We start from the raw sequence: 113,043 nt of genomic DNA, 5'->3' as shown, positions 1-113,043 counted from the left end.
AAGCGCGACCTTGCCAAGGTCGAGACCGCGGGTTCGAGTCCCGTTGTCCGCTCTAAGGTCCGAAGAGTGTAACAGACCTTTACGGTGGGTTAGCCAAGCGGTTAGGCAGCGGCCTGCAAAGCCGTATAGACGAGTTCGACTCTCGTACCCACCTCGCACAGATGGCTTCGGCCATTTGAGTCAACCGGGCGGTTGGCGCAGTGGTAGCGCACTTCCCTGACACGGAAGGGGTCACAAGTTCGAATCTTGTATCGCCCACGAGCCGAGCAATCGGCGTATAACAGAAGAACGGGTGATTGGCGCAGCGGCTAGCGCACTTCCTTCACACGGAAGGGGTCGTAGGTTCGATTCCTACATCACCCACATCCAAACCCCGCAGGTCATTGGCCTGCGGGGTTTTTGTTTCGGCGTGTCCGTTGGGGATTTCCCGACGCGTTGGGCATGACGCGACGATGGCGCTCGTGGTGTGTGCACTCCAATTGCGTATCATCATTCGGAAGACCAGGTCAGGCATTTAGCCACTATTTCGGTCACCACGTTTGAGACGGATCCATTATCGCATTGGGCTGAGCATGAAAGCACAATGGTTCGGCAGCTTCACCGGTACAGATACTTGCCTTCATCGATCTTGCGGGCGATCTCCTGCATTTCCGCCGCAAGACGTCGTTCCTCCTCGCTGCCTGAGTTGAGCTTGTGCGCTTTGCGGTCAAGTCGGTATTCGTTGCCGAAATAGGCGCTGATACCAAGCACCACAACCGCGATGATGATCCAAACCATGGCCATCCCTCCAATCGGCAGCCCCGCTGCCACACCTTGTTACAGACCAACGTACAAGCGGAGACCGCATGACACACCGCATTGCCGGCAAGGCTGAACAATGGTGGGGTTTCTTGGGTGGAACTTCACGAATCGTTGCAATACCACATCAATCCTCATGGCAGCCGACACGCCGAAATGACCGAAGACACACAGTCGTCAAAATTGTTATATGCTGTATTTTGCTGTTATACAATGTTATACTCTTATGGTGGAATCCTATTGGCGGGCATGCAGGAGGGAACAGGAGGCCCATGGACATCATCATCAACGCCACGTCGATGACGCCGATCTACGAGCAGATCGTCGATCGAATACGCGCGCTCATCAAGGGCGGCGAAATCAAAGCGGGGGAGCCCCTGCCATCCGTTCGCGGGCTCGCCAGGCAATGCGCGATTTCGGCACTGACTGCGAAGAAGGCGTACGACGTGCTCGAGCAGGAAGGACTTGTCGTCACCGTGCAAGGCAAAGGCACATTCGTCGCCGACGTCTCACCGAACATCGTCGCGGAGGAACTCAACCGCCAGGTGGAGGAGGAATTCGCGCAGGCGATAGCGAAAGCGCGCCGGTTGCAGCTGAGTGATGCGGACATCAAGGAACTCGTCACAATGCTGCTGGACGACACCGACGACGGAACATACGGCGGCACCGGTACGACAGATAGGAAAGGAGCCACACGATGACGAACGACGTGATTACGCTCGACCGCATCACGAAACGGTATGCCGATTTCACGCTTGACCTGACAATGCACGTGCCGAAGGACACCATTACCGCACTCATCGGTGTCAACGGGTCAGGCAAGACGACGACGTTCCGCATCATCCTCGGGCTTGCGAAACCGGACACCGGGAACGGCACACTGCTCGGCGCCGACGTCACCCGGCTGCCGAACGCCGTCAAGCGCGATGTCGGCGCCGTCCTCGCGGATACGTCCTTCGACGCCGTGTTCACCGGGGACGACGTCATACGGCAGATGAAGGCGTTATATCCGAACTTCAACGTACCGCTATGCCGAACCCTGCTCGAGCGCTTCGCTCTGCCGACGGACAAGAAGATGGAGGAGTTCTCGACCGGGATGACGGCGAAATTCAAGACGGTCATCGCCATGGGCCACGAACCCGATGTGCTCATCCTCGATGAGCCCACAGCGGGGCTGGACATCGTCGCGCGAGGAGAGCTGCTCGACCTGTTGCGCGCCTACATGGAGACGCCAGGGCATTCCATCCTCATCAGTTCGCATAATTCAAAGGACATCGAGTCCCTGTGCGACGACTTCTACTTCATCGACCGTGGGCGTATCCGGCTGCACGAGACAATCGACCGTCTGCGCGATGAGTACGCGGTGCTCATCCTCACCGACGAACAGGCGGCGGCGATGGATCGGTCGCATGTCCTCGCGAGCGCCCGTAGGCACGGTGTCATCCATGCACTCACCGATGAACGCCGCTATTACGAAGAGAACATGCCCGGCATCCAGATGGCACGTGGCGACATCGACGAACTCATCACAATCATGACGGCGGGCGAGCCGCTCAGGGAAAGGAATCAACCATGAAGGGTCTGATGGCGAGGGATATGATCGCTATGGGCAAGAATCGGGTGTTTCTTGTCGTGATGCTGGCATTGTGCCTGTTCTACACCTTCTCCGACATGTATGTCACCGGGGTGATGCTCATGCCGATGCTGTTTTCCACGGTGTGCGGCAACATGGTACGCAACGATTTGAGCGCTCCGATACGGCGTACACTGTTCACGTTGCCATTCAGCAGGAGGGAATACGCGGGGGAGAAGTATCTCGTCTCGATTGTCCCGGCCTGTGTGCTCGCGGTCATGCTGCAGATGGTTAGCGCCGTCGTCCATCGGCAGTCCATCACGCAATCGGGGATGATCGCCGCATGTGCGGTGTTGCTCACCGTGCTCACCGTCTCAGTTGAACTACCGGTGACCATCATCTTCCGCGACCGTGTGCAGATCGCCCGTGTCTGCATCCTCGCGGTCGTGTTCGCGCTCGCCGCGATTGCCGTGTCGCTCGACATGGGCACTGATGGATTGTTCGCGATTATCACCTCGGCTCCTGCATGGGCGCTGTACGGCATCGGCGCCCTGCTGGGCGCGGTTGCGCTTGCCGTCTCCGTCATGGTGTCGCTGCGTGCGTTGCGCACAGCCCAACTGTAAGCGCAGGGCGGAGTACCATAGGCGATCGGGCGGCCGCATCATCCATCGACGCGGCCGCCCGATTATATAAGTATTGACCTTTATCGCTCTGTGGTGGCATCTGCCCCCATGTCCACATCATCAAGCGTGAGGATGCCGTCGTGAGCCTCCGTCTCAAGGCCCTGGAACAGGACCTGATAACAACCCGTGTCCTTCACGCCATCGGTCATGCACTGCGCATGCAGCCCGTTCGCCGTGACGCGCACTCGGTACCCTTCATGTGCTTCCTCGTTCACGGCAAGCACGAACAGGTCTCCATCCGCGCCTGCGTGCCACTTGCTGGAAGCCATGTTCGCCGGATCATCAGGGAAAGACGTCGAGACGGCGTAATAGGCTCCGTCGAGTTTCACATCCGCATATTGCAGGAACTCGAATCGCATCAGTTCGCTTTGGTCCGTGACGGTTGCGGGGATGAGTGTGGAGCGGTGGTCGTCCGCGCTGCGCACCGTCGGCATCGCCATGTGCGGCCACGCTTCGGACGTGTCGTGGAACATGACCATATCACCGTTCTTCGCGCGCCAGGTGGTCGTTTCGAATTCCTGCATCGTCAGTGGCGTCCCCGTATGTTCGACGTGTTGGGACCAGACGGCGTCCGCACGCTCGGCGTCCCACGCGCCATCCGCGCCGTTGCCGCAGCCCGCGGCAACGATGGTCATGAGCGCCGCCGTGGCGAATGCGGCCGTCTTCGCGAATCGTGTCGTCATGTGTATCCCCAATCGTCAGTACCTCCGTGTCTCTCACCGCGAACCAGTATAGTGATGGCGCACTTCAGCCATCTGCGCATGTACGCAATCCGTACGATTCCCACACGTCGAATGCCTCAACGTCAATATTGCCCACCATTGCCCTTGCACCGTGGACGAAGCAGCAGCGCCCACAGTATGGTCGATACTGAAATATGAATGTCGATGGGCAAGCCGATAGACAGGGGAGGACCGCATGAAGCACATCAACCGTTGCCTCATCGCATTGGTGGCATTGGCGTTGCTGCTGCCAGCGGCAGCATGCGGCCAGGCGAACTATGATCCGCAGTCGGTGGCGCAGGTGCTGCTCGACGCCATGCAGAACTCCGATTACAGCACGATCAGGGCACACACCAGTCCCGTGTCCACCAATCCGGACGGGTATGTGCTCAAGGCCGTCAAACCGAATACACCGTTGAGCGACCCGCATGTGGGAGACATCCACAAGGTTTCCGACACCGAGAGCGACGTGCCCGTCACCTACAAGGTGGGGGGACAAGACCACGAACATCATCTGGCATATGACCAAGCATGATGGCGTCTGGCGTGTGCCGATGGAGCAGGTGCTCCCCGCCGTGGGGTTCATGGACGAACGCCACGACGCCGGCAGGTACCGGCTCAACGGCACGGTCTCCGATTTCACCGACACGATGTGGCTCGTGACACCGGGCATCTACACCGTCACGATAGACAATGGCTGGAACGGCGCCGAATGGTCCGAGCCGATTCGCATCACCGACCCGAAGGCCGGCACCGTACAGGCCACAACGGTCGACCAGAAGGACCACAGCGACGACTTCACCCTCATCGAGCTGTACAAGAAGAACGACAAGCTGCGTGACATCGTCACCAATGCGCTCGTGAACAATTCCGCATGCAGCGCGATCGCCAATGCGATAGGCGCCCAGCAGAAGCTTGCGCCATACCCCGAACAAGATGGCATACCCAAGCTCACCGATGCGTGCTCACCGACATTCGCCGCGTTCACCGAGCTCGACATCATCGGCAAGGAAAACACCCATCCGGACTCCGACGGATGGTTCGATTTCACTGTCAACGCCGCCGGCGGGGGACGCGTGGCCGAGTCCTGGAACGTGTTCCAAGACGATTGGGACAGCTGGCCCAAGGCCATCAACTGGTTCAACAGCCTGTCCCAAGGCGCCCAACAGAACACCGGTTGCCTGCTGACGGGGGAGGACCAGCCCAACTACACCGTGTGCGCCACATTCGAGCAGTACGATGTGAAGGTCACAGGGCTCAAGGTCAAGGTCAAATACACCGACAACGCCGTACGCGTGACGGATTGGGGCGACACGGTGCACAGGCTGTACCCGCACATCCCCACCCTCCAAGAAGGCGCAAGCCAGTGAGCATCCGGCCGTGACGGGCGCTACACAAGCCGGTCCACGGCCGCTTCCATGAGCAGGTCCGTCTGCCGGTCCTCTCCCAGCACAAAGTCATGCGAACCGAATTGGACGAAGCCCATGCGCTTGTAGAACGCAATCGCGGCGTCGTTGTGCTCCCATACCCCCAGCCAGATGACGCTCTTGCCCTGCGCACGGGCCATGTCGAAAGCGGTGTGCATGAACCGCGCGCCCAAGCCATTGCGCTTGTACTGCCGCAATATGTAGAGGCGCTGGACCTCCATGCGGTTGCCGAGCATCTCCTCGGTCTGGGCGTCACCGACATTCACTTTCATGTATCCGGCAGGAACGCCGTCCACTTTCGCCACCACAAAAGTGGAGTCGGGGTTGTCTATTTCGCGTTGCAGCTCATCTGTCGAAAAATGCCGCTCGTTGTATTGCTCCATGTCTTCCTCGGTGTTCAGGGAAGCGAAGGTCTCGGCGAATGTGGCAATGCTCAGATCCCTGATGGTGTTGACGTCAGTGCTCTGGGCCATTTCGATCATCGGCATGGTATCTATTCCTTTCGTGATTTCCCAGTGTAGGCCGTACAGCGAGCCCGAGGTGATGAACCGGGCTTGTTGTTCGCTCATTACATGCCTCGACGCCGTTGAGACACGCCGAATTTGCACACAAGGAGCAATGCTGTATTATGGTGACTCGTGCTCAAGCGGCGTACACCGGTTGGTTGCACATGCGGACATAGCTTAGTTGGTAAAGCGCGACCTTGCCAAGGTCGAGACCGCGGGTTCGAGTCCCGTTGTCCGCTCTCTTCATATTCAAGCAGATTTCCCCCCACATGCCAAGGGAATCTTTCACGGAGGTCATCGGGTACTTGCGGATCTGAATGCAGTGAATGAATCAGTCGGCCAGACGCGTTGCGCGTACTGCCGTGTTCATGTGCGTTCGTGTCCATCGAATCCCGGTCTCATTCACTGATTGTTTCTTGCAGTACGCCATATTGGCAAAGGTGGCCACCATGGCAACGACTCTTGTGGTACGACATCTCTCTTTTTCCCATCCCGGCGCCGCCGAACCGCTGTTCGACGACGTGGATTGCTCCCTGCCCGCAGGTTGGACGGCGCTGCTCGGCGACAACGGCTGCGGCAAGACGACACTTGCGCGCATTGTCTGCGGTCTGCTGACCCCCACGCGCGGATCAGTCAGTCCCGCCCCGTCCACGTTCGTCAGTGCATACTGCGAACAGGAGTGCACGCGCGAGCCAGCGAATCTCGAGGAATTCCGCGACGACTGGTCCGCACCGTCGGTCGCGCTGCGCGACACGCTCGGCATCGGTGACGACTGGCCCTACCGGTTCGCCACGCTCTCCGGCGGCGAGCGCAAACGCCTGCAGGTGGCGTGCGCACTGTTCGCCAATCCGGACGTGCTGGTGCTCGACGAGCCGACGAACCATGTGGACACGGCCACGCGCGAGGCCATCGCGCACGCGATGCGCGCGTTTGACGGCATTGGCGTGCTGGTGTCGCACGACGTCGAACTCATCGACGCGACATGCGCGCAATGCATCATGTTCGAACGCCGGCATGTACGCGGACGCAACCGCACTGTGCTCGAACGGTATGCGGGTGGGTACACCAAGGCGCAGCAGACGCGTGCACTGCGGCGGGCCGAGGTGGCGGACCAGCTCGAAGCGGCGCAGCATGCGCAACAGACCATCGCGCAGGCGCAGGAGCGCCGCCGCGCGATGATGGACGCCGCCGCGGCGCGCAAGCATGGCGGATGGAAGATCGACCGGCTCGACCACGACGCGCGCAATACGCATAAGTGGAACGAGAAGCAGGCGGACAAGGCGAGCGCCGCCGCATACCGCGCGCTCGGCAGTCGTCTGGAGTCGGCGCAACGTACGGTCGAGTCCATCGCAACGGATGCCAAGCGGTACGACGGCGCGATTGTCGTGGACATCGAACCTTCGGCGCGCAGGGAGCCGGCGCATGTGGACGCCGGTGTGCTACGGTTCGACGGCGGCGCGCCGGCCAGCAGTGGGGACGCCGTGTCCGAACTGGTCGTGGACGGACGGCATTGGCATACACAGGCCATACCAGGCGCACAGACAGGCGGCGCGGGTGCCGGCATACGCGTGCCGCGCCTGAGTGTGGGACCGCGCGACCACATCGGCATCGACGGGGCGAACGGCACCGGCAAATCGACGGTCATCCGCGCGCTGCTCGCATCACTGGACACCGAGTTGCCCGCGCTGGTCATCAATCAGATTCCCGGGGAAGACGAGCAGACGCGTCTGCTGACCCAACTGCAGGGGCTCGGCAATGCGGAACGCCCACGTGTGCTTTCCGCCTATGCGCAGCTCAACGCCGACCCCGACCGGTTGATGGCGGGCGAGCCGCTGAGCCCCGGGCAGGCGCAGAAGCTCGCATTGTGCCTGGGACTGCTACGCAAACCCCAGCTCATTGTGCTCGATGAGCCGACGAACCACCTCGACCTGCACTCCAAGCAGGCGCTGGCGCGTTTTCTGCACACCTACCCGGGTGCGCTCGTCGTGGTGAGCCACGACCGTTGGTTCCTTGATGAAGCCTGTGGTTGTGCCGTCTGACCCACTGCCGGTAGTATGGCGGGAAAGTGAGACAGGAGGGCAGAAGATGCCGTTGACGTACCATTACTGTTCGTTGGAGACCGCGTGCGCCATCATCTCGAACGCGTCGCTGCGGCTGTGCGACATCACGAAATCCAACGATTCCGCGGAGATCACCTATGGATATGCTGCGGCGATGGACAGCCTCAAACGCATTGGCCTGATCAGCGGGTCCGGACCGACCTTGGAATTCGCGGACCATTGGATCGAGCTGCTGCGCCCGGAATACCAGACGATGTTGCGTGAGGCGCTCAGCCGGCATCTGCTGCCACCCAACCGCCTGTGCTATGCGGTGTGCTTGTCCGAGCGCGCGGACCAGCTCAGCCAATGGCGCGCGTACGGCGACGACGGTCGGGGAGTGGCGCTCGGATTCGACCTGTCGACCTTCGCGCAACGGGAGCCATCGTTCACGGTGTGCAGCGACGACGGGCACCTGTTGGAGACGCACATGATGACGCTGTACCGGCCGATCGTCTACGGGCGTGAGCGCAGCGCGGAATGCTTCGACGAGCTCGCCGCGCGTATGGCACGCAATGTGCACGACCTGCGTGCGGCGAGCGCAGGCACACAGGACGCCGTGCGCGCCCGGCTGCTCGACGCCACATTGGAGTTCATCGCGGCCACAGCGTTCTGCAAGAAGCGGTTCTTCCGCGAAGAGCGCGAATGGAGGCTCGCGATATGGGGGCCGAATGCGAACACCGCCGGTTTCGAGACGCTGCAGGAGGGACTGGCCCACGCGTTGCCTCGACGTTTCCCCGATACGGTGACCCATGCGCGGTTCACCGTGCTGCCGCGCACGGACCGGCTCGTGCCGACGATTGACCTTGGTCTGGATCTGGGGCGCACATTGCGCGCCGTCATGATCGGGCCACGGTGCACGGCGAGCGAACAGGACATCCGGATGCTGCTCGCCTCGGCTGGCGTCGGAGTCGCCGATGTGGCCCATTCACGCGGCACCTACCGGTGAGACGCAATGCCGTCGCGTTCCGGCAATCCGAACGCGACGGCATTGTCTGCGCTGAACCCTAAGTTGTGTACCTGTAATCAGTAGTCCAGGTCTGCACCTTGTACCGCGGACCCAGATAGACAAGGACGATTCCCATGGCACAGAACACCATCTCCCTAACGGTCAACGGCGAAGCGAAGGAGGTGGATGCGAACCAGACGGGCGTCGACCTGTTCGCCGACGACAAGAACATCATCGCCGTGCGTCTCAACGGCGAGCCCCGCGACCTCTACACACCGCTCTCCAACGGTGACGAAGTCGAATCGATCGCGCTCGATTCGCCGGATGGCATCGCGATCATGCGCCACTCCGCGACGCATGTCATGGCGCAGGCCGTGCAGGAGATCCGCCCCGATGCGAAGCTCGGCGTGGGACCTGTGATCGAAAACGGCTTCTACTACGACTTCGACGTGGCCGAGCCGTTCACGCCTGAGGATCTGAAGACGATCGAGAAGCACATGCAGCGCATCATCAAGTCCGCGCAGCGCTTCGAACGCCGCGTAGTCACCGAGGACGAGGCGTTGAAGGAAGAGGCGGACCAGCCGTACAAGCTCGAACTGATCAAAGACAAAGAGGACGCGCTCAACACCGAAGTCGCTGTGGAGATCAGCGACAAAGAGCTGAGCATGTACGACAACATCGACCGTGAAGGCAATGTGGTGTGGACCGACCTGTGCCGTGGACCGCACCTGCCGAACACGCGCTTCATCAAGGCGTTCAAGCTCGAACGCGCGGCGGCCGCCTACTGGAAGGGCTCCGAGGCGAACCCGATGCTCCAGCGCATCTACGGCGTGGCGTTCCCCACCAAAGAGGAGCTCAAGGCGTACCAGACGCGCATGGAGGAAGCCGCCAAGCGCGACCACCGCAAGCTCGGCCAGGAGATGGACCTGTTCTCGTTCCCGGAGGAGATCGGACCGGGCCTTGCCGTGTTCCATCCCAAGGGCGCTGCGATCATCAACGCGATGGAGGACTACTCGCGTGAGATGCACCGCAAGCACCACTACAGCTTCGTGCAGACCCCGCACATCACCAAGGGCGGCCTGTATGAGACCTCCGGCCACCTGCAGTGGTACAAGGACGGCATGTACCCGCCGATGCACCTCGACGAGGAGAAGGACGAGCAGGGCAACATCGTCAAGCAGGGCTTCGACTATTACCTCAAGCCGATGAACTGCCCGATGCACAACCTCATCTTCAAGTCTCGCCAGCGTTCGTACCGCGAGCTGCCGCTGCGCCTCTTCGAATTCGGCACCGTCTACCGTTACGAGAAGTCGGGCGTCGTGCACGGCCTGACCCGCGTGCGCGGCTTGACCCAGGACGATTCGCACATCTACTGCACGCGCGAGCAGATGCGCGACGAGCTCAAGAACCTGCTCAACTTCGTACTCAACCTGCTCAAGGACTACGGCCTGAACGATTTCTACCTCGAGCTGTCCACGAAGGACGAGCACAAGTTCGTCGGATCGGACGAGATCTGGGAAGAGGCGACGAACACCCTCGCCGAAGTGGCCGAGGAATCCGGGCTCGAACTCGTAGCCGATCCGGGTGGCGCAGCATTCTACGGACCGAAGATCTCGGTGCAGGCGCGCGACGCGATCGGCCGTACATGGCAGGTCTCCACGATCCAGCTCGACTTCAACCTGCCGGAGCGCTTCCAGCTCGAATACATCGCGCCGGACGGCACACACCAGCGCCCAGTGATGATCCACCGCGCACTCTTCGGTTCGATCGAGCGTTTCTTCGCGATCCTGCTCGAGCATTATGCAGGCGCATTCCCGGCGTGGATCGCCCCGGTGCAGGCGCTCGGCGTGCCTGTCGCGGACGAATTCGCCCCGCATCTGCAGCGGTTCATGGAATCGCTTGAAGAGGACATGGTGCGTGTGGAGACCGACCTGTCCGACGACCGGTTTGGTAAGAAGATCCGCAACGCCTCCAAGTCGAAGGTGCCGTTCATCATCATCGTGGGCGAAGAGGATATGAACAACAACGCTGTCAGCTTCCGTTTCCGTGACGGCAGCCAGCTCAACGGCGTACCGGTGGACCAGGCCAAGGAGTGGATCCTCGAGGCGATCGCCAAGCGTGTGCAGGTCAACACCGACAACGATTTCAAGGCGGCCACCGGCCAGCCGGTCGACAACGTCGAGTTCGACGTGTCCGACACCGATGCCGAGTGATATTCGAGGGGCCGCGAATGGGGCTTATGCATCCCCTGTTCGCGGCCCCTCGCCCTCGTTCGGGGCAGGGGTGGCCGCATGCCGTCCATGCCCATAGGACATTATGTTCACACATCCACAGATTGACACCGGGAATACAATATGCTGGAAAAGCTTCGACCATGGTTTAAGCGCATCATCAACCCCATCGCGAAGGGTATGGCGAAGATCGGCCTGACTGCTAACGCCGTCACGGTGATCGGCGCCGTCGGCACCACAATCGTGGGTATCGCCACCGGCATCACCGGATGGCTGTTCTGGGGGGCGGTGGTCCTGACGTTGCTCGTCATCTTCGACTCCCTGGATGGCTCGGTCGCGCAGCTGACGAACGGCGGCACGCATTTCGGCGCCTTTCTCGACTCCACGCTCGACCGCGTCGCGGACTGGGCTGTGCTCCTAGGCGTCATCATCTATTTCTTCATGCGCAACAACGCGGCGCTGCTGGCAGGCCAACGGCATGATATCACCGCACTCGTCGGCATGGGCGCCGCCATCTATGCGATCATGACGTCGTTCGTCACGTCATACATCCGCGCACGCGCCGAATCCGTCGGCGCCGAAGCGAAAGGCGGCATCGCCACACGCTCGGACAGGCTGACGATCATCCTCGTCGGCATGGCCATCAGTGGCCTGACCCATCAGGACCTGTGGCTCATGGCCACAATGTGCATCCTCGCCGTGCTCGGCACCATCACGATCCTCCAACGCATCCACGAGGCCCGTGTGTCGATCGAAGCCACACTGGACGCCCCCACCAAGGACTGACCGATGGCCAATATGATGGCGTGGCTTGCGAACCATCCGCGGGTGTTGCCCGAGCGGCTGATCCGCGGGGCGTTCCTTGCCGCGGCGGACATCGCATGGCTGTTGCGTGTGGGGTCGGTGCGCCAGCTTGAACGCAATCTGAGCCATGTGCTCGCATGGTCCGCCTCCCAGCCGGAAGCCGCCGGAGTACAACCGGCCCCTGTGGACGCCAAGGCGCTACGGCGGATGTCACACCGCGGCATGCGATCCTATTTCACCTATTTTTCGGAGGCCCTCACCGTCGGGGCGAGGAGCGAGCGCCAGCTCAAAGCCCGTATCCGTGGCACAGGTTCCGGACTGCAGTCGCTCATCGCGCTCACCGCACCGGGGCAGGGGGACCGGTCGGCGCCGATCGCGATGGGCCATCAGGGCAATTGGGATTACGACGGGTTCTGGGCACGGTATGCGGTGGCACCTGTGACTACTGTGGCCGAACGTTTGTCCGATGCACGCATGCTTGAGGTTTTTGTGTCGATTCGTGAGCGCCTCGGCATGCGCATCCTGCTGACCGGAACGCCCCATCTGACCGAACGGCTTGAGGACGAGCTCGCCAATCCCCATGTGGTCGTGCCATTGCTCGCCGACCGGGATTTGAGCAGGCACGGCGAATTCGTCAAGGCCTTCGGCTCGACGATCCGTGTGGCCCGTGGGCCGGCGACCCTTGCGTACGATACGGGCTTGCCGTTGTATGTGGCCAACACCTGTCGTGAACGGCTCACCGGCCACGACAGAAAAGCCGCGGGCACCCCGTATGGGTATGTCTGCGAGATCAGTGGTCCGTTGGACATCGACCGGTACCGTTGCCTTGACCGTGAGGAGGCGATCCACGCTATCAGCCAGGCGTGGGTCGATGTGTGGGCGAAGGGCATTGCCGCGCACCCCGAGGATTGGCATATGCTGCAACCGATTTTTCTTGAGGACCTCGACCTGTCGCGGCTCAAGGACGTGCCGGAACAGATAGCCGCGCTGCGTGCGTACGACCAGTGATGGCCGTGAAGTCCATTCGGTCGGCCACAATGCTCTATATGTCTTCGCAGGAACCATCACTCAGCCATATGCAGGCAGACAGGCGCCCGCTGCGCGTCGGCATCGTCTGCCCCTACTCGTTCGAGACACCCGGTGGCGTGCAGAACCATATTCGGGATTTCTCCGAGGCGCTCATACGCCGCGGACATTCCGTCTCGGTGTTCGCGCCAGGGCGGCGCACGAAGGACATGCCGCTGTGGGTGCAGACGAACGGTTCGTCGTTCGCCATCCCCTATAACGGCTCGTGGGCGCATCTGAGCTATTTCCTCGCCGCTGGACTGCAGACGAGGCGGTGGGTGCGGCAGGGGCAGTTCGACATCGTGCATCTGCACGAACCGGAGGCGCCGTCGGTCAGCCACAAGCCGCTCGTCATGCATGATGCACCGCCGATGGTCGCCACCTTCCATGCGAGCATCGAACCGTACCCGCGTGCGCTCCACATGTTCCAGCGGTATCTGCGGTCGTATCTCGAGCCGTTGAGCCAGGCGATCTTCGTTTCACCGGCGGCCGGCCGCACCGCGGACCATTATCTACCCGAAGGCATGAGAAGGAGCGTCATCCCCAACGGCATCGACCGTTCCGCGTATCTGCACGCCACACCCAACGCGCGATGGCAAGGCAGTGCGCAGCATCCCACAATCGGGTTCCTGGGGCGTCTGGAGGAGGACCGAAAAGGCTTCCCGGTGTTCGTCGACGCGGCGCGTGAGGTGTTGCGCCACTACCCGGGCGCACGGTTCCTGGTGGTCGGCGATGGCAGCAAAGACGCCGAGAAAACCATCCTCGAGCACGAAGGCGGCGAAGAACTCCTCAGGCATTTCGAATTCCTGGGGCGTGTGGATGACGACGACAAGGCCCGGTTCTACAAGTCGCTCGACGTCTATGTGGCCCCGCAGACCGGCGGTGAGAGCTTCGGCATCGTGCTCGCCGAAGCGATGGCAGCAGGCTGCGCCATCGTCGCCTCCGATCTGCCGGCCTTCGTCGATGTGACCGAACAGGGGCAGGACGCCGCACTGTTCGCCAACAAGGACGGGCACGATTGCGCTGCGCGCATATGCGAGCTGCTCGCCGACGAGCAGCGGCGCGATCGGCTCGCCAAAGCCGGACTCAAGCGGTCCAAGGACTTCGACTGGGAGACCGTCGTGGACGAGGTGCTCGCCGTGTACCGGCAGGCCTTGTCTTAGAACCGCCTTAGAATCAACTCGATTACCGTATGTCCATCAATCCACTACCCATCTAGGAGCAATATGTCAGGGCATTCCAAGTGGGCGACCACCAAGCACAAGAAGGCAGCGATCGACGCCAAGCGCGGCAAGCTGTTCGCCAAGCTCATCAAGAACATCGAAATCGCGGCACGTCAGGGCGGCGGCGACCCGGATGGCAATCCGGCGCTGTACGACGCCATCTACAAGGCGAAGAAGAACTCGATGCCGGCCGACAACATCAAGCGCGCCGTCAAGCGCGGCTCGGGTGAGGAAGCCGGCGGCGCCAACTATGAGGAGATCGTGTATGAGGGCTACGCGCCGGCCGGCGTGGGCCTGATCATCGAATGCCTCACCGACAACCGCAACCGTGCGGCCGCGGATGTGCGTTCCACGCTCGGCAAGGGCGGCGGTTCGCTCGCCACAACCGGTTCGGTGAGCTTCAACTTCGAGCGCAAGGGCGCCATCGAGGTCCCGGCCGAAGGCGTGGATTTCGACGACCTGTTCGAGAAGGCCGCCGAAGCGGGCGCCGAGGACGTGACCGACGACGGCGAGACCTACACGGTGCTCACCGACCCGTCCGACCTGATCGCGGTGCGCCAGGCCCTGCAGGACGCCGGCATCGACTATGATTCGGCCGAGATCGTGATGAACCCGAAGAACGAAGTCGAGCTCACCCTCGACGATGCCCGCAAGGTCGCCAAGCTCATCGACAACCTCGACGATCTCGACGACGTGCAGAACATCTACAGCAACTGGACCGCCTCCGACGAGGTCATGGCCCAGCTTGACGAGGAGTAACCGCTCCTGTGATCATCCTAGGCGTTGACCCCGGGCTCACCCGGTGCGGGGTCGGCGTGATCGAAGCCGGCGCCAACCGCCGGCTTTCGTTTATGCACGTCGACGTGGTGCGTTCCGACCCGCACATCTCACAGGACCTGCGGTTGCTGACGATCTACAACGGACTGGCGGCCAAACTCGACGAGTTCATCCCAGACGCCGTGTCGATCGAACGCGTGTTCGCACAAGAGAACCGCAACACCGTGCTGGGCACCGCGCAGGCGGCGGGCATGGCCATGCTCGCCGCCGCGCAACGCGGCATCCCCGTCGCCCTGCACACGCCGACCGAATCGAAACTGGCCATCACCGGCAACGGCAAGGCCGAGAAAATCCAGATGGAACGCATGGTGGCGCGCCTGCTCAACCTCAACACGCTGCCCACACCCGCCGACGCCGCGGATGCATTGGCGATCGCCATCTGCCATGCGTTGCGTCCGCAAGGCGCGCTGCAGGGCGGTGAGCGTGAACAGCACCTGACGCCCGCGCAACGCCAATGGGCGCAGGCCGCGCAGCATGCCACACGGGGCAGGGGAGTCCGCAGAGGCATGTAAACTGCCGAACATATGTTCGAATACCGTCCTAGGAGGTCCCGTGATCGGTCAGCTCACCGGCACCGTGGCCGCCGTCGACTCGACGACCGCGGTCGTCGACGTCAACGGCATCGGCTTCGCGGTGCGCATGCCCAACGCCGACCTGGCCACATTGCACATCGGCAACGCCGCAGTGGTCCACACCGAGATGATGGTCTCACAGGATGCGATCACACTGTACGGGTTCCTGTCCATGGAATCCAAGCGCATGTTCCTGCAATTGCTCAAGGTCAACGGAATCGGCCCCAAGGTGGCACTCTCGCTGCTCTCCACGCTGCCGTCACACCAATTGGCCCAGGCGATCCACGACGAGGACGCCACGGCACTGGCCAAGGCCCCGGGCCTGGGCAAAAAAGGCGCGCAGAAAATCATCCTTGAACTCAAAGGGTCAATAGACTTTGCCGCTGTGGCTCCCGCGGAATCCACATCCACGCTCAAGGCGCCGGATGACGTGGGGATGCACCAGGTGCTCGAAGGGCTCATGTCGTTGGGGTGGCGCCGACAGGATGCGCAGGCCGCGATCGACGAGGTGATGGGCGACCATGACTTCGCCACACCACTTGACACACAGGATGTACCACAGGTGCTGCGGCTGGCCTTGGCCGCACTTGACACGGGGAGGTGAACGGCATGTACGACGACACCGCACAAGGCGGCATGGACAATCAGGGAGCCAATGAGGAATCGCTGCGCATGGTCTCCGCCAACGCCATCGGCAACGAGCCGGTGAGCGACGAAGAGCTGCGTCCACACATCCTCGACGGATTCATCGGGCAACCCCGGCTCAAGGCGCAGCTCCAGCTGTTCCTCGATGCCGCCCGCAAACGCGAAGTGCCACCGGACCACATCCTGCTCGCCGGGCCTCCCGGATTAGGCAAGACCACCCTCGCGATGATCGTGGCCAACGAATTGGGCGTGCCGATCCGTGTGACATCCGGCCCCGCCATCCAGCACGCAGGTGACCTCGCGTCGATTCTCAGCTCGCTCGACGCAGGGGAGGTGCTCTTCATCGACGAGATCCACCGCCTGCCCCGCGCGGCGGAGGAACTGCTGTACATCGCGATGGAGGACTTCCGCGTGGACGTCATGGTGGGCAAAGGACCGGGCGCCTCATCGATTCCCCTGACGCTGCCACGGTTCACCGTCATTGGCGCCACCACGCGCGAAGGCATGCTGCCTTCGCCGTTGCGTGCGCGCTTCGGGTTCACCGCGCATCTGGATTTCTACCCCGACGACGAACTCGAAAAACTCATCGAACGGTCCGCGGCGGTCCTGTCACTGCCGTTGGCGCCCGGATCGTCGGCGCAACTCGCACGCCGTTCACGCGGCACACCGCGCATCGCGAACAGGCTGCTGCGCCGCGTGCGCGACTGGGCGGTGGTGCATGACCTGCCCCAAGTGGAGCCCGACGACGTCAAAGAGGCACTGGCACTGTACCAGATCGACACTGAAGGACTTGACCGCCTCGACATGGCGGTGCTCAATGCGCTCATCCGCAACTTCAACGGTGGACCCGTGGGGCTCAACAACCTTTCGGCCATGGTCGGGGAGGAGGCGGAGACCGTGGAGACGGTCTGCGAGCCGTATCTGGTGCGCGAAGGCTTCATGATGCGTACACCAAAGGGCCGTGTGGCCACTGCGCGCGCATGGGAGCACCTTGGTCTTGTGCTGGCCGACGACGCCGCAGGCGATGTCAGCAAGCTATTCTAGACTGAACCTTCCGTAAGGCCATCGGTTTACCCCATTCCCACGTTCAAGGAGCCCACCCATGCCAATGGAATATCTTTTCCTCATCATCCTGCTCGTCTTCATGATCGGCATGATGTTCTTCCAGACCCGCAAGGCCAAGCAGCAGCAGGAGGAACGCAAGAATTTCTGGAGCAACCTGGCACCGGGCACCGAGATTGTGACAATCGGCGGGCTGATTGGCAAGGTCGTCGAAGTCGACGAGCAGTACGAAGAGATCGTGATCGACAGCGAAGGCACCCTGCTGCGCTTCACGTTCCGTGCGATCAACCGCGAGTATGTGCGCCCCGCCTATGTGAGCGACGACGATGTGGACGAGAACGGCAACCCCATCGACCACAACGCCGACCAACAGGGCGAGCCTGAGCAGATCGAGACCACCGTCGAAGAGACCGTCACCGAAACGGATGACGACGACCAGGCTCCCATGCCGAAGCAGTGAACCGAGCGGGAACCACAATCATCATGACCCATTCGGACATCACCCTTGCCGCATCTGCAACGCTTGACGCCGCGGATGTGGACTATCTCACCTCACTGATTCGTTCGGTCCCTGATTTTCCCAAGCAGGGCATCATGTTCCGCGATTTCATGCCGGTGTTCGCCGATGCCCGGGGACTGCGCATCCTACTGGACGCATTGAACGCCAACCTTCCGGTCGACATCGATGACTTCGACGCCATCGCGGGCCTTGAAGCGCGCGGGTTCCTCTTCGGGCCGGCCATGGCCGCCGAACTGGGCAAAGGTTTCATCGCCGTGCGCAAGGCCGGCAAGCTGCCACCTCCCACATGCACGGAAAGCTACAGCCTTGAATACGGTGAAGCCTCGATTGAGATCGAGCGCGAGGCGATCACGCCGGGCGAACGCATCCTCATCGTCGACGACCTGATCGCCACCGGCGGTTCCGCGTCGGCTGCCCGCGATTTGGTCATTCAATGCGGCGGCACGGTCGCTGGTTTTAGTTTTGTCATGGAGCTGCTCGGCCTTCAAGGCCTGCAGGCGCTGGGCGATTACCCGACGAGCTCGCTGTTGGCGATGCCCGCCTGAGTCCAGTCTCCATACCCGTCCACTACCAAGAGGGATTCATGGATCTTTACGAATACCAGGCCAGGGACCTGCTGGAAGAGCAGGGAATCGAAACCCCGAAGGCCATTTTCGTACGCAACATACAGGATGTGGCCCAAGCCGCGGAGACCATCGGATTCCCCGTGGTCATCAAAGCACAGGTCAAGATCGGTCACCGCGGTCAGGCTGGCGGCGTCAAGATCGCGCACAACCGTGATGAAGCGGTCCAAGCGGCCCAACGGATCCTGCCCATGACGATCCACGGCCATAAGGTGAGCGGCGTGCTTGTGGCGGAGGCCAAGAACATCCTCCATGAGTATTATGTGTCGATTTCCGTGGACCGTGCATCCCGCGATTTTGACGTGCTCGCCACAGCGAACGGCGGCACCGAGGTCGAGGAGATCGCCCGTGAACACCGCGAGTCGGTCAAACGCCTCCATATCAGCGCCCTTGACGATTTCGACCTCGATGCGGCGATGGATATGGCCCGCAGCATCGGGTTCTATCATGCCGACGAAGCGCAGGCGGCGCAGATCCTGCTGCGCATGTGGGAGTGCTTCAAGCACAATGATGCCACGCTTGTGGAGATCAATCCACTCGCCAAGGTCGGTGACCCGGACGATGAGGCGAGCAAGCACCTGTGCGCCCTTGACGCGAAGATCTCGCTCGACGGCAACGCCGCCTTCCGCCATGGCGGCTGGGCGCAGTTCGACAACGCGGACGAGGCTGACCCTTACGAGCGCAGGGCGCAGGAACACGGGTTGCACTATGTGCATCTCAACGGTCAGGTCGGTGTGATTGGCAACGGTGCCGGCCTTGTCATGAGCTCGCTCGACGCGGTCTCGTTCGCCGGACAAGACCAGGGGACCGGTGTGCAGCCGGCCAACTTCCTCGACATCGGCGGCGGCGCTTCGGCGCAGACGATGTGCGCAAGCCTCGAGATCGTGCTGTCCGACCCGCAGGTGCGTTCCGTGCTGATCAACGTGTATGGAGGCATCACATCGTGCGAACAGGTGGCGCTCGGCATTCTCGAGGCCATTGACGAGCTCAACGTGACCAAGCCGCTTGTGGTCCGTTTCGACGGCAACGCGGCCGCGGAGGGCTTGCGCATCCTTGCGCAGGCGCAACGGCCGAACATCCATGTGGAACAGACGATGGAGCTCGCGGCGGCCGAAGCGGCACGCCTTGCGGCTAACGGCGGGGAGGAGACCAAATGACTGTCTTCATCGAGGACGACGCACCGGTCATCGTACAGGGCATGACCGGGCATCAGGGTATGACACATACCGCGCGCATGCTCAAGGCCGGCACCAACATCGTAGGCGGTGTCAATCCACGCAAGGCCGGCACCACCGTGCCATTCACGATGGAAGACGGCACGGTGCGCGACATTCCGGTGTTCGCCACATGCCAAGAGGCGAAGGCCGCCACCGGTGCGGTGGCCAGCGTGGTGTTCGTGCCGCCGAAATTCGCCAAGGGCGCGGTCGTCGAGGCCGTCGAGGCCGGATTCGACGTCGTTGTCGTCATCACCGAAGGCATTCCCGTCGCGGATAGCGCCTATTTCGTGGAACTCGCCCTGCGCAACGGCGTGCGCATCGTCGGCCCGAATTGCCCGGGTCTGATGACCCTCGCCTCGTCCAGCGAATCGCATGGCGTCAATCTGGGCATCATCCCCGACGGCATCGTGTCGCGAGGCCCATTGGGACTCGTGTCCAAGTCCGGCACGTTGACCTACCAGCTCATGGGCGAACTCTCCGACATCGGGTTCACCGCATGCCTTGGCGCCGGTGGCGACCCGATTGTCGGCACCACATTGCAGGAGGCTCTTGCCGCTTTCGAGGCCGATCCGGACACGAAGGCCGTCATGATGATCGGCGAAATCGGCGGCAGCGCCGAACAGGACGCCGCGCAATGGGCGCATGAGCATATGACCAAGCCAGTCGTGGCGTACATCGCAGGGTTCACCGCCCCCGAAGGCAAGCAGATGGGCCATGCCGGCGCCATCGTGTCCGGAGGCAAGGGCACAGCCCAGGACAAGCAGGAGGCGCTTGAAGCGGTGGGCATCAAGGTCGGGCGTACGCCCGCACAGGCGGCCGCCTTCATGCGCGAGGTACTCGCTTCGCTGTAATGGAGAAACGTCTGGTTCCATGGATTAAAGGCATCGCCGCCGCAGTGGCGGCGATGCTCATCTATGCCGTGCCATTGGGGTTGATGACGGCACTCGTGTTGCTCGTGGCGGCCATGGAGGAAGGCAGCAATGTGCTGTCGGCACAGACCGTGCCATTATCCAAGGCGGTCATCCTGCTCAGCGAGGGCGTCGGCTTCCAAGGCGGCTCCATCGTGATGGGCGTGACCCCATTGCTGCTCACGATCCTGTTGATTGCGTTGATTCGCACGGTCTGTACCAAGACCAGCACCGATCCGCGGGCGTTCGTCTCGGGCGCCGTGGTCTGGCTGCTCCTGCAGCACGTGCTGATGAGCGGATTGCATGTTCGCCTCGAGGACAGCACCGGCGTAGTGATGGGCAAAGCCCTGCTTATCTACACGCTGGGCTACCTGCTCGCGGCGGTTCCCCATATGCCGTTGCTTGGTGTGACGAAGAACTACATCCGCCGGTACGCGTCGGCGCCGGTACGCCATTCCATCCGTGTCGGCGTGCGCACGGCGCTGATTCTGCTTGCCGGTGTGGCGCTTGTCGGTCTGGGGACCGTCATCGTGTGGATAACGCTCGGCCACCATCAGATGTCCGCTTGGTTCGATGCGCTCCATATGCAGACCGGTTCGCGCGTGCTCATGTGCGTCATCGGTCTGGCATGGCTTCCCAATGTCTGCCTGTGGGCCATCTCATGGCTGTTCGGCGCCGGATTCTCCATCGGTGAGGCGGCCAACTACACCCTGTGGTCGTCCACGACGCAGGACCTGCCGCCACTGCCGTTGTTCGCGTTGTTCCCGCAAGCGATCGACCACGATGCACTGCGCACGGCCGTCATGCTCATCCCACTGGGTTTGGGCATTGCAGTGGGGCTGTCCATGTTGTTCGCGCGCAGCGGCTTCCATATCCGCCTCAAGCAGGATTCGCTTGACATGCGCAGCCTGCTCATGGATTTTGCATACCCTGCTGGCGCGTTCTGCATCAGCGCCGCGGTGCTGTCGATCGTCAACGCGATCGTGTTCCCCCTAGCCAACGGTTCGCTGGGATTGCACCGCCTCGCCCATGTGGGCGTGGACGTGCGCCAGGCCACCAACGCGGTGGCGCGTCCATGCTCCATCGGTCTGTTCATCGCGTGGGGCGCGGTGCTCGTCATCATCGCCGTCGTGTTCACCGTACGTTGGGGTATGGCACGGCACGCGGCCGATTCCCATTCCTCCTCAGCCAAGCCCCTTGGCGAGGACCAAGTAACAGAGAAGCCGGAGTCCACCCATCGCGTGGTGAACTCAACACCACAGAAGGAGAAGCAAGGTGACGACGAACCGACCGCTACGACGGGCCTTGGTGTCCGTATACCATAAGGAAGGCATTGAAGTCCTCGCCCAGGCGTTCATTCAGGCCGGAACAGAAGTGGTCTCCACCGGTTCCACCGCGGCCAAGCTCAAGGAGCTGGGCGTGCAGGTGACGGAAGTCTCGCAGGTCACGGGCTTCCCGGAATGCCTTGATGGCAGAGTCAAGACGCTCGATCCTCATATCCACGCCGGCATCCTCGCCGACATGACGAATCCGGACCACGCCCAGCAGCTCGAATCGTTCGGCATCAAGCCGTTCGACCTGGTCGTGGTGAATCTCTACCCATTCGCCGACACCGTGCGTTCAGGCGCGGACAACGCGGCCATCATCGAGAAGATCGATATCGGCGGCCCCTCCATGGTGCGCGGCGCCGCCAAGAACAGTGCTACCGTGGCCATTGTGACCGACCCGGCCGATTACGCGCTCGTCGCGGGCCGTATCGCCGACGGCACCGGATTCTCGCTTGACGAACGCCGTTGGCTCGCTGGCAAGGCCTTCGCCCACACCGCGGCCTATGACGCCACAATCAACGAGTGGACGAGCGCGCACTGGCCCAAGCCGGCTTCAATCGAAGACAACAGCGAGGGCGCCGACGCCATGGAAGATGCCAAGCTCAAGCAGTTCCCGCAGACCTACACGCGGTCGTGGGACCGTGCGCATGTGCTGCGGTACGGCGAGAACCCGCATCAGGACGCCGCGCTGTACCTCGACCCGCTCAATACACGCGGGTTCGCGAACGCGGAGCAGCTGGGCGGTAAGCCGATGAGCTACAACAACTACGTCGATGCCGACGCCGCATGGCGCGCCGTGTGGGATTTCGCCCCGCAGATCGCCGTCGCCGTGGTCAAGCACAACAACCCGTGCGGTCTTGCAGTGGCCGCGACGGCCGCCGAAGCGCACCGCAAGGCGCATGCGTGCGACCCGATGAGCGCCTATGGCGGTGTGATCGCCACCAACAGCACCGTGACGCTCGACATGGCACAGAGCGTGCGCCCCATCTTCACCGAAGTGATCGTGGCGCCCGACTATGAGCCCGAGGCGTTGGCCCTGCTGCAGGAGAAAAAGAAGAACCTGCGCATCCTCAAGGTGGCCGAGCCGCCGAAGTCCAAGCTCCAGTTCCGCCAGATCGACGGTGGCCTGCTGGTGCAGAGCACCGACCTGATCGACGCCACCGGTGACATGCCGGATGCTTGGAAGCTCGTCGCCGGTGAAGCCGCCGACGAACAGACCCTCAAGGAACTCGAGTTCGCATGGCGCGCTGTGCGGTGCGTGAAGTCCAACGCAATCCTCATCGCCGATGACATGGCCACCGTCGGCATCGGCATGGGCCAAGTCAACCGCGTGGACTCCGCGAACCTCGCCGTCGAACGCGCCAACACGCTCGATGAGGGGCGCAACCGCACGCAGGGCGCCGTAGCCGCGTCCGACGCATTCTTCCCGTTCGCAGATGGTGCGCAGATCCTCATCGACGCCGGTGTCAAGGCCATTGTGCAGCCCGGCGGTTCAATCCGTGACGAAGAGGTGTTCGAGGCGGCACGCAAGGCCAATGTGACCATGTACGTCACGGGCACGCGCCACTTCTTCCACTGATACCCAATAATTCAATCCATCCAGTCGCTGAAAGGTCGTGGACGGCATGAACCGCCATCATCCATTCGTTTCGGAACGCCATGAGGGCAAACCGTGGTTTGAATGGTGCGTATGCGTGTGCGTCATTGTCTCCACGGCCTTGGCGGCGTTCGGATACACGATGGCCGCCACGGTTGTTCTTGCCGTGGCGGCCATCGGTTCCGGTGTGTTGCGCCTCGTATTGCGCGAGCGCAGCCCTTGGAAGATTCGCTCGATGCCGTTCGATGCCTGTTGCGGCATCGGATTCGGCGTGGCGCTATTGGCGCTCTACCTGAGCATCTTCCTGCTCAATCACTGAGTAATCGGCATCGGCCTGGGTGCCCGTGAGTGCCGTCGTGGCCACTTCGTCCTCAACCGAGGGGATGTCGGTGTCGTTCGCGGTCTGATCTTCGACCATGGCCGCTTCAGCCACGTCATCGGAACCATCCTTGCCGGCCGAACGATTCGACAGCAGCTGCGCCACGATCATCACAAGGGCAACGAGTGCCGCGGCGAGGATCGAGCTGACCCAGAAGACCCAGAGCTGCGAGAGCGGGTTGACCGTCAGGCTCTTGTTCGACGCGAACACGGCGATGCCGGTCGGGCGCAGCGGGTTCACGGCGGCGCCGGTGATCGGGTAGGCCATCGCGGTCGCCGCGGCATAGGCCAGGCCCATGATCAGCGTGTGCTGGCGGGTGGGGGCACCATCGCGCTTCATCGACTGCATGGCGGCGGCCACAACGATGATCGACGCGATGAGTTCGATGACGATGGCCATGGCCACGCTGTAGGTGAGGCCCATCTGTGTCAGTGTCGCATACAGCGACGAGCCCTCATCGTAGCCGTTGATCACGAGGGAGAGCCACTGGCTCACCGGCACCGACTCGGAGGACGGCAGCAGGAACAGGAACAGCGCGCCGGCCGCGACCGCGCCCAGCAGCTGTGCGATGATGTACAGCACACCGTCGATCACACGGGTCTTCGAGGTGAGCATGGCGGCCACGGTGATGGCCGGGTTGAACTGTGCGCCAGAGACCTTGGCGAAGATGGCGGTCATGGCCGCGTACACCACACCGGTGCCCAACGCGATGTAGGCGAGGTTCACGTTGTAGAACGCGGAACCGAACGAACACATGATGTAGATGGAGAAGCAGATCAGCAGGCTTCCCGCGAATTCCGCGCACATGCGCGACCAGATGCTGTGTTGGCGCCGGGTGGGCGCGAGCGTTTCGTTGTCAACAGCAGTCATATCTTTCCTTTATCCTTATATGGCGTCATCGGGCCGGGCCCGTGACGCGACTGCCTGTTTTCGGCAGTCACGCTGTACAATACTAGCCAGTGCCCTTGCCAGCCACAAAGCGGTTCCGCGAGGATGCACCGATACTGGAACGGCCACGTTGGGAGAACGATGCCACACGCATATAGTCAAGCAAAGAAAACCCGCAACACCGAGCATGAAGGCATACGTTTGCAAAAACTGCTCGCCCAGGCGGGATATGGGTCGCGCCGCAAGTGCGAGGAGATGATCACCGACGGCCGCGTCGAAATCGACGGAGAGCTGGTGACCGAATTGGGCACACGGGTCGACCCCCATACACAACAGGTGCGCGTGGATGGTTCCCGCGTGCGCCTCAACCCCAACCACGTCACCCTCGCGCTCAACAAGCCGCGCAAGGTGCTCAGCGCCATGGAGGACCCGAAGGGCCGCTACACGCTGCGCGACATCGTGGGTGACAAATACGAGCGCATCTTCCACATGGGGCGCCTCGACTACGATTCCGAGGGCCTGATCCTCATGACGAACGACGGCGAGCTGAGCCAACATGTGATGCACCCGAAATACGAGGTGGAGAAGACGTACATCGCCACGCTCGAGGGCCATATGAGCGGCAATGTGTGCCGTCGTCTGGTGCGCACCGGCGTGCAGCTCGATGACGGCTGGATCAAGCTCGACCATTGCTCGATCATCGACTCGAACCGTGAAAACACCATCGTCAAGGTCACACTGCATTCGGGCAAGAACCGCATTGTGCGCCGCATCTTCGGCGCGATCGGCTTCCCGGTGCGCCGTCTGGTGCGCACGCAGATCGGTCCGATCAAGCTCGGTGACCTCAAGCCGGGTTCCTACCGTGTGCTGTCGCAGACCGAGGTCCGTTCGCTGTCCAAGGAGGTCGGACTATGATTCGCGTAGCCATGGACGGCCCCGCCGGGGTCGGCAAATCATCCACCGCCAAGGCGCTGGCGAAGTATTTCGATTTCGCATACCTCGACACTGGCGCCATGTACCGCGCGGCCACATGGTGGTGCCTGCATCAGGGCATCGATCTTGACGCCACACCGGTGGACGAGCAGCTGGTGACCGAGACCGTGGCCGCACTGTTCACGGAAGGCCACTTCGACATCAGCGTCGACCCCGACACGCCAGACAACGACCGTGTGTTCTGCAATTACGAGAACATCAGTGAGGCCATCCGTTCCAGCGAGATCAGCGCGCATGTCTCGGTCGTGTCTTCGATGATCCCCGTGCGCCATGTGCTCATTGCCGCACAGCGCGCGTACATCGCCGAGGAGTCGACGGAGCTGGGCTTTTCCGAAGGCCGTGGCATCGTCGTCGAAGGCCGTGACATCACCGATGTGGTGGCGCCGAACGCCGAGGTGCGCATCCTGCTGACGGCGCGCGACGACGTGCGTCAGGCACGCCGCGCGCATCAAGCGAGCAACGGCGCGGCCGGTGCCGAAAACGTCGCCGCGCGCGATGCCGCGGATTCCAAGGTCACCAATTTCACGGTCGCCGAGGACGGCGTGACGACGATCGACAATTCTGATCTGACGTTCGAACAGACGCTCGACATCATGATCGGACTCGTCGACGACGCCATCGAAGAACAGGAATACGCCGAATACGCGTCCAATCTCGAAGGATACGAACTCGACGAAGGCGACGAAGCGCTCATTGATGGCTCGGCGTTCATCTCCGGAGAGAACACCGAGCGCAAGAAGGAAGTCGGGGTGCTCGCCATTGTGGGTCGCCCGAACGTCGGCAAGTCCACGCTCGTCAACCGTGTGCTCGGCAGGCGCGCCGCCGTCGTCGAGGACACTCCCGGAGTGACGCGCGACCGCGTGAGCTACGACGCCGAGTGGGCCGGCACCGACTTCAAACTCGTGGACACCGGCGGCTGGGAGGCCGACGTCGAGGGCATCGAATCCGCAATTGCGTCACAGGCGCAGATCGCCGTCGAGCTCGCCGATGCCGTGGTGTTCGTCGTGGACGGCCAGGTGGGCCTGACGACGACCGACGAGCGCATCGTGCGCATGCTACGTGCCGCCGGCAAGCCGGTCATCGTGGCGGTGAACAAGGTCGACGACCAGATGAGCGAGTACATGGCCGCAGAATTCTGGAAGCTCGGATTGGGAGAACCGTATCCGATCTCCGCGATGCATGGCAGGGGAGTGGGCGATCTGCTCGACGCCGCGATGGATGCGTTGAAGAGCGCAGAACGCACGTCCGGGTTCCTCACCCCATCCCATCTGCGCCGTGTGGCACTTGTGGGACGCCCGAACGTCGGCAAGTCGTCGCTGCTCAACCAGCTGGCGCATGCGCAGCGCTCGGTCGTGAACGACCTGGCGGGCACGACGCGCGATCCGGTGGATGAGATCGTCGACATCGACGGCGAGGACTACCTGTTCATCGACACCGCAGGCATCAAACGCCGCCAACACAAGCTTTCCGGCGCCGAATACTATTCGTCGCTGCGCACGCAGGCGGCGATCGAACGTGCCGAGCTCGCGCTCGTGCTGTTCGACGCCTCGCAGCCTATTTCCGATCAAGACCTCAAGGTGATGAGTTCGGCGGTCGACGCCGGGCGCGCCGTGGTGCTTGTCTTCAACAAGTGGGACCTCATGGACGAATTCGACCGGCAGCGCATGGAGCGCCTGTGGAAAACCGAATTCGACCGCGTGACCTGGGCACAGCGCGTCAATCTCTCCGCGAAGACCGGATGGCATACCAACCGTCTGTCGCGCGCGATGACCACGGCGCTCGAATCGTGGGACAAGCGCATTCCGACAGGCAAGCTCAATGCGTTCCTGGGCAAGATCCAAGCCGCACACCCGCATCCGCTGCGTGGAGGCAAGCAGCCGCGCATCCTGTTCGCCACGCAGGCGTCGAACCGGCCACCCCGGTTCGTGGTGTTCGCCACAGGCTTCCTTGAGCACGGCTACCGTCGGTTCCTGGAACGGTCGCTGCGTGAGGAATTCGGATTCGAGGGGTCGCCGATCCAGATTTCGGTGAACATCCGAGAGAAGAAGCGCCGCAAGTAGCGCAAACATCAATGCCCGCCGCATAGTGACATGCGGCGGGCATTTGTTTGTCGGACCAGCGGGATTTGAACCCGCGACCCCTTGACCCCCAGTCAAGTGCGCTACCAAACTGCGCTATGGTCCGAACGGCGCTTCGTGCACCAAGAGAACAATATAGCACAGGGGTGGACGCAACACGCCAATCGAGCATCTGCATGCCCGAATACACCATCTAGCATTCCATGGCGCCCGAGATGAATCATTCAGCTTTTCGCTGCATCAGCGATTGGTGAATTGCGATGGTTCATTGCGGAATAATGTAAGTGTATTAGCAGAGAATTAGACATACACACAATATGGCCGCTACACTGGTACACGAAATTGATAAGTAGAAAGGGATTGGTCACTACCATGGCCGACGCATTTGAACGCTCCGAACACAAGATGCGGGAGCATGGCATGAGCGACACCGCCATTGCGCAGTTCGAGCACCTGTATGAGGTGTGGAGCAACGAGGAGAGCACCAGCTGGATCCGCGAAGAGGAAGTGGAACCGATCACGGACATCCCCAGTTTCCACGATGTCTACGAGACAATCAATCACGAAAAAGCCGTGGATGCGTTCGCCAAGACCGCATTCCTCAAGCTCAACGGCGGGCTGGGCACGTCGATGGGCCTCGACTACGCGAAGTCGCTGCTGCCGGTGCGCCGGCACAAAGCCAAGCCGATGCGGTTCCTCGACATCATCCTCGGGCAGGTCGTCACTGCCCGCAAGCGGTTGGGTGTCGCGTTGCCGTTGACTCTCATGGACTCGTTCCGCACCTCGCGAGACACGATGGCGGCGGTGGCCAAGGACCGCCATTTCGAACAGAAAGACGTGCCCGTCGAAATCATCCAGCATGTGGAGCCGAAGATCGACGTGGCCACCGGCGAACCGGTGACATGGGAGACGAATCCCGATTTGGAATGGTGCCCACCGGGGCATGGCGACCTCTATTCCACGCTGTGGGAATCCGGCCTGCTCGACATCCTCGAGGAACAGGGCTACCGTTATCTGTTCATCTCGAATTCCGACAACCTCGGAGCGCGTCCATCGCGCACACTGGCCCAGCATTTCGAGAACACCGGCGCCCCGTTCATGATCGAGGTGGCACGCCGCACCGAGGCCGACCGCAAGGGCGGCCACATCGTGCGCGACGTGGTGACCGGGCGCCTGATGCTGCGCGAGATGACGCAGGTGGCGGACGAGGACCGCGCCGATGCAATGGACATCCACAAGCACCCGTTCTTCAACACCAACAACATCTGGGTGCGCATCGACGTGTTGCGCAAGAAGCTCGCCGAATACAACGGCGTGCTCCCACTGCCGGTGATCCGCAACTACAAGACGGTGGACCCCACCGACCCGACTTCGACGAAGGTCGTGCAGCTCGAAACGGCGATGGGCGCCGCGGTGAACCTGTTCAATGGCTCGATCTGCGTCGAGGTGGACCGCATGCGGTTCCTGCCGGTGAAGACGACGGACGACCTGTTCATCATGCGTTCCGACCGGTTCCACCTGACCGATTCGTACGAGATGGAGGACGGCGATTACCATTTCCCGAACGTGAGGCTCGACAAACGGTTCTACAAGAACATCCGCGATTTTGAGGAACGGTTCCCGTACGGTGTGCCGTCCATCGCCGCGGCCGCGTCGTTCGAGGTGCAGGGCGATTGGACCTTTGGCCGCAACGTCTCGTTGTTCGGGGACGCCCGTTTGAAGGACGAAGGGCATCCGAGCTATGTGCCCAACGGTGAATATGTGGGATCACAGGGCATAGAGCCCGATGAATGGTTGTGATGGTGTGTTCGCGATATAAGAAAATCAGGGTTTTTTTGGGATTTTGTCCAACGTTCCCCAAAAAACCCTCTATCATGGATAACGGGTGTGCGCGATGAACACATGCACACACTTACTGGAAACTTTAATGATACGTGAGGACTAATGGCTGAGGGTAGTAACGGAAGGCGTCGCTTTTCTGACAAGTGGGGCAAGCATGAGCTCGATGTGCTGGCAGTGCTTTCATCCGCATTCCCGCAATGGCTCACATCCCGCCAAATCGCCCAGCGAGTGAAGGCATACGCCGATTCGTACGGTGAGCTCGCCGACCAAGCCGCAAAGGCGGCATTCGCCAAGCAATTCCAGCGAGACCGCGCCAAACTGGCGGCCATGGGCATCGCGATCGAATCGCGCCAACCCGAGTATTCTTCGAAGTCGGAAGGTCAGGATTTCGCCTCCTACCGTCTGCAGCTCGGCGACGAGCCGCGCATCCGCCTGCGCTTCCAGCAGGCGGACCTGCCCGTGCTCGCCGCGGCGAACTATCTGGCCCGTTCCATGTCGATGTCGTCCGCGCCGGTACATACGCAGCAGCATGCCTCACGCACCGCACCCCGCGTGCCGCAGACGCCGATCCCGGGTCTTGGCCTTGATTCGATGGCTCCGGGTCTGGGTACCCAGCACATTCCGGAGAACCTCGTCAGGGAAGTCGATTCGCGCCGGTTCGCGGCCACCGTGGCCGTGGGCGAGGAGCATCTCAACGTCGCCTACACCGATGCGGACGATCTGGCCATGTTCGTGCTGGAGCACCCCAATTCGTCGGTCGTGAGCCCACCCGAGGCAGTGGCCGCCTTCCGCCGGCGCCTGAACGCAGCCACGCAATTCCAGCTCGCCGATGATTCCGCCAATTCCTCGGCCGCCAAAGTGCGCGCCCAATCCATCGAATCAGCGGATGGCGAAGGCGACGAGGAAGAGACCGACGGCAAACACGGCAAGAAGAGCTCGTTCCAGACCGGCAGCGAAGTGGACCGCAGGTTGCGCCTCATGCTGTTCCTTTCGGCGCATCTGGGCGAGGAATACTCCCTGCCCGAGCTGGCCACCCGATTCATCGGCGAGCCGAAAAGCGACGATGAGCTCAAAAAATACGTGGCCACGATCCACAAAGACATCAATACGCTCACCACGGTCTCCGACGATGGCGAAATGGCCGGTAGCCAGTTCTTCGACATCGACTGGTCGCTCCTTGACGCCGAAGGCATCGTCTCGGCCACCAACTCGCTGGGGTTAGAACGTCTGGCCGGCATTTCGCCACAATACATGAGCATGCTCACCGCCTCGGTGAACTACCTCGCCCATGCGTCGCTGCTGCCCGCCGACCAGCGTGAGCAGGCACAGGATCTCTACGAACGCCTCGTCAAGCATGTCGCACCGGGGGAGACGCCGTGGCTGAGCCTGACCGGCTATGAGGTCGAACCGCGGAGCTTCACTGCGGTCAAGAACGCCATCAAAGAGCACAAGCTGCTCAACATGGTGTACCGAGACGGCGCCGGACGCAATCTGCGCCGTCTGGTGGCGCCATCCAAGATCTACGTGGACGAGGGCGTGTATTACGCGGCCATGTGGACCGATGTGGCCGATGTGGCTCCGCAGGACCTGCAGGAACTCGTGCACAAAGACATGACGATCAACAAGGAGACCGGCGAGCCGCGCATCTGGCAGGTGCTCACAATCTCACGCATCGAAGAGGCGCAGATCGTCGAGCCGACCGCCGAGTTGCATGTGCCCGACGTCTCGGTCAGCGATTTGCGCAAATGGATCACCGACACTGCCACGCCAGCGGTGTTCATCACCGACCAACCTCACCTGCAGTTCATCAAGACGCTTGCGGACGCGCATGTAGAACCATGCGGCGAAGGCGAGAAGGTCCATCTGTTCGTCCGTTCCGATTCGTGGTTCGTCGCGTTCTGCATCGCGCACGCGCGCCATATTGTAGCGGTGGCGCCCGAAACGCTGCGGTCGATGATGGTGGCACGCGCACAACGTGAATTGAGCATCTCCGAGGAGACCGCCCAAGATACAGAAGAATCGGCATCCTGAGGGGAGTGACACCTATGCCTTGGTGGGTTTGGCTTATTCTGGCACTGTTCATGCTCGGCATGCTCATCGCCGGCTGTGTGTATGCGGCGGTGCATGGCATGCGCGCGCTGCATGACGTCAGCAAGACCGGAGCGCAGATCTCCGAACGTCTGGGCCGCATGGGCGAACATGACAGCACGGTGCAGGCTCCCCAACGCCCGATTTTCACCGAACCATTGCGCGTGGCCGCGGAACGCTACTCCGACGCCCATGCGGAGGTCATCGAACGCCGTCAACGGCGCGAGGAACGCCATGTGCGCACATGGAGCCGCTGGTCCACATTCAATGACTGACACCACCGATTGTTTATGACGAGATGAAGGGTTATGGCACGTCATCACAGGTCAAGGAAACCATCACCAGACGATACGGGTGAGGAGCGTGAACTGACGCCAGCCGAACGGTATGCACGGTTCGACCGTGTCAAGCGGCAACGCCGATCCATCGCGGCCAAGTTCGCCGACACACTGCCGTTCGAGCTCGACCGGTTCCAGACGGATGCCAACGAGGCACTGGAACAGGGGTCCAATGTACTGGTGGCGGCCCCGACCGGCGCCGGCAAGACCGTGGTGGCCGACTTCGCGGTCTATCTGGCGCAACAACAGAACGCGAAGGCCTTCTACACCACGCCGATCAAAGCGTTGAGCAACCAGAAATACCATGATCTCGTGGCATTGTACGGCCCGGACAAAGTGGGGTTGCTCACCGGTGACACCTCGATCAATTCCGAAGCCGACATCGTGGTCATGACGACCGAGGTGCTGCGCAACATGCTGTACGAGCATTCCACGACACTGCAGGCGTTGCGCTATGTCGTGCTCGACGAGGTGCATTATCTGGCCGACCGGTTCCGTGGCCCCGTGTGGGAAGAGGTCATCATCCACCTGCCGCAGTCGGTGCGCATCGTCGGCCTGTCGGCCACGGTCTCGAACGTGGAGGATTTTGCGGACTGGATCGCATCGGTGCGTGGCGAGACCAAGCTCGTCGTGTCGGAACACCGGCCAGTGCCGCTTGAGCAATACGTGCTGATTCAGCGCGATCCACGCACCGAACCCGAATTGTTCGACCTGTACCGGCATGACGACAATGGCCGGCCCACCACGAAACTCAATGCCCGCCTGACGAACCGACTCGACGAATACATGCGTCGTGAGCAACGTCGGCGCGGCGCCGAACGGCCGGACAGACGCAAGGGGCGCGGACGCCACGGCAGGCCGGAATCACGGTCGGCGCGTCAGGTGGAACGCTACCAGCCGAAACGCTGGGCGGTCGTGGACGAACTCAATTTCCTGGGCATGTTGCCGGCGATTTATTTCATATTCTCGCGCAACGGCTGCGACGAGGCGGTCGACCAATGCCTTGACGCCGGCCTGCGCCTTACAAGCGACGACGAGGCGCTGCGCATCCGCAGCATCGTCGATGAGATGATCGAAGGCCAGCTGACGCATGACGACCTGAAGACGCTGCATTTCGCGCGCTTCCGTCACGCCCTCGAAGAGGGCTTCGCCGCGCACCACGCCGGCATGGTGGCGTTGTTCAAGCAGATTGTGGAGCGCCTGTTCGAAGAGGGGCTCATCAAGGTGGTGTTTGCCACGGAGACGCTTGCCCTCGGCATCAACATGCCAGCACGCAGTGTTGTCATCGAGAAGCTCGAAAAATACGATGGCACCGGCATCGTGGGCCTCACGCCGGGGGAGTACACGCAATTGACCGGCCGCGCCGGCCGCCGCGGCATTGATACGATCGGCAACGCTGTCGTCGTGGATCACCGTGGATTCACTCCGGAAACGGCGGTCGCGCTGTCGAGCAAGCGTGTCTATCCGCTGCATTCGAGTTTCAAGCCGACGTTCAACATGGCCGTCAATCTGCTCAACACGAGCGATTACGAGACGGCGCGCATCACGCTTGACCATTCGTTCGCCCAGTGGGAAGCGAACGAGTCGGCATGGCAGATCGAGGCGCGCATCGACGCACTCACCGCGGCCCTTGCCGGGTATGCCGAGGCCATGACCTGCGAATACGGCGATTTCACCGACCTGTTGCGCATCCGCATGCAGCTCAACGAGTTGCAGAAGAACGAACGCCGCAAGCTCAAGCATGAGGTGTTCGCCACGAACGCGGACAAATCCCGCGCCTTCCGCCGCCTTGACGCCAGGATTGCCAAACTCAAGGAGCTTGAGCACGACCATCCGTGCAAGCAATGCCCGGATTTCCAGGACCACATGAAGTGGGGGCACCGGTGGATGCGCGAGACGCGTGAACTGGAGCGCCTACGCCAACGGTACGATTCGCGTACCGGCTCCGTGGCGCGCCAATTCGACCGCATCTGCGAGATTCTCGACCGTCTGGGGTACTTGGAACGCACTGATCACGATGGCGTGCGCGACTATACGCTCACCGAGCAGGGCCAGTTGCTGCGCCGCCTGTATTCCGAGCGCGACCTTGTGTTGGCGCAGGCCATCACCGAAGGCGTGCTCGACGACCTGTCGGTCCCGCAGATCGCGGCATTGCTCTCGTCGTTGCTGTATGAGGCGCGCCGTGGCGAAGGGGGAGAACCCCGTCGCTACCCGGGTGGCCCGCATGGCCTTGTCGCCCAACGGGCGCGCGAACTCAAGTACCTTGACGAACAGGTGCTCGTGTTGTGTGAGGACGCCGGCATGGACAGCTATCTGCAGCCACTGGATTTCGGCATTGTGGACATCATCTACGACTGGGCCTGCGGGGACAGTCTGGCGCAGGTGCTCGAACACACCGAATTGACGGGTGGTGACTTCGTGCGCAACGCGAAGCGCCTCGCCGACGTGCTGCAGCAGATTGCCGTGGCCGAACCGTACATGGGGGAGCAGCATGCCATGCTCGCCGCCCGTGCACGTGAGGCGTTCGATGCGGTGAACCGCGGCATTGTGGCGTATTCCGGTGTGGACTGACGCATAGTGCAGGAATAAACCCATCGTCCGAACTGTTTTGTAGCGTGGAATCATTGTGTAATCAAGAGGAGGCACAGGTATGGCGGAACGCAGCCTACGCGGCATGAGCATTGGAGCGAAGTCGCTCGAGTCCGACGACAACGTCGACTTCGCGGCGCGCATGGAGGTCGCATATGTCTGCCCACGCGGGCACCGTACGATTCTGCCGTTCGCCGAAGGAGCCGACATCCCGAGCGAATGGGAGTGCCGTTGCGGCGCGACCGCGCATCGTGAGGACGACAAAGACAACACCGGCGACGACGTCGCCAAGCCGACGCGCACGCACTGGGACATGCTTCTGGAACGCCGCAGTGAGGACGAACTGAAGACCCTGCTGGACAAGCGCCTCCAAATGCACCGGGATGGCTGGATTCCGGACTACGAGTGAGTCCGGCCGTGGGTCCCGCCTCGCCGGGACGCATCTTTGAATGACCAATTGACGAACTAGGGAAGAGGCGGCATGGAATTCGCTCATCCACAACGTGTGGTCCTGTTGGATCTCGACGGCACATTGACGAAATCTGATCCAGGCATCATCGCCTGCGTGATCAAGGCGTTCGAAGCGGTCGGTGTACCGGTTCCTGATCAGGCGGAACTGCAGCGGTTCATCGGGCCGGCGATCTTCGAATCGATGAAGCGCAACCACATTCCCGACAACAAACTCGATGAGGCCGTGCGTGTGTACCGGCATTATTACGGTGACGCAGCGGTGTTCGACGACCCGAACAACCCCGGGCACAAGGTGCCGGGACGGCTGTACAACACGTTGTATCCGGGCATTCCCGAACAGCTCACGAAGCTGCGCGAGGCCGGCTATTACCTTGCCGTGGCCACATGCAAGCCCGAATACCAAGCGAAGCCGGTGTGCGACCATTTCCACATCACCGAACTCGTCGATGGCATCTATGGCGCCAGCACCGACAATTCGCGCGTGGACAAGGCCTCGGTGATCCGGTATGCGTTCGACAACATCGGGTTCAACCGCGAGCTCGATGACCGTGCGCTCATGGTCGGCGACCGTTGGACCGATGTGGACGGCGCCAAGGCATGCGCATTGGATTGTCTAGGCTGCGGCTGGGGTTACGCCGAGCCGAACGAACTGGTCGAACACGGCGCATACCGTGTGATTGACCATGTGGACGAACTGTCCGGAGCCGTGGAGGAATACTTCGCGGGCAAGGCCACTGCATAAGGATTCACAGTAATCCCCGTTTAGCCGATAATGTACGTTATGTCAGATTAGCGATATATGGCATATCCGTTCAGCGGGTATCAATCGTCCCACCGATGATTGATACCCGCTGTTTTGTATCCCATTGGCTGTGCACAAGACTCACCACAGCGATGACGGTTTGTCATCGTCATCGCCGTCACTGCCGCAGCGCTCAGACGGCGCTGGCACATCCTGTTGCACGCTGGCACGTGCCTCCTGTGCAAGCATTGCACGACGTGCTTGCAGATACATCAGCACAAGCTCGACCATCACCAGCGCCACGGCCACAGCCGCGGATGCCCAGCCGAGTTTGGTGTACAACGACCGCGCATGTGCGCCGATTGATGCACTGTTCGCCAGATACACCACGTATGGCGCCGCCAATAGGACGAATGAGGCCACATGGCCGCCGATCACCGTCCAGGTCACCGGACGCACCTCATTGGCACGGCCGTCCCGGTAATGACTGCTCATCACGGTCACCACACAGACAAGCAATGCCACGGCGGCGCCGATAATCCACAGGATGGCTGGTAAAGCGTTCATGACAATGTTCCTTGACTCAATATGGGCTGATCCGCCGCTGTCTGATCCACGTCGGCCAGTGTTGGCGAAACGGCACCAGAATCCGTTGCGAACAGTATCGCCTCACGTGGGACACGCCGTTTGTCGAGCGTCTCACGCAGGCGTTCCGCCGCCAAACGGTTGACCGGCAGTGACCGATCAATGACAGCGGCATCGGTCACCTCCACATGCTCTTCCGTGGCGAGGGCATCTTGGATGCGGTGCCACAGCGCACCAACGGATACGCCGAACACCGCCTCTCCCCTGCTGAGCATCCGCGCCATCTGCTCGCCTTCGACGCATTCCTCGACCTGCTGCCCGTCACAGAGGATCGTCATGTGCTCAAGACGGTCTGAAGGCTGGCGCATCAGGTATTCGACCGCGTTCGTCACGTTCTGCAGGTTCACACCGATATCGAGCAGTTTCTTCGACACGGCCAGGATGACGACATCGCGGAAGGCATACAGACGACGCGACCCCGAACCGGTCGATGGCGCGATGGACGGCACAACGATGCGTTTGCGCGCCCAATAATCGAGCTGCCGGTACGTGATGCCCGCCACACGTGAGGCGACGGTACCGCGGTACCCGAACAACGGTTCATGCAGGTCGCGTAGGGGAAACAACTCCCCCTGCACCATCACATCATCGACATCAATCAATGGCACATCCACATACTTCGGTGAATCCTCATCACCAAGGTGTGCGGGTGTCCCATGGCGTCTGGTCAACGGCGCATTCATTGTCCGCGGATAGCTGAATTGGTGAAATAGACGAGCCTGAATTTGCCGATCATGATTTCGTCGCCGTTTTTGAGCAACGCCTGATCGACGCGTTGACGGTTGACATAGGTGCCGTTGAGGCTTCCCGCGTCCACGACCTCGTACTGCCCGTTCACGCGGCGGAACACCGCATGCGAGCGGGAGACGGTGGAATCGTCAAGCAGGATGTCCGACTTGGGGTCACGACCCACTGTCACTTCGTCCTCATCGAGCAGGTAGCGCGAGCCGGAAAGCGCGGAACGTGTGGCGATGAGCAATGCCGTATTGTCGGCGAGCCGCGTGATGGTCTCGAGGTCCTCCTGCGTCAGCGGGCGGTCGCCTGAACTGGTTACTGGAAATTGAATGGCGGGCAAGCCGATGATGGTCGTCTCGCCTGCGCTTGGAATCGGATCTGTCATAATTCCCTATTCTACAATCTTTGCGAACTTATACCGTTCAACCAGCTGGGTCTGGGTGATATTGACGTCATCCGAGACTTCCGTGGTGACGGTCGCGCCGTATTTCACGGTTAGCCGCGATCCGACGCCACCGGCGAGGTTCACCGCGTTCTGCAGGTTGGACGGGTCGCCGATCGCTTTGACCACATAGGGCGCTTCGAGCAGTTTGCCGTCGCAGATGAGCCCGTTGTCCGACTCACTGACGTAGGTGGACGTCACGACGCGCACATTGTTGATGGCGATGACCTCGGCGCCGCCGTTGCGCAGCTCCTCGATGAGGTTGAACATCGTCGAGGCGTCAATCGGCGCTTTGGTGCCTTGCGTGATGCGCACGACAATGCCCTTGCCGTGGGCCGGCAGCCTGCCCGACAGGATACCGCTCGCTTCCTCGTTTTCCTTCGCGATCTGCGCGGCCTGTGCCTCTTTGTCGGCGGCTTCCTCAAGCGAGTTCAATTGCCTGGTCAGTTCGGCCTTGCGCTGTTCGAGTCGCTGCACCTGTGTGTTGCTCTCGCTGATCAGGCGGGTCAGTTCGGTCTCGCTCATCGTCTCGTAGGTGAGGTCCTTGTTGTTGATCTGGATCACATACCCGTAGGCGAGCAGCGCGCACAGCACGGCGATGAGCACGCCGGTGCCCAAGCGCGCCTTGAGCGAACGGGATGACGTGGACAGCCGCTTGACCTTGCCTTTGGCCTTGGCCTTGCGCTTGCCCACCACCGGGAATGCACCAGTCTGCGTGTTGTCGTTGACCTTGTCTTTGTTGTGCTGTGAGACGATTTTCTTGATGAGGTCGGGTTCCTGCGCCGGCTGGCCTCCAACATCCGGCTCGTCACGCGGCGGCTGTGGCGGTGTGTGTGCGTTGCCCATGCCTCACCCCTGGAAAATGAACCGGCGGATTGCCGAGACGTTCGAGAAGATACGGATGCCGAGCACCACGATCACGGCCGTGGACAACTGCGAACCAACCCCCAGTTGGTTGCCGAGCAGCACGAGCAGTGTGGCGGTGACGACGTTCGAAAGGAACGAAATCACAAAGACCTTGTCGGAGAAGTTGCGTTCGAAATACGACCGCGCGGCGCCAAGCAGCGCGTCAAGCGCCGCCACCACCATGATCGGCAGGTACGGCTGCAGGAATATGGGGATATCCGGTCGCACGAACAATCCCACGACCACTCCGATGATGAGTCCGAGTACTGCTGCCATCACTCCTCCTTCTGTGCATAGGTCAGCTTGCCGATGGGCGCCGCCTCCAGACGCATCGAATCGGTTTTGCTGATCTGCGGATGCATGCCCGACCTGTTGAAATCACTGTACAGCGCGGGGAGCGACCGTTCGCTCATCGCGTCCGCCAGCGCGTTCTTGTCGCCTATCGCCTGAATTTTGTATGGGCTTTCAATGGCCGTGGTGCCGATGAGAATCGAGTTGCCGGCGGTGCGGATCGACGTCTGCACTCCCAGACGGTTGTCGTTGACCGCAATCGCCTCAGCACCGTGTTGCCACATCAATGAGACGAGCAACTGCAGGTCGGTGTCGGTGACGATGCGCAGGCGGTCCGCCGTGGCTTCCCTCGGCAATGATCCGGCGTCATCGTTGCGCGCGGCAAGCGGATTCGCGATCGTCATGACGATCCCCTCCCCCTCGACCGACGTCGCGCCGGCCGCCGCCTCGTTCTCTTTCACGATGCGTTCGGCCGCCGATTGTGTGGCGGCCGCCGATTGCGCTTCGATCTGCTTGCGCAGGTCCATGTTCTCCGATTCAAGCGATTCGAGATGGGCGTTCTCCGCGGTCAGTTCGCTCGCCAACGATTCGCGCACCTGTTTTCGGGGGTCGGTGTTGAGTAGGCGCACGAACTGACAGCCGGCGAACCCGACTGCGATGCAGATGAGGAACACGACTATGCGGGTGCCCCAATACACAATCTTGGAATCCGGCTTGTTCACCAGCCGGGCGTCACTGTACAACTGGTCAACCGGGCGATTGATCAAATCGTCGATGAGTTGCAGCGAATCGGCTCCGGTACGCCTACGCCTTGGGGCGTGCGAGACTTCATCGGGTGCTTGCGCATGGTGCGAAGGAAGGTTGGCGAACCCCACCGAAAACACAGCGCGCCGACGCACCGGTTCCTGATTGGGGGGAACCGGGTACGCCGGCGGTGTGGAATGCTCTTGTGGCAATGGTTATTCTCGATCCTTGCGAAGCAACGATATTCCTTGGCGCAGATACAGCACGCCTGCAAGCCAATATAGTCCAATGCCCCAGATGGCGCAGGCGATGGCAGCCAAGTGTAGCCAGTTGAACGGCATGAATGACCGGTCGATATCGGCCACCATCAGGCCGACAATCGAGATGAGCAGCACCGCCGTGCCCGTCTTGCCGACGAAATGCACCGGCAGCGGCCCGTAATCGCGCTGGGCCAACGCAAGGGTGAGGATGCCCATGATTACGTCGCGCGCAAGTACGAGCCCAACCATCCACCATGGCACCACATTGCACACGGCAAGTGCGAGGATGCTGCACAGGATGAGCAGACGGTCGGCGATCGGATCGAGGATCTGTCCGATCTTGCTCACCTGATTGCATTTGCGCGCGATGAGCCCGTCGACGCCATCGGATGCCGACGAGATGGCGAGCAGGACCAACGCCCCCACCATGCGGTGTCCGGCGATGAGCCATGCGATGAACGGGATCGAGACGATGCGTAGCGCGCTGATCGCGTTGGGCACCGTGACAAACACATCGCGGGCTTCCGGACTGTATTTGCTGTCTTCAGAGGCCATACAACCACAGCCTACATGCGCGACGCCTGGATCGCCGTGACGATGATGCCACGCGCCCCGACCTCGTACAGTTGGTCCATGACCTGATTGACCTGCGCCTTGGGCACCATGACGCGCACCGCGGACCACTGCTTGTCATGCAATGGGGAGATTGTGGGGCTTTCAAAACCGGGCGTGACCGACACTGCCGCCGAAACCTTCTCGACTGGGATGTCGAAGTCCATCAGCACATACCGTTTGGCGGTGAGTACGCCCTGCAGACGTCGCGTCAGACGAATGAGCCGGTCATCCCGCGCGTCCAGACGCGGGGACCGGATCAGCACCGCTTCGGAATGCACAATCGGGTCGGCGAAAATGCGCAGACCCGCATTGCGCAGCGTGGTGCCCGTCGACACCACGTCGGCGATGAGGTCGGCCACACCGAGCTGCACCGATGATTCCACCGCGCCATCCAGATGAATCGTTTCAGCTTCGATACCCTGCTCCACAAGATAGTCGTGCACAAGCTTGTCGAACGAGGTCGCCACGCGCTTGCCTTGGATGTCAGCGAGCTCACGGATGTCGGAGTCCTGTGGGGCGGCGAAGCGGAACGTCGAAGCACCGAATCCCAAGTCCATCACTTCTTCGGCGTCAGTGCCCGAGTTCAGCAACAGGTCATGGCCGGTGATACCGACGTCGATGGTGCCCCGACCCACATACACGGCGATGTCGAGCGGACGCAGGTAGAACAGCTCCACATCGTTGTCGGGGTCTTCCACAACAAGTTGGCGTGGGTTGCTCCGCAGGCGGTAGCCGGCTTCGGAAAGCATGGTCCATGCCGGTTCTGAGAGCATGCCTTTGTTGGGTACTGCGATTCGCAGCATGGTGTTCCTCCAGATGTTGTGCCGTGCAGGGGGCGCAACGGCAAGGCGCCTTCGGGGGCGCTGTCCTCACAGATTCTTGTAAATGTCGTCGAGCGTGATGCCACGGTCAATCATCATGACCTGCACATGGTACAGCAGCTGGCTCATCTCTTCCGCGGTGCGGTCCACGCCCTCGTATTCGGCGGCAATCCAGGTCTCACCGGCCTCTTCGATAATCTTCTTGCCAATGAAATGCGTACCCTTGGCGAGCTCGTCGACGGTCTTGGACCCTTCGGTGCTTGCGGCGGCCTTGGCGCTGAGCTCTTCGAACAGCGATTCAAACGTTTTCATGGTGCGGTGATGCTCTCTTTCCAACAATGGGGACTGGTTCGGTACGTATGCGCTCAGTCGCGGTAAGCGGCGGCCGCCGCGTCGCGAATCTGGTTGATGGCCGCCGCCGGGTCTTCGGCGCCGTATACGGCGGAACCGGCCACGAGGATATTGGCGCCGGCTTCGGCCACAATCGGCGCGGTCGTGGGGCTGACGCCGCCGTCGACCTGGATGTTGGTCTTGAGTCCACGGCGGGTGATCTCGTCGCGCAAACGGCGCACCTTGGCCATCTGGTTGGCGAGGAACTTCTGGCCACCGAAGCCCGGCTCGACCGTCATGATGAGGATTGTGTCGAATTCCTCGAGGATGTCGAAGATCGGTTCGACCGGTTCGGCCGGACGCACCGCGAACCATGCTTCGCAACCCATGTCGTGCAGCTGGCGGGCCAGACGCACCGGAGCGTGAGTGGCTCCCATGTGGAAGGTGACGGAATGCGCACCGCGCTCAGCATACCCGGGCGCCCAACGGTCCGGGTCCTCGATCATCAGATGTACGTCGACCGGCAGGTCGGTGACTTCGCAGATGCGCTTGACGACGGGCTCACCGATGGTCAGATTCGGCACGAAATGGTGGTCCATCACGTCGACGTGAACCATGTCGGCATTGGAGATCTTCTCAAGATCCCGCTCAAGATTGCAGAAATCCGCGGATAGGATGCTTGGTGCGATTTGAATTTCCATGATTCCCATTCTAAATTGGCTTGGCGACGAACGTCAGTTCCGCGAAGGCTTGGCTTTGCGCTCCTGCTCCCGTTCAAGGAGCTCACGTGCCTCGAGCTCGGTCGATGTGCGCAGCCGTTCGGCGAGCAGGAGCGTGGGCCGACCGACCCGTTGGATGACGATGAACGCGATGGCGCCGGCGATGAACACACAGATAGAGACCCAGACATTGACCCGCAAACCGAGAATCTCGTGCGAGAAATCGATGCGCAACATCTCGATCCATGTGCGGCCCGCCGTATACCAGATCACATACAGCGCGAACAGCGATCCAGCCTTGAGCAGTTGCACGGTCTTGTGTCCGATCCAGATGATGAGCGCGGCGCCGATGAGGTTCCAGATCATCTCGTACAGGAACGTGGGATGGAACAGCGTGCCGGTCGGACATGTGGCACCGTCGTAGCATTGTTCGCTGTTGCCGATGGCCGTGCCCTGCGTGTTGAGTTTCAGCCCCCATGGAAGCGTCGTCGGCTTGCCATACAGCTCTTGGTTGAACCAATTACCCAAGCGGCCAATGGCCTGGGCCACAAGCAACGCCGGTGCGATGGCATCGGCGAGCAATGCCATCGGGTAGTGCTTGTGCCGCATCCACGCCCACGCGCCAAGGGCGCCAAGCACAATCGCACCCCAGATGCCAAGGCCACCGTTCCAGATGCGGAACATCTCCACCCAATCGCCGTTGGGGCCGAAGAAGCGTTCCGGCGTGGTGATGATGTGGTACAGACGCGCGCCGATGATGCCACAGGGCACCGCGACCAACGACGTGTCGAGGATCTGGTCAAATGTGCCTCCGTACCGCTTCCAACGGATGCTGGTGATCCATACCGCGGCGATGATGCCAAGGAGCATGGTGAGGGCATAGATGTGAATCGTCACGGGACCGATCTGGAACTCCGAGATGGTCGGCGATGGTATATAGGCGAAGTTCATACTGCCCGATGGTAGCGGCCGCAAACGATATTGGGCGGGGGCCGCACCGCGGTGTGGCCCCCGCCCAACAGCCGTATGGCTTCGGCTTACAGCCTGCAGTGGTGGATGGCTTCGGCCAAGGAGGCGGTCGTATTGGCCAGCGCGCCCATGCCCTGTACCGGATCCTTGACATCGCCTTGGTCATCGAGCAGCGTGTGCACGAGGGCCGATCCCACGATGACGCCATCGGCGTATTGGCCGACGGTCGCACCCTGTTGCGGGGTGGAAACGCCGATGCCGACGCACACGTTCTGCGCACCGGCCGCACGGGCACGCGCCACAAGACGCTCCGGCGACGCGTTGATCGTGTCGCGCTCGCCGGTCACACCCATGCGTGATGCCGCGTAGACGAACCCGCGCGCGTTCTTCGCGACGATGCGCAGGCGCTCGTCGGTGGAATCGGGCGATACGAGGAAGATGCGGTCGAGCCCATGGCGGTCGGACGCCTCGATCCACTCCCCCGCCTCGTCCGGAATCAGGTCGGGCGTGATGAGGCCCGCGCCGCCCGCATTCGCGAAATCAGCGGCAAAACGTTCCACACCGTAATGGAAGATGAGGTTCCAATAGCTCATGATGAGCGGGATGCCCCCGGCATTGGCCACCGTCTCCACGGCGCGGAACACGTCGGCGATACGCTCGCCGTTGCGCAGCGCAATCTGGCTGGCCGCCTGGATCACCGGGCCGTCCATGACCGGGTCGGAATACGGCAGGCCGATCTCCACGATATCCACGCCGTTGTCGACCATAGTGCGGAAGGCCTCAAGTGACAGCTCCGTGTCGGGGAATCCAAAGGGCAGATAGCCGATGAAGGCGGGCATGTTGCGCTCTTTGTAGCGGGCGAAGAGCTCGCCGCAACGGCTCGGCGCATGGCTGATGCCCAGCGGCTGGCCCGAGGGGGTGCCATCCTGTTCCACTTCGATGATCGTCTCGTTGAATTCACGCATTGTTGCCCTGTGCTCCGTTCGCTTCGAGTGCCTTGCTCTGTTCATCGGTCAGATAGCCGAACCATTTGCCGGCCGTGTTCATGTCTTTGTCGCCGCGGCCCGAGACGTTGATGATCATCACCGGGTGCTCGTAGCCCTTGGCCTTGAGGTCGAGCGCCGCCTTGTAGGCGCCGGCGATGGCATGCGAGCTTTCGATAGCGGGGATGATGCCCTCGGTCTCGCACAGGTCCTTGAACGCGCTCATCGCCTCGCCGTCGGTGGCCCAGGAATAGGTCACGCGGCCGATGTCCTTGAGCCACGCGTGCTCGGGGCCGACGGACGCGTAGTCGAGGCCGGCGGAGATGGAATAGGTGTCAAGCGTCTGGCCTTCGGAATTCTCCAGCAGGTAGCTCTTGGCGCCTTGGAACATGCCGAGCTCGCCTGTGCCCGGCGCAAACCGGATCGCGTGGCGCCCGGATTCGGGGCCCTCTCCGCCGGCTTCGAACCCGTACAGGTTCACCCGGTCGTCGTCGAGGAACGCGTTCATGATGCCGATCGCGTTTGATCCGCCGCCCACGCATGCGCAGATTGCGTCGGGATGGTCGATGCCGTACCATTCCTGCAGCTGCTCCTTGGCCTCCTCGCCGATGATCTTCTGGAAGTCGCGCACCATCGCGGGGAACGGATGTGGTCCGGCCACGGTGCCGAGCAGGTAATGGGTATCTTTCACATTGGTGACCCAGTCGCGCAATGCCTCGTTGATCGCGTCCTTGAGGATCCGGTCGCCGAGGGTGACCTCCACGACCTCGGCGCCGAGCATGCGCATGCGGGCCACATTGAGCGCTTGGCGGCGCGCGTCGATCTGTCCCATGTAGATGCGGCACTTGAGCCCCATCATCGCGCACACGGTGGCGGTGGCCACACCATGTTGCCCCGCGCCGGTCTCGGCGATGACGCGCGTCTTGCCCATGCGCTTGACGAGCAGCGCCTGCCCGATCGCGTTGTTGATCTTGTGCGCGCCGGTATGGTTGAGGTCCTCACGCTTGAGGAAGACGCGCGCGTCCAAGCCGGTACGTTCTTTGATGCGCTCGGCGAAGCGCGGCGCTTCGGTGAGCGGCGATGGACGCCCGACGTACTGCCTGTTGAGACGGGCGAGCTCCTTGTGGAATTCTGGGTCGGCCTTGGCCTGCGCGTATACACGCTCGAGTTCGTCGAGGGCGCTGACGAGCGCCTCCGGCACATACCGGCCGCCGTATTCGCCGAAGTACGGCCCTTCGTGCGTGCTCAGCGGGGTCTGTTCCGAAGCTTTCACTGTTGCTCCTGCCTTTACTAGACGTTGTACTGCGAGTTCATGGTCGTCCGCCGTGGCCACGCCCTCGCCCACGAGGACGGCGTCCGCACCGGCACGCCCGTAGTCCTGCACTTCGACTGCGCCGAACACGCCGGATTCCGCCACCTTGATCACATCATCGGGCAGATTGTGCGCGAGTTCGCGGTATGTGCCCACATCTACCCTGAGATTCTTCAGGTTGCGCGCGTTGATGCCGATCACCTGTGCACCGGCCGCTATCGCACGGTCGATCTCTTCGCGCGTATGCGTCTCCACGAGGGCGGTCATGCCGAGCTCGTGCGTCAGTGCGAGCAGGTGCACCAGTTCGTCATCGCCGAGCGCAGCGACGATGAGCAGCACCAGATCGGCGCCGTGCGCGCGCGCCTCCCAGATCTGGTAGTCGGTGGTGATGAAATCCTTGCGTAGCACCGGGATGTCGACGGCCGCACGCACCTCGTCGAGATCAGCGAGCGAACCGAGGAACCGACGTCCTTCGGTGAGCACGGAAATCGCGGACGCGCCGCCGGCGGCATATTCGGCCGCAAGCTCCCCCGGATGCTGGATGTCAGTGAGGTGGCCTTTCGACGGGGATGCACGTTTGATCTCCGCAATCACCGGAATGCCGTCATCGTGCCTGAGCCATCGCTTGGCGTCACGGGGGGCGGGAGCCTGGGCCGCCATGGCCTTCAGCTCATCCAGTGACGTTTCGCGTGCACGGGCCTGCTGGTCTTCCAGCGCGCCCGCTACCAGTTCGTCAAGCACAGACAATGGTCCTCCTTCAATGAGTTTGCCGACATGCGTAACTGTAAAGCAAGCGGGTTACACCTCTGAAGCACCGTCTTGCATGGTGAGCCGTGGGGGGGGCGGTACCGCACCCGGGCGAGGCATGGATGCGGACGCGCCGTTTTCCCCTATAGGGCGAAAAACCCGGGGACCGATGCGAAACGTGGTCTAATGAATACGTAGCATTCATTTGTAGATGGGAGCCGGTTATGGCAGATATCAAGGAAAAGTTCGAAGAGTTCAAGGACCACATGGAAGAACGTCACGAGGAGCATGAAGCCAACCGTGACGAGAAGCGCGCCGAGCGCGCCGAAGAGCATGCGGCCAAGGAAATCGCCAAGGAAGACAACAAGATCCGCGAAGCCGCCGGCGATCCCGAGAAGAAGCTCGAGAAGATCACCGACAAGGCCGACGACAAGAAGGACAAGGCGGCCGGCAAGGCAGCCGATCTGGAAGCCAAGGCCACCGAGGATCAGGTGGAGCTCAACGAGCGTTTCGGCCGTCAGCTGGACCTCGATGACTGATTCGCCTGCTTGGCTTCAGGCATAGCCTGTGTGATGGGGGCTGCGATTCGATTAGATCGCAGCCCCCATCCTTATGCCATAGCGCCAAGGCACCCTCATAGCACAACTCAAGGGCCGGTCGGCATTCACCCACACGAGGAATCCGATCCGGCGCGCTCGCCACGCATGGTGTAATGGGATGAGCCGCACAAACGGCGGCAACCACGAAAGGAGCCTATCATGGCTGATATGGCAGAAAAAATCGGTGAGCTCAAGGGCAAGGCGGAAGTCAAGGCCGACGAAATCAAGATGAAGGCCGGAGAGATCAAGGGCAAGGCAGAGGCCAAGCTCGATGAAATGAAGAAGGACCATGAAAACAAGGCTGAGTAGTTCAGCGCCATCCCCACACCACACAGCAGCCCGCGGAACATAACGTTCCGCGGGCTGCTGCCGTATACCGCAATAGCACGCTCACAGACGCTTGAGCTGGGCCGCGATCTGGATGGCCTCCACACTCGCCTCGGCCTTGTTGCGCGTCTCCTGCCATTCGGTAGCGGGCACCGAATCAAGCACAAGCCCCGCACCGGCCTGCACACTGGCCTCATGGTCGCGGATGAACGCGGTGCGAATCGCGATCGCCATGTCCATGTTGCCGGAGAAATCGAAGTAGCCGATCGTACCGCCATAGATGCCACGGTCGGCGGGCTCGAGCTCGTCGATGATCTCCACCGCGCGCGGCTTGGGCGCTCCGGACAGCGTGCCCGCGGGGAATGCGGAGGTGAACACGTCGAACGCGGACAGCGCCGGGTCGATTGTTCCGGTGACCGTCGAGCAGATGTGCATGATGTGGCTGAACCGTTTGATGTCCATGAAAGAGACGACCTCGACGGTCTGCGGCAGGCACACCCGGCTCAGGTCGTTGCGTGATAGGTCGACGAGCATCACATGTTCGCTCGTCTCCTTGGGGTCGGCGAGCAATTCCTTCGCCAACAACTCGTCTTCCTCTGGTGTGGCGCCGCGCGGGCGCGACCCGGCAATTGGAAAGGTCATCGCCTGCCCGTCGTCGACCTTGATAAGCGTTTCGGGGCTTGATCCGATGACGTTGAAATCACGGCCCTGCGCGTCGGTGAGGGCCATGAAATACATGTATGGGCTGGGGTTGAGCGTGCGCAGCACGCGGTAGACGTCGAACGGGTCCGCCGGCGAATCGATGTCGAGGCGCTGCGAGATCACCACCTGGAACACGTCGCCGTCGATGATGTGCTGGCGCGACCGCTCGACCGCCTGTTCATACACCTGCTTCGCGGTGCGGAAGCGCAATTGAGGCTGGGGCACGGAAGTGTCGCGCACGTTGACGCGGAATTCGCCGGGCGTCGGCGTCGCGGCGTCGCGCTCCATCGTGTCGAGGCGAGCGACCGCAGCCCGGTACGCCTCGTCGGCACGGGTGGGCTTGTCGTCCACGTTCACGGCGTTCGCGATGAGCCACACGGAACCGGAGACGTGGTCGACGACGGCGATGTCAGTCGCCAACGCGAGCACGAGCTCATTCTGCCCCGTCTCGTCTGGCGCCGTGGCACGCAACGTGGGCTCCCAATGCCGGATCGCGTCCCATCCGACGGTACCCACCAATCCACTGGTGAGGTTGGGCAATCCTTCGACGCGTGGCGCCTTGAGCACTTCGAGCGTGGCGCGGGCCACGTCGATGACGTCACCATGGCTGGGCACACCCACGGGCACGGTGCCAAGCCAGCTCGCCTGACCTCCATCTGAACGCAACTGCGCCATCGCATTGACGCCGATGAAACTATACCGGCTCCATGATCCGCCGTATTCCGCGGACTCGAGGATAAAGGTGCCGGACCTGCCATTCGCCAGACGCTCGTAGAATCCGACGGGCGTGATCGAATCGGCGAGCAGGCGGCGCACGATGGGGATGATGCGGTAGCCTTCATCGGCCAGCGTCTGGAACAGTTCACGCGAGGGCCAGGTCTCGCCCCACTCCAGATTGGTCACACTGCACTGCGTCATCGAGCCTCCCCCTCACTGTGGTCCCGGGATCCCACCACGACCGGCAGCGGGCCGCCTTCGTCGAAGCAGGAATACTTGCCGGTATGGCATGCGGCGCCCACTTGGTCCACTTGGACGAGCAGTGCGTCGCCGTCACAATCCAGATGCACGGCCTTCACATACTGCGCATGTCCCGACGTGTCGCCTTTGCGCCAATACTCCTGCCGGGAACGCGACCAGAACGTCACGCGCCCTTCGGTGAGCGTGCGGCGCAGGGCTTCGTCGTTCATGTAGCCGACCATGAGCACCTCACGGGAATCGTACTGCTGCACCACGGCGGCGACGAGGCCGAGCCCGTCGTATTTGAGCCGCGCCTTGATGCGCGGATCGAGTGTCACTGCATTGTCGAATTGTTCGTCGTTCATCGTTTCCATCCAGATATCACACTTACCCCAAGCATTGTAAACGGGCTTGGCCTCCGCCGCCAGTGCGTGGCTTCAGCGCACGGTGTAGCCTGCGGCACGCAGGGCGCTCTTGACCTCGCCGATTGTGACCTTGCCGAAGTGGAAGATCGACGCGGCGAGCACGGCGTCGGCGCCCGCAGCGATCGCCGGCGGGAAATCCTCGGCCTTGCCCGCGCCGCCTGAGGCGATGATCGGGATGGACACCTCACGCCGCATCGCCGAGATCATCTCCAAATCGAACCCCTGCTGGGTGCCGTCGGCGTCCATCGAATTGAGCAGGATCTCGCCGGCGCCCAATTCCTCGGCGCGCTTGGCCCACCACAGCGCATCGATGCCGGTGGATTTGCGGCCGCCCATGGTGGTGACCTCGAAGCCCGACTGGGTGTGGCACTCCCCCTGTTCGCGGCGCGCATCGACAGAAAGGACGAGCACCTGGCTGCCGAAACGTTCCGCCACACGGCTGATCAATGTGGGGTCGTTGATCGCCGCCGTGTTGACACCGACCTTGTCCGCGCCACAGCGCAGCAGCGAGTCGACGTCTTCGGGTGTGCGCACACCGCCGCCCACGGTCAGTGGAATGAAGACCTGCTCGGCGGTGCGCGTGACGACGTCGACCATCGTCTGCCGGTGCGAGCTGGAGGCGGTCACATCGAGGAACGTGAGTTCATCGGCGCCCTGGCGGTAGTATTCGGCAGCGAGCGCCACGGGGTCACCGGCGTCCTTGAGGTTTTCGAAGTGGACGCCTTTGACGACGCGTCCTGCATCGACGTCCAGGCAAGGGATCACTCGTACCGCCAACGACATGTTTGGGTCTCCATCTCTACTCGGGTGCGCGTAGCCGGTTGTGCTGGTGTTAAGAGTACTGATTCCCTGTTACATCGGTTTTGGTGTACGGTTTGGCGCCCACATCGTGAAATGGGTTCGTGTGCGCGCCGCTGGTGCTGTATGTGTGGAATCGTTGGAATGTCGCGGATGCAACCATCGGTTGCGTGCCGAATTGCGGTTGCGTTGTGTGATGCAACCAGAGGATGGTGGACGGATCGTCTCGTTGTGTTGCATAGTGAGGCCATGGCTCCTTCTTCGAATGGGAGCGACTCGAACATAAGGACAGGATGATGAGCAATTTCAAGACCAACCTGCAGTATCTGCGGGCGCAGCAAAACATGACGCAAGAGCAATTGGCGATGCTTCTGGGCGTCTCCCGCCAAGCCATCAGCAAGTGGGAGAGCGAGAAGGCGTACCCGGAGATGGACAAGCTGCTCGTGATCTGCGACCTATTCGACGTCACGCTCGACGACCTTGTCATCGGCGATGTGGCCCGGCCACGTCGGAACGCGTCACCCGCGCAGGGACACGCCGATGAGCCAGACGACACGGGTGTCCCAGCGGCGATCAGTGAGCGCCCGCCACTGTCCATGCTCCAGCAGAATCCCGCACCATTGCCGCGGGACATCACGGGGTATGAGGCCCATATGCGCAGTTTTGACGCGAAGATTCCGGCTGGCATCTTTGCCATCATTTTCGGTGTCGGCGCCGGGATGTTTTTCGATGCGGACAATTCCATCCTTGGGGTGAGTCCGTTCAATGATTTCCTCATGTTCCTGTGCATTGTGCTTGGGGTCATCATTGGCTTGGTGTTTCTGGTTCCCGCCGGGCTTGGGCATTCCGCGTTCATGCGCAGTCATCCCTATGTTGAGGATTTCTATACCGAGCATGATCATGCGGAGGCGCGGCGCACGTTGACGGTTGCGCTTGTTGGCGGCATCGGCCTGATTCTTGTCGGACTTGCGCAGTTGATTTTCGTCAACGAGTATCTGCATACAGAGGATGGGTGGCCGATTGGTGCGTTCCTGATGCTCGCGGCCTGTGGCGTGGCTGCCATCGTGTATGGAGGCATGCACTTCGGCCGTCTCAATCTTGCCAAATACAACAAGGCCGCGGAGCGGGAGTACCGTGAGGCGAAGGGCCTGAATGACTCGTATGACGAGGTCAATGGCGCGATTTGCGGCACGATCATGATGATCGCCACGATTGTCGGTCTGACGATGCTCTTCGGGTTTGATGGAGGGTTGTTCTGGCTGTCGTGGGTCATCGGCGGCCTGCTGTGCGGCATCTCCTCGGTCATCATCGAAGCGGTCAAAACGTCCCGGAGCAGGCATGATGACGACATCATTGTCTGATGTGGTCTACCGGTTGCGTGCTCGCATCGTGAAGGTAAGGATCGCGGCCGCGGCGAATATGGCCATGTAGATGAGGACGATCCACATGTGCGGCCAGATGCGGCCATAGTCTCCGGCTATGGCCGCATTCGCCATTTGCGCCGCGTGATAGAAAGGCAGGGTCTGAGCGATGATCTGAAACGCGTGGCCCATGACCGTCAGCGGGATGGTGAGTCCGGAGAGGATGAAAGAGACCGTGGTGAGCATGGCCCCGCAGATGCCACCGACGGCCTTATCGCTGACGAGGGTGCCGCACAGCAATCCGATCGCGGTGTACATGAGCGCCGTGGGCAGGATGACCGCGATGCCCACCACGACGCGCGCGCTCCATTGGAAGCCGAACAGGATGGCGAATGCGAAGGTGAGGGATTCGACCTCTTCGAGGTAATGCGTGGTGAGCAGGATGGTGACCTCGCCTTTGAGCGCGGTGAGCGTGTGCCACAGTTCATGGCGTGCGAGCGCACATCAAGCCCGACCGTGGGCTCGTCGAGGAACAGGATCTTCGGGTTGGTGATCAATCCCATCGCGATGCTCAAGCGGCGCTGCATGCCACCCGAAAGCGTGTGGGCGCGTTGGTGCGCCACCTGGTCCAAGCCGAATTGGGTGAGCATGGCGATCGTGGTGCTTTTCCCCGCGCCGTTGACGCCGAGCAATGCGAAGGTCTCACCGTTGGTCACGGTCAGGTCGAGCCCATCGACGGCGGTTGTGGCGCCGAATCGCTTCGTCAGCCCTTCGGCACGTATGGCTTCCTGTTGGTCTGTCGCGGTCATTGCACGCCTCCACTTCCCTGCTGGTTGGCGATGGAGGCACTGAGCGCGTGGAACTCCACGCTCAGCGCGTCGACGATGTGCTGTTCGTCCCAATCGAGGTAGTGCGCCACGATCATCGACGCGATGCCGTGCACATGGATCCACATATGCATATGGAATGCCGTTGCAGTGTCCGCGCTCATGCCCAACTGCCGTGTGATCAGTTCGATGATCGGTTGCAGCTGGCGCTCCATGCGCTCGCGTTGGTCACGACTCTGGTCACACATGAACAGCATGCTGAACAGGTGCGGTTCGGTTTTCGTGAAGGTGATGTACCCCATGCCGCTGGCCATGTAGCGTGGCCAGCGTCCACTGTCCATGCTGGCGCGCAGATGGTCTCCGCGTAGTAGGCGTTCGCCTGTTCCCCTATCTGCGCCATCATGCGCGCTCGGTGGTTTTCGCGGCGAGCTGGCCGCACGCACCGTCGATGTCCTGCCCGCGCGTGTCGCGCAGTGTGGCGGTGACGCCGGCGTTATTGAGAATCTCAAGGAACCGTTGTTCGTCCTCGGGCTTCGAGGCCGTCCACTTCGACCCTTCAATCGGGTTGAGCGGAATCGGATTGACATGTGCCCAATTGTCACCGTAATGGTTGAGTTTCTTCGCCAGGAGGCGTGCATGTTCGGCCTGGTCGTTGATGCCGCGCATGAGTGCGTATTCGATGCTCACGCGGCGTTTGCTCGCCAGATAATAGTCGTGCGCCGCGTCGAGCACCTGCTCGACATTGAAGCGTTTGTTCATCGGCACAAGCTCATCGCGCAGGTCGTTGTTCGGGGCGTGCAGCGACACGGCGAGGCGCACGGGGATGCCCTCCTGCGCCAGTTTGCGGATGCCCGGCACCACGCCCACCGTGGACACGGTGATGTTGCGCGCGGAGATGCCGAACCCTTCAGGAGGCATGGCGCTGATCTGCCGCACGGCGCTCATGATGGACCGATAATTGCCCATCGGCTCTCCCATGCCCATGAACACGATGTTGCTGAGTCTGCCCGGACCTCCCGCCACTTCCCCGCGGCTCATCATGCGCGCGGCGATGCGCACCTGTTCGAGGATCTCGCCAGTGGACATGTTGCGGGTCAAACCGAGTTTGCCGGTGGCGCAGAACGGGCATCCCATGCCGCAGCCCACCTGGCTCGAGATGCACAATGTGGTGCGGTTCGGGTAGCGCATCAACACGGATTCGATCTTCGAACCGTCGAACAGGCTCCACAATGTCTTGACCGTCTGCCCGTCATCGGCCACCTGCCGTGTGACCTCGCTGATCAATGTCGGGAAGAACAGGTTCTGTGCGGCTTGGCGCGCCATGGCGGGAAAATCGGTGAACTGCGCGGCCTCGGTGTCGAAATGGCCATAGTAATGGTTGGCGAGCTGCTTGACGCGGAACTTCGGCAGACCCATCCCCTTCGCCGCCTCGATGCGCTCGTCGGGCGTCATGTCGGTGAAGTGGACCGGCGGCTTGCCGCGGCGCGCGTGGTCCTTGGCCAGCACGTCACGGAACGCACCGGTCGTGCCACCCGGCGTGATGCCGCTTTCCACGGCATGACCGGTCTTGGTTGTTTCCATCTCCATATCACAGTCCCGTCATCCAGAGCAGCACGCACGTGAACGGTGCGGCCAGCAGAATGGAATCCACGCGGTCCAACACACCGCCATGGCCTTTGAGCAGATGCCCCATGTCTTTGATGCCCAGATCGCGTTTGATCATCGAGGCGCACAGGTCGCCGAATGTGCCGACGACACCGATCATGACGCCGGCCACCGCAGGCACCCACCAGCGCGTAGCCCACATGGTCTGGTCATAGGTGCAGGCGAACACGGCGTAGGCCCCGGCCATCGCGAAGAGGATCGACCCAAGCAGGCCCTCGACCGATTTCTTCGGCGAAATGCCCGGGCACAGCTTGTGCCGTCCAAGCCAGGCGCCTGCGAACAGGCCGCCGGTATCGCTCAACGCGGGGATGAACACGATCATGATGGCATGCGACACAGGGTGCCCGTGGAATGTGAGCGGGATGATGATGCACGAGGCGAGCACCTGGATGTACAGCGCCGTGAACATGGAGACCGCCACATGCGTCAGCCTGCTGTGCGTGGGCGTGCTGTCGGACGGCACCGCCGACGGCGACGTGAGCGTTTTGGTGGCCAACGCCTTGCCCGCCCGGCCATTGAGCGATATCTGCAGGCTCGCCATGATCCCCACAAGCACAAGCGTACCCAACGCGCACGCGCCCATCGCCACCACGTGGTTCGGCGCAAGATACACCGTGCACAACGAGACGGTGGAACACACCCACAGCGTGCCGATCGGAATGTTGAGGTTGCGGACGGCGAAATCCACCCGGAGCTCCCACAAGCCGAGGATCATGAAGATCACCACAAGCAGCGCGAACAGCGCGGGGCTGATTAGCAGGCATGCAAGGATCAGCACGATGAGCACCACAGCCGTGCCGATCGCCTGCGGCATGTTGCGGCCCGTCTTCTTGTTGATGGCGTCAATCGCCTCTTCGGCCTGATGGTTCGGTGGTGTTGTGGAGTTCATGCGGTGCCTCGCGTCTTCGAAAAACCGGTTCGTCGTGAATAATGCGAACGGGTGCGCCGCATGGAGGGCCACCGTGCGACGGCGGCATGCATGCGGCGCACCCGTTCACCATGGGGAGGTCACACCTCCATGATCTCCTTCTGCTTGCTGTCGAGCAGCGCATCCAGCTGGTCGGTGACCTGCTTGGTCACCTTGTCGAGGTCCTTGAGCAGGCGCTCGCCCTCATCCTCGCCCATCTCGCCGTCCTTGACGGCCTTGTCGATGGATTCCTTGGCCTTGCGGCGGATGTTGCGCACCGCGACCTTGCCATCCTCCGCCTTGGTCTTGGCGAGCTTGACGTATTCCTTGCGGCGGTCCTCGGTCAGTTCGGGCATGGTGAGCAGGATCTGCGCGCCATTGCGGCGCGGGCTTGCGCCCAGGTCGGAGTCACGCAGCGCCTTTTCCACCGCGTTCGCCTGCGATGGGTCGAACGGTGTCACCGAAAGCGTGCGCGGCTCCGGCACACCGATCGTCGCCACGGCCTTCAACAGGGTCGGGGCGCCGTAATACTCGACGGTGATGCCGTTGAGCAGAGCCGGGTTCGCGCGGCCCGTGCGGATGCCCGCGAAGTTCTCCTTGGTCGATTCGATGGACTTCTCCATCTGGCCCTTGGCCTGGTCCACAAGATTTGCCATGTTGTTCTCCTTTGATATGGAATTGGTCGTGCCCGCCCGCCGTCAGGCGAGGTGCGATTCTCCATTGGACACCAGCGTACCAATGGATTCGCCCAAGAGGGCTCCCGTGACGTTGCCCGGTTCCTCGAGTCCGAAGACGCGGATGCTCTGGTTGTTGTCGCGCGCCATGGCCATGGCCGAAGCGTCCATGACCGCAAGGTTGTCAACCAGGGCGCGCTTGTAGCTCAACGCGGAGAAGCGCTTGGCCTGCGGATCCTTGCGCGGGTCGGCGGTGTACACGCCGTCCACGCCGTTCTTGCCCATGAGCACTTCGTCGCAATGGATTTCGAGGGCACGCTGGATCGACACCGTGTCGGTCGAGAAATACGGCATGCCTGCACCGGCGCCGAAAATGACCACGCGGCCCTTTTCTAAGTGGCGGATGGCCTTCAGCGGAATGTACGGCTCGGCGACCTGCCCCATCGTGATCGCGGTCTGCACGCGGGTGGCCTGCCCTTCCTGCTCGAGGAAGTCCTGCAACGCCAAACAGTTCATGACGGTGCCAAGCATGCCCATGTAGTCGCCGCGCGAGCGGTCGATGCCCGCCTGCTGCAGTTCCGCACCGCGGAAGAAGTTGCCACCGCCGGTCACGATCGCGACCTGCACCCCTTGGGCGACCGCCGGTACGATTTCCGAAGCGATGCGGCGGACCACGCCGGTGTCCACCCCCACATGGCCACCGCCGAATGCCTCGCCGGACAGTTTGAGCAATACTCTACGAGGTTTGTCCTCGGTGTTGTCAAGTGCCATGCCGCACCTTTCTGCACATGTATCTCATGTCTTACCGTTGTTTAGCGTATCGGCCCGGTGCGACACCGCACCCATGACGCGCGACACCACGGGACGCATACGAAAACGGGGTTGTCGGCGCATGGCTCGCATGCGTCGACAACCCCGTCACGACAGTGGGCGGCATGCCCAGCGTAGGCTATGCCGTCAAAGTCACTCGGCGTCGGCCTCCGGGCCCTTGCCGACCTCGAGGCGGGCGAAAGCCAGAGCTTGGCCGCCGACTTCCTTGAACAGGTCGCCGATCGTCTTGGACGGATCCTTGACATAGGCCTGCTCGAGCAGCACGTTCTCCTTGAAGAACGCGTTGAGGCGGCCTTCGACGATCTTCGGGACGATCTTCTCCGGCTTGCCCTCGGCGAGGGACTTCTCGGTGGCGACGCGGCGCTCGGATTCCACGATGTCCTCCGGCACGTCCTCGCGCGACAGCCACTGGGCGCCCATGGCGGAAATCTGCAGGGCCGCCTCATGGGCCACGGCTGCGCCGGCCTCATCGGTGGCGATCATCGCGACGATGCTCGGCGGCATCTCTGCGGACTTCTTGTGCGCGTAGATCTCGACGCGCGGGCCTTCGATCTTGGCGAACTGGCCGATCTTGACATGCTCGCCGAACAGCGCGGCGGCTTCTTCGACGGATTCCTTGACGGTGCCTTCGTCGCTCGGGGCGGCGAGCACATCGTCGATGCCGTTGGCGTTGACCTTGACGGCCGCGGCGAGCACGGTGTCGGCGAAGTCGACGAACTTCGGGGTCTTGGCCACGAAGTCGGTCTCCGAGTTGAGCTCGACGGCATAGCCGGTCTGGCCGTTGGCCGAGTCGACGACGGTGGAGGCGATCGTGCCTTCCTGGGCCTTGCGGCCTTCACGCTTGCCGGCGGCCTGGATGCCCTTGGCGCGGATGATTTCCTTTGCGCGGGCGACGTCGCCTTCGGCTTCGGTGAGCGCCTTCTTGACGTCCATCATGCCTGCGCCGGTCTCTTCACGGACCTGCTTGATCAATGCTGCGGTAATGGCTGCCATTGATATCTCCTTGATTGATGAATGGTGTAACGATTGGAAGCGGTGGCGCGCCTTGCGCGCCACCGGGAAACGTCACTTGGACTCTTCGTCCTGCTTCGCTTCGGATTCCTCAAACTGCGCGTCGGCGCGGGCCGCTTCGGACGAAGCGCCTTCCTTCTCGTCGGCCTTGAGGACGGCGTTCTCGGTGACCACGGCGTCTTCACGCAGGGTGGTCTTCTCGTCGTTCTCGAGCAGTTCCTTCTCCCAGGCGGCCATCGGCTGCGCATCGGATTCACCTTCGGCCTTGGTGGACTTGCCGGAGCGCTCCAGCAGACCATCGGCGACGGCGTCGGCGAACAGCGTGGTGAGCAGTTCGATGCCGCGGATAGCGTCATCGTTGGCCGGAATCGGGTATTCGACGACGTCCGGATCGGAGTTGGTGTCGATGATCGCGACGACCGGAATGCCCAGCTTGTGGGCTTCCTCGACAGCCAGTGCTTCCTTGTTGACGTCGACGACGAACATCGCGGACGGCGTGCGGTTCATGTTGCGAATGCCGCCAAGCTGCTTCTCCAGCTTGTCCTTCTCACGCTCAAGGAGCAGGAGCTCCTTCTTGGTCAGGCCGGAGCCGTGCACGTCGGAGAAGTCCATCTCCTCGAGTTCCTTGAGACGGGTGACGCGCTTGGAGACGGTCTGGAAGTTGGTGAGCATGCCGCCGAGCCAACGCTCGCACACGTAAGGCATGTTCACACGGGTGGCCTGGGTCTTGATGGCCTCCTGGGCCTGCTTCTTGGTGCCGACGAACAGCACGGTGCCGCCGTGGGCCACGGTGGTCTTGATGAAGTCGTAGGCGACGTCAATCAGGTCGAGCGTCTTGAAGAGGTCGATGATGTAGATGCCGTTGCGCTGGGTGAGGATGTACTGCTTCATCTTCGGGTTCCAGCGGCGGGTCTGGTGGCCGAACTGGAGACCGGCCTTCAGCATTTCGCTCATCGTAATCTGAGCCATGGTATTACTACCTTCCTGTCGGTTATTGCCTGGCCATGCGTTCCCGCGTGCAGTCATCGTGTGCGATGACCGACCGACACGGGCCTTCGCGTACATGGCGCGAATTTGGCGGCACGCCGGTTGACGATATTAGGGGTGGCGCCACCGCTCGCGAACGCGGCGGGCGCCGGTTGGCGCACCAACTGCACATGATAGCATGAGACCCGCACCACGCGGCGTGGGCGTGGTGCGGGCCTTGGTGGTCATGCGCTCAGGCGTTCAGACTGCGCATGCGGCGCATCGCCGCACGGCGTTCGTCCTTCTCGAGACGGTCGATGTACAAGTGCCCGTCAAGGTGGTCGGTCTCATGCTGCAGCATGCGGCCCATGAGTCCGGATCCTTCGAGCACGACCTCGTTGCCGTCCAGATCGATGCCTCGCACACGCGCATAATCCGCGCGCGGCGTCTTGTACCACAGGCCTGGAAGCGACAGGCAACCTTCGTCACCGTATTGTTCGCCGCTCGTCTCTTCCAGCACCGGGTTGAGGATGTATCCGATCGTGCCGTCGATGTTGTACGAGAACGCACGCAGGCTTACGCCGATCTGGTTCGCGGAGACGCCTGCACGACCCGGGTCGTTCACCGTGTCGAGCAGGTCGTCCACAAGACGCCGGATGGCCGGCGTGATGTCGGTGATCGGATCGCACGGCGTGCGTAGCACGGGGTCGGGAACCACTCGTATGTCTCGGATTGCCACGGTATTACCTCTCCTCTTCTTGGCTTGGCGGCTCCTTGGCCGCCGATGCGTCTTCCGCGGTCTCGGCATGGTCCTGCTGCCATTCGCCGAGACGCTCCTGCACGGTGTCGATCGCCTGGCGCACACGCGGCGAGACGTTCTCGGAGGCGTGGCGCATCGATTCACCCGCCCGCTTGACGGTCTCCGTGGTGCTTTCCAGGATCTGCACGCTCACGGGCACGGGACGGTTCGACGGGACAGGAGCGTACAGCTCGCCCTCGATGACCCCGGCGTACGCGGCGAGCACCTTCGGCCGGACCACTTTCATGCTGGCGGTCATCATGCCTTCCTCGACACTGAAATCGTGCGGCAGCACGATGAACTTGCGCACCGATTCCGCACGCGACACATTGGCGTTGGCCTGGTCCACGTATTGCTGGATGTACGCATGCACAGCGTCGCTATGCGCCACGTCCTCAAGGGGCATGTGGGGGTCCAGCCCACGTTCGGCGAGCCAGCTGCCGATCATCTCCGGGTCGAGCGTGACCAACGCCCCGATGAACGGCTTGTTGTCGCCGACCACGACCGTGTGCGCCACGATCGGGCATTCGTTGATCGCGTTCTCCATCGGCGCCGGCGAGACGTTCTTGCCTCCGGCGGTGATGATGATGTCCTTCTTGCGCCCGGTGATATAGAGGAACCCATCGTCGTCGATGTACCCGAGGTCACCGGTATGCAGCCAGCCGCTCGGCTCGAGCACCTCGTCGGTCTTCTCGCGGTTCTTGTAGTACCCCAGAAACACGTTGGGGCCATTGACTTCGATTTCCCCGTCTTCGGCGGTGCGCACCGCCATACCGGGACCGGGGCGCCCCACGGAGCCGGGTCGGTTGGCCTTCTGCCAATTCACCATCATCGGTGCGGCCGTTTCGGTCATACCATAGCCCTGGATGAACGTGATGTCGTCCATGCCGTTGAAGAAGTGCACAAGGTCGGTGTTGATCGGAGCGCCACCGCACGCGAGGTAGCGCAGGTTCGGTCCGAGCGCGGAGCGGAACGATGTGGCGACCGTGCTCATGTAGAACGAATGCTTCATGCGCATGGCCAGCGACGGGTGCTTGTGCTCGCTTTCCATCTTGGACCAGTCCTCGAAATGCCTGACCGCATTCGCGAAGATGCGCCCGCGCAATCCGGCGCCGGCTTTCTGAGAGGCCGCGTTGAACACCTTTTCGAACACACGCGGCACGCCGAGCAGATAGGTGGGTTTGAACCCGCGCAGATCGGCGAGCAAGTGCTTGGCGCCGGGCACATAGCCCACGACGCCGTGGCCGCCGATGGCCGTGTATTGGATGTAGCGCGCGAAGCAATGCGCGAGGGGCAGGAACAGCAGCAGTCGGCTTGGCTCATAGAGCATCTCAGGAAGCACTTCGTAGCCGTTCTTGACGATGTGCGTGAAGTTGCGGTTGGAGAGCATGGCGCCCTTGGGGGCCCCGGTGGAGCCGGATGTGTAGACGATGGTGAGCAGGTCATCGGCACGCACGCGCGCGATCGCCTCATCGAGCGCATCGTCGCTGACACCCTCGCCCAGATTGATCAACGCCTCAAGCGCGCCGTTGCTCAGGTTGAAGACGTGCGTGAGCACGTCTTCAACCTCGGCGATCGCCTCGAGCGTCTGGGTGTGCGCCTCATCGCCGCCGAAGGCGATCGAGGGGTGCACCTCGTGCACGATCGAGGAAGCCTGTTTCATGGAATCGGTCTCATAGATCGGCACGGAGACCGCGCCGATGGCCGCACAGGCGAAGTCGAGCACTCCCCATTCATAGCATGTGGCGGAGTAGATCACCACGGTGCTCCCCGGCTTCGCGCCAAGCGCCATGAGGCCTTTGGCCACGCTGCGCACCTGTGCCAACATCTCACCGGCGTACACGTCGTTCCATTGCCGTGTGCGCTCATCCTTCCACTGCGCTATCAGATCGTCCGGATCCGCCAACGCGCGGTCCGAAAGCAATGCATAGACAGTGTCATTCTGAGTGGTGACATAGATGTTGTCGAGTCCATATTCCCTGAGCATGCATTCCACTATAACCCACACGCCCGCACGCTCGCCATCAGCCGATATCCACCATCATGCAGATCCAACGGCCCCGTTTGCGCTCGAACACCAAGCCTCCCACATGGGTCTGCGCGCCGACGCGCATACCCAACGAGATGTCGAGTTTGCATTCGCTTGTCAATACCCCATTGAGCCAGACGAACTCAACTGGCGGGTAGATGTGCCGCTTGTGCAGCACTGCGAGTTCCTCCATGTAGTCGGAAAGCAGCGAACGCATGTATTCGAGCCGTTCGATGCATTCCGGCTCCGCGAATTTCGCGAGGATTCGGCTCGGCTGGCGCCTGCGCAGGATCTCGACGGCCACGCAGGTCACACGGCACACGTGCATGACGAGTTCGTGGACTTGTTCCGCGTTGAATGTACGCGACAGACACGATACAACACGGTAGCGCGCGGGCTCCGAAGACGATTGCAGTGGAATCACGCCGTCGAACGACGGCAGCATCTCCGGCCTTCGCATCATGAACGGGGTGACCGGTTCGAGTTCCTCTATCTTCTGTTCGGTCATTATCCTCCTTTGCTGTTTGTGGTGGCATATCGCCGTGGACCGGTCGGGTCGCATTACGCCCAACCGTGCCCAATTATTGCAACCACAGACTGCGCCAACAGGGGGAATACAATAAGCTTTACAAATTATTCCTATTTTCTACACATATTGTTGACGAAAGAAAATGTATAGTATAAATATCCAATGTTTCACAATTTCGATATATATACCTGCTACACGCCCCGGTTCGCCCCCGCCGCATATACGCGTGTGGGCCGCCATCCCATAGGGAACGGCGGCCCACACGGTCCAATGCGCAGGAAGACCCGGTCACTGCCCGGTCGGCGTCACCACCACATCACAACGCTGGAAGTTCTTCACGTCGACATATCCCGTCGACGCCATGGCGCGGCGCAGCGCACCGATGAAATTCGTCTTGCCGTCGGCCAGATGGCTCGGCCCATAGAGGATTTCCTCGAGTGTGCCGACAGTGCCCACGGTCGTGCGCATGCCGCGCGGCAGGCTTGCATGGCGCGCTTCGGCGCCCCAGTGGGTGCCGTGCCCTGGCGCCTCTGTGGCGCGGGCGAGCGGGGCGCCGAGCATCGCGGCGTCGGCGCCCATGGCCAACGCCGTCACGAAACTGCCGGAATCGCCCATGCCGCCGTCGGCGATGACCTGCACGTAGCGTCCCCCGGATTCGTCCATGTAGTCACGGCGCGCTTCGGCCACGTCGGAGATGGCGGTGGCGAGCGGCACGTGCACGCCGATCGTGTTGCGATTGGCGGAGACGGCCGCTCCGCCGAAGCCCACGAGCACGCCCGCCGCGCCGGCGCGCATGAGGTGCAGCGCGGCGGTGTAGTTGGCGGCGCCGCCGACGATGACGGGCACGTCGAGGTCGTAGATGAATTTCTTCAGATTGAGCGGCTCATGGTCGGTGGAGACGTGTTCGGCGGAGACGGACGTGCCGCGGATCACGAACAAATCCACGCCCGCGTTGAGCACGGTCGAATAGTACTGCTGGGTGCGCTGCGGCGAAAGCGAGCCGGCGACGGTGACGCCGGCGTCGCGGATCTCGTGCAGGCGCGCTGCGATGAGCTCCGGTTTGATCGGCTCGGCATATGCCTGCTGCATGTACGCGGTGGCCTCGTCGATCGGCAGTTCGGCGATTTTGGTCAGAATCGGCTCGGGGTCGTCGTAACGGGTCCACAAGCCCTCAAGGTCGAGCACGCCGAGCGTGCCGAGCTTGCCCATCGCAATCGCCGTGCTCGGGCTGGTGACCGAATCCATCGGTGCGCCGATCACCGGGATGTCGAATTCGTAGGCGTCCACCTGCCACGCGGTCGACACATCCTGTGGGTCGCGCGTACGGCGCGACGGCACAATCGAGATGTCGTCGAGCCCGTATGCGATGCGGCCTTTTTTTCCGAGGCCGATTTCAATTTCCTGAGACATGGCTCCAAGGCTAATGCCCCGCCGTGACACGGCGCGGGCCACGGTGCACCACGTGTTTTTGGACATTGTGCACGACCGGAAACATGGATGCGTTATGCATATGGGGAATCTGTTGGACGCATCAGCACTCATGGAGGAAAGCAGCCCATGGCCAAAATCAAGGTCGAAGGAACCATCGTCGAACTCGACGGCGACGAGATGACCCGCGTCATCTGGAAAGACATCAAGGACCGACTGATCCTGCCGTATCTGGACGTGAATCTTGACTATTACGATCTGGGCATCGAAAACCGCGACGCCACCGACGACCAAGTGACGATCGACGCGGCTGAGGCCATCAAGCGCGAGCATGTGGGCGTCAAATGCGCCACGATCACCCCGGACGAAGCGCGCGTCGAGGAGTTCGGCCTCAAGAAGATGTGGAAATCCCCCAACGGCACCATCCGCAACATCCTGGGCGGCACGATCTTCCGCGAACCGATCGTGATTTCGAACATCCCACGCCTGGTGCCGGGATGGACCAAACCGATCGTGGTGGCCCGCCACGCCTTTGGCGACCAGTACAAGGCGACCGATTTCAAGGTGCCGGGCCCCGGTTCGCTCACCGTCACGTTCACGCCCGAGGATGGCTCGGCGCCGATCGAGCACCTCGTGTTCAACTACCCCGGCAGCGGCGTGGCACAAGTGCAGTACAACCTCGATGAGTCGATCCGTGGATTCGCGCGCGCATGCTTCAACTACGGCCTCATGCGCGGCTACCCCGTGTACCTGTCCACGAAGAACACGATCCTCAAGGCATACGACGGCGAGTTCAAGGACATCTTCGCCGAGGTGTTCGACACCGAATACAAGACGCGTTTCGAGCAGGAGGGCCTGACGTACGAGCACCGCCTGATCGACGACATGGTGGCCAGCTCGCTCAAGTGGCACGGCGGTTATGTGTGGGCATGCAAGAACTACGACGGCGATGTGCAGTCCGACACCGTGGCCCAAGGCTTCGGATCGCTCGGCCTGATGACCTCTGTGCTGATGACGCCGGACGGCCAGACGGTCGAGGCCGAGGCCGCACACGGCACGGTGACGCGCCATTATCGCCGTTGGCAGAAGGGCGAAAAGACCTCGACGAACCCGATCGCCTCGATCTACGCGTGGACCGGCGGCCTCAAGCACCGTGCGAAGCTCGACGGCACCCCAGCGGTGGCCGACTTCGCCGAAACCCTTGAGCAGACCATCATCTCGACCGTGGAGGGCGGCCAGATGACCAAGGACCTCGCGATGCTCATCGCCCCCGACCACGAGTGGCTCGATACGGAGGGATTCATGGACGCGCTCGACACGAACCTGCGCCGCGCGCTGCAGGAACGCTGACGCAATCCCGACCCATAGGGCCCGCCGACCATGAAAGGAGGCGGGCCCTATGCCATATGTCGGGTACAATCGGCGGTGCACATGCACACGTTCGACTTGACAAGGCGGTTGTATGGTGGGTATCCACAGCAGCTCAACGGCACGACGACTCTTGGCGGCAACGGCATGCCTATGCATGGCGTTGCCGCTCGCCGCCTGCGGGTCGGGAGCCAGCCCCGCCCCCACGAGCACCACAACCGTGGCCGGAGAGACAAGGCTCACGGGGTCGGTGGCGCTGTTCCTGCCGAACGACGGATTCACCGTCTCGCAGGATGTGCCGCTCAATTCCTGGCATGACTTCGCCGACGCCACCAAGGATTCGCTTGAGGACCGCGGGTTCGAGGCGGACCATATGCAGACCCACGCCGATTCCGACTTGGAACGGCAAAGCCACCGCATTCAGGATTATGTCGTCGATGCGCTCGACGGCTCCACGGACGGCTCAAGCGCCGACCCCGAAGCGCAGTCCACGACGCTCGTTGTCGCCCCGGCCGCACCGATGACCGACACGGTGAAACGCTACGGCGACTACGTCACACAATCACTCGCCGAAGAAAACGCCACTGATGAATCGTTGGATGAATCCCTCAGCCGCATGACGCGCGCGCTCGGATTGGCGCAGAAGGCAGGCATGCACGTTGTGGTGATTGCCACCCCCCTGCCAGGGTTCACCCCGGACGCCTTTGTGAGCCTGTGCTCGGCCCGCGAGATAGGGCGCCTGCAGGCGCGCCAACTCGTCAGCAAACTGCAGTTGGACAGCGCAAGCCGGTACAACCCCAAGTACATCGAGATCCTGCTGCCTTATGACGCGGACTCCGACTATCCGCAGCTCGACGAGGCATTCGCACGCGAGGCGTTCAGTGGGGTATGGGAGGTCATTGGGTCGTATTTCCGCTCGGGCGTGGTGCTCAGCCCGTCGATGAGGACGACCGCATCCACGACGGTGCAGGATTGGCGTGACGTGACCATCAAGGCCACCGATGCCGACAGCATCGAGACGGAGTTCCGGCAACGGCTGGGCCGGCCGGCCAATGGCCAAGGGCATGTGCGCATCGACGGTGTGATCGCGATGAATGATTATGTGGCCAACGGCGTGGTCAAGGGCCTCACCGCACTCAAGTACACCGGGTCCGCCGCCGATGTCAACCCGTCGATCACCATCGGCGACATCGTCGGCAACATCGCGGGCAGGCAGGACCTGCAGAAAAACCGCGTGCCCGACCCCAAGCGCGCCCCCTCGCTCAGCACACCCGAGGGGGTGCGTCAGGAGAACCAGAAGGCGCAGAACCGCTGGCCCATCGTCACCGGCTTCGGCGCGTATATCAGTGCCATGCCCAACATCGTGAACGGCAAGCAATGGGCGACCGGCCTCGTCGACCGTGTCGCGAGCGCCGCCGACCTTGCGCGGATCTGTGCGGCCTTCGCCCAAGGTGATTCCCTTGACGGTCTGGACTTCGTCAGTGTGCAGGACCTCTATGGCCAGAACGTGCCGACGATGAGCCTGCCGTTGCTCTCGGTGAGCGCGGGCAATATGAAGACCGAGCTCATCGACCCGGGGTACATCACGCTCGCCGAAGCCGGACTGTGATTCTTACGCCACGGGTACAAGCCGGATCGATTGCGGGGTGAGCCACCGCTCGGGGTCTTCATAGGCTCCTTTGCCCAGCTTGATGCCCCAATGCACGCATGCGTCGTCGCAGTGGTCGCTGCCGCCGGCGACTTTGGCGAACGGTTTGCCGCGCAGCACCGGCGTGCCGACTGGTAGTGCAGTCTGCGCCGGTTCGAATGTGAGTGTAAATGACCGTACGCGGATGCTCACCGTCGATTTGCCGGCGACGGTGCCTGCGTGGCTGATGATGCCGGTGGCGGGCGCGACGAGCTCATCCCCTTTCTGTGCGCGGATGTCGATGCCGCGGTGCCCGGCCATCCACGCTTGGTACGGCCCGTCGAATCGCGCGATAATCTCACTGCCTTGCACCGGCATCACCATGCCGGCTGTACACGATTCGCCCGCCTGTGCGCTGATGGCGGCCTTCCCCCACGGATAGGCCGCCATCAGCGCACTGCAGAGCGCGAATGCTGCGGCACGGCGCATCATTCCTTCGCGGTGCGCGATTCCCGCGCGGATCAGCCTCCGCCTTCTGCGGATGCGCGCGATGTGCTCTTCTCTTGATTTCGGTGTCATGGTCTCGTCCTTTCTGTGCCGATGCCGTGGATGGGCACAGTATGCACCGTCACGCATCCGTGTGCCAATGCGGAAGGGGTGATGTGGTCGGACGGTCTGTCATCGGCGTGTCGGATTCGGTGTGCGTGTTATTCCAAGGCGTCTAGTACATCGTCGATGAGGAGCCGTTCGTGTGGCGCGTCACTGGTGAGGCGCGGGAAGCGGCGCAGTGCGTTTGTGGGGTCGGCTCCTGCGGCGCGCGCCACGTTGGATTTGCTGACCCCGTGCGCAACGGCTTTCTCCGCGAGGCGGTCGACGAGCGAATCGGCCACTTGCCGCAGCTGTTCGGCGACCCATACCTGCGCGACTTCGGCCGACATGCCGTAGTCCTCTTCGAGTTCCACCGATGCTTCCTGCACCGCAGCCCACAGCACCATGAACGGGCGCCGGTAATAGGAGACCTGTTCTTCCATGGATTCGGCATGGAGCTGCTCAAGCGCCTTCCTGTCGATGCCGTTGGCACTCATACGCACCTCTTTCCCACATAGGCCGCACACGTGGCGGGACGACGACACTGCCGGCGCACGCCATATCGCATGATTGTTCTTCGGCCATCATACGCAAGATTGATTGTCCACTTTGCGGCCTCATTTTCTTTCTTTCGGAAAGTATTGATATGTTGGAGCTTGCGGTGCGCACATGGAGGCGCAACCCGCATCTGGCACAACGAAAAGGAGCCACCATGGACCTCGCACACCAACTGTTCGCCCAGCTTCAGGAACTGCCACAAGTCGAGGCGATCGCACTCGGCGGATCACGGGCATCGGGCCTACACGACGCCCGTTCCGACTACGACGTGTATCTCTACTGCACCGCACCGATTGACGAAGAGGCGCGCAGGGCATTGCTCGCCCGCTATTGCACGGTCATGGAGATCGGCAACCACTACTGGGAGCACGAAGACAACTGCACGTTCCGCGACGGTGTGGATCTGGACCTGCTGCACCGCGACCTGGATGGGTTCGCGGCCGACGTGCGCCGCGTGGTCGAAGGGCACGAGGCCTCACTGGGCTATACAACGTGCATGTGGCACAATCTACGCACTTGCAAGGTGGTGTTCGACCGCCACAGCCGCCTCGAGGCCCTCCAACGGCGCTTCGATGTGCCGTACCCGGACGCGCTGCGCGACGCAATCATCCACGCCAACATGCCCTTGCTCCACGGCGCACTGCCGGCATACGACGCGCAGATCCATAAAGCCGCCTCCCGTGGCGACCTGGTGAGCGTCAATCACCGCGTGGCCGCATTCCTCGCTTCGTATTTCGACGTGCTGTTCGCGATCAATGGCATGACGCATCCGGGCGAAAAGCGGCAGCTGGGCATCGCCGAACGCGATTGCCGCGTGTTGCCGGAGGATTTCCGTTCCAGTTTCGACACACTGTTCGCATCGATGTTCACCGACACCGCGAAGCTCGACAGCACCATCGCACAGCTGGCGCGCAATCTGTCCCGTTGCGTGGAACAGGCAGCCTCGTAAAGCTGGACAGGCATACAAAAAAGCCGCCCGAAGGCGGCTTGGTGGCTCCTGCGACTGGGCTTGAACCAGTGACCGTCCGATTAACAGTCGGATGCTCTGCCAACTGAGCTACGCAGGAATACTGCACGCCGAATCACTTCAGCGCAACGAAAAGACAATATACATGCTTCATGCATACAAAGCAAATCGGCGTGTCGCAACGGGCTCCATGCGCGTTGCGACACGCCGACCGCTCCTCTCTTCCTGTCGACCTTGACGACCCGTCCCCATTAGGGTGGATGAGGCTCCTCCACTACACTCCCTCAGGGCTGGCTGTGCCTGCCGATCGCTGTCATACCAGCCGATGCTCCACAGGTCCGGTCGATGGATCCCACTCTACCGCCTGCGCATCCACGGGCGGCCGCGGAATCGCAAACCCATACAATTCCTTCGAATATCCGCACAACCCACGCATGTTCACTCATATCGCGATATGCAAAAAAGCCGCCCGGAGGCGGCTTGGTGGCTCCTGCGACTGGGCTTGAACCAGTGACCGTCCGATTAACAGTCGGATGCTCTGCCAACTGAGCTACGCAGGAATACTGCACGCCGAATCACTTCAGCGCACAAGAAAAATAGTATACACGCAAATCCAATGAATGCAACTCGGCGTGTCCCACCGCGTCTTACATGGAGATTCGGGTAAGGGGCATCGCCGAATCAATCGGGAAATCCAACGGTGACGGGTGCACACCGGCTTCCACAAGGTTCACACCGAGCATGGCGACCATGGCGCCGTTGTCGGTGCACAGCGCGCGCTCGGGCAAGCGCACATCCACACCGTGCCGTTCCCCTTGCTCGAGCAGCGCCACACGCAATTGCGAGTTCGCGGAGAACCCGCCGCCGACGATGAGCGTGTCCGAACCGTACTGTTCACACCCCCGCATCGCCTTCGTGGCGAGCACATCGGCCACCGATGCGGCGAGCGAGGCGCACACGTCGTCGACCGGCACCGCTTCACCCGCGGCTTGACGTTGTTCGATCCACCGCGCCACGGCTGTCTTGACGCCTGAGAAACTGAAATCGTAAGGGTGGCGTTTGCCGGCGTTGCCTTGGGTCAGCCCCTGCGGCACACGGATCGCATGGGGGTCGCCCCGGCGCGCGTGCTCATCGATGTGCGGGCCGCCCGGATAGGGGAAACCAAGCAGTCGTGCCACCTTGTCGAAGCATTCGCCCGCGGCGTCGTCGAGCGTGGTGCCCACCACGTCGATATGCCGTGCGATGTCATCGGCATGCAGCAATGACGTATGGCCGCCGGAGACGATGAGCGCCATCGTGTTGGCGGGTAGCGCACCGAACTGCAACTGTGTGACAGCCACATGACCGATGACGTGGTTGACGCCGTAGATGGGTTTGCCGGCCGCCCATGCGAGCGCCTTGGCGCCGGAGACGCCGACGGCGAGGCATCCGGCCAGCCCTGGTCCGGCGGAGACCGCAATGGCGTCGATGTCGGCCAGGTCGAGACCGGCGTCGGAGAGTGCTTTGCTTACGACCGGGGTGAAGGCCTGGGCGTGGGCGCGTGAGGCGATTTCGGGGATGACGCCGCCGTAGCGTGCGTGTTCGTCCATGGATGAGGCGACGACGTTGGATCGCAGGGTGTGTCCGGTGACGACGGCGGCTGCAGTTTCGTCGCATGTTGATTCGATGCCGAGGATGGTTGGTTGGCTCATGGTGGCTCCGTGTGGTGGTCAGGCGTGGGTGGGTTGGAATCCGATGGTACGGGGGTTGAGGTCGAGGCTCATGGTGTACGCGTCTATGCCTTCGGGCTGGTAGTAGCGTTTGCGCAGGCCGAGGCGCGTGAATCCGTTGTTGGCGTAGAGGGCGAGTGCCGGCGTGTTGTCGACGCGCACTTCAAGGAGGATGCGTTCGGCGTGGTCGGCGTTGGCCTGGTCGATGATCTGTCGGAGGAGTGCCTGGCCGATGCCGTGGTGTTGGTGTTGTGGCGCCACCCCTATGGTCATGATCTGGGTGTCGTAGCCGTCGAACCAAGTGCCGGCGTATCCGCGTATGGCGGGAATGCCGGTGGTGGTTGCGGGGTCGATGTCGGCCCAGTAGGCGCGTGCCGGCGCGTTGAGTTCCTGACGGATGGCGTTGGGGCTCCATGCGCTGGGGCCGAAGAGTTGGGATTCGAGTTGGCTGATCTGCGTGATGGCCTGGTCTTGGTCGAGGGTGGCGAGGTCGACGATCATGCGGCGTCCTTGGTGGCTGGCGCGTGGTTGAGGACGTGTTTGAGTGGGTTGGGTACGCTGACGTCTGGGCGGCGCAGGTAGAGGGGCTCGACGGGTTGCGCGGTGGTGCGGTTCTCGGCGAGGTGAGCGAAGAGAGCGAGCCCGGTGGCGCCGAGGTCGAGCGCGGTGAGGTCGAGGATGGCGCCGGGGTTGTGCAGGGCGGCCCAGTGTTGCGTGTAGGTGTGGGCGCCGTGGCCCATGATGTCGATGGTGTATTGGGTGCCAGGGTGGTGCTGTTGGAGGTCTCGTATGGCGTGGTTGACGCGTATGGCGATGTGCTCGGGGTAGTCGATGTCCATGGGAATCACTGTGGTTGGTGCGCCGCTGGTGTGGCTGTAGAGCGCGAAGTAGAGCTGTTTGCGGCGCGCGTCGTTGACGGCGAGGGTGAGGGGTGTGCATGTGGCGGTCGCGTCGATGGCTGCCATGGCCTGCGCTGGCAACAGCGTGGTGATTCGGGGGTTGTGGCGGCGTGCGGCGTCCATGGCCGCGGCGCAGGGTTCGAGGTCGTCTTGGCCGAGCAGCTCGGCTCCGGTGGCGAAGGCGATGGCCCGTGCGGTGACGATTCCGGCGCGCAGGCCGGTGAAGGGCGCCGGACCGGTGCCGACGACGATGCGGTCCAGATCCTGCGGGGTGATGCCGGCTTGCGCGCAGGCGGCGGCGATGTCCACTTGGAGGCGTTCGACGTGGGTGCGTGAGTTCTGTTCCTGGATGGGTTCGTGGCCGACGATGCCGACCGTGGATCCGTATGCGGTGTCGATGACGAGTGTGTGCATGGTGGGTTCCCTGCGGTTGTGTAACTGGTGTGGTTGGTTGCTGGTGGCGGGTGGGGCGTTACGCCTGCCGCTCCCCCGTGACTGGCATGTCGGGAAGATCGTGCATGAACCGGTCCCAGTAGGGGCCGATGGGCGTGAGCGTGACGATGCGTTCGCCCGCGCTTGTGGGTTCCACGGCGATGTCCGCCGCCGTAGCATCTGGCGCCGTTGCGCGGAAGGGCCGGTCGATATGCACTTCGAGTCGTTCGTCGGCGAGCGCCGCGGCCATTTGCTCGCCCCATTCCATGAGGATGACGGTATGGGTGCCGGGTTCTTCGAGTTCCTCATCGAGGCCGAGGCTTTCGAGTTCGTCGAGGAGGCGGTTCACGCTGTCTTGCCCGGGCGCGTAGTCGGTGCCGCCGAGCCGGTAGGCGTCCACATGGATCAGGTGTGCGGGCGTGCCATCGGCGAAGTGGCCGTCGAGTTCGCGGGCGATGGTGAAGGTGGGCGAGACGATTGGCTCGTCAATGCCCAGCCCGGCGCCGAATCCCTGGGCGAAGGTGGTTTTGCCGGCGCCCAATGGCCCCGACAGGAGGATGACTTCTCCCCCGTGCATGTGGTTGGCGAGATGGGCGCCCAATGCGCGCATGTCGGTGGCGGTTGCAGCGGTGATGGTGGTGTGCATGCGGTGTCCTTATGCGATGCCTTTGCGGCTGATGAGTTCGATGACGTGTTCGAGTGCGTAGATGGGGTCCGAACCGTTGGTTTTGCATTGTTCGTCCGCCCATGCGAGCTGGCTGAAGCATTGCGCCATGCCCGCGGATGTCCATCCGGGCAGCTGTTTGGACGCGTTGCGCAGCATCCATGGCGCCATGTTCGATTCGGCTTGTGTGATGGTTCCGGCGCGTACGGCCGAGGCTTTGGCCATGGAGCGCAGTTTCATCGCGAGCGCGCCGATGAGCGCGATGGGTTCGGTGCCTTGGCTGATGGCGGAGCGCATCATGATGACGGCTTGGGCGCCATGGCCGGCGAGCGCCTGGTCGGCCATGGCGAATCCGGTGACCTGAGGGTCGGATATCAGGTATTGGTTGACTTGGCTCAGGGTGATGGGGTTGGTGTCGAAGTCGAAGCAGAGCTGTTCGATCATGGCGGCGAGTTCGCCCGGGCGTTCGCCGAGCACGCTGGCGAGCTGTTGGGCTGCTTGTGGTTCCACGGTGCGGCCGCGTTGTTCGAAGCCTTGGAGGGTGAAGTTGAGGCGTGCCTGTGGTTTGTCAAGTTTGGGGATGTCCTCGAGGACAGCGTGCAGGCGGGTGAGGCTGTCGATCAGCCGTTTGCCTTTGGCTGACCCGTTGTGGCTGACGATGACGAGGGAGCCGTCGGCTTCGCCGTGGGGGTTGCGGCAATGGTCGGTGATGGCTTGCGCGAGTGGTTCGTCGCAGTCTTCGGCGTGGTTGACGATGACGGCGGCGCTGGGGCTGAGCAGCGAGGGGCTTGTGGCTTCCTCGAAATCGTATCGGTTGCTGTCTTTGGCTTCCAGTTCGATCAATTCGCTGTCCGCGTGGGCGTCAAGCCATTGACGGGCGTGGCGCCGTGCGGCGAGGCGGTTGAGGTATTCGTCGCCGCCGCGGATGATGACGCAGCGGGGTGTGTGGTGTGCTGCCATATGTTCAATGTCGCCGTATCGTTGGACAATCCGCATGCGTGTTCACTCCTTGCTGTGGCTCCATGGTATGTCCATGAGCATGGTGGCCGTCTGCCGCCACCACCGGCGTGCAGCGTCCACTGGATGCATGGCGTGCAGCCTCCCGCGCCGGCCCCGGCGGCGGACCAGGAGGATGATGGCGTGCAGGTGGTGCAGTGCGATGAGCAGGGCAGTGCCGACGGTGAGCGCGCCGAGCATGAGCAGCATACCCGGGGCCCCTTGCGCCCACGGGATGCATCCATCGTCCGCCGTGCCGAACAGGCCGGCCGCCACAGCGATTGGACGTGTGCACCATGAGGCGACCGTGGCGAACATGGGGGCGACTGGCGGGCACACTGTGGCGCAGAGGCAGGCGAGCAGACCGGTGATGGTGGCCAGATCGGTGAACGGCGCCACCATGAGGTTCGCCGGGATGGACCAGAGGGGCACCTGCGGGCTGATGAGGATCTGTACCGGCAGGGTGAACACCTGCGCGCTCACCGTCATTGCGAGCGCCTGCGCGGCGCCACGTGGCATCCACCGTGCACACCATGCCTGGATGCGTGGCATCATCATGGCAATGCCGCACACAGCGGAGCATGACAGGGCGAAGCCGAAGTTCGCGGCGCGCGTGGGGTCGGTCAACAACGCGAACATGGTGGTCCAGCACAGCGCGTGCATCGTCTGGCACGGGCGTTTGCACAGTGCATAGCCGACGGCGAACACGCTCATGGCCAGTGCGCGCGTGACCGACTGCCCGGGCACGAGCAGCATTGTCAATATTCCGGCGGTGGCGAGGCGTAGCATGGCGAGCACCCCACGCGGCAGGCGCGCCAAGGCGCCGATGATGGTGCACAGGCGTGCGATGAGCGCGTAGTGGCCGCCCGACACGGCCATGACGTGCATGATGCCCGCTTGCTTGCAACGCTCTTCCAGTTGGCGTGTGTAGGTCTCGTCGACGCTGGCGCCGGTGGGGATGTCCTGTCCGAGCAGGCCGAGGGTGACGCCAGGCACGAGCACACGGCCCTGGTCGTCCAAGCGGGCGGTGACGGCGAAGAAACGTGCGCGGAGTGTTTCGACGCCATGCCACCATGGGGGCGCCGCCCCATGTAAGGTGGCCGTGTGCGCGGTGAGGATGATGCGGGTCGTGTCCCAGGCGGCGCGCCGTGCGGCGCCACGCACGGTGTAGCGCGCGCCTTGTTCGATCATGGCGCACACGCGCCCGCTCGCCTGCAGTGTCGCTGATGCGTGCGCGGACTGTTGCACGCCGTCCAACACCGCTTGTTCGACCGTCACGTCGACGGCACAATCGGCCTCGCGGTCATTGGCGCGCAGGGCGGGTGCGGTGGTGCGCACACGGTAGATGCCCAGGGCCACTCCCTGTGCGCTCGCCGCATACACCGGGTCGGCGGCGCGCATGGCCGTGTGGGTCACAGCGGCCATGGCGCCGAGCAGCAGGCCTGCGAGTGCGAGCATCAGGACGGTCGCGGCGCGGCGTGCGAAGGCGGCATGGTTGCGGGTCACATGCGCCATCCATGCCGCGAGCGCCATGCCACCCACCGAGCACACGAGGACGGCCGCCACCGTGATCAGGGTGCGCGTGTTGTGGGGCTGCATGAGCGGTGCGGCGGCGAGCGCGGCCGTCCACATGCCTGCGGCCGCCGGCAGCAGACGCATGTCACGGCCGCCGTGTTCCCGGTCCGTCCATGGTGCGCGCATCTTACCGCACCCCCACGTAGGGCCGGATCTTCTCGAGGGTTTTCGCGCCGATGCCCTGTACGTTGAGCAATTCGTCGACGCTCGTGAACCGGCCTGCGCTGGCGCGGTATGCGATGATGTTGGCGGCGGTGACCGGGCCGATGCCTTTGATGCTTTCGAGCTGCGCCAGGCTGGCGGTGTTGAGGTCGACCGGCGTGAACGTGGGTGCGGTCGTGGTGGACTCGGCCACGGTGGATTCAGCCGGGGCGTCCGGCGAGGCTCTAGCGGGTTCGGACGCGGCTGGGGCGGATTGCGGCGCCTGGGCGGCAGGTGCGCCCGTTGCCGCGCTGGCCGCCGGGGTGCCGGTCTGCTCGTGGGCGAGGTTCATCGACTGTTGGATGAGCAGTGTCAATGAGGTGGCGAGGGCGATGACGAGCACGCCGATGATGATGAGCGCATGCACTGGTTCGACACTCACCCGCGGCCGGTCACGTTCCGCCTCCTGTTCGGCCGCCTCTTGGGGGCGCACGGCGGCCAATGCGCGCAATGTGCACGCGGCGGCCGTCTGCTGGGTGTCCTCATCAGGCGATGGCGCGGTGGGCGGCGGACTGTCCTGCGGCGGCATGGCGCCGCCATCCCCGTGCGGCCGACCATGCGGCTGTGCACAGCCGCTCGGCCGTGGCGGCAAGGGCACGTCCATCCACGCCGGCCGTTCGCGCTCGCGGGTGTCGAGGCGCGTGGAAGCTAACCGGCCGCCACGGGACGGTTTCGATGATGCGATATGACAGGTGCCCATGGATTCACTGTGCGTGGGTCCATGGGCACCTGTCCAATACGACGGGCCGGTGTGGTCGGACGACCCGCCCATCCACACCGGCCCGGAGCGAACATTCGCCGCAGGCGATCACTGCCCTGGCACGATCGACACGATCTTGGGGGCCTTCACGATCACCTTGCGCGGCGGCACACCTCCCAGACGCGAGGCAACCGCTTCCAATGCCATGCGTTCGAGCTCATCAGGGTCGATGTCCGGGCTCACCTCGAGCTTGGCGCGCACCTTGCCCTTGATCTGCACCACGGCGGTCACACTGTCTTGGCCCACATAGCGCTCATCGGCCTGCGGCCACGGATGATGCGCGAGGGACGTGTCATGGCCAAGCCGGCTCCACAGTTCCTCCGCGATGTGCGGGGCGATCGGGGCGAGCATGAGCACAAGCGGCTCCACGGCGGCGCGGGGCGCACGCTCCATGCCGGTCAGGTGGTTGTTGAGCACGATGAGCTTGGCGATGGCCGTATTGGGGCGCATCCCCTCCATCTCAGCCGTCACGTCGGCGATCGTGTTGTTGAGCAGCTTGAGGGTCTTCGCATCCAACGCCTCGTCGCTCACCACTGTCTGGCCGGTGTGCTCGTCGACCACATTGCGCCACAGGCGCTGCAGGAACCGCATACCGCCCACCACGTTGCGCGTGTTCCACGGGCGTGACTCGTCGAGCGGGCCCATGCTCATCTCATAGAGGCGGAACGTGTCGGCGCCATAATGGTCGTACATGTAATCCGGCGTCACGATGTTCTTCAGGCTCTTGCCCATCTTGCCGAACTCACGGTTGACCCGCTGGCCACGCCACGTGAACGTCGGTTCGCCGGACGCGTCCGGCTCCCCTTCCTCCACCTCGTCGGCCGGCACATATTGGCCGCGGTCGTCGGTGTACGCATACGCCTGGATCATGCCTTGGTTGAACAGCTTGTGGAACGGTTCGAACGAATCCACATACCCGAGGTCGAACAGCACCTTGTGCCAGAAGCGCGAATACAGCAGGTGCAGCACGGCATGCTCCACGCCGCCGATATACAGGTCCACACCGCCGGCCTCACCGGCCGTGGCATTGTGCTTGGGGCCCATCCAGTAATCGTATTCGTCGCGTTCCACCATGTGCCGCTCGTCATGCGGGTCGAGATAGCGCATGTAATACCAGCACGAACCGGCCCAGTTCGGCATCGTGTTCGTGTCACGGTGGTAGGTCTTCGGACCGTCGCCCAGGTCAAGCGTCACATCCACCCATTCCGCGTTGCGACTCAACGGCGCCTCCGGGTTCGACTGCGCATCGTCGGGGTCGAAGGTCTTGGGGCTGTAATCGGGCACGTCGGGCAGGTTGATCGGCAGCATGCTGTCAGGCACCAGATGCGGCACACCCTCATCGTCATATACTACCGGGAACGGTTCGCCCCAGTAGCGTTGGCGGCTGAACAGCCAGTCACGCAGACGGTAGCTCGTGGTGCCGTGGCCCACCTGAGCCTCTTCAAGCCACGCGGTGACCGCACGCACCGCGTCATCCACACGCATGCCGTCGATGCTCAACGCGTCGCCACGCTTCCATGTGGCGTCCACCGACGAGTTGATCACCACGCCGTCATGCGAGACGAACGGCGCCTTGCCCTCATAGTCGGACAGTGTCTCGCCGCTGTCCGGCAGCGGCTGCACGGTGTAGATGACCGGCAGGCCGAACTTGACGGCGAAATCATAATCACGCTGGTCGCCGCCCGGCACCGCCATGATCGCGCCGGTGCCGTAATCCATCAGCACATAGTCCGCGGTGAACACCGGCAGCTGCACGCCCGTGATCGGATTGGTGGCATACAGGCCGGTGAACAGGCCCGTCTTCTCACCGGCGTCGTCCACACGGTCCTTCGCCGTCTTGGCGGCCGCGGCCGCACGGTAGTCGGCGACGGCCTCGCGCGGCGAACCATAGCCGCCCGTCCATGCTTCAGGTGTGCCATCGGGCCACTGCTCCGGCACATCGGCGAGCAGCGGGTGTTCCGGGGACACGACGCAGAACGTCGTGCCGAACAGCGTGTCGGGGCGCGTCGTGTAGATCTCCATCGTGCGCTCGCCCTGCGGCGTGGCCACCGTGAAGTCCACCGACGCGCCGTGCGATTCGCCGATCCAGTTGCGCTGCATGAGCTTGACCTTCTCCGGCCAGTCGATTGCGTTGAGGTCCTCGATCAGACGGTGGCCGTATGCGGTGATGCGCATCGACCATTGCCGCAGCTCGCGCTGGAACACCGGGAAATTGCCACGTTCGGAACGGCCTTCGGCCGTGACCTCCTCGTTGGCGAGCACCGTGCCCAGACCGGGGCACCAGTTGACCGGCGACTTGGAGATGTAGGCGAGGCGGTATTCGTTGAGCACGTCCGAACGCTCGGCCTCACTGAGCGCGTCCCACGCCTGGCCCTCATGGCCGTCGATCGGGCGTTCGCCCGAACGGAACTGCTCCACGAGTTCGCCGATCGGCCGGGCGCACCCCATCGAACCGCTCGGATTGCGTTTGTCCGGGTCGTACCACGAGTCGAAGATGCGCGAGAAGATCCACTGCGTCCAGCGCACATACCCCGGTTCGATCGTGGCGAACGAACGGCGGTCGTCGAAGCTCAGGCCCATGCGGCGCAACTGGCGGCGCATGTTGGCGATGTTCTGTTCGGTCGTGACGCGCGGATGCTGGCCGGTCTGCACGGCGAACTGCTCGGCGGGCAGGCCGAACGCGTCATAGCCCATCGCATGCAGCACGTTCTCACCCTTCATGCGGTGGTAGCGGCTCACCACATCGGTGGCCAGATAGCCGAGCGGATGCCCCACGTGCAAGCCTTTGCCCGACGGGTACGGGAACATGTCCATCGCGAAGAACGACGTGCGTCCGTCCGCATGGCGGCCCTCGCCGTCGGTGAGGCTGCCGCTGACATTCGCGGCCCAGAACGTGCCCTGGCCCTCCCAGGTGTCCTGCCATTTCTCTTCAATCTGCTGCGCCATGGCGGCGTTATAGCGGAACCGTGCGGTTTCCGGCTCATTGACTGGGCTGTGCGCGCCCGACTGGTTGTCACTCATAGGCAACGATTATCACCATGTAACTGGACACGGCGTGCGTCATTGCTTGGCTTCGACGAGCCGGGGAGGGTTGGAGCCCGTGTCCACGCGGTACCCCACGCTCGATTGCAGGCCGTCGGCCGCCTGCCGCCACGAGCCGTCCGCGACCATCTGACGCAATGCCGCATCGATCTGCGCGACCAGCTTTGGTTGGCCCGAGCGCACGCCCACGCCGAACCGCGCGCTGCCGTACGAGTCGCCGAGCACAGCGAGGTAAGCGCTGCCGCCTTGGTCGCGCAATCCGTACAGGATCGGTTCGGGGCCGACCACCGCGTCGGATTGGCCTGCGAGCAACGATGAGACGCACTGCTGGTAGGTGTCGCGTTCCTCGACGCTGACCGAGCCCACCTGCGCGCGCAATGCCTGTCCGGAATCGCTGCCCTGCACGATGCACGCGGTGCGCCCCGCGAGGTCGCCGGCACCGGCGACCTCGCGCTCGCTGTCATCGTGGTCGCGCACCAGCAGGCCTTGTGACGTGTTGAGGTACGGGCCGGCATAGTCGATCTGCGTGCCGTCGGCTTCCTGGCCGCCGTATGAGCCCACGACGAGGTCCACAGTGCCGTCGGCGAGCCGTTGCGCGCGCTCGTCGAGCGGCACGTTGCGGAACACGATCTGCTTGTTGGCATAGCCGAGCACCTTGGCCACATACTGCGCCACCTGCACGCTGAAGCCCGAATAGGCACCGTTGTGGTACCAGCTCATGCCCGGTTCGTCGAGGGCCACACCGATCGACAGCACAGGGCCGTCGGCCTGACCGGGCACGCTCACCTCGATGGATGTGCCGCAGCCCGCCACGCCGGCGAGCGCCAGCGTGCACAGGGCCGCGCCGATGGTGTGTCGTGTGCTCATCATGGCCTCACTTGAATAGTCGAGAACGGGTCAGGAACCACAGTACGGCCAGCGACAGCGCGATGGCCAACACGATGATGACGAGGAACCCCCATCGTGAATCGGTGAATGGCATGCCGAGCATCCCCTGTTGGAAGTTCATGCCATACATCGAGAAGATGAGTGTGGGGATGGACAGCGTGATCGAGATGATCGTGAAGATACGCATCACGTTGCTCAGGTTGTTCGACACGACCGACGAGAACGCGTCGGTCATGTTCGCGAGGACGCCACTGTAGATGTTGGCCATTTCGATGGCCTGCTTGTTTTCGGTGATGACGTCGTCGAGCAGGTCCTCGTCCTCGGGGTATTGCTTGATGCGCGACAGCGTGGTGAGTTTCTCCATCACGATTTCGTTGGACTTGAGCGATGTGTTGAAATAGACGAGCGTCTTGCTCAGTTCGAGCAGCATGAGGATCTCGCGGTTCTGCATCGAATGGCGCAGGTGCAGTTCGAGCTTGTCGGTCTCGCCGTCGATGATGCGCAGGTAGCGCAGGTACATGGTGGCGTTGCGGTAGAGGATCTGCAGGATGAACCGCGAGCGCATGAACGTGTTGAATCCGCGGATGGTGCCCTCCATGAACGGATGGAGCACGGGGGTATCCTGCATGCAGACGGTGATGATGAGTGTTTTGGTGACGATGATCGACAATGGGATCGTCTCATACCAGTTGCGGCCGGCGCGCTCACCCACGGTGGGGATGTCGACGATGATCATCGTGTAGTCGTCTTCAACGTCGACGCGCGAGCGTTCCTCGTCGTCGAGCGGGGCACGCAGGTCGGCGAGGTCGACGCCGGTCTCCTGTGAGACGGTCGTGAGTTCCACGTCAGTGGGGTCGGACAGTGCGAGCCACGATCCGCTTTCGGGTTTGTCGATCTGTTCGATCTGGCCGTTTACCGTGCTGAACATGCGTAACATGGGATTTCACCTGCCTCTCGGTCGACGCCGTGCGGTGCATGACGGGCGTGTGCGTCACGGACGGCGGCATGGCGCCGGTTCGCGCGCGAAAAACCTCACCCAGCTTAGTCGCAACGGTGCGACAGGGGCGCCCGTGTTACGCTTTGGCGCCTTTGACCGGCTTCCATACCCCCATGTCGGGGTTGCGCAATGCCGCGGGTCCGTTTTCCCAGTCGCCGGCTGCGGCGATGGCGGGGCCTTGGTTGAATTCGGTGAGCACCCAATGCGTGCCTGTCGCGTCGGCGCTGACGCCCATCGTGGACCAGAACGCGTTGCGGATGCCGTCGAGTGTGTTGAGGTTGTCCATGTCCATGTCGAGCAGCGTGCCGATGGTGGCGGCGATCCATGAACCGTGGGAGACGACGAACAGGGTTGTGGGCGTGGGGTCCTGGGCATGGGTGCGCACGTAGTCGGCGATCGTCGTGGCGCCGCGCGCCCCGAGGTCGGTGCGGCTTTCGACGCCGTAGTCAAGTTCGCCGCCGGTGTGTGCGGTCCACGAACGGAACCCTTCGGGGAAGCGTTCGCGAATCTCTTCGCGGGTCATGCCTTCCCACTGGCCGAAGCTGCGCTCGCGCAGGCGTGCGTCGAGGTGCACGTCGAGGCCCAGGATGTCGGCGAACGCGTGCGCCGTCTGCTGGGCGCGGAACAGGTCGGAGCTGACCACACGCATCGTACGCCCCGAAGCGGGGGCCTTGCGGTATTCGTCCACATCCATGCGGCGCACGGATGGGTCGGCGCTGTGCGGCAACAGGTCGGGGTGGGTGGCGATGTTGCTCACCTTGGCCCAGTAGAAGCGTTGCGCCAGGCTGTGGGCGCTCTGGTCCACCTGCCATTGGCCGACGATATCGAGCGGGATGTCGATCTGCCCTTGCAATCGCCGTTGGAGGTTGAATCCAGTGCGCCCATGGCGCAGGAAGATGACTTCGTCGATCATGGGTTGTACAGCTCCTTGTTGCTGTGGTTACCGTGCATGGAAGTGGTGGCTCCGCGCCACCATGACATAGGCATGGGCCGGCCGGTCGAAGACGACCGGCCGGCCCATGCGCCAACCTGCCGGTGCGGTCAGTCCTTGGCGATCGTGGTGCCGGCATGGGCGCCGGCGGACAGGTCCTCGATCTGGTCGATCTCCATGACCGGCACGCAGGCGGGCTTCTTCGTGCCGCGCTGTTCGGCGAGCTTGACCTGCTCGTCGTAGATTGCGTCGTCGGTGTGCAGCACGACCTCGCCGCGGAAGCGGTAGCCCTTCTTCTGCTCGAAATTGACGAAGGCCACGACGAGCGGGCTGCCGTTTTCGAGATTGCGGTAGGTCTGGCCGCCGGTGCGCTCGTGATAGGCCAGATGGTTGTCGTCGAGCGCAAACATCGACATCTTGGGGCCGAGGTCCGGCACGCCATCGGCGCTGACGGTGGCGACGAACGCCAGGTTGTCGTTGATGAACTGCTTCATGTCTTCGGTAAGTGTTGCCATGGGAATCCTTTCACAGGGGTGTAGTGCCCACTGTACGCGAACGGCGCCACCGCCGGCGCTGTTTACGCTCTCAAGGACATAGTGCCACATCTATGCAAAAAGGCCTCCGCAATCATGCGAAGGCCTCAAGTCGTGGAGCTAAGGGGATTCGAACCCCTGACCCTCTCCATGCCATGGAGATGCGCTACCAGCTGCGCCATAGCCCCGAATGGGACGACCGGTGTACCACCAGCCGCTTCGTGGAGCTAAGGGGATTCGAACCCCTGACCCTCTCCATGCCATGGAGATGCGCTACCAGCTGCGCCATAGCCCCATTCGACTTGCTCAATCGAACCTGAGACAGGTTACATCATTTACTCCCGGGACGCAAAAGACGGCGTGTCGCACTGTGTCGACACGCCGTCCGCATCCGGTTCTAGGCATGGAGCCCCAATGGTTCACTGCCCTGTTTGGCTGCCATCCTTGTGTTGGGTGGTGCCTGAATCCACGTTGTCACCGCCTTGGGTGCCGTCAGCGGCACCAGAGTCGCCACTGTGCCCCGTATCGGATTCATTGTCGCCCCCGGAGTCCGCGCCATTGCCCGTATCCGTATCGCTGCTGCCAGTGCCCGCCCCACCGTTCGGGTCATCGGCGCCGGCGCTCTGCCCATTGCCGGATGTGGCATCGGGTTGCTCGGTGGCGGCCTGCGGTGTGGGCGTGGGAGTCGTGGACGATTGCGGCGAGGGTTGTGTCGGCGTGTCGGTCGGGCTGGGCGTAATCACCGGTTCCTTGTGCCGCGTGTCGTCGGTCGTCTCAGTGGGGTGCACGATGTCGCGCACCACGGAATCGGTGCCCTGCCCGTCGGTCAGCGCCAGGATGATACCCGCGGTGGCGCCAACGGCCACCAGTGCGGAGACGACCGCCACGATGATGGCCACGCGTTTGTCGCGCGCGTTCATCGGCGGCCGGGTGCCTGAGTCATGCGCCGCCGAACCGTGCGACGAGGAGACCGTGCGCCCGATGCGCTCGCCCTCACCGTCGTCCTGCACCACGGGGATCCGCTGGGTGCTGTCGGTCGGCTCCTCCGCATCATCCGTGCCGTCCACCGCATCGCCGGCCTGCGGGTCCGCGGGGGCGAGCCCGAGCTGGTTCTGCGCGGCATCCTGCAGTTTCTTGCTCGACGCGTCGATGACGTTCTTATAAATCTGCGAGGCGGCCGTGGAGACGATCGACGCCACGGCGACACCGATGACCGAACCGGCGATGCCGATCTTCGACGACAGCAGAAACGACGTGATCGCCGCGAGCGCGCCCGCGAACAGTTGGGAGAAGGACAGTCCTTTGAAAAAGTTCTTCACTGCGCGTCGCCCCGATTCACTCGTCCCGGCCCCGGGCCTCGCCGGGGTCGTCCCATGCAGGGGTGTCGGCGAGCGCCGGGCCATGGTTGTAGTCGACGAGGATCCACCGGTCGTCCTCGTCGATGCGCGCGTCGACGAGGCGTGCCCAGTGCGCGTTGCGCATTGAGGTGATCGACACGAAGTCGGGGAAGCGCTCGCCGATGCCGTACATCTCCTGGATCGTGTTCTCGATCAGCGCGCCATGCGAAAAGACGAACAAGTCGGTGTCGGACCCCGCGCGGTGCGACCAGTCACGCAGCGCGTCCCAGCCGCGTGCGCCGGCGTGGGCGCGGGATTCGGCCCGGTGGCGCATTTCGCCACCCAGGCCGCGCATCCACAGGTCGAAGTCGTCAGGAAACGCGGCGCGCAGTTCGTCCATCGACATGCCTTCCCAGTCACCGAAGTGCCGTTCACGCAGGCGTCCGTCGACGTGCACGTCGAGTCCGAGCGGGTCGGCGAACGCGTGCGCGCTCTGCTGCGCGCGCTTGAGGTCGGAGGCGACGACGAGCTGGCGTGCGGCGGATTCGGACGTGACGTACAGGTCGCGCAACGCCCGACCGGTCTGCTCCACCTGCCATTGGCCGGTCGCGTCGAGGGGGATGTCGCCCCATCCTTGGATGCGGCCGGCCTTGTTGTATGCGGTACGCCCGTGCCGCACGAGTGTGATCGAACGGACCTGCATGCTCAGCGCTCCGTGGACTGCGGTTCCTCGGGATGTTCGAGGGGCAGCTCGATCTGCGGGCAGTCGCGCCACAGGCGTTCCAGATGGTAGAAGTCACGCGCCTCGTCATGCATGATGTGCACGATGAAGTCACCGTAGTCGAGCAGGATCCACTGGGCCTCCTGCACGCCTTCGCGCGAGCGCGGCTGGCGTTTGCCGTCGTTGAGGAACAGGTCCTTTTCGACCTCTTCGGCGATGGCGAGCACCTGGCGTTCGTTCGGCGCTGACGCGATGAGCATGCCGTCGCAGATGCCGAGCGCGTCACTGACGTCATAGGCCACGATGTCATGCGCCTTCATGCGGTCGGCGGCCGCGGCCGCGATGCGGATCGATGCGATGGACGATTCCAATGCTGTCATGCTGTTTCACGCTCCCAAGCTGGTTTCCAATGCTCCACATTGTGTTGTGTGTTCTCTGAATACACCATGGTGTCGTCTGGCACCTCATGGCGGATGACCGATCCGGCGCCGCTCGTGACGTGGTCGCCCACGGTGACGGGGGCCACGAAGAGGTTGCCCGCGCCGATGTGCACGTCGGAGCCGATCGTGGTGTGGTGTTTGTGCACGCCGTCGTAGTTGGCGGTGATCGTGCCGCCGCCGATGTTGGTGTGTTCGCCGAGGTCAGCGTCGCCCACATAGCTCAGATGTGGCACCTTGGTGCCACGGCCGATGTGCGCCTTCTTCATCTCGACGAATGCGCCGGCTTTGGCTTCCTCACCGATCTCGTTGCCCGGCCGCAGATAGGTCCACGGGCCGATCATGGCGGCGCGGCCGATGTGTGTGCCTTGCACGCGCGAGCGCTCCACATGCGCCTGCACGTCCACGGTGGCGTCGATGAGCGTCGTGTACGGACCTATCTGTGCTTCGGCGCCGATCGACGTGTTCCCCTGCAGGAAGCAGCCGGGCAGGATCACCGCGTCGGGTGCGATGCGTACATCGTCCTCGATCCATGTGGTCTGCGGGTCGAGGATCGTTACCCCTTCGCGCATCCAATGCTCGCAGACGCGCGTGTTGTGCGCCTTGGCGAGCGCGGCGAGCTGCACGCGATCGTTCACGCCTTCGACGCTCAACGGGTCGGGGGCGGCGAACGCGCCGACCTTGCCGAATGCCTTCGCCTCCTTCAACGCGTCGGTCAGATAGAACTCGCCCTGCGCGTTATTCGCGTCCAGATGCGCGATCGCCCGGGTCAGCACCTGCGCGTCGAACACATAGACCGACGTGTTCACCTCGTGCACGGCCAGTTCACTCTTGTTGGCGTCCTTCTGCTCCACGATCTTGAGCACGTCGCCGTTGGGGCCGCGGATGATGCGCCCGTACCCGGTCGGGTCGTCGAGTTCGGTCGTGAGCACAGTCGCGCCGTCGCCGCTCGCCACATGGTAGTCGAGCAATGCGCTGAGTGTGGCGGTGTCGAGCAACGGCATGTCGGACGCCGCGATGAGCACCGGCCCCTCCAGCGGGCCGTCGTGCTGCAACTGGTCCATCGCGCATTGCACGGCACGGCCGGTGCCGGGAATCTCATCCTGCTGCACGATGCGCACGCGCGGATCATAGTCGCGCGCGGCCTGCGCCACGCGTTCGGCCTGGTAGCGCACGACCACGGCGAGGGTGGCCGGGTCGAGCGCGGCGACCGACGCCATGACGCGTGCGAGGAACGTCTTGCCGGCAAAGGGGTGCAGTACCTTGGGCGTGGCCGAACGCATGCGCGTGCCTTCGCCCGCAGCCAGCACAATCGCGGCGGTGACTGTCATGGAATCCTCCAAACATGATAGAAAAAGCGCCCGCTCCCACGGTGGAAGAACCGTGGAATGCGGGCGCTAGGCTCGCTCCCCCACCTGGACTCGAACCAAGACAAAGGGTTCCAAAGACCCGTGTGCTGCCATTACACCATGGGGGAACGGCGGGGCGAACCCGCCAAGTGTTATTATGCCATACGCCCGGACTTTCCCGCGACACGGCAAGGTCGGGCGGGAGCCTGCACGGCGTCAGGCGAACAGGAACCCCTTGCCATGGTGTTCGGGGTAGGTGTCGAACAGTTCGGCGACGGACCCGTCTTCGAACACGGCCTTGATGGCGCTCGCCAGCAACGGCGCGATCGACAGCACGGTCAGGCCGTCCCAGCGCTTCTCTTCGGGAATCGGCACGGTGTCGGTCAGCACCACTTCGCGGGCGCCGCAGTTCTTGAGGCGTTCGACGGCGGGGCCTGAGAGCACGCCGTGCGTGGCGACGACGGTCACCGACTTGGCGCCGGACTCCTGCAGCACCTTGCAGGCGCCGGCGATCGTGCCGGCGGTGTCGATCAGGTCGTCGACGAGCACGCAGTCCTTGCCCTTGACGTCGCCGACGACGCGGTTGGCCACGGCCTGGTTGGGACGGGTGATGTCGCGTGTCTTGTGCACGAACGCGAGCGGGCCACCGCCGAGGCGCTGCGCCCACTGCTCGGCCACGCGGATGCGGCCGGCGTCCGGGGATACGACCGTGACGTTGTCCAGATTGTTCGCGAAGCGGTCGCGGATGTAGTCGACGAGCACCGGCATGGCGATGAGATGGTCGACGGGGCCGTCGAAAAAGCCCTGGGATTGTGCGGCATGCAGGTCGACGCTCATGATGCGGTCGGCGCCTGCCGTCTTGAGCAGGTCGAACACCAGGCGGCACGAGATGGGTTCACGGCCGCGGTGCTTCTTGTCCTGGCGTGAATAGCCCAGCAACGGGCTCACCGCGGTGATGGAGCGCGCGGACGCGCGCTTGAGCGCGTCGATCATGATGAGCTGTTCCATGATCGCGTCATTGACGGGGTCGCTGTGGCTTTGCAGGACGAACACGTCCGCGCCACGCACGGATTCGGTGTACCGCACATACATCTCGCCATTGGCAAAATCGTACGCCGTGGTCTCCAGAACATCGATGCCGAGCTGCTGCGCCACATCCGTGGCGAGCTTGGGATGGGCCCTGCCGGTAACGAGAATGAGGTTCTTATCAGGTTTGCCTTCGAGGATTGCGCTCACCGTATCTCCAAACGTCAGTTCGTTGTGGACGTGTCCCATAGTAATGGCGCCATCTGACCGGCGCGGGCGCTTACGCGCGTCGAAAACCCACTACGAGGCGTGGTAGAGGCCATGCTTGCCGATATATTGCACCACGCCGTCGGGCACGAGGTACCACACCGGTTCGCCATGGGTGGCGCGCCGGCGCACATCGGTGCTCGAAATGGCCAATGCGGGGATTTCAAGCATGTCGACCTTGCCTTCAGGCAGGGGGCTCGACGCCGCATAGCCGGGACGCGTGACCGCCACGAAATGCGCGATATCGAACATCTGTTCGACATCCTTCCATTGCATGATCTCGGCCACGGCGTCGGCGCCGGTGATGAAGAACAGGTCCGCGTCCGGGTACAGCGCCCGCAGGTCACGCAACGTGTCGATCGTGTACGTGACGCCGGGACGGTCGATATCGACACGCGACACGGTGAACTTCGGGTTCGACGCGGTGGCGATGACCGTCATCAGGTACCGGTCCTCGGCGTTCGTCACATGTTTGTCGAGCTTGAACACCGGCCGGCCCGTCGGCACGAAGATGACCTCGTCGAGGTCATAGACCCACGCCACTTCCGACGCGGCCACAAGATGGCCGTTGTGGATCGGGTCGAACGTGCCGCCCATGATGCCGATGCGTGAACGCTCATGCCAATTGCCGCGGGCGGAACGCTTGCCTGGCGCCGAAATGATGTGCGCGGTGGCAGTCTGTGCCGCCGACAGTTCCGCCATACGCCGCGGCTGGCCCTGCTCACTCACCGGAGGCCCCGGATTCGTCGCCGAGCGCGTCGAATTCTCCCTGCAGCGAGCGAATCGTGTCGGCGTCCGATTCGCCTTCGGAGTCGATGCGCCCCATGTCCTCGTCCCATTCGTCCTGCACGACGCGGCGGATCTCCGCGAAGGTCGGCAGCAGGAACTTCGGCTGGAACGTGCGCCGCACGTGCGCCACGCGTTCCGTGATACGGATGAGGGTGTCGGTCATGCCATCGATGTCGGCGTGCTGTTCCATCGTGCGGAAGCGGTCGATGTACTCCTCCATGAGGGTGACTTGGCCGAGCGCCTCCTGGTATTGCTCGTCGGTGACGGCGATGAGGTCCGGCGCATCCTCCTCGGGCCAGCCGATCAGCACCGCGTCCGCGTATTCGAGCGACGCGCGCTGGGTGGCGGTGGCGATGCCGTCCTCGATCTGCACAAGGAACACGTAACGCACGAGGCTGAGCCGTTCGGAGACGATCTTGAGCACGCTCGCGCGCTGCGCCAGGTCGACGCCCCACGGGTTGGGGAGCACATGGTCGTTGACACGCACGACGGGCGACGGACCCGACTGCCCTGCGCCGCTCATGCGCGCACCTGCCCGGTGCCGTAGCCGATCCACTTGGTCGTGGTCATCTCCTGCAGCCCCATGGGCCCGCGCGCGTGCATCTTCTGCGTCGAGATGCCCAGTTCGGCGCCGAAGCCGAACACACCGCCGTCGGTGAAGCGGGTCGAGGCGTTGACCATGACGACGGCGGAGTCGATGTCTTTCGTGAAGCGTTCGACCGCGCCGTAGTCCTCGGCGAGGATCGACTCGGTGTGGTGGGTCGAATACGTGTTGATGTGCGCGATCGCGTCGTCGATCGAGTCGACGACGCGCACGCCGATCTCGAGGGCGAGGTATTCGGTGCCCCAATCGGATGCGTCGGCCTCAAGCAGTTCGATGTCGCGGATGTTCGCTTCGCCGATGATGCGGTACGAGACCTCGTCGGCGTGGATCGCCACATGCGCGTTGGCGAGCGCCTGCGCCGCCATCGGCAGGAACGCCTCGGCCACGTCGCGGTGCACGATGAGCTTTTCGGCCGCGTTGCACACGCCGACACGCTGCGTCTTGGCGTTGAGCAGGATCGGGATGGCCTTGGTCAGGTCGGCGGAACGGTCCACGTAGATGTGCACGTTGCCGGCACCGGTCTCGATGACGGGCACCTTGGAGTTGCGCACCACGGCCTGGATGAGGCGCGCGCTGCCGCGGGGCACGAGCAGGTCGACATGCCCTCGCGCCTCCATGAGCGCGGTGGCGCCTTCGCGCCCGTACGGGTCCACGGTGTCGACGAGGGCCGCGTCGAAATGCAGCTCGGCGAGCACGTCCTTGACGATCGCGAGCGTGGCCGCGTTGGTGCGCTCGGCCGCGTGGCCGCCGCGCAGCAGGGCCGCGTTGCCGGATTTGATGCACAACGACACCACGTCCACGGTGACATTGGGACGCGCCTCGTAGATCATGCCGATCACACCCATCGGCACGCGCACCTGCTGCAGGCGCAGACCGTTGGGGGCCTCGAAGCCGCGCACGACCTGCCCCACCGGGTCGGGCAGCGTGGCCACATGGCGCATGTCCTGGGCCGAGGCCGCGATGCGCGGCACGTCGAATTTGAGCCGGTCGAGCTTGCCCGCGTCCATGCCTTCGTCGAAGGCCTGGCTCATGTCGAGCGCGTTCGCCGCGGCGATCTCGTCGGCACGCGCGTCGAGCGCGTCGGCGATCGCCGCGAGCAGGCCGTTCTTCACGTCGGTCGTGGATTTCGCCAGGGCGCGTTGCGCCTCGGCGGCGCGGTCGGCCATCGCGCACACCGCGTCGAACACGCCGCCGGACACCTGATTCGTCTCTTCCATCGCTGTAGTCGTCATATCTGCGAGGATAGTGGATGAGCCATACAGTCGCATATGGCGGCGCGGAACGTGAAACGCTTGCCGGGCGCGTCCCACAGCACGGACGTGCGGGCCCGCGCTGCCCACTGATGCGGCTAGACTGGGCTGCGCAAGCAATCCGGCACACTTCTAGTTCGGTAAGGACCATTCGCAAAGTGACTACTTTCCACAGCACGCGCAGCAGCGCCGACGCGCTCACCTCCAAGCAGGCCATCCGCAAGGGCATCGCCGACGACGGCGGCCTTTTTGTGACCGATCAACTCGGCGAGACCACGGTCGACATCTCCGCGCTCGCCGGCAAGTCGTACCAGCAGATCGCGTTCGACGTGCTCAGCGTGCTGCTGCCCGACTTCGGCGAGGACGAGTTGAAGCAGTGCATCGCCGAGGCGTACGGCAGCCAGTGGTCCGATGAGCGCATCACCCCGGTCAAGCCGCTCGGCGACGACTATGTGATGGAACTGTTCAACGGCCCCACATGCGCGTTCAAGGATGTGGCGCTGCAGATCCTGCCGCGCTTCATGGCCCGCACCACGCCGGCCGACGGCGACGCGGACGAGAAGATCATGATCGTGACCGCCACTTCGGGCGACACGGGCAAGGCCGCACTGGCCGGGTTCGCCGACGCCGCGGGCACCGGCATCACCGTGTTCTACCCGCAGGGCCGGGTGAGCCGCGTGCAGGAGCTGCAGATGACCACGCAGACCGGCTCCAATGTGCATGTGTGCGCCGTCAACGGCAATTTCGACGATGCGCAGTCCACGGTCAAGGAGATCTTCGGCGACCAGGAGCTCGCCGAACGCCTCGCCGCGGACGACCATGTGGTGCTCTCGTCGGCGAACTCGATCAACGTGGGCCGCTTGGTGCCGCAGGTCGTCTACTATTTCTCGGCGTACGCGCAGCTGCTCGAACAGCAGGTGATCAATGTGGGCGACGAGGTCGACTTCGTGGTGCCGACCGGCAATTTCGGCGATGTGCTCGCCGGCTACTACGCGAAGATGCTTGGCCTGCCGGTACGCCAACTCGTCGTGGCCTCCGACAAGAACAACGTGCTGTTCGACTTCCTGACGACCGGCACCTACAACCGCAACCGCCCGTTCTACGAGACGATCTCGCCGTCGATGGACATCCTCATCTCCTCGAACCTCGAACGCATGCTGTATTACATGGCGGAGAAGGATCCGCGCCTGATCACCTACCTGATGAACGACCTGGCGCAGTACGGCGCCTATGAGGTGCCGCCGCAGCTGCTCGCGCAGATCCGCCGACTGTTCGCCACCGGCTGGGCCGACGAGGACCAGGTGCGCCAGATGATCGCCGAATGCTGGCGCGACAACCATTATGTGATCGACCCGCACACCGCATGCGGCTATTTCGTGATGCGGCAGATGCCGGCCGACCCGGGCACGCCGCGTGTGCTGCTGAGCACCGCGAGCCCCTACAAGTTCCCGCGCGTGGTCAACGAGGCGCTGGGGCTCAAGGCCGACGGCACCGATTTCGAATGCATGGACGAGCTCGCGGCCGCCACCGGCACCGAGGTGCCCGCCATGCTGCGCGGCCTGGAAAGCGCCGACGTGCGGTTCCGTGACTGCGTGGAGGTCAGCGACATGGCCCACTACGTGGAGCAGTGCGCCGACCGTCTGTAACATAACGCGCACCAGCATGTGTTGGCCCCATCGCCATATGGCGATGGGGCCAACACATTGTTCAGGCGAGCGGACGTGGCGCCTGCGCGAAGTCGTTGAGGACGCCTTGCGCAATGGATTGGATCGCCGGCCAGGATTGTGCGGACGACTCGTCGTAGACACCCCACACATGCATGCCGGCCCCGGCCGCCGATTGCACGCCCGCAAGCAGGTCCTCGAATACGGTGGCCGCATGGGCCGGCACACCGACGCGCGCGGCGGCCTCCAGATAGATGTCGGGGTGCTCCTTGCCGCGCCCCACATCGTCGACGCCGACGATGGCGTCGAACAGGTCGAGCATGCCGGCGTGCCCAAGCGCCGGCGCGCGCAGTCCGGCGGGCATCGTCGTGGCCACCGCAAGTCTGGCGCCGGTGGCTTTGAGGTAGCGCAGATAGTCGAGCGCATGCGCCTTGGGCTGCACGACGCTCGTATACGCGTCATGCGCCATGCGGTCCCATTCGGCCATCAGTCCGTCCTCGGTGTCGTCCAAGCCGAACCGGTCGATCGTATAGCGCGCGATCTCACGGAACTGCATCGCCGTAACGGTCTCCATGTAGTCGTCGGGCACGGTGATGCCGCGTTTCGCCAGGAACGCGGCGTCGATCTGGTCCCAGACGCCCATCGAATCGAGCAAGGTGCCGTCCAGGTCGAAGATCGCGGCCTTGCCGAGGTTCTCGTCAGTCGTCATGCGCACTGCCTCCTGCTACCGCATCGGTGTTGTCGTCGTCCAGTCGCGAGGCGTCGAGCAGCTCACGCGCATGGTCGAGCGATGTGCGCGTCGTGTCACCGGCGAGCATGCGCGCGATCTCCTCGACGCGCGCGCTCCCCTGCACTTCGCGCACACTCGTGCCCGTGCGCCCCTCGCCATCGGTGCCCTTGCTCACCACATACTGGCGTTGTGCCCACGAGGCCACCTGCGGCAGATGCGTGACGACGATGACCTGCGCGTGCCGGGCGAGGCGCGCCAAGCGCCGCCCGAGTTCCACCGCGGTGCGCCCGCCCACGCCGGCGTCGACCTCGTCGAAGATGAACGTCATCAGCGCGCCCTGCTCCCCCGACGCTCCATGGCCCGCCGCGGACAGTTCGAGCGCGAGCATGAGCCGGCTCAGTTCGCCGCCCGACGCGCTTGCGCCCATCGGCATCGGCTCGGCGCCCGGGAACGGTGTGAACAGGAACACGATGTCGTCGATGCCGTGCGCGTCGAGCGCGCCGTCGCCACTGCGCGGCTGCACGCGGATCGAGAGCGCCGCGCCATCCATCGCCAGCTGTCCGAGTTCACCCGCGACCGCTTGGCACAATGCGTCTGCGGCTGTGCGCCGCGCCTTGGTGAGCCGTTTCGCCGCACGCAGCGCCGCCTCGGCGAGCGCGTCGCGTTCGGCGCGCAATTGGGCGAGCCGTTCGGGTGAATCGTCGAGGTCCTCGAGTTCGAACCGCGACCGTTCGCGCCAGGCGAGCACGTCGACGAGCGTCGGCCCCCACCGGCGTGTCAGTTCGTCGAGCTCGTGGATGCGCCCGTTGAGCGCGTCGAGTTCTTCGGGGCCGCCTTCGCTGTCGAGCTGCCGCGTGAGTGTGAACACCACGTCGGCGAGTTCGGTGCCCACGGCGTCCAGGCGGTCGGCGCACTGGCGCAGACCGTCGTCGAATCCGAGCGCCCGCAGAGCGTCGGCGGCGCGCTGCACGAGGTCGCACGCGCCGGGCAGTTCCATGCCGTCGCCGTTCTGGGCTGCGTCGAGCGCGCCAAGCGCCTGGGCGACGCCGGCGTTGACGCGCGCCGCGTTCTCGATGCGCGTGCGGCGCGCCTTGAGCTCGTCGAGTTCGCCGGCCTGCGGGGCGATGCGGTCTATGCGCGCGATCGATTCGCGCAGGTAGTCCGCCTGCTGGCGCATCGACGCCTCCTGCGATTCGATGCGGTGCAGATGGTCCTCCGCCTCACGGTAGGCGGCGTAGGCGCGCGCGTAGGCATGGAGCAGATCACCGTCGGCGGCGTACCGGTCCAGGAACGCGCGCTGCCGGGCCGCGGTGGCGAACCGCAGCTGGTCGGCCTGCCCATGGACGGTGATGAGTTCGGCGCACACAGCGCCCAACAGTGAGCGCGGCACCGTTTTGCCGCAGATGACGGCACGTGAACGGCCATGCGCCGGCACCGTGCGCGCAAGGAACACCTCGTTGTCGACGATGCTGATGCCGGCGTCGTCGAGCAGTGGCACGGCCGGCGAATCGGCGGGCAGCGTGAAGATCGCCTGCGCCCATGCGGCCGTCGTGCCGGTGGCGACGCGCGCGGGGTCGGCCGGAGCGCCACAGACCATGTCGAGTGCGGACAGAAGCATGGATTTGCCGGCGCCGGTCTCGCCGGTGATCGCCGTCATGCCGGCATGGGGTGCGATGGTTGCGGTGTGGATGGGCCCAAGGTCTCGCAGTTCGAGTTCTTCAAGCAAAGTGGGGTCACCGGTTCCTTGTGTGGGTGTCGGATGTGCAGGATGTGCGCATGTGTGGCGTCAGGCGCCGTAGTCCGGGTCGTCGGCATCGCCCTGCCCGCGCAGCGACGTGTTGGTTTCGGGGGCGTGCCGGTCACGCCAACCGACGACCGGCAGGTTGAATTTCGTGACGAGCCGGTTGGTGAACGGCGCGTCCGACAGGCGTGCCAGACGCAGCCGTGCGGCCGATTGGCGGATCGCAACGCGCGTGCCTTTGGGCAGCGCGCGCTGGCGGCGGCCATCGCAGCAGATCCACCCTTCGGACGTGGAATCATCGTCGATGCGCAGCGAGAACGATGAGTCGGAACCAATGACGATTGGGCGGGCGAACAGCGCATGCGCGGCGAGCGGCACCATGAGTAACGCCTGCACGTCGGGCCAGATCACCGGGCCGCCGGCGGAGAACGCGTAGGCGGTCGAACCGGTGGGTGTCGAGAAGATGACGCCGTCGCAGCCGAACGAGCTCATCTCCACGCCGTCCACACCGATCGACAGTTCGACCATCTTGCCGCGGTCGGCGCGTTCGATCGTGATGTCATTGAGCGCCCAGTCGCACAACGGTTCGTGTGCATCGGGCAGCCAGACGTCCACATGCGCGATCATGCGTTCGTCGATGTTGTAGTCACGTTCGGCGATGCGGCGGATCGCGTCGTGGATCTGGAAGCTTTCGAATTCGGCCAGAAATCCCACATGGCCCATGTTGATGCCGATGATCGGCACGCCCGTGCAATGCACGAGCTCGGCGGCACGCAGGATCGTGCCGTCGCCGCCGAGGACGACGACGATCTCGGTGTCTTCGGGCACCCGCTCGCACGGCTGACCGAATTCGGGCACGTCGAGCCGGTCGATGACCTGCACGTCGAACCCGGCCTCCTGCAATTGCCCGACCGCGCCCTGCACGACGTCGCCGCGGTGCATGAGGCGCTCGTGTGTGACGACAATGGCATGCCGTGTCTTGGTCATGGCCGCTCCGTTTCTCGCGTGGGTGTACGCCACCATGGTAGTCGACGCCTCGTATCGCCCCTTCCCCATGCCAAACGCCCAGCGATGTGCGAACAGGCGGCGTGAAGTCGCTCGTGGCTCTACAATAGCTACGTAAGGACACGCACTGTGGTCACGGCTTGGACGGGGAGGCAGCATGGCGAATCTCCTGTTCGACGAATCGGCGTCGAACAGCGACGCTTCACAAGGCTATGCCTGGTGGTTCTCGGGCGACACGTTCGAGAAGGCCGCCGCCGAGGAACGCAAACCGATTCGACGCTCATTGAGCTACCGGATCAACTCGCACCCCGGCCGGCTGACGATCATCTACTTCGTCGTGCTGGTGTGCCTGTCCACGTCGCTGCTGCTGTTGCCCATCTCCACGCAGGAGGGGCAGTCCACGTCGTTCTCCACCGCGTTCTTCACCGCGGTCAGTGCATTGTCGACATGCGGCATCTCGATTGTGAACACCACAAGCCACTGGTCCATGTTCGGCCAGGCGGTGCTCATCATCTCCGTGCAGATGGGCGGTCTGGGCGTCATGACCTTCGCCTCGCTCATCGCGCTCGCCGTCAACCACCACCTCAAGGCCATGCAACGCCTGCTGACGGCCTCCGAGCTCGGCACCAACAAGCTCAGCGAGATCAAAGGCGTGCTGACAGTCGTGCTCACCACCACATTCGTCATCGAGAGCATCACGTTCATCGCCCTGTTCCCCGGACTGCTCCATGTGAACAAGGGATCGGTGGGGCACACGCTGTGGGAATCGTTGTTCTTCGCCGTCATGGCGTACAACAACGCCGGCTTCACCCCCGACGGCGCGGGGCTGTATGTGAACAACTGGGCCGTGGGCATGCCGATCATGCTCTCCGCGTTCTGCGGCACGCTCGGCTTCCCCGTCATCCTCAACATCTTCCGCTGCACACGCCGCCACCAGCCGCCCAAACGCTGGAACCTGCACACCAAGGTCACCCTCATCACCACGTTCGCGATCGTGCTTGTCTCGCTCATCTGGTTCTTGGCCGTGGAATGGGACAATCCGGCGCTGTTCAAACACGCCGACGTGGAGACGCGCATGCGCCGCGCCATGGTGGCCGCGGTGATGCCCCGCAGCAGCGGCTTCGATCTTTCGTGGGTGCCGCAGGTGAGCGAGGCGACGAAGGTGTTCATGAGCTTCGTCATGTTCATCGGCGGCGGCAGCACCTCCACGGCCGGCGGCATCCGCGTCACGACCTTCGCCGTGATCCTGCTGGTGTGCAAGGCCGCGTTCACCGGGCACAGCGATGTGAACGCGTTCCACCGGCGCATCCACACGCATGTGATCATGACGGCGGTCAGCATCACCACCGCGTGCTTCGCGCTTGTGCTCGTGGCCTCGATGGCGCTCATGCTCATCACCGACGCCTCGTTCAGCCACGCGCTGTTCGACGCATGCTCGGCATTCGGCCTAGGCGGCTATTCGGTGGGCGTGGCGCAGGAAGGCAGCGATGCGGCGCTTTACGTGCTCGCCACAACGATGGTCGTGGGGCGTTTGGGCCCGATGACGCTTGCCTACGCGGTGAGCCGGCCCAAACAGCTTGACGTGGTGCGCTACCCCACCGACCAGATCGTGGTGGGCTGACCGGCGGCCACACGCAACCATCAACCCCGATTGTTCTTCATCATTCACACGCAACTTGCAGGAGGTAACCATGGCGGACAACCGCAGTGTACTTGTGGTGGGACTCGGCCGTTTTGGCAGCGCGGTGGCCACCACGCTCGACGCGATGGGCCAGGATGTGCTGGCCGTGGACCGCGATCCCGAGCTCGTGAACCGCTGGTCGTCGCAGATCCCCACCGTGCAGGCCGACATGACCGACGTGCTGGCACTCGAACAGCTCAACGCCGCCGACTTCGACACCGCGGTCGTGGCGATCGGCGACAGCGTCGAGGCGTCCGTGATCACCGCCGGCAACCTGCTCGACGCCGGCATCTCCGACATCTGGGCCAAATCGGTGTCGAAGGAGCACGCGCGCATCCTGCAGCGCATCGGCGCACGCCACATCATCAACGCCGAAACCGATGCGGGCAAGCGTGTGGGGCATCTCGTGTCGAGCAACTACCTCGACTACATCGAGCTCGAAGGCGCCTACAACGTCGTCAAGATCCACACGCCCGCGCAGTTCGTGGGCTATACGATCGGCGACGCGAAAATCCACGACCGCTATGGCGTGACGATCGTCGGCGTCAAATCCCCGGGCCATGAGTTCCAGTACGCGTCAAACGGCCTTGAGCTGCACCGCAATGACGAACTGATCATCATGGGCAAGCAAGACCAGATCGACCACTTCATCCGCGGCTGACCCAGCCGGCTTCAGGCACGGGCCCGCGCATACATGAGGTATTCGATGTTGCCGTGCGTGCCTTCAATCGGCGAGACGGCGGTCGCCACAACATCCAGCCCGCACTCGCGCGCGCATTGAACGACATCGTCCAACGCGCGTGCGCGTAGCTGGGAGTCGGTGACGATACCGTGTTTGCCAAGCCCTTGCCTACCGACTTCGAACTGCGGTTTGACCAGCATGACCACCGACGCGCCTGGTGCGGCGATGCGCGCGACGACCGGCAGCACATATGTCAGCGAGATGAATGAGACGTCCGACACGACCATCTGCGGCACGAACGGCAGGTCCTCCGGCCCGACGTCGCGGATATTGACGCCGCTCATCTCCGTGATGCGCGGGTCGGCGGCGATGCGCGCATCGAGCTGCCCATGGCCCACGTCGAGCGCGATGACGCGCCGCGCGCCACCGCGCAGCAGCACGTCGCAGAACCCGCCGGTCGACGCGCCGATGTCGAGGCAATCGAGGCCCGCGGGCGGCCGCAGACCGTGGGATGCGAACGCGCTGAACGCGCCGAGCAGCTTGTAGGCTCCACGCGAGACGTAATCGTCGGCGCCATGTATCTCGACGTGTGCGCCGTGAGGCACGGATGCCGACGGTTTGCGCACACACACGCCATCAACGAACACCGAGCCGTCGCGGATGAGGCGCTGCGCTTTGGCGCGCGATGGCGCCAGCGCACAACGCGCCACGTATGCGTCAAGCCGTTCCATCCCCACCATGGCCGCCGGTCAGTCGTCGAGATGGAACTGCGGCAGGGCGATGCCCGCGGTGTCAATGCCGTTGTCCATGCGGTCCCAGATGAGCGCGCATGCGGCGCGCAGCGCGTCGACGCTCGTCGCGTCGCTGACACTGACGGCGCCGTCGCGCCATGTGGCGGTCATGCCGCCGCAGCGCCAGTCGCCGTCCGCGAGCCGTTCGACGCCCGGGTGGGGCACGTTCAGTCCGCGCAGGTCGCGGGCGATGTACGTGGGGCGCAATGCGGCCGGGGCGCACATGAGCAGCCGTTCGTCGGTCACGCCGGTGAGCACGAGCAGCGAATCATAGCCGCCGCGGTTGCCCGCTTCAATGTCGGTGTCCAAGCGGTCGCCGATGGCGAGGCTCTGCGCGACCGACACCATCCTCTCACCGTCATGGGCGGCGAGCATGCGCGCCTCGTCATACATCGCCGATTCGGGTTTGCCCGCCGAGGCGATCGGTTCGACGCCGGTGGCGTTGATGACGGCTTGGATCATCGAACCGCATCCCGGCGCGATGCCCTGCTCACGGGGAATTGTGGGGTCACGGTTCGTCACGAAATACCGGGCTCCCGCCTCGACCGCATACGCGGCTTCGGCCATCTGCTGCCATGTCATCTGCGGGTACCAGCCTTGGATGACCGCGGCGGGGTCGTCCTTGGCATTGTCGACGATGACGAGGCCCTGCTTGGCCACTTCGTCACGCAGATGGTCGGCGCCCACCACGAGCACGCGTGCCCCCGCGGGTACATGGCGCGCCACCATGCGGGCGGCGACGACCGACGAGGTGATCACCTGCCACGGCTGCACATCCAGCCCGAACCCATGGAGCTGGCCGGCCACCACGCCCTGCATGCGCGAGGAGTTGTTCGTGGTGTACTCGATCGTCATACCGAGCCGCTGGGCTTCGGTGATGCTCGCACTGGCGTGCGGCACCGGCTGCTTGCCGTAATAGACAACGCCGTCAAGGTCCAGCAGCGCCAGACGGTAGGTCTCGCTGAGCGCGGTCGTGGTGGCTTTCAGCACGTGGGGTCACTCCGTTTCGCTGTCGATCTGCTCTTCGTCATCGCCGATCTGGGCGTCCTCCTCGTTGAAGTCCTCAGCGACGTCGGTCATGTCGGGGTCGGCCATCACGCCTTCCTCGTCACGGCGTTCGTTGCGTTCCTCCATCTCGGCGGGTTCGATGTCCATCGCGGCGCCTTCGCGCTGCTCCTCTTCCGGCAGGCGCGTCTCGTCGTCCATGTTCACACCATCCTCGTCGTCGAACGGCGCGTACTGCGCGTCGTCCTCGGTCACGCCGAGCTTGGCCTGCAGGTCTTCGGGCAGGTCCTCCACGTCGTAGTCGACCACGAAGTCGTCGCTCGTCTCATCCTCTTCGACGTCGGCGTACTTCGCCTCCAGGTCGTCGATGAGCTCATCCATCGCCACGGCCTCGTCGGAACGGCCGGACTGCTCGAGGAAGTATTGTTCGGCCTGCGCGGCGCGCATGCGGTACTCCCCCGCCAAGCCCTTGGCGTGCACGAGCTTCGACACGACCTCGATCGCCTGATCCCACATGCCCAGATCGGCGAGCGCGCCGGCGTACACGAGGAACATCTCGGCCTTCGGTTCGCCGGTCAGGTGCTTGGCGTCGTCGGACAGCGCGATGTCGATCGCCTTCTTGGGCTGTTCGAGCCCACGCTCGCAATCCGCCATGAACGGCAGGTAATCCAAGTAGCCGTTCATGCGGAACGCCGTGCGGAACTCGCGCAACGCGAGCTTGTAGTCGCCGTTGCGGTAGGCCACCATCGCGAGCGTCTCGCGGGCGAAATCGATGCGCGACGCCTGCTTGGCCACCCACTTGGCGTGCTCGAGCGCCGCCTTCGGGTCGTCGGCCTCAAGCGTGTACGCGGCCAGGATGTGCAGGCCGATGTTCTCGGCATGTTCCTTCGACAGTCCGCGCAGACGTTCGCGCTCGTCCTTGCTCAGCATGTTCCATTCCAGACCCTTGGGCATGACCGGCTCACCCGGACGACGGTCGGTGTAAGGGTTCTGCGAGGGGAAGCTGACCGTGCCATCAGAGTTCTTGCGCGACTTCGACATGTATTCACGGCGCTTGTCGTCATGGTGGTTGAAGCGGTCCCCACGACGGTCGTCACGGCGGAAATCCCTGCGGTCCCCACGGCGGTCGTCATGATGGTTGTTGCGGCGGTCATCACGACGGTCATCGCGACGGAAGTCCCTACGGTCGCCATCACGGCGTTCGCCGTCGCGGTGGAAGTCACGACGCTCGCCGTCACGGCGGTCATCACGACGGAAGTCCCTGCGGTCGCCACGGTGGAAATCACGGCGCTGGCCGTTGCCGTGGTTGTTGCGGTCCCTGCGGTCGCCCGAACGATAGCCGCGCGATCCGCCCGACTCGCCGTCGCGGTGGAAACGCTGGCGGCGTTCGCCGTCCTGACGGGACTCACCGCGTTCGCCGTCGCGGTGGAAGTCGCGGTTGCGGTGCTGGGAGCCGCCGCGGTGGAACGATCCGCCGCCTTGGCCCTTGCGCTGGCCTTGGCCCTTGCGCTTGCCGGAATTGTTCGACCCGTATCGGCGGTTCGACCCGTGTGATTGATGCTGGGATCCGCGTTCGTCTGCCATTCTGTGCCCTTTGCATTCGAGAGGCGGGCCGTGCGCCCGCCTCATCCGTTCTTGTGTCTTCAGTGTAATCGCTCGCCAGCGTCGACGTGGCGCATTGGGGCGATAGCGTAAACTCAGCCGAGCTCCACCACGCCGAGCGCCTTCTTGCCGCGGCGGATGAGCGCGAACCGCGCCTGCAGGAAGTCGTCGACGCCCAGCAGGCGCTCCTGGTCCTCCACGCGCGCATTGTTGAGGTATACGCCGCCCGAGGCGATCGTCTTGCGCGCTTCGGAGATCGACTTGAACAACCCGGCGCGCACGCCGGCCTCGCTCACACGCTCGCCGACCGTGGCTGTGGCGAAGACCTTGGCTCCATCTTCGTTCTCGACCTTGAGGCCGTCGAGCGCCGCTTCAAGCGTGTCCACGCCGATGGCCGCCAGGTCGCCGCCGCGTCCGAAGAGCGCCGCGGACGCCTCGATGGCCTGCCGTGTGGCATCCTCGCCGTGCACGAGGCTCGTGACCTCCCATGCGAGCACACGCTGGGCCTCGCGGGCGCCCGGATTCGTGGCGGTGCTCTCCATGAGGCGTTCGATCTCCTGCTTCGGCAGGAACGTGAAGGCCTTGAGCAGGCTTTCCATCTCGGCGTCCGGGCGGTTGATCCAGAACTGGTAGAACCGGTACGGGCTGAGCATCGTGGGGTCGAGCCACACGGCGTTGCCTTCGGACTTACCGAATTTCTTGCCGTTGGCGTCGGTGATGATCGGACTGGCCATGACGTTCACATTGACGCCGCGCACCTTGTGGATCAGGTCGAGGCCCGACGTGAGGTTGCCCCACTGGTCGGATCCGCCGAGCTCGAGCACGCAGTCGAAATTGTCGTACAGGTGCAGGTAGTCGTTGCCTTGGAGCACCTGGTAGCTGAACTCGGTGAACGAGATGCCCTCCTCCGAATTGAGGCGGCGTGCCACGATGTCCTTGGAGAGCATCGTGCCCAGACGGAAGTTCTTGCCCACGTCGCGCAGGAAGTCGATGACGTTCATCGACGCCGTCCAGTCGTAGTTTGAGACAAAGCGCACCGGGTTGGCGCCGTCCTGCACGAGCACTTCGCCGATCTGTGCGCGCAGGCGGTCGCACCAGCCGGCCACGATGTCCTTGGAGTTGAGCACGCGCTCACCTGACTGGCGCGGGTCGCCGATCAGGCCGGTGGCGCCGCCCACGAGCGCGATCGGGTGGTGCCCGGCCGCCTGCAGGTGGCGCATGATGATGAGCTGCACGAGGTTGCCGATGTGCAGTGACGGCGCGGTGGGGTCGAACCCGCAGTAATAGGTGATCGGATCTCCATCGAGCGTCTCTGCGAGTCGTTCCCGGTCGGTCGACTGGGAAATCAACCCGCGCCATTCCAATTCATCCAGTACCGAATCGAATCCGGCTTCCTTGTAATCGATGACGTGAGCCATGCCTAATGTTCTCCTGAATCTGACGTATGTCTACGCGGGGCGCGTGCATAGCACGGCCCCGGCCGGTTCCCAGTGTCGCACGGCTCGCAGACACTCACCGGCCTTTGCCGTGGGGTTTTGCGAAGCGGTCGGGCGAGAACGTCTCGGCGGTCGCGCTGATTTTGTCGGCGGCGGTGACGAGCCAGCCTTCCACATGGCGCGGTGGAACCGGCGTGAGCGGGAACATGTGTGTGCGGATGCTGTTAGCCACCACGTCGTCGATGGCGAAATCGGCGCGCGCATTGCGTTCGGCCGTAGCCGGGTGCCTGAACCCATGCCAGCGGTGTGTGCCGTCGTCGTGCTCATGCCAGTCGTACAGGAAATAGTCGTGGAGCAGGGCGGCGCGCACCAGTGAGCGCAGGTCCACGCGCCGCCACAGGCGCAGGCGGTCGGCGAGCCACACGGCCAGACGCGCAACGCGCACCGAATGCTCGTAGGTCGTCACGTTGCCGTGCTGGTACGCGCGGCGCTCCACCTCCATATGCTCATGCGTCAGGATGTCGGCGCCGTAATGGCACACGATGCGGTCGATTGCGCGTCTGCTGAGCACAACTCCCCCTGCCTGCGCACACGGATTGCGTCCGGTGTGGCGGCGGTATGCGCGTCCGCCGCCACACCGGACGCGTCACGCCTGGTCGGCGCCGTGCAGTTTGACGATCGCCTCGGGCGAGACATACGCCGTGCCGTCGCTGCTCGCGTGGAAATACGTGCGCAGCTGTTCGACAGCGGATTTGGCGGAGACGATCTGCTCGCGCACACGGGTCGGCGCGGTGCCGCCCTTGCCGGCGCGCGCAGCGACCGAGCCTTCGGTGGAGAGCACTTCGCGCACGCCCACGGCCTGTTCGGCGGGCAGGAATTCGCGGAACACCTCGATGAAATCGTCGTCGGTCAGGTCCCACAGCTCTTCGCCGCGGCCTTCGGCGATCTTGACGCATGCGCCGGAAAGCTCATGGGCGTGCCGGAACGGCACGCCCTGCTTGACAAGCCACTCGGCGATGTCGGTGGCGAGCGCGAAGCCGGTCGGCGCCTCGGCCTCGAGACGGGCGGCGTCGAAGGTCATCGTGGCCACCATGCCGGTGAACGCGGGCAGCAGCACTTCGAGTGTGTCGACCTGGTCGAACACGGCCTCTTTGTCTTCCTGCAGATCACGCGCGTACGCGGTGGGCAGGCCTTTGAGCGTGGCGAGCAGGCCGGCCAGGTCGCCGATGAGGCGTCCGGCCTTGCCGCGCGCGAGTTCGGCGATGTCGGGGTTCTTCTTCTGCGGCATGATCGAGGAGCCGGTCGAGTACGCGTCGTCAAGCCGCACGAAGGCGAACTCCTGCGTGTTCCAGATGATGATCTCCTCGGACAGGCGGCTGATGTCGACACCGGCCATAGCCGCGACGAACGAGAACTCCGCCACGAGGTCGCGGCTCGCGGTGCCGTCGATGGAGTTTTCGGTGACGGTCGTGAACCCCAGTTCGCGTGCCACGGCCACCGGTTCGAGGCCGAGCGTGTTGCCGGCGAGCGCACCGGAGCCGTAGGGACTCGCGTCAATGCGCCGGTCCCAGTCGCGCAGGCGGTCCACGTCGCGCAGCAGCGGCCACACGTGCGCCATGAGCTGGTGCGCGAGCAGCACGGGCTGGGCGTGCTGCATGTGGGTGCGGCCGGGCATCACGGTGCGGCCGGCTTTGAGGGACTGGTCGATGAGCACCATGCACAGGTCGAGCAGTTGGTTGGCGATGACGCGCGACTGGCGGCGCAGCCACATGCGGATCAGCGCGGCGATCTGGTCGTTGCGCGAACGGCCGGCGCGCAGTTTGCCGCCCAGCTCGTCGCCGGCGATCTCCAGCAGGCCGCGTTCGAGCGCGGTCGCTTCGTCCTCGTCGTCTTCGACCGGCGCGAACGCGCCGGTGTCCACCCGGTATTGCAATTCGTTGAGCGCCGCTTCCATGCGCTGCAGCTCGTCGGAGGTGAGCAGTCCGGCGCGGGCCAGGGCACGGGCGTGGGCGCGGGACCCCGCGATGTCGTCGTCGGCCAGTCGCCAGTCGAACTGCGTGGATTTGCTCAGCGCGGCGAGTTCGGGCGAGGGGCCGGACGAGAACCGCCCGCCCCACAATGCCAGATGCTCCCCTTCGTGCGTGGTGCCCTCGGTCATGGTTTCCTCTCTTTCCCGGTGCCTTGCCGGCCGAAAAAGGGCGGCCGCGCGCGGCTCGTGCCGCGGGCGCGCCGCCCGTCCGTGCGGTCGGATGCAACCGCCTGTTGGTGTGCCCTACTCTACGTCGTTGTCCGGAACTTCAATGCCGTTGCCGAACTTCACGTCGCGTGCGGCGGCCACCTTGGTGGGCAGGCCGTAGATCTCGATGAAGCCGTTCGACGCGTTCTGATCGAAGGTGTCGCCCGAATCGTAGGTGGCGAGGTTGTAGTCGTACAGCGAGCTGTCGGAACGGCGTCCCACCACGACTGCGCGGCCGCCATGCAGCACCATGCGGATCTCGCCGTTGACGTACTGCTGGGTGTCGTTGATGAACGCGTTGAGCGATTTGACGGCCGGCGAGAACCATTGCGCGTCGTAGACGAGCTCGGCCCAGCGCTTGTCGATGTCGCGCTTGATGCGGTGCTGTTCGCGTTCGAGGCACATGTTCTCGAGCTCTTCGTGCGCGCGAATCAGCGCGATCGCGCCGGGCGCCTCGTAGAGTTCGCGGGACTTGATGCCGACGAGGCGGTCCTCGATGAGGTCGACGCGGCCGATGCCCTGAGCGCCGGCACGGCGGTTCATCTCCTCGATCGCCTGCAGCGGGGTCACGTCGCGGCCGTCGATCTTGACCGGCACGCCCTGCTTGAATTCGATGACGACCTCGTCTTCGACCGGCGGGAAGTCCGGGTCGTCGGTGTACGAGTAGCAGTCCTTGGTGGGCGCGTTCCACGGGTCCTCGAGGAAGCCGGTCTCGATGGCGCGGCCCCACACGTTCTGGTCGATGGAGAACGGGCTCTTCTCGGTCTGCACGATCGGCAGGTCGTGGTCGTTGGCGTAGGCGATTTCCACGTCGCGCGTCAGTGACAGGTCGCGGATTGGGCTGATCGCCTTGAGTTCGGGGTCGATGGACTGGATGGAGACCTCGAAGCGCACCTGGTCGTTGCCCTTGCCGGTGCAGCCGTGCGCGATTGTGTCGGCGCCGAACTGGTGTGCGGCGCGCACCAAGTGCTTGGTGATCAGCGGACGCGAGATCGCGGAGACGAGCGGGTACACGCCTTCGTACATGGCGTTCGCCTTGAGGGCCTGCATGCAGTATTCGTTCGCGAACTCGTCGCGTGCGTCCACGATGTACGCTTCGACGGCGCCGCACGCGAGCGCGCGTTCCTTGATCGTCTCGAGGCTTTCGCCTCCTTGGCCGACGTCGAGCGAGACGGCCACCACGTCTTTGCCGGTGCGGTCCTTGAGGTACGGGATGGCGACGGAGGTGTCGAGGCCGCCGGAGTACGCGAGCACAATACGGTTCTTATCGCTCATGTCTTGCCTTTCTTCAGGTGCGATACGCGCCAGTATATACAAAAGCGTGTATAAATATGCATTATGGACACGATGTGCCCACGATGCGAATGCTCAGCCGCGCTTGGACGCGATATCGAGCAGCCATGCGCTGCGCCGCAGGGCCGACTGGTCGTCCTGGCAGATCACCAGCACGGTGTCGTCGCCGGCGATCGTGCCGAGGATGCCCGGGACGGCGTGGCGGTCGATGACGCTCGCCACGTATTGGGCGGCGCCCGACGAGGTGTGCACCACGATGAAGTTGCGCGCGTGGGCCACCGAGGTGACGATGCCCGACAGCACCTTCGACATCTGCTGCTGGGCACGCTCGTCGGGCTCGTGGCCCTCCGCCTCCGCCGGCGCGTGCTCGCCGACGGTGTAGGCGAGCACGCCGTCTGGCAGGCGTGTCTTCGTGGCGTTGATCTCGTCGAGATCGCGGCTCAATGTGGCTTGGGTCACCTCGATGCCCTGGCTGCTGAGGATTTCGGAGAGCTCCGCCTGCGACGTGACCACATTGTTCTCGAGCGCCTGCTCGATCGCGTTCAGGCGCGCGATGCGGCTCGCCGGGCGTTGCATCGGCTGGGAGTCCTGCGTCATCAGACCAGCAGGCTTTCGTCGCCACGCTGCTTGCCGATGAGCCAAGTGAGCAGCGCCTTCTGCGCGTGCAACCGGTTCTCGGCCTCGTCCCACACGACCGACTGCGGGCCGTCGATGACCTCGGCGGTCACCTCCTTGCCACGATAGGCGGGCAGGCAGTGCTGGAACAGCGCGTCGGGCTTGGCATACCCCATGAGCTCCTCGTTGACCTGATATGGCCAGAACGGCTTGGAACGCACAGCGTACTGCGATTCCTCGCCCATCGAGACCCATGTGTCGGTGAACACGCAGTCCGCGCCGGCCACGGCCTCGAGCGGATTGGTCGTCACGAGGATCGATCCACCGGTCGTGGCGGCGATCGCCTCGGCGTCCTGCACGATCGCCTCATCGGGCAGATAGCCATTCGGGCCGGCCACGGCCACATGCATGCCGGCCACGGCGCCCGCGAGCAGGTACGAGTTCGCCATGTTGTTCGCCGCATCGCCCAGGTACGCGATCGACATGCCTTCGAGCGCGTCGACGCCGCCCCTGAACTGGGCCAGGGTCAGGAAGTCGGCGAGCACCTGACAGGGGTGGAATTCGTCGGTGAGCGCGTTGACTACCGGCACTGTGGCCACCGAGGCCATCTCCTCGATGCGCGACTGTTCGAACGTGCGCCAGACGATTGCATACGCCATGCGCGTGAGCACTTCGGTCGTGTCGCTGATTGGCTCGCCACGGCCCAACTGGGACCCGGACTTGTCGATGACGAGCGGGTAACCGCCCAATTCGGCCACGCCGATCGAGAAGCTCGAGCGCGTGCGCGTGCTCGGCTTGTCGAAGAGCACGGCCACGCCCTGCGGCCCCTCGAAAGGTCGGTGGTGAAAACGGTTCTCGCGGAACTTCATGCCCAGTTCCAGAATCTGCTTTTGCTCCTCGTGATTGACGTCGTCATCGCGAAGCATGTGCCGAAGCTGCGCCATAATGGCCTCCTTGCTGTATGGTGGGTGGTTTTCGGTTCCCGCGCCTATTCGGTCGCCAGATCGTTCGGCATGAGGGCGAGGATGCCGATGGCCTCGTTGATGTCCTGTTCGCTCGCGATCAACGGCGGTGCCAGACGCAGCACGGTCGGCGACGGTGCGTTGATGATCAGACCGTGGTCGAGCGCCCATCCCACGGCGGCATGCGCGCACGGCCGCGTCAGCACGATCGCATTGAGCAGGCCGCGGCCACGCACCGACGCGAACAGCGGGTTGTCGGTGGCCATGATGCCCGTGCGCAGTTGCTCGCCGCGCTCGTTCGCCTGCGCCACAAGCCCTTCGCGTTCGATCACGCTGATGGTGGCGAGGGCCGCCGCGGCGCCAAGCGGGTTGCCGGCGAACGTCGAACCATGGGTGCCGGGCGAGAACAACGCCGAGAGTTCCTCGCCAAACGAGATCATGCCGCCCATCGGGAATCCGCCGGCCACACCCTTGGCAAAGGTCACGATGTCGGGGGTGATGCCGCCCAGGTCATCGCGCTGGAACGCGAACCATGCGCCGGTGCGGCCCATGCCGGTCTGCACCTCGTCGACAATCATCAGGGCGTTGTGCTCGTCGCACAGCGCCCGCACGCCGCGGATGTACTCGGCGTCGAGTGGCAGCACGCCCGCCTCGCCCTGGATCAGTTCCATGATGACCGCGGCCACCGGGCCTTTGCCGTCATCGGTGGCGAACGCGGCGCCCATCGCGCCGAGGTCGTTGGCCTCGACGAACTCAATATTCGGCACAAGAGGCTCGAACGGCGTGCGGATCGCCGGCTTCCAAGTGGCCGAAAGCGCACCCATCGTGCGCCCGTGGAATCCGTGGGTCAGCGCGAGGATGCGGTAGGGGCGCGCATCGTCGGTCTGCAGGGTGGCGCCGTACAGCTTGGCCATCTTGAGCGCGGCCTCGTTGGCCTCGGCCCCTGAATTGCCGAAGTAGACGTGCGAGCCCTGCGGTGCGCCGGCGAGTTCGATGAGCTTGGTGGCCAGTTCAATCTGCGGCTTGGTCGCGAAATAGTTGCTCACGTGCGCGGCGCGCTGTGCCTGTTGCGCGACGGTCTCGCACCAGTCCGGGTGTGCGTAGCCGAGCGCGTTCACCGCGATGCCCGCGAGGAAGTCGAGGTATTCGTTGCCGTCGACGTCCCACACGCGCATGCCCTGCCCGTGGTCGAGCACGCGCAGCGGCGTGCCGAACACGTGCATGTGCACGTCGTCGTATTTGCCGAGCCAAGCGGCGTCCTGCCCCAGTGGCTGTGTCTCAGTTGCCATATGAGCTCCTCATTTCCAGTCCCTCACCCGGTTCGACCATCGTGCCGATGCCCGCCGAGGTGAATATCTCGTTGAGTATGGAGTGTGGTTTGCGTCCGTCGATGATGTGCGCCTGGCGCACGCCGCCGTCGATGGCGCGGATGCACGCCTCCATCTTGGGGCGCATGCCCGATTCGAGGTCGGGCAGCAGGTCGCGCAGGTCCTCGACGCCGATGCGGCCGATGAGCGAATTGCGGTCGGGCCAGTCCGCGTACAGGCCGTCCACATCCGTGAGGATGACGAGCTTGTGCGCGCCGAGCGCGGTGGCAAGCGCGGCCGCGGCGGAATCGGCGTTGACGTTGAGCACCTCGGTGGCGTCGTCCTCGTTCGGGGCGACCGACGAGACGACGGGGATGCGCCCGGCGTTGATCAAATCGATCACAGCCGAGGCATCGACGCCGACGACGTCGCCCACCAGGCCGATGTCGGTGGGCTTGCCGTCGATGAGCGGCTTGCGTTGGATCGCGGAGAACAGCGCGGCATCCTCACCCGACAGACCAACGGCGAGGGGACCGTGCGCGTTGATCAGGCCGACGAGCTCGCGGGAGACCTTGCCAGTGAGCACCATGCGCACCACGTCCATCGCCTCGGGCGTCGTGACGCGCAGTCCGCCCTTGAACTCGGAGTGGATGCCCAACGCCTTGAGCATGTGCGAGATCTGCGGGCCGCCACCGTGCACGATCACCGGGTGCAGGCCCACCTGACGCAGGAACACCATGTCTTCGGCGAAGCATTCCTTGAGATGGTCGTCGACCATCGCGTTGCCGCCGTATTTGATGACGATTGTCTTGCCGTAGAATTCCTCAAGCCACGGCAGCGCCTCGATGAGCACCTCCGCCTTCTGGTCGGCGCGCAGGTCGGTGTGCACGTCGAGGTGGAATCCCGGTCCCTTCAGTTCTTTTGCCATGTCCTCAGCTCTCGTAGTCCGCGTTGATATGCACATATTCGTGGGTCAGGTCGTCGGTCCACACGGTTGCGGCCGACGTACCCGCATGCAGGTCCACGTCGATGTCGATCTGGCGTGGCGTCATGTCGACCTCGCTGCGGTCGTGGCCCGGCTTGCCGCCGTCGCAGATGCGCACGCCGTTGACGTCGACAGTCACCTCGTCGGGGTCGTAGGGCGCCACGTCCGCCGGCACGGTGCCCAAAGAGCTCACGATGCGCCCCCAGTTGGGGTCGTTGCCGCTGATCGCGCATTTGAGCAGGTTCGACGCGGCGATTGCGCGCCCGCACGCCAGCGCGGCGTCCTCGCTTGTGGCACCGGCCACGGTGATGCGGATGTCGTGGCTCGCGCCTTCGCCGTCGCCGATGATCTGGCGTGCCAGACTCGCGCAGCAGTTCGCGATGAGGTCGTTGAACTCGTCCGGGTCGGGTTCGATGCCCGAGGCGCCCGAGGCGAGCAGCAGCACGGTGTCGTTCGTGGACATGCAGCCGTCCACGTCGATGCGGTTGAACGAGGTGTCGACCGCCGCGCCCAGCGCCGCCTGGAGCTGGCCTGCGCTCACCACGGCGTCAGTCGTGATCACGCACAGCATCGTGGCGAGCTGCGGGGCGATCATGCCCGAGCCCTTGACCATGCCGCCCACACGGAACCCATTCGATCCCATGCGCGTGACCGTCTTGGGCTTGGTGTCGGTCGTCATGATGGCGTGCGAGGCGTCCTCGCCGGCGGCCATCGTCGGCTCGAGCGCGGCGAAGGCGCGCGCGGCGCCGTCGAGCACCTTGTCGAGCGGCAGCAGTTCGCCGATGAGGCCGGTGGAGCATACGGCCACTTCGCCGTCTTCGGTGCCGAGCAGCCCGGCCACCTCATGTGCGGTTGCCACGGATTGCGCATACCCTGCTTCGCCGGTGCATGCGTTGGCGCCGCCGGAGTTGAGGATGACGGCCTTGAGCGAACCGTCGGCCACGGCCTTGCGCGACCATTGCACGGGCGCGGCGCAGAACCGGTTGGTGGTGAACACGCCGGCGGCGGCCGTGAGCGGCCCCTCGTTCACGACGAGCGCCACGTCTTTCTTGCCCGGTGTGGCCGAGATGCCGGCTTCGACACCGGCCGCTGAGAATCCTTGCGCGAATGTCACGCTCATGGTGCGACTCCAATCTTCGTCAAACCGTTTTCCTCATTGAGTCCGAAGGCCAAGTTGAGGGATTCGACCGCCTGGCCGGCCGTGCCGCGGTTGAGGTTGTCGATTGCGGCGAACGCGTGCAGGGTTCGGCTGCGCCGGTCCACGGCCACTTGCACATGCGCGGCGTTCGATCCGAGCACGTTCTGCGTGGCCGGCATGGCGTCGGGGGCGAGCACGCTGACGAACCCCTGGCCCTCGTATGCGCCGGTCCATATGGCATGGATCTGCTCGACGGTCAGGTCCATGGCGGCGTCGGTGAGTTTCGCGCTCACCGAGGCGAGGATGCCACGCGACATCGGCACGAGCATCGGGGTGAACGCGAGGGTGAACTCGCCGGCCGCCGCGGCGTCCAGACCGGCGGCGTGGGCGAAGTTCTGCAGGATTTCGGGAATGTGGCGGTGGGTGCCGCCCACCGCATACGGCACCGCCGAATTGAGTGCCTCGGAGGCGAGCAGGTTGGTGCGCTTGAGGTTCTTGCCGGCCCCGGAATACCCGACGGCCAGGTCGGCGACGATCGTGTGTGGCACGACGAGGTTGTTCGCGATACCGGGCTGCATGGCCAAGGTGACGGCGGTGACGTTGCAACCGGGGCCGGCGATGCGCTTGGCCCCCAAGAGCCGTTCGCGCTGGCGCCGGTATGCGCCATTGGCGTCCTTGCCGAGGATGAGTTCGGGCATGCCATACACCCAATGCTCGTAGAACGCGCCACCATAATAGTCGTCCCACGCCTGCTGCTGTTCGAGGCGGTGGTCGGCACCCAGATCCACGATCACCGCGTCGTCGTCGAGCTGTGCGGCGAGGGCGCCGGATGCGCCATGGGGCAGGGCGAGCACAATCACATCGTGCCCGTTCAATGCCTCGGGTGTGGTGTCTTCGACGATCAGGTGGGCCAATTGGGGAATATGCGGCTGGAAGGCGCCCAATGGCTGCCCCACCGACGAATGCCCGGCCACCGTGGTGACCTCGAAGTCCGGATGCGCAGCCAGAATACGCAGCATCTCACCGCCGGCATAGCCGGTGGCGCCTGCGACGGCGACGGTATGTTTGCCCATGGTCAGCTCCTCTGTGCTTGGTTAGCTGCCGAGTATACACTTTATGCAGAACAATGCATAACTATACGTTCTTGGGGAGCCGTCTGTGCGTGTCGCCGAGCGCCGCTCACGCCTGCACGGAGTCGCCGGAGCCGCCGGACGTGGAGGAATTGAGCGACTGGAGCATCTGGTTCATCACGTCGTCCATCGAGACGCCGTTGATCATGAGCCACACGAACGCGATCGTGTAGAGCACGTTGATGATGACCGCGGCTAGGGCGAGCCCATACCCCTTCATGCGCATGATGCGCGTGCGGCGCATGCTCAATGCGCCCAGAATCGCGGGCATGATCGGCACGGGCAGGAACAACGCGAACACGAACGCGATGATCGCGCCGGCGTCCCACCGCCCGTAGAAGATGTTCTGATTGGGGTCCTCCATGTCGATGCCGTTGACGTAGCGCGGGTATTTGCCGCCCTGCTGGGTGGCGCCGGGTGCTTGCGGCGCCTGCGCCTGCTGCCTGGCCCACGGTTGTGTGGGCGCCTGGTTCGGCTGCGGCACTGCCGGCGTCGGCCCCGCTTGCGACGCTTGCGCCGGCTGGGACTCGGGGTCGGGACGCCCGAAGATGTAGGGGTCGTAGTCCTGTGGGAACTGGTTGTCCATCGCGCCGTACGCCGGGCGCAGATATTGCCCGTAGCTCGGCTGGTTGGCCCCTTGTGTGCCGGCTGCAGGGCCGGATGAGTCGACCGGAGCAGCATTGGCCCCGTTCGGCGCCTGCTGCGGCTGCGACGATGGATACTGGTCCGGTTGGCTCATCATGGTCCTGTTCGTTTGGTGGTTGGTGTGCACTAGGCGCGCAGTTGCGCACCGAGTTCGGATGCCTTGTCGACGATGCGCTGGCGGATCTCCTCGCTGTCTTCGGAAGTGAGGGTGCGGTCCGGCGCGCGGAACGTGACCGCATACGCGAGGGACTTCTTGCCTTCGCCCACCTGGTCGCCCGTATACACGTCGAACAGTTCGATGGACTCGAGCATGTCGCCGGCGGCGTCACGGATCGCTTCGCCGAGATCATGCGCACTCACCGTGTCGGGCACCGTGAACGCGAGGTCCTGCTTGACCGGCGGGAATGTGGAGATCGGCTTGGCCTGCACCGGTTTGTTGCTCAGGGTGCCGAATAGCGCGGTCAGGTCGAGTTCGAAGGCGGCGGTGTGGTGCGGCATGCCGAGCGCGTCGTCGACCTTGGGGTGCAACTCTCCGACGAAGCCGACGCGCTTGCCGCCGGCCACCACATGGGCGCTGCGGCCGGGGTGCCATTGCGCAGGCACATCCTGCGCGGCGGGCTGGTCAAAGGTCACATCGGCGCCGAGGCGCGCGGCGATGCGGCGCACCGCTTCGACGGCGTCGCTCCAGTCGACGGCGCGGCGGTCGCCAAGCCAGCCGTCGTCTTCGGCCAG

111 protein-coding genes, 11 tRNA genes and 1 pseudogene (2 of these 123 cut by a window edge) are annotated in these 113,043 nt (G+C 63.5%); 44 read left to right on the top strand and 79 right to left on the bottom strand.

Features of this window, described 5'->3' with window-relative positions; translation table 11 throughout:
• The 4 genes from BPSG_RS03985 to BPSG_RS03970 form a co-directional block, all read left to right on the top strand.
• A tRNA-Gly gene (locus BPSG_RS03985) sits at positions 1-52 on the top strand (it extends 21 nt beyond the left edge of the window).
• 31 nt (positions 53-83) lie between these two features.
• Positions 84-154, top strand: a tRNA-Cys gene (locus BPSG_RS03980).
• Between the two features lie 32 nt (positions 155-186).
• Positions 187-258 (top strand) — tRNA-Val (locus tag BPSG_RS03975).
• Between the two features lie 32 nt (positions 259-290).
• Positions 291-363 (top strand) — tRNA-Val (locus BPSG_RS03970).
• Positions 364-597: 234 nt separating this feature from the next.
• On the opposite strand, the gene BPSG_RS03965 is transcribed toward BPSG_RS03970, so the two are convergent.
• Complete coding sequence (locus BPSG_RS03965; RefSeq protein ID WP_026643070.1) at positions 598-777, bottom strand: hypothetical protein; 180 nt, start codon at positions 775-777, stop codon at positions 598-600.
• Positions 778-1,070: 293 nt separating this feature from the next.
• On the opposite strand from BPSG_RS03965, the gene BPSG_RS03960 reads away from it, so the two are divergent.
• The 3 genes from BPSG_RS03960 to BPSG_RS03950 are packed head-to-tail and all read left to right on the top strand — an operon-like array spanning position 1,071 to position 2,994.
• A complete protein-coding gene (locus BPSG_RS03960) occupies positions 1,071-1,499 on the top strand; it encodes a GntR family transcriptional regulator (RefSeq protein ID WP_026643069.1) in 429 nt (142 codons plus the stop codon).
• A complete protein-coding gene (locus BPSG_RS03955; protein WP_033502079.1) occupies positions 1,496-2,374 on the top strand; it encodes an ABC transporter ATP-binding protein in 879 nt (292 codons plus the stop codon). Before BPSG_RS03960 ends, BPSG_RS03955 begins: the two co-directional genes overlap by 4 nt.
• On the top strand, positions 2,371-2,994 hold the full coding sequence (locus tag BPSG_RS03950) for an ABC-2 transporter permease (RefSeq protein WP_026643067.1): 624 nt from the start codon (positions 2,371-2,373) through the stop codon (positions 2,992-2,994). Before BPSG_RS03955 ends, BPSG_RS03950 begins: the two co-directional genes overlap by 4 nt.
• Positions 2,995-3,074: 80 nt before the next feature.
• Here BPSG_RS03950 and BPSG_RS03945 read toward each other — a convergent pair whose 3' ends face one another.
• Positions 3,075-3,737, bottom strand: a complete 663-nt coding sequence (locus BPSG_RS03945; protein WP_026643066.1) for a hypothetical protein — start codon at positions 3,735-3,737, stop codon at positions 3,075-3,077.
• Between the two features lie 235 nt (positions 3,738-3,972).
• Here BPSG_RS03945 and BPSG_RS03940 point away from each other — a divergent pair, with 235 nt between their 5' ends.
• Together BPSG_RS03940 and BPSG_RS03935 are read left to right on the top strand one after the other, a co-directional pair.
• The gene (locus tag BPSG_RS03940; RefSeq protein ID WP_026643065.1) at positions 3,973-4,311 is read left to right on the top strand and encodes a hypothetical protein; all 339 of its coding nucleotides are present in this window, start codon (positions 3,973-3,975) and stop codon (positions 4,309-4,311) included.
• Complete coding sequence (locus BPSG_RS03935) at positions 4,298-5,146, top strand: hypothetical protein (RefSeq protein WP_026643064.1); 849 nt, start codon at positions 4,298-4,300, stop codon at positions 5,144-5,146. The genes BPSG_RS03940 and BPSG_RS03935 overlap by 14 nt, the downstream gene beginning before the upstream one ends.
• 20 nt (positions 5,147-5,166) lie before the next feature.
• Here the strand turns inward: BPSG_RS03935 and BPSG_RS03930 are convergent, their stop codons facing one another.
• Complete coding sequence (locus BPSG_RS03930; protein WP_236822923.1) at positions 5,167-5,772, bottom strand: GNAT family N-acetyltransferase; 606 nt, start codon at positions 5,770-5,772, stop codon at positions 5,167-5,169.
• A gap of 103 nt (positions 5,773-5,875) precedes the next feature.
• On the opposite strand from BPSG_RS03930, the gene BPSG_RS03925 reads away from it, so the two are divergent.
• From BPSG_RS03925 to BPSG_RS08405, 18 genes are all read left to right on the top strand, one after another.
• A tRNA-Gly gene (locus tag BPSG_RS03925) sits at positions 5,876-5,948 on the top strand.
• 210 nt (positions 5,949-6,158) lie between these two features.
• Positions 6,159-7,748, top strand: coding sequence for an ATP-binding cassette domain-containing protein (locus BPSG_RS03920; protein WP_026643061.1), 1,590 nt, complete (start codon positions 6,159-6,161; stop codon positions 7,746-7,748).
• Positions 7,749-7,794: 46 nt separating this feature from the next.
• Positions 7,795-8,754, top strand: coding sequence for a DUF2971 domain-containing protein (locus BPSG_RS03915; protein ID WP_026643060.1), 960 nt, complete (start codon positions 7,795-7,797; stop codon positions 8,752-8,754).
• A 134-nt stretch (positions 8,755-8,888) separates the two neighbouring features.
• Positions 8,889-10,967, top strand: coding sequence for a threonine--tRNA ligase (gene thrS, locus BPSG_RS03910; RefSeq protein ID WP_026643059.1), 2,079 nt, complete (start codon positions 8,889-8,891; stop codon positions 10,965-10,967).
• Between the two features lie 141 nt (positions 10,968-11,108).
• Positions 11,109-11,771, top strand: coding sequence for a phosphatidylinositol phosphate synthase (pgsA, locus tag BPSG_RS03905; protein WP_026643058.1), 663 nt, complete (start codon positions 11,109-11,111; stop codon positions 11,769-11,771).
• Positions 11,772-11,774: 3 nt separating this feature from the next.
• Positions 11,775-12,797 (top strand): phosphatidylinositol mannoside acyltransferase, encoded by a 1,023-nt coding sequence (locus BPSG_RS03900; protein WP_026643057.1) that lies wholly within the window; start codon positions 11,775-11,777, stop codon positions 12,795-12,797.
• A gap of 38 nt (positions 12,798-12,835) precedes the next feature.
• A complete protein-coding gene (locus BPSG_RS03895; RefSeq protein WP_236822924.1) occupies positions 12,836-14,017 on the top strand; it encodes a glycosyltransferase family 4 protein in 1,182 nt (393 codons plus the stop codon).
• Positions 14,018-14,080: 63 nt separating this feature from the next.
• Complete coding sequence (locus tag BPSG_RS03890; RefSeq protein ID WP_026643055.1) at positions 14,081-14,836, top strand: YebC/PmpR family DNA-binding transcriptional regulator; 756 nt, start codon at positions 14,081-14,083, stop codon at positions 14,834-14,836.
• 8 nt (positions 14,837-14,844) lie between these two features.
• On the top strand, positions 14,845-15,426 hold the full coding sequence (gene ruvC, locus BPSG_RS03885) for a crossover junction endodeoxyribonuclease RuvC (RefSeq protein WP_026643053.1): 582 nt from the start codon (positions 14,845-14,847) through the stop codon (positions 15,424-15,426).
• A 40-nt stretch (positions 15,427-15,466) separates the two neighbouring features.
• Positions 15,467-16,090, top strand: coding sequence for a Holliday junction branch migration protein RuvA (gene ruvA, locus BPSG_RS03880; RefSeq protein ID WP_026643052.1), 624 nt, complete (start codon positions 15,467-15,469; stop codon positions 16,088-16,090).
• 5 nt (positions 16,091-16,095) lie between these two features.
• On the top strand, positions 16,096-17,175 hold the full coding sequence (gene ruvB, locus BPSG_RS03875; RefSeq protein WP_026643051.1) for a Holliday junction branch migration DNA helicase RuvB: 1,080 nt from the start codon (positions 16,096-16,098) through the stop codon (positions 17,173-17,175).
• 64 nt (positions 17,176-17,239) lie between these two features.
• A complete protein-coding gene (gene yajC / locus BPSG_RS03870; RefSeq protein ID WP_026643050.1) occupies positions 17,240-17,653 on the top strand; it encodes a preprotein translocase subunit YajC in 414 nt (137 codons plus the stop codon).
• Between the two features lie 23 nt (positions 17,654-17,676).
• Positions 17,677-18,258: an adenine phosphoribosyltransferase gene (locus tag BPSG_RS03865; RefSeq protein WP_026643049.1), complete on the top strand. Its 582-nt coding sequence runs from the start codon at positions 17,677-17,679 to the stop codon at positions 18,256-18,258.
• Between the two features lie 38 nt (positions 18,259-18,296).
• Positions 18,297-19,493, top strand: coding sequence for an ADP-forming succinate--CoA ligase subunit beta (gene sucC, locus BPSG_RS03860; RefSeq protein ID WP_026643048.1), 1,197 nt, complete (start codon positions 18,297-18,299; stop codon positions 19,491-19,493).
• On the top strand, positions 19,490-20,404 hold the full coding sequence (sucD, locus tag BPSG_RS03855) for a succinate--CoA ligase subunit alpha (RefSeq protein WP_022857497.1): 915 nt from the start codon (positions 19,490-19,492) through the stop codon (positions 20,402-20,404). Before sucC ends, sucD begins: the two co-directional genes overlap by 4 nt.
• A complete protein-coding gene (locus BPSG_RS03850; protein ID WP_026643047.1) occupies positions 20,404-21,786 on the top strand; it encodes a cell division protein PerM in 1,383 nt (460 codons plus the stop codon). Before sucD ends, BPSG_RS03850 begins: the two co-directional genes overlap by 1 nt.
• A complete protein-coding gene (gene purH, locus BPSG_RS03845) occupies positions 21,737-23,368 on the top strand; it encodes a bifunctional phosphoribosylaminoimidazolecarboxamide formyltransferase/IMP cyclohydrolase (protein WP_026643046.1) in 1,632 nt (543 codons plus the stop codon). Before BPSG_RS03850 ends, purH begins: the two co-directional genes overlap by 50 nt.
• A 46-nt stretch (positions 23,369-23,414) precedes the next feature.
• The gene (locus BPSG_RS08405) at positions 23,415-23,705 is read left to right on the top strand and encodes a DUF3017 domain-containing protein (protein WP_080699162.1); all 291 of its coding nucleotides are present in this window, start codon (positions 23,415-23,417) and stop codon (positions 23,703-23,705) included.
• Here the strand turns inward: BPSG_RS08405 and BPSG_RS03835 are convergent.
• The gene (locus BPSG_RS03835; protein ID WP_026643044.1) at positions 23,664-24,635 is read right to left on the bottom strand and encodes an MIP/aquaporin family protein; all 972 of its coding nucleotides are present in this window, start codon (positions 24,633-24,635) and stop codon (positions 23,664-23,666) included. The two genes, BPSG_RS08405 and BPSG_RS03835, sit on opposite strands and share 42 nt — an antisense overlap.
• Positions 24,636-24,794: 159 nt before the next feature.
• On the opposite strand from BPSG_RS03835, the gene BPSG_RS03830 reads away from it, so the two are divergent.
• Positions 24,795-25,568 carry a pseudouridine synthase gene (locus BPSG_RS03830; protein ID WP_022857494.1) on the top strand — a complete coding sequence of 258 codons (774 nt, stop codon included), beginning with the start codon at positions 24,795-24,797 and terminating at the stop codon, positions 25,566-25,568.
• Complete coding sequence (der, locus tag BPSG_RS03825) at positions 25,565-27,706, top strand: bifunctional cytidylate kinase/GTPase Der (RefSeq protein WP_026643043.1); 2,142 nt, start codon at positions 25,565-25,567, stop codon at positions 27,704-27,706. The genes BPSG_RS03830 and der overlap by 4 nt, the downstream gene beginning before the upstream one ends.
• A 50-nt stretch (positions 27,707-27,756) precedes the next feature.
• Here der and BPSG_RS03820 read toward each other — a convergent pair.
• Positions 27,757-27,830 (bottom strand) — tRNA-Pro (locus tag BPSG_RS03820).
• 266 nt (positions 27,831-28,096) lie between these two features.
• Between BPSG_RS03820 and BPSG_RS03815 the strand changes: the two genes are divergently transcribed.
• From BPSG_RS03815 to BPSG_RS03790, 6 genes are all read left to right on the top strand, one after another.
• A complete protein-coding gene (locus tag BPSG_RS03815) occupies positions 28,097-29,524 on the top strand; it encodes a UTP--glucose-1-phosphate uridylyltransferase (protein WP_026643042.1) in 1,428 nt (475 codons plus the stop codon).
• A 144-nt stretch (positions 29,525-29,668) separates the two neighbouring features.
• Positions 29,669-31,597: a helix-turn-helix transcriptional regulator gene (locus tag BPSG_RS03810; RefSeq protein WP_026643041.1), complete on the top strand. Its 1,929-nt coding sequence runs from the start codon at positions 29,669-29,671 to the stop codon at positions 31,595-31,597.
• Positions 31,598-31,611: 14 nt separating this feature from the next.
• The gene (locus BPSG_RS03805) at positions 31,612-31,929 is read left to right on the top strand and encodes a hypothetical protein (RefSeq protein ID WP_026643040.1); all 318 of its coding nucleotides are present in this window, start codon (positions 31,612-31,614) and stop codon (positions 31,927-31,929) included.
• Positions 31,930-31,962: 33 nt separating this feature from the next.
• Entirely contained in the window at positions 31,963-34,563 is a 2,601-nt protein-coding gene (locus BPSG_RS03800) for a DEAD/DEAH box helicase (protein WP_051591916.1), read from the top strand.
• A 79-nt stretch (positions 34,564-34,642) separates the two neighbouring features.
• Complete coding sequence (locus tag BPSG_RS03795; protein ID WP_022857488.1) at positions 34,643-34,990, top strand: RNA polymerase-binding protein RbpA; 348 nt, start codon at positions 34,643-34,645, stop codon at positions 34,988-34,990.
• A gap of 72 nt (positions 34,991-35,062) precedes the next feature.
• Complete coding sequence (locus tag BPSG_RS03790) at positions 35,063-35,794, top strand: HAD hydrolase-like protein (protein WP_026643038.1); 732 nt, start codon at positions 35,063-35,065, stop codon at positions 35,792-35,794.
• A 141-nt stretch (positions 35,795-35,935) separates the two neighbouring features.
• Here the strand turns inward: BPSG_RS03790 and BPSG_RS03785 are convergent, their stop codons facing one another.
• The 13 genes from BPSG_RS03785 to BPSG_RS03725 all read right to left on the bottom strand — a co-directional run bounded on the left by BPSG_RS03785 (position 35,936) and on the right by BPSG_RS03725 (position 46,313).
• Entirely contained in the window at positions 35,936-36,361 is a 426-nt protein-coding gene (locus BPSG_RS03785) for a hypothetical protein (protein WP_051591915.1), read from the bottom strand.
• Positions 36,358-37,020 carry a MerR family transcriptional regulator gene (locus tag BPSG_RS03780; protein ID WP_099309761.1) on the bottom strand — a complete coding sequence of 221 codons (663 nt, stop codon included), beginning with the start codon at positions 37,018-37,020 and terminating at the stop codon, positions 36,358-36,360. Before BPSG_RS03780 ends, BPSG_RS03785 begins: the two co-directional genes overlap by 4 nt.
• A gap of 98 nt (positions 37,021-37,118) precedes the next feature.
• Positions 37,119-37,559, bottom strand: a complete 441-nt coding sequence (locus tag BPSG_RS03775) for an FHA domain-containing protein (protein WP_026643037.1) — start codon at positions 37,557-37,559, stop codon at positions 37,119-37,121.
• Positions 37,560-37,565: 6 nt separating this feature from the next.
• Positions 37,566-38,462, bottom strand: a complete 897-nt coding sequence (locus BPSG_RS03770; protein WP_080699160.1) for a DUF881 domain-containing protein — start codon at positions 38,460-38,462, stop codon at positions 37,566-37,568.
• 3 nt (positions 38,463-38,465) lie between these two features.
• Positions 38,466-38,798, bottom strand: a complete 333-nt coding sequence (locus BPSG_RS03765) for a small basic family protein (RefSeq protein ID WP_026643035.1) — start codon at positions 38,796-38,798, stop codon at positions 38,466-38,468.
• Positions 38,798-39,769, bottom strand: coding sequence for a DUF881 domain-containing protein (locus tag BPSG_RS03760; RefSeq protein WP_026643034.1), 972 nt, complete (start codon positions 39,767-39,769; stop codon positions 38,798-38,800). The genes BPSG_RS03765 and BPSG_RS03760 overlap by 1 nt, the downstream gene beginning before the upstream one ends.
• Positions 39,770-39,772: 3 nt before the next feature.
• The gene (locus BPSG_RS03755; protein ID WP_026643033.1) at positions 39,773-40,372 is read right to left on the bottom strand and encodes a CDP-alcohol phosphatidyltransferase family protein; all 600 of its coding nucleotides are present in this window, start codon (positions 40,370-40,372) and stop codon (positions 39,773-39,775) included.
• Positions 40,373-40,383: 11 nt separating this feature from the next.
• Positions 40,384-41,235, bottom strand: coding sequence for an ATP phosphoribosyltransferase (hisG, locus tag BPSG_RS03750; RefSeq protein ID WP_026643031.1), 852 nt, complete (start codon positions 41,233-41,235; stop codon positions 40,384-40,386).
• A 66-nt stretch (positions 41,236-41,301) separates the two neighbouring features.
• The gene (locus tag BPSG_RS03745) at positions 41,302-41,565 is read right to left on the bottom strand and encodes a phosphoribosyl-ATP diphosphatase (protein ID WP_026643030.1); all 264 of its coding nucleotides are present in this window, start codon (positions 41,563-41,565) and stop codon (positions 41,302-41,304) included.
• 53 nt (positions 41,566-41,618) lie between these two features.
• On the bottom strand, positions 41,619-42,284 hold the full coding sequence (gene rpe / locus BPSG_RS03740; protein ID WP_026643029.1) for a ribulose-phosphate 3-epimerase: 666 nt from the start codon (positions 42,282-42,284) through the stop codon (positions 41,619-41,621).
• A gap of 33 nt (positions 42,285-42,317) precedes the next feature.
• Positions 42,318-43,253, bottom strand: coding sequence for a prolipoprotein diacylglyceryl transferase (lgt, locus tag BPSG_RS03735; protein WP_033502081.1), 936 nt, complete (start codon positions 43,251-43,253; stop codon positions 42,318-42,320).
• Positions 43,254-43,339: 86 nt separating this feature from the next.
• Positions 43,340-44,236, bottom strand: a complete 897-nt coding sequence (trpA, locus tag BPSG_RS03730) for a tryptophan synthase subunit alpha (RefSeq protein WP_051591914.1) — start codon at positions 44,234-44,236, stop codon at positions 43,340-43,342.
• Positions 44,229-46,313: a bifunctional indole-3-glycerol phosphate synthase/tryptophan synthase subunit beta gene (locus BPSG_RS03725; protein ID WP_026643027.1), complete on the bottom strand. Its 2,085-nt coding sequence runs from the start codon at positions 46,311-46,313 to the stop codon at positions 44,229-44,231. The genes trpA and BPSG_RS03725 overlap by 8 nt, the downstream gene beginning before the upstream one ends.
• Before the next feature lie 224 nt (positions 46,314-46,537).
• Between BPSG_RS03725 and BPSG_RS03720 the strand changes: the two genes are divergently transcribed.
• Positions 46,538-46,852, top strand: a complete 315-nt coding sequence (locus BPSG_RS03720) for a hypothetical protein (RefSeq protein ID WP_022857473.1) — start codon at positions 46,538-46,540, stop codon at positions 46,850-46,852.
• A gap of 228 nt (positions 46,853-47,080) precedes the next feature.
• A complete protein-coding gene (locus tag BPSG_RS08685) occupies positions 47,081-47,221 on the top strand; it encodes a hypothetical protein (protein WP_162165644.1) in 141 nt (46 codons plus the stop codon).
• Between the two features lie 81 nt (positions 47,222-47,302).
• Here the strand turns inward: BPSG_RS08685 and BPSG_RS03715 are convergent, their stop codons facing one another.
• The 3 genes from BPSG_RS03715 to hisF form a co-directional block, all read right to left on the bottom strand.
• Positions 47,303-48,859, bottom strand: a complete 1,557-nt coding sequence (locus BPSG_RS03715; RefSeq protein WP_022857471.1) for a chorismate-binding protein — start codon at positions 48,857-48,859, stop codon at positions 47,303-47,305.
• The gene (gene hisI, locus BPSG_RS03710; protein WP_022857470.1) at positions 48,856-49,263 is read right to left on the bottom strand and encodes a phosphoribosyl-AMP cyclohydrolase; all 408 of its coding nucleotides are present in this window, start codon (positions 49,261-49,263) and stop codon (positions 48,856-48,858) included. Before hisI ends, BPSG_RS03715 begins: the two co-directional genes overlap by 4 nt.
• A gap of 72 nt (positions 49,264-49,335) precedes the next feature.
• Entirely contained in the window at positions 49,336-50,106 is a 771-nt protein-coding gene (hisF, locus tag BPSG_RS03705) for an imidazole glycerol phosphate synthase subunit HisF (protein WP_022857469.1), read from the bottom strand.
• 311 nt (positions 50,107-50,417) lie between these two features.
• On the opposite strand from hisF, the gene BPSG_RS03700 reads away from it, so the two are divergent.
• Entirely contained in the window at positions 50,418-51,482 is a 1,065-nt protein-coding gene (locus BPSG_RS03700; protein ID WP_026643025.1) for a helix-turn-helix transcriptional regulator, read from the top strand.
• A gap of 6 nt (positions 51,483-51,488) precedes the next feature.
• Here the strand turns inward: BPSG_RS03700 and BPSG_RS08750 are convergent, their stop codons facing one another.
• The 13 genes and pseudogenes from BPSG_RS08750 to BPSG_RS03640 form a co-directional block, all read right to left on the bottom strand.
• A complete protein-coding gene (locus BPSG_RS08750; RefSeq protein WP_236822925.1) occupies positions 51,489-51,833 on the bottom strand; it encodes an ABC transporter permease in 345 nt (114 codons plus the stop codon).
• Positions 51,834-52,057: 224 nt separating this feature from the next.
• Positions 52,058-52,291 (bottom strand): annotated as a pseudogene (locus BPSG_RS08825) (ATP-binding cassette domain-containing protein); the annotation flags it as partial.
• Positions 52,288-52,650, bottom strand: coding sequence for a TetR-like C-terminal domain-containing protein (locus tag BPSG_RS03690; RefSeq protein ID WP_080699157.1), 363 nt, complete (start codon positions 52,648-52,650; stop codon positions 52,288-52,290). The gene BPSG_RS03690 and the pseudogene BPSG_RS08825, both read right to left, overlap by 4 nt.
• Positions 52,651-52,708: 58 nt before the next feature.
• Entirely contained in the window at positions 52,709-53,890 is a 1,182-nt protein-coding gene (rlmN, locus tag BPSG_RS03685; protein WP_026643024.1) for a dual-specificity RNA methyltransferase RlmN, read from the bottom strand.
• A 7-nt stretch (positions 53,891-53,897) separates the two neighbouring features.
• On the bottom strand, positions 53,898-54,863 hold the full coding sequence (locus tag BPSG_RS03680) for a phosphatidate cytidylyltransferase (RefSeq protein WP_026643023.1): 966 nt from the start codon (positions 54,861-54,863) through the stop codon (positions 53,898-53,900).
• Positions 54,864-54,982: 119 nt separating this feature from the next.
• On the bottom strand, positions 54,983-55,537 hold the full coding sequence (frr, locus tag BPSG_RS03675; protein ID WP_026643022.1) for a ribosome recycling factor: 555 nt from the start codon (positions 55,535-55,537) through the stop codon (positions 54,983-54,985).
• Between the two features lie 42 nt (positions 55,538-55,579).
• Positions 55,580-56,326, bottom strand: a complete 747-nt coding sequence (gene pyrH / locus BPSG_RS03670; RefSeq protein WP_026643021.1) for a UMP kinase — start codon at positions 56,324-56,326, stop codon at positions 55,580-55,582.
• 192 nt (positions 56,327-56,518) lie between these two features.
• Positions 56,519-57,379 carry a translation elongation factor Ts gene (gene tsf, locus BPSG_RS03665; RefSeq protein ID WP_022857461.1) on the bottom strand — a complete coding sequence of 287 codons (861 nt, stop codon included), beginning with the start codon at positions 57,377-57,379 and terminating at the stop codon, positions 56,519-56,521.
• A 72-nt stretch (positions 57,380-57,451) separates the two neighbouring features.
• Positions 57,452-58,366: a 30S ribosomal protein S2 gene (gene rpsB / locus BPSG_RS03660; protein ID WP_022857460.1), complete on the bottom strand. Its 915-nt coding sequence runs from the start codon at positions 58,364-58,366 to the stop codon at positions 57,452-57,454.
• A 250-nt stretch (positions 58,367-58,616) separates the two neighbouring features.
• Positions 58,617-59,102 carry a peptide deformylase gene (locus BPSG_RS03655; RefSeq protein ID WP_026643020.1) on the bottom strand — a complete coding sequence of 162 codons (486 nt, stop codon included), beginning with the start codon at positions 59,100-59,102 and terminating at the stop codon, positions 58,617-58,619.
• Between the two features lie 4 nt (positions 59,103-59,106).
• The gene (locus BPSG_RS03650; protein WP_026643019.1) at positions 59,107-61,149 is read right to left on the bottom strand and encodes an AMP-dependent synthetase/ligase; all 2,043 of its coding nucleotides are present in this window, start codon (positions 61,147-61,149) and stop codon (positions 59,107-59,109) included.
• Between the two features lie 37 nt (positions 61,150-61,186).
• Positions 61,187-61,699, bottom strand: coding sequence for a hypothetical protein (locus BPSG_RS03645; RefSeq protein ID WP_026643018.1), 513 nt, complete (start codon positions 61,697-61,699; stop codon positions 61,187-61,189).
• Between the two features lie 309 nt (positions 61,700-62,008).
• Positions 62,009-63,130 (bottom strand): GuaB3 family IMP dehydrogenase-related protein, encoded by a 1,122-nt coding sequence (locus tag BPSG_RS03640; RefSeq protein ID WP_026643017.1) that lies wholly within the window; start codon positions 63,128-63,130, stop codon positions 62,009-62,011.
• A 147-nt stretch (positions 63,131-63,277) separates the two neighbouring features.
• On the opposite strand from BPSG_RS03640, the gene BPSG_RS03635 reads away from it, so the two are divergent.
• Positions 63,278-64,498, top strand: coding sequence for an NADP-dependent isocitrate dehydrogenase (locus BPSG_RS03635; RefSeq protein ID WP_022857456.1), 1,221 nt, complete (start codon positions 63,278-63,280; stop codon positions 64,496-64,498).
• A gap of 175 nt (positions 64,499-64,673) precedes the next feature.
• Complete coding sequence (locus BPSG_RS03630; protein ID WP_129867666.1) at positions 64,674-66,125, top strand: substrate-binding domain-containing protein; 1,452 nt, start codon at positions 64,674-64,676, stop codon at positions 66,123-66,125.
• Positions 66,126-66,128: 3 nt separating this feature from the next.
• Here BPSG_RS03630 and BPSG_RS03625 read toward each other — a convergent pair whose 3' ends face one another.
• Both BPSG_RS03625 and BPSG_RS03620 read right to left on the bottom strand, forming a co-directional pair.
• Positions 66,129-66,722: a M23 family metallopeptidase gene (locus BPSG_RS03625; protein WP_129903225.1), complete on the bottom strand. Its 594-nt coding sequence runs from the start codon at positions 66,720-66,722 to the stop codon at positions 66,129-66,131.
• A gap of 128 nt (positions 66,723-66,850) precedes the next feature.
• Complete coding sequence (locus BPSG_RS03620) at positions 66,851-67,228, bottom strand: hypothetical protein (protein WP_026643013.1); 378 nt, start codon at positions 67,226-67,228, stop codon at positions 66,851-66,853.
• Between the two features lie 215 nt (positions 67,229-67,443).
• Between BPSG_RS03620 and BPSG_RS03615 the strand changes: the two genes are divergently transcribed.
• A complete protein-coding gene (locus BPSG_RS03615) occupies positions 67,444-68,238 on the top strand; it encodes a nucleotidyltransferase domain-containing protein (protein ID WP_026643011.1) in 795 nt (264 codons plus the stop codon).
• Positions 68,239-68,280: 42 nt separating this feature from the next.
• Here the strand turns inward: BPSG_RS03615 and BPSG_RS03610 are convergent.
• The 25 genes from BPSG_RS03610 to BPSG_RS03490 form a co-directional block, all read right to left on the bottom strand.
• Positions 68,281-68,356: transfer RNA gene (locus BPSG_RS03610), tRNA-Asn, on the bottom strand.
• A 384-nt stretch (positions 68,357-68,740) separates the two neighbouring features.
• Positions 68,741-68,816, bottom strand: a tRNA-Asn gene (locus BPSG_RS03605).
• An 87-nt stretch (positions 68,817-68,903) separates the two neighbouring features.
• Complete coding sequence (gene tsaD / locus BPSG_RS03600) at positions 68,904-69,947, bottom strand: tRNA (adenosine(37)-N6)-threonylcarbamoyltransferase complex transferase subunit TsaD (RefSeq protein WP_026643257.1); 1,044 nt, start codon at positions 69,945-69,947, stop codon at positions 68,904-68,906.
• A gap of 18 nt (positions 69,948-69,965) precedes the next feature.
• Positions 69,966-70,466, bottom strand: coding sequence for a ribosomal protein S18-alanine N-acetyltransferase (gene rimI, locus BPSG_RS03595; RefSeq protein WP_022857450.1), 501 nt, complete (start codon positions 70,464-70,466; stop codon positions 69,966-69,968).
• On the bottom strand, positions 70,463-71,278 hold the full coding sequence (gene tsaB / locus BPSG_RS03590) for a tRNA (adenosine(37)-N6)-threonylcarbamoyltransferase complex dimerization subunit type 1 TsaB (RefSeq protein ID WP_026643258.1): 816 nt from the start codon (positions 71,276-71,278) through the stop codon (positions 70,463-70,465). The genes rimI and tsaB overlap by 4 nt, the downstream gene beginning before the upstream one ends.
• 58 nt (positions 71,279-71,336) lie before the next feature.
• A complete protein-coding gene (gene tsaE, locus BPSG_RS03585) occupies positions 71,337-71,942 on the bottom strand; it encodes a tRNA (adenosine(37)-N6)-threonylcarbamoyltransferase complex ATPase subunit type 1 TsaE (protein ID WP_051591943.1) in 606 nt (201 codons plus the stop codon).
• A gap of 9 nt (positions 71,943-71,951) precedes the next feature.
• Positions 71,952-72,920, bottom strand: a complete 969-nt coding sequence (gene holA, locus BPSG_RS03580) for a DNA polymerase III subunit delta (RefSeq protein ID WP_026643259.1) — start codon at positions 72,918-72,920, stop codon at positions 71,952-71,954.
• Positions 72,921-72,962: 42 nt separating this feature from the next.
• Complete coding sequence (locus BPSG_RS08285; RefSeq protein ID WP_051591944.1) at positions 72,963-74,657, bottom strand: ComEC/Rec2 family competence protein; 1,695 nt, start codon at positions 74,655-74,657, stop codon at positions 72,963-72,965.
• Between the two features lies 1 nt (position 74,658).
• Positions 74,659-75,261, bottom strand: a complete 603-nt coding sequence (locus tag BPSG_RS03570; protein WP_051591945.1) for a ComEA family DNA-binding protein — start codon at positions 75,259-75,261, stop codon at positions 74,659-74,661.
• Between the two features lie 279 nt (positions 75,262-75,540).
• The gene (gene leuS / locus BPSG_RS03565) at positions 75,541-78,513 is read right to left on the bottom strand and encodes a leucine--tRNA ligase (RefSeq protein WP_026643261.1); all 2,973 of its coding nucleotides are present in this window, start codon (positions 78,511-78,513) and stop codon (positions 75,541-75,543) included.
• A 39-nt stretch (positions 78,514-78,552) separates the two neighbouring features.
• Positions 78,553-79,401 (bottom strand): transporter substrate-binding domain-containing protein, encoded by an 849-nt coding sequence (locus tag BPSG_RS03560; protein ID WP_236822926.1) that lies wholly within the window; start codon positions 79,399-79,401, stop codon positions 78,553-78,555.
• Between the two features lie 7 nt (positions 79,402-79,408).
• A complete protein-coding gene (locus BPSG_RS03555) occupies positions 79,409-80,359 on the bottom strand; it encodes a magnesium transporter CorA family protein (protein ID WP_026643263.1) in 951 nt (316 codons plus the stop codon).
• A 136-nt stretch (positions 80,360-80,495) separates the two neighbouring features.
• Positions 80,496-81,332, bottom strand: coding sequence for a histidine phosphatase family protein (locus BPSG_RS03550; RefSeq protein WP_026643264.1), 837 nt, complete (start codon positions 81,330-81,332; stop codon positions 80,496-80,498).
• 128 nt (positions 81,333-81,460) lie between these two features.
• Positions 81,461-81,865: a pyridoxamine 5'-phosphate oxidase family protein gene (locus tag BPSG_RS03545; protein WP_022857442.1), complete on the bottom strand. Its 405-nt coding sequence runs from the start codon at positions 81,863-81,865 to the stop codon at positions 81,461-81,463.
• A 133-nt stretch (positions 81,866-81,998) separates the two neighbouring features.
• Positions 81,999-82,071 (bottom strand) — tRNA-Ala (locus BPSG_RS03540).
• 34 nt (positions 82,072-82,105) lie between these two features.
• Positions 82,106-82,178: transfer RNA gene (locus tag BPSG_RS03535), tRNA-Ala, on the bottom strand.
• A gap of 124 nt (positions 82,179-82,302) precedes the next feature.
• A complete protein-coding gene (locus BPSG_RS03530) occupies positions 82,303-83,202 on the bottom strand; it encodes a hypothetical protein (protein ID WP_026643266.1) in 900 nt (299 codons plus the stop codon).
• A gap of 16 nt (positions 83,203-83,218) precedes the next feature.
• Positions 83,219-83,923 carry a histidine phosphatase family protein gene (locus BPSG_RS03525; RefSeq protein WP_033502082.1) on the bottom strand — a complete coding sequence of 235 codons (705 nt, stop codon included), beginning with the start codon at positions 83,921-83,923 and terminating at the stop codon, positions 83,219-83,221.
• 2 nt (positions 83,924-83,925) lie between these two features.
• The gene (rsfS, locus tag BPSG_RS03520; protein WP_022857649.1) at positions 83,926-84,321 is read right to left on the bottom strand and encodes a ribosome silencing factor; all 396 of its coding nucleotides are present in this window, start codon (positions 84,319-84,321) and stop codon (positions 83,926-83,928) included.
• Complete coding sequence (gene glmU, locus BPSG_RS03515) at positions 84,318-85,709, bottom strand: bifunctional UDP-N-acetylglucosamine diphosphorylase/glucosamine-1-phosphate N-acetyltransferase GlmU (protein WP_026643268.1); 1,392 nt, start codon at positions 85,707-85,709, stop codon at positions 84,318-84,320. The genes rsfS and glmU overlap by 4 nt, the downstream gene beginning before the upstream one ends.
• A gap of 75 nt (positions 85,710-85,784) precedes the next feature.
• Positions 85,785-85,855: transfer RNA gene (locus BPSG_RS03510), tRNA-Gln, on the bottom strand.
• Between the two features lie 88 nt (positions 85,856-85,943).
• Complete coding sequence (locus BPSG_RS03505; protein WP_051591946.1) at positions 85,944-87,002, bottom strand: ribose-phosphate diphosphokinase; 1,059 nt, start codon at positions 87,000-87,002, stop codon at positions 85,944-85,946.
• A gap of 51 nt (positions 87,003-87,053) precedes the next feature.
• On the bottom strand, positions 87,054-87,722 hold the full coding sequence (gene nadD, locus BPSG_RS03500; RefSeq protein WP_026643270.1) for a nicotinate-nucleotide adenylyltransferase: 669 nt from the start codon (positions 87,720-87,722) through the stop codon (positions 87,054-87,056).
• A gap of 19 nt (positions 87,723-87,741) precedes the next feature.
• Positions 87,742-88,332: a phosphoribosylglycinamide synthetase gene (locus BPSG_RS03495; protein ID WP_236822927.1), complete on the bottom strand. Its 591-nt coding sequence runs from the start codon at positions 88,330-88,332 to the stop codon at positions 87,742-87,744.
• On the bottom strand, positions 88,329-89,645 hold the full coding sequence (locus BPSG_RS03490; RefSeq protein WP_026643271.1) for a glutamate-5-semialdehyde dehydrogenase: 1,317 nt from the start codon (positions 89,643-89,645) through the stop codon (positions 88,329-88,331). Before BPSG_RS03490 ends, BPSG_RS03495 begins: the two co-directional genes overlap by 4 nt.
• 176 nt (positions 89,646-89,821) lie before the next feature.
• Here BPSG_RS03490 and thrC point away from each other — a divergent pair, with 176 nt between their 5' ends.
• The gene (thrC, locus tag BPSG_RS03485) at positions 89,822-91,309 is read left to right on the top strand and encodes a threonine synthase (protein ID WP_026643272.1); all 1,488 of its coding nucleotides are present in this window, start codon (positions 89,822-89,824) and stop codon (positions 91,307-91,309) included.
• Positions 91,310-91,370: 61 nt separating this feature from the next.
• Here the strand turns inward: thrC and BPSG_RS03480 are convergent, their stop codons facing one another.
• The 3 genes from BPSG_RS03480 to BPSG_RS03470 are packed head-to-tail and all read right to left on the bottom strand — an operon-like array spanning position 91,371 to position 94,785.
• Complete coding sequence (locus BPSG_RS03480) at positions 91,371-92,036, bottom strand: HAD family hydrolase (RefSeq protein WP_026643273.1); 666 nt, start codon at positions 92,034-92,036, stop codon at positions 91,371-91,373.
• Positions 92,026-93,783 carry a DNA repair protein RecN gene (gene recN, locus BPSG_RS03475; protein ID WP_026643274.1) on the bottom strand — a complete coding sequence of 586 codons (1,758 nt, stop codon included), beginning with the start codon at positions 93,781-93,783 and terminating at the stop codon, positions 92,026-92,028. Before recN ends, BPSG_RS03480 begins: the two co-directional genes overlap by 11 nt.
• 60 nt (positions 93,784-93,843) lie before the next feature.
• Positions 93,844-94,785 (bottom strand): NAD kinase, encoded by a 942-nt coding sequence (locus BPSG_RS03470; RefSeq protein WP_026643275.1) that lies wholly within the window; start codon positions 94,783-94,785, stop codon positions 93,844-93,846.
• A 175-nt stretch (positions 94,786-94,960) separates the two neighbouring features.
• On the opposite strand from BPSG_RS03470, the gene BPSG_RS03465 reads away from it, so the two are divergent.
• Positions 94,961-96,424 carry a TrkH family potassium uptake protein gene (locus BPSG_RS03465; protein WP_026643276.1) on the top strand — a complete coding sequence of 488 codons (1,464 nt, stop codon included), beginning with the start codon at positions 94,961-94,963 and terminating at the stop codon, positions 96,422-96,424.
• A gap of 70 nt (positions 96,425-96,494) precedes the next feature.
• Complete coding sequence (locus BPSG_RS03460) at positions 96,495-97,145, top strand: potassium channel family protein (protein ID WP_026643278.1); 651 nt, start codon at positions 96,495-96,497, stop codon at positions 97,143-97,145.
• Between the two features lie 11 nt (positions 97,146-97,156).
• Here BPSG_RS03460 and BPSG_RS03455 read toward each other — a convergent pair whose 3' ends face one another.
• From BPSG_RS03455 to pheT, 15 genes are all read right to left on the bottom strand, one after another.
• Complete coding sequence (locus BPSG_RS03455; protein ID WP_026643279.1) at positions 97,157-97,897, bottom strand: TlyA family RNA methyltransferase; 741 nt, start codon at positions 97,895-97,897, stop codon at positions 97,157-97,159.
• Between the two features lie 18 nt (positions 97,898-97,915).
• A complete protein-coding gene (locus tag BPSG_RS03450; protein WP_026643280.1) occupies positions 97,916-98,947 on the bottom strand; it encodes an HAD-IIA family hydrolase in 1,032 nt (343 codons plus the stop codon).
• A 6-nt stretch (positions 98,948-98,953) separates the two neighbouring features.
• Entirely contained in the window at positions 98,954-100,546 is a 1,593-nt protein-coding gene (locus tag BPSG_RS03445; protein ID WP_026643281.1) for a tetratricopeptide repeat protein, read from the bottom strand.
• A gap of 113 nt (positions 100,547-100,659) precedes the next feature.
• Complete coding sequence (gene tyrS, locus BPSG_RS03440; protein ID WP_026643282.1) at positions 100,660-101,982, bottom strand: tyrosine--tRNA ligase; 1,323 nt, start codon at positions 101,980-101,982, stop codon at positions 100,660-100,662.
• 94 nt (positions 101,983-102,076) lie between these two features.
• Positions 102,077-102,571, bottom strand: a complete 495-nt coding sequence (locus BPSG_RS03435) for an HD domain-containing protein (protein WP_026643283.1) — start codon at positions 102,569-102,571, stop codon at positions 102,077-102,079.
• A gap of 75 nt (positions 102,572-102,646) precedes the next feature.
• Positions 102,647-104,158 carry an argininosuccinate lyase gene (gene argH, locus BPSG_RS03430; RefSeq protein WP_026643284.1) on the bottom strand — a complete coding sequence of 504 codons (1,512 nt, stop codon included), beginning with the start codon at positions 104,156-104,158 and terminating at the stop codon, positions 102,647-102,649.
• Between the two features lie 114 nt (positions 104,159-104,272).
• Positions 104,273-105,511 (bottom strand): argininosuccinate synthase, encoded by a 1,239-nt coding sequence (locus BPSG_RS03425; RefSeq protein ID WP_026643285.1) that lies wholly within the window; start codon positions 105,509-105,511, stop codon positions 104,273-104,275.
• A 93-nt stretch (positions 105,512-105,604) separates the two neighbouring features.
• Positions 105,605-106,126 (bottom strand): arginine repressor, encoded by a 522-nt coding sequence (gene argR, locus BPSG_RS03420; protein ID WP_026643286.1) that lies wholly within the window; start codon positions 106,124-106,126, stop codon positions 105,605-105,607.
• Positions 106,126-107,091 (bottom strand): ornithine carbamoyltransferase, encoded by a 966-nt coding sequence (gene argF / locus BPSG_RS03415; RefSeq protein ID WP_099309762.1) that lies wholly within the window; start codon positions 107,089-107,091, stop codon positions 106,126-106,128. Before argF ends, argR begins: the two co-directional genes overlap by 1 nt.
• Before the next feature lie 41 nt (positions 107,092-107,132).
• Entirely contained in the window at positions 107,133-108,395 is a 1,263-nt protein-coding gene (locus tag BPSG_RS03410; RefSeq protein ID WP_026643288.1) for an acetylornithine transaminase, read from the bottom strand.
• Positions 108,385-109,341, bottom strand: a complete 957-nt coding sequence (gene argB, locus BPSG_RS03405) for an acetylglutamate kinase (RefSeq protein ID WP_022857671.1) — start codon at positions 109,339-109,341, stop codon at positions 108,385-108,387. Before argB ends, BPSG_RS03410 begins: the two co-directional genes overlap by 11 nt.
• Before the next feature lie 4 nt (positions 109,342-109,345).
• Complete coding sequence (gene argJ / locus BPSG_RS03400) at positions 109,346-110,518, bottom strand: bifunctional glutamate N-acetyltransferase/amino-acid acetyltransferase ArgJ (RefSeq protein WP_026643289.1); 1,173 nt, start codon at positions 110,516-110,518, stop codon at positions 109,346-109,348.
• Positions 110,515-111,609: an N-acetyl-gamma-glutamyl-phosphate reductase gene (argC, locus tag BPSG_RS03395; RefSeq protein WP_026643290.1), complete on the bottom strand. Its 1,095-nt coding sequence runs from the start codon at positions 111,607-111,609 to the stop codon at positions 110,515-110,517. Before argC ends, argJ begins: the two co-directional genes overlap by 4 nt.
• A 106-nt stretch (positions 111,610-111,715) precedes the next feature.
• The gene (locus BPSG_RS03390) at positions 111,716-112,408 is read right to left on the bottom strand and encodes a DUF4190 domain-containing protein (protein WP_051591947.1); all 693 of its coding nucleotides are present in this window, start codon (positions 112,406-112,408) and stop codon (positions 111,716-111,718) included.
• 29 nt (positions 112,409-112,437) lie between these two features.
• A protein-coding gene (gene pheT / locus BPSG_RS03385; RefSeq protein ID WP_026643292.1) for a phenylalanine--tRNA ligase subunit beta crosses the window boundary here: on the bottom strand, positions 112,438-113,043 show its end. The gene runs 2,004 nt beyond the window's last position; only the last 606 of its 2,610 coding nucleotides appear in the window; its start codon lies off the right edge, out of view — the gene reads right to left on this strand; its stop codon occupies positions 112,438-112,440.

The sequence above is a fragment of the Bifidobacterium pseudolongum subsp. globosum genome (assembly GCF_000741295.1).
GTDB lineage: Bacteria > Actinomycetota > Actinomycetes > Actinomycetales > Bifidobacteriaceae > Bifidobacterium > Bifidobacterium globosum.
Note: the sequence above shows the minus strand (reverse complement) of the source record. Positions and strands in the feature narration are given on the sequence as shown.

Bases quoted from the DNA above. Each gene is read 5' to 3' on its own strand.
- trpA (WP_051591914.1), bottom strand. From the start codon at position 44,236: ATGCGTGAATTCAACGAGACGATCATCGAAGTGGAACAGGATGGCACC.
- BPSG_RS03835 (WP_026643044.1), bottom strand. From the start codon at position 24,635: ATGACTGCTGTTGACAACGAAACGCTCGCGCCCACCCGGCGCCAACAC.
- BPSG_RS03570 (WP_051591945.1), bottom strand. From the start codon at position 75,261: ATGCCGCCGCAGGACAGTCCGCCGCCCACCGCGCCATCGCCTGATGAG.
- pgsA (WP_026643058.1), top strand. From the start codon at position 11,109: ATGCTGGAAAAGCTTCGACCATGGTTTAAGCGCATCATCAACCCCATC.
- pyrH (WP_026643021.1), bottom strand. From the start codon at position 56,326: ATGGCACTTGACAACACCGAGGACAAACCTCGTAGAGTATTGCTCAAA.
- argR (WP_026643286.1), bottom strand. From the start codon at position 106,126: ATGACGCAGGACTCCCAGCCGATGCAACGCCCGGCGAGCCGCATCGCG.
- BPSG_RS03745 (WP_026643030.1), bottom strand. From the start codon at position 41,565: ATGAAAACGTTTGAATCGCTGTTCGAAGAGCTCAGCGCCAAGGCCGCC.
- BPSG_RS03765 (WP_026643035.1), bottom strand. From the start codon at position 38,798: ATGGCAGCAGTACTCGGACTCATCATCGGAGTGGTCGTGGGATTGTTC.
- BPSG_RS03425 (WP_026643285.1), bottom strand. From the start codon at position 105,511: ATGAGCGATAAGAACCGTATTGTGCTCGCGTACTCCGGCGGCCTCGAC.
- sucC (WP_026643048.1), top strand. From the start codon at position 18,297: ATGGATCTTTACGAATACCAGGCCAGGGACCTGCTGGAAGAGCAGGGA.
- hisG (WP_026643031.1), bottom strand. From the start codon at position 41,235: ATGCTGCGAATCGCAGTACCCAACAAAGGCATGCTCTCAGAACCGGCA.
- rpsB (WP_022857460.1), bottom strand. From the start codon at position 58,366: ATGGCTCAGATTACGATGAGCGAAATGCTGAAGGCCGGTCTCCAGTTC.
- BPSG_RS03690 (WP_080699157.1), bottom strand. From the start codon at position 52,650: ATGGACAGTGGACGCTGGCCACGCTACATGGCCAGCGGCATGGGGTAC.
- tyrS (WP_026643282.1), bottom strand. From the start codon at position 101,982: ATGGCTCACGTCATCGATTACAAGGAAGCCGGATTCGATTCGGTACTG.
- argH (WP_026643284.1), bottom strand. From the start codon at position 104,158: ATGACCGAGGGCACCACGCACGAAGGGGAGCATCTGGCATTGTGGGGC.
- holA (WP_026643259.1), bottom strand. From the start codon at position 72,920: ATGGCAGCACACCACACACCCCGCTGCGTCATCATCCGCGGCGGCGAC.
- BPSG_RS03850 (WP_026643047.1), top strand. From the start codon at position 20,404: ATGGAGAAACGTCTGGTTCCATGGATTAAAGGCATCGCCGCCGCAGTG.
- ruvB (WP_026643051.1), top strand. From the start codon at position 16,096: ATGTACGACGACACCGCACAAGGCGGCATGGACAATCAGGGAGCCAAT.
- lgt (WP_033502081.1), bottom strand. From the start codon at position 43,253: ATGAACTTCGCCTATATACCATCGCCGACCATCTCGGAGTTCCAGATC.
- BPSG_RS03955 (WP_033502079.1), top strand. From the start codon at position 1,496: ATGACGAACGACGTGATTACGCTCGACCGCATCACGAAACGGTATGCC.
- BPSG_RS03680 (WP_026643023.1), bottom strand. From the start codon at position 54,863: ATGAACTCCACAACACCACCGAACCATCAGGCCGAAGAGGCGATTGAC.
- BPSG_RS03560 (WP_236822926.1), bottom strand. From the start codon at position 79,401: ATGAGCACACGACACACCATCGGCGCGGCCCTGTGCACGCTGGCGCTC.
- BPSG_RS03940 (WP_026643065.1), top strand. From the start codon at position 3,973: ATGAAGCACATCAACCGTTGCCTCATCGCATTGGTGGCATTGGCGTTG.
- thrS (WP_026643059.1), top strand. From the start codon at position 8,889: ATGGCACAGAACACCATCTCCCTAACGGTCAACGGCGAAGCGAAGGAG.
- BPSG_RS03545 (WP_022857442.1), bottom strand. From the start codon at position 81,865: ATGGCAACACTTACCGAAGACATGAAGCAGTTCATCAACGACAACCTG.
- BPSG_RS03490 (WP_026643271.1), bottom strand. From the start codon at position 89,645: ATGACGACTACAGCGATGGAAGAGACGAATCAGGTGTCCGGCGGCGTG.
- hisI (WP_022857470.1), bottom strand. From the start codon at position 49,263: ATGAACGACGAACAATTCGACAATGCAGTGACACTCGATCCGCGCATC.
- tsaE (WP_051591943.1), bottom strand. From the start codon at position 71,942: ATGCACACCACCATCACCGCTGCAACCGCCACCGACATGCGCGCATTG.
- BPSG_RS03555 (WP_026643263.1), bottom strand. From the start codon at position 80,359: ATGTTACGCATGTTCAGCACGGTAAACGGCCAGATCGAACAGATCGAC.
- BPSG_RS08685 (WP_162165644.1), top strand. From the start codon at position 47,081: ATGGCAGAAAAAATCGGTGAGCTCAAGGGCAAGGCGGAAGTCAAGGCC.
- BPSG_RS03890 (WP_026643055.1), top strand. From the start codon at position 14,081: ATGTCAGGGCATTCCAAGTGGGCGACCACCAAGCACAAGAAGGCAGCG.
- BPSG_RS03455 (WP_026643279.1), bottom strand. From the start codon at position 97,897: ATGGAACGGCTTGACGCATACGTGGCGCGTTGTGCGCTGGCGCCATCG.
- BPSG_RS03800 (WP_051591916.1), top strand. From the start codon at position 31,963: ATGGCACGTCATCACAGGTCAAGGAAACCATCACCAGACGATACGGGT.
- rpe (WP_026643029.1), bottom strand. From the start codon at position 42,284: ATGGAAATTCAAATCGCACCAAGCATCCTATCCGCGGATTTCTGCAAT.
- argB (WP_022857671.1), bottom strand. From the start codon at position 109,341: ATGGCAAAAGAACTGAAGGGACCGGGATTCCACCTCGACGTGCACACC.
- BPSG_RS03410 (WP_026643288.1), bottom strand. From the start codon at position 108,395: ATGGCAACTGAGACACAGCCACTGGGGCAGGACGCCGCTTGGCTCGGC.
- leuS (WP_026643261.1), bottom strand. From the start codon at position 78,513: ATGAGTGACAACCAGTCGGGCGCGCACAGCCCAGTCAATGAGCCGGAA.
- tsf (WP_022857461.1), bottom strand. From the start codon at position 57,379: ATGGCAGCCATTACCGCAGCATTGATCAAGCAGGTCCGTGAAGAGACC.
- BPSG_RS03915 (WP_026643060.1), top strand. From the start codon at position 7,795: ATGCCGTTGACGTACCATTACTGTTCGTTGGAGACCGCGTGCGCCATC.
- BPSG_RS03625 (WP_129903225.1), bottom strand. From the start codon at position 66,722: ATGACACCGAAATCAAGAGAAGAGCACATCGCGCGCATCCGCAGAAGG.
- BPSG_RS03815 (WP_026643042.1), top strand. From the start codon at position 28,097: ATGGCCGACGCATTTGAACGCTCCGAACACAAGATGCGGGAGCATGGC.
- tsaD (WP_026643257.1), bottom strand. From the start codon at position 69,947: ATGAGCCAACCAACCATCCTCGGCATCGAATCAACATGCGACGAAACT.
- BPSG_RS03965 (WP_026643070.1), bottom strand. From the start codon at position 777: ATGGTTTGGATCATCATCGCGGTTGTGGTGCTTGGTATCAGCGCCTAT.
- rimI (WP_022857450.1), bottom strand. From the start codon at position 70,466: ATGATCGTCGACCTCGCCACCCTCGACCAAGACCAGGCCATCACGCAG.
- BPSG_RS03630 (WP_129867666.1), top strand. From the start codon at position 64,674: ATGGCGTTGCCGCTCGCCGCCTGCGGGTCGGGAGCCAGCCCCGCCCCC.
- BPSG_RS03640 (WP_026643017.1), bottom strand. From the start codon at position 63,130: ATGTCTCAGGAAATTGAAATCGGCCTCGGAAAAAAAGGCCGCATCGCA.
- glmU (WP_026643268.1), bottom strand. From the start codon at position 85,709: ATGACAGTCACCGCCGCGATTGTGCTGGCTGCGGGCGAAGGCACGCGC.
- BPSG_RS03550 (WP_026643264.1), bottom strand. From the start codon at position 81,332: ATGATCGACGAAGTCATCTTCCTGCGCCATGGGCGCACTGGATTCAAC.
- BPSG_RS03960 (WP_026643069.1), top strand. From the start codon at position 1,071: ATGGACATCATCATCAACGCCACGTCGATGACGCCGATCTACGAGCAG.
- BPSG_RS03615 (WP_026643011.1), top strand. From the start codon at position 67,444: ATGGACCTCGCACACCAACTGTTCGCCCAGCTTCAGGAACTGCCACAA.
- BPSG_RS03920 (WP_026643061.1), top strand. From the start codon at position 6,159: ATGGCAACGACTCTTGTGGTACGACATCTCTCTTTTTCCCATCCCGGC.
- BPSG_RS03805 (WP_026643040.1), top strand. From the start codon at position 31,612: ATGCCTTGGTGGGTTTGGCTTATTCTGGCACTGTTCATGCTCGGCATG.
- BPSG_RS08285 (WP_051591944.1), bottom strand. From the start codon at position 74,657: ATGCGCGCACCATGGACGGACCGGGAACACGGCGGCCGTGACATGCGT.
- nadD (WP_026643270.1), bottom strand. From the start codon at position 87,722: ATGGCGGAACTGTCGGCGGCACAGACTGCCACCGCGCACATCATTTCG.
- yajC (WP_026643050.1), top strand. From the start codon at position 17,240: ATGGAATATCTTTTCCTCATCATCCTGCTCGTCTTCATGATCGGCATG.
- BPSG_RS03480 (WP_026643273.1), bottom strand. From the start codon at position 92,036: ATGACGACTGACGAGAACCTCGGCAAGGCCGCGATCTTCGACCTGGAC.
- tsaB (WP_026643258.1), bottom strand. From the start codon at position 71,278: ATGCACACACTCGTCATCGACACCGCATACGGATCCACGGTCGGCATC.
- BPSG_RS03950 (WP_026643067.1), top strand. From the start codon at position 2,371: ATGAAGGGTCTGATGGCGAGGGATATGATCGCTATGGGCAAGAATCGG.
- BPSG_RS03830 (WP_022857494.1), top strand. From the start codon at position 24,795: ATGCCACACGCATATAGTCAAGCAAAGAAAACCCGCAACACCGAGCAT.
- BPSG_RS03900 (WP_026643057.1), top strand. From the start codon at position 11,775: ATGGCCAATATGATGGCGTGGCTTGCGAACCATCCGCGGGTGTTGCCC.
- BPSG_RS03650 (WP_026643019.1), bottom strand. From the start codon at position 61,149: ATGCTCAGGGAATATGGACTCGACAACATCTATGTCACCACTCAGAAT.
- BPSG_RS03770 (WP_080699160.1), bottom strand. From the start codon at position 38,462: ATGGGCAACGCACACACACCGCCACAGCCGCCGCGTGACGAGCCGGAT.
- BPSG_RS03505 (WP_051591946.1), bottom strand. From the start codon at position 87,002: ATGGGACACGTCCACAACGAACTGACGTTTGGAGATACGGTGAGCGCA.
- BPSG_RS03945 (WP_026643066.1), bottom strand. From the start codon at position 3,737: ATGACGACACGATTCGCGAAGACGGCCGCATTCGCCACGGCGGCGCTC.
- BPSG_RS03620 (WP_026643013.1), bottom strand. From the start codon at position 67,228: ATGAGTGCCAACGGCATCGACAGGAAGGCGCTTGAGCAGCTCCATGCC.
- BPSG_RS03785 (WP_051591915.1), bottom strand. From the start codon at position 36,361: ATGAACGCTTTACCAGCCATCCTGTGGATTATCGGCGCCGCCGTGGCA.
- BPSG_RS03390 (WP_051591947.1), bottom strand. From the start codon at position 112,408: ATGATGAGCCAACCGGACCAGTATCCATCGTCGCAGCCGCAGCAGGCG.
- argJ (WP_026643289.1), bottom strand. From the start codon at position 110,518: ATGAGCGTGACATTCGCGCAAGGATTCTCAGCGGCCGGTGTCGAAGCC.
- BPSG_RS03635 (WP_022857456.1), top strand. From the start codon at position 63,278: ATGGCCAAAATCAAGGTCGAAGGAACCATCGTCGAACTCGACGGCGAC.
- argC (WP_026643290.1), bottom strand. From the start codon at position 111,609: ATGGGCAAACATACCGTCGCCGTCGCAGGCGCCACCGGCTATGCCGGC.
- BPSG_RS03495 (WP_236822927.1), bottom strand. From the start codon at position 88,332: ATGAGCGGCGCAGGGCAGTCGGGTCCGTCGCCCGTCGTGCGTGTCAAC.
- BPSG_RS03810 (WP_026643041.1), top strand. From the start codon at position 29,669: ATGGCTGAGGGTAGTAACGGAAGGCGTCGCTTTTCTGACAAGTGGGGC.
- der (WP_026643043.1), top strand. From the start codon at position 25,565: ATGATTCGCGTAGCCATGGACGGCCCCGCCGGGGTCGGCAAATCATCC.
- BPSG_RS03935 (WP_026643064.1), top strand. From the start codon at position 4,298: ATGACCAAGCATGATGGCGTCTGGCGTGTGCCGATGGAGCAGGTGCTC.
- BPSG_RS03930 (WP_236822923.1), bottom strand. From the start codon at position 5,772: ATGAGCGAACAACAAGCCCGGTTCATCACCTCGGGCTCGCTGTACGGC.
- BPSG_RS03465 (WP_026643276.1), top strand. From the start codon at position 94,961: ATGGCGAATCTCCTGTTCGACGAATCGGCGTCGAACAGCGACGCTTCA.
- BPSG_RS03645 (WP_026643018.1), bottom strand. From the start codon at position 61,699: ATGACCGAACAGAAGATAGAGGAACTCGAACCGGTCACCCCGTTCATG.
- BPSG_RS03780 (WP_099309761.1), bottom strand. From the start codon at position 37,020: ATGGTGCAGGGGGAGTTGTTTCCCCTACGCGACCTGCATGAACCGTTG.
- BPSG_RS03700 (WP_026643025.1), top strand. From the start codon at position 50,418: ATGAGCAATTTCAAGACCAACCTGCAGTATCTGCGGGCGCAGCAAAAC.
- BPSG_RS03715 (WP_022857471.1), bottom strand. From the start codon at position 48,859: ATGACGCAGTGCAGTGTGACCAATCTGGAGTGGGGCGAGACCTGGCCC.
- BPSG_RS03795 (WP_022857488.1), top strand. From the start codon at position 34,643: ATGGCGGAACGCAGCCTACGCGGCATGAGCATTGGAGCGAAGTCGCTC.
- sucD (WP_022857497.1), top strand. From the start codon at position 19,490: ATGACTGTCTTCATCGAGGACGACGCACCGGTCATCGTACAGGGCATG.
- BPSG_RS08405 (WP_080699162.1), top strand. From the start codon at position 23,415: ATGAACCGCCATCATCCATTCGTTTCGGAACGCCATGAGGGCAAACCG.
- BPSG_RS03865 (WP_026643049.1), top strand. From the start codon at position 17,677: ATGACCCATTCGGACATCACCCTTGCCGCATCTGCAACGCTTGACGCC.
- BPSG_RS03790 (WP_026643038.1), top strand. From the start codon at position 35,063: ATGGAATTCGCTCATCCACAACGTGTGGTCCTGTTGGATCTCGACGGC.
- BPSG_RS03445 (WP_026643281.1), bottom strand. From the start codon at position 100,546: ATGGCAGACGAACGCGGATCCCAGCATCAATCACACGGGTCGAACCGC.
- hisF (WP_022857469.1), bottom strand. From the start codon at position 50,106: ATGTCGTTGGCGGTACGAGTGATCCCTTGCCTGGACGTCGATGCAGGA.
- BPSG_RS03470 (WP_026643275.1), bottom strand. From the start codon at position 94,785: ATGACCAAGACACGGCATGCCATTGTCGTCACACACGAGCGCCTCATG.
- rsfS (WP_022857649.1), bottom strand. From the start codon at position 84,321: ATGACAGCATTGGAATCGTCCATCGCATCGATCCGCATCGCGGCCGCG.
- BPSG_RS03460 (WP_026643278.1), top strand. From the start codon at position 96,495: ATGGCGGACAACCGCAGTGTACTTGTGGTGGGACTCGGCCGTTTTGGC.
- rlmN (WP_026643024.1), bottom strand. From the start codon at position 53,890: ATGGAAACAACCAAGACCGGTCATGCCGTGGAAAGCGGCATCACGCCG.
- BPSG_RS03720 (WP_022857473.1), top strand. From the start codon at position 46,538: ATGGCAGATATCAAGGAAAAGTTCGAAGAGTTCAAGGACCACATGGAA.
- BPSG_RS03895 (WP_236822924.1), top strand. From the start codon at position 12,836: ATGTCTTCGCAGGAACCATCACTCAGCCATATGCAGGCAGACAGGCGC.
- BPSG_RS03775 (WP_026643037.1), bottom strand. From the start codon at position 37,559: ATGACAGATCCGATTCCAAGCGCAGGCGAGACGACCATCATCGGCTTG.
- BPSG_RS03755 (WP_026643033.1), bottom strand. From the start codon at position 40,372: ATGGCCTCTGAAGACAGCAAATACAGTCCGGAAGCCCGCGATGTGTTT.
- BPSG_RS03525 (WP_033502082.1), bottom strand. From the start codon at position 83,923: ATGCAGGTCCGTTCGATCACACTCGTGCGGCACGGGCGTACCGCATAC.
- frr (WP_026643022.1), bottom strand. From the start codon at position 55,537: ATGGCAAATCTTGTGGACCAGGCCAAGGGCCAGATGGAGAAGTCCATC.